This is a genomic window from Streptomyces formicae, assembly GCF_002556545.1.
Lineage (GTDB): Bacteria > Actinomycetota > Actinomycetes > Streptomycetales > Streptomycetaceae > Streptomyces > Streptomyces formicae_A.
The window spans coordinates 7,240,703-7,356,045 of record NZ_CP022685.1 but is presented as its reverse complement, the minus strand read 5'-3'; the positions used below and the strand labels follow the sequence as shown (position 1 = coordinate 7,356,045).

General features: G+C 72.2%; 75 protein-coding genes and 4 pseudogenes (2 of these 79 running past the window's edge). 45 read left to right on the top strand and 34 right to left on the bottom strand.

What is annotated here, in order from left to right:
• Window positions 1-1,397 carry the 3' portion of a malto-oligosyltrehalose trehalohydrolase gene (gene treZ, locus KY5_RS32015; RefSeq protein WP_098245474.1) on the top strand. Its footprint begins 349 nt before the window's first position, so only the last 1,397 of its 1,746 coding nucleotides appear in the window; its start codon lies off the left edge, out of view; it ends in the stop codon at window positions 1,395-1,397.
• A 49-nt stretch (window positions 1,398-1,446) separates the two neighbouring features.
• Window positions 1,447-2,460: an aldo/keto reductase gene (locus KY5_RS32010; RefSeq protein WP_098245473.1), complete on the top strand. Its 1,014-nt coding sequence runs from the start codon at window positions 1,447-1,449 to the stop codon at window positions 2,458-2,460.
• 9 nt (window positions 2,461-2,469) lie between these two features.
• Here the strand turns inward: KY5_RS32010 and KY5_RS32005 are convergent, their stop codons facing one another.
• The 4 genes from KY5_RS32005 to cyc2 form a co-directional block, all read right to left on the bottom strand.
• Window positions 2,470-3,618, bottom strand: coding sequence for an aminopeptidase P family protein (locus KY5_RS32005; protein WP_098245472.1), 1,149 nt, complete (start codon window positions 3,616-3,618; stop codon window positions 2,470-2,472).
• Window positions 3,619-3,705: 87 nt separating this feature from the next.
• Entirely contained in the window at window positions 3,706-4,380 is a 675-nt protein-coding gene (locus tag KY5_RS32000) for a PDZ domain-containing protein (RefSeq protein ID WP_098245471.1), read from the bottom strand.
• Window positions 4,381-4,460: 80 nt separating this feature from the next.
• Window positions 4,461-6,374, bottom strand: a complete 1,914-nt coding sequence (gene phsA / locus KY5_RS31995; RefSeq protein WP_199843336.1) for an O-aminophenol oxidase PhsA — start codon at window positions 6,372-6,374, stop codon at window positions 4,461-4,463.
• A gap of 213 nt (window positions 6,375-6,587) precedes the next feature.
• Window positions 6,588-8,753: a germacradienol/geosmin synthase Cyc2 gene (gene cyc2, locus KY5_RS31990; protein ID WP_098245470.1), complete on the bottom strand. Its 2,166-nt coding sequence runs from the start codon at window positions 8,751-8,753 to the stop codon at window positions 6,588-6,590.
• A gap of 248 nt (window positions 8,754-9,001) precedes the next feature.
• Between cyc2 and KY5_RS31985 the strand changes: the two genes are divergently transcribed.
• The 10 genes from KY5_RS31985 to KY5_RS31940 are packed head-to-tail and all read left to right on the top strand — an operon-like array spanning window position 9,002 to window position 26,440.
• Window positions 9,002-9,490, top strand: coding sequence for a hypothetical protein (locus KY5_RS31985; protein ID WP_098245469.1), 489 nt, complete (start codon window positions 9,002-9,004; stop codon window positions 9,488-9,490).
• 2 nt (window positions 9,491-9,492) lie between these two features.
• Entirely contained in the window at window positions 9,493-11,706 is a 2,214-nt protein-coding gene (locus tag KY5_RS31980) for a hypothetical protein (protein WP_098245468.1), read from the top strand.
• Window positions 11,679-17,444 (top strand): CHAT domain-containing protein, encoded by a 5,766-nt coding sequence (locus KY5_RS31975; protein WP_159072640.1) that lies wholly within the window; start codon window positions 11,679-11,681, stop codon window positions 17,442-17,444. Before KY5_RS31980 ends, KY5_RS31975 begins: the two co-directional genes overlap by 28 nt.
• Window positions 17,441-17,809 (top strand): hypothetical protein, encoded by a 369-nt coding sequence (locus KY5_RS31970; RefSeq protein ID WP_098245466.1) that lies wholly within the window; start codon window positions 17,441-17,443, stop codon window positions 17,807-17,809. Before KY5_RS31975 ends, KY5_RS31970 begins: the two co-directional genes overlap by 4 nt.
• Complete coding sequence (locus KY5_RS31965; RefSeq protein ID WP_098245465.1) at window positions 17,802-18,248, top strand: nucleotide exchange factor GrpE; 447 nt, start codon at window positions 17,802-17,804, stop codon at window positions 18,246-18,248. The genes KY5_RS31970 and KY5_RS31965 overlap by 8 nt, the downstream gene beginning before the upstream one ends.
• Complete coding sequence (locus KY5_RS31960) at window positions 18,245-20,386, top strand: Hsp70 family protein (RefSeq protein WP_098245464.1); 2,142 nt, start codon at window positions 18,245-18,247, stop codon at window positions 20,384-20,386. The genes KY5_RS31965 and KY5_RS31960 overlap by 4 nt, the downstream gene beginning before the upstream one ends.
• A complete protein-coding gene (locus KY5_RS31955; RefSeq protein ID WP_098245463.1) occupies window positions 20,383-22,392 on the top strand; it encodes an Hsp70 family protein in 2,010 nt (669 codons plus the stop codon). Before KY5_RS31960 ends, KY5_RS31955 begins: the two co-directional genes overlap by 4 nt.
• A gap of 41 nt (window positions 22,393-22,433) precedes the next feature.
• Entirely contained in the window at window positions 22,434-23,846 is a 1,413-nt protein-coding gene (locus KY5_RS31950) for a hypothetical protein (RefSeq protein ID WP_098245462.1), read from the top strand.
• Window positions 23,843-24,334, top strand: a complete 492-nt coding sequence (locus tag KY5_RS31945; RefSeq protein ID WP_234362958.1) for a hypothetical protein — start codon at window positions 23,843-23,845, stop codon at window positions 24,332-24,334. The genes KY5_RS31950 and KY5_RS31945 overlap by 4 nt, the downstream gene beginning before the upstream one ends.
• 3 nt (window positions 24,335-24,337) lie before the next feature.
• A complete protein-coding gene (locus KY5_RS31940) occupies window positions 24,338-26,440 on the top strand; it encodes a hypothetical protein (RefSeq protein ID WP_098245461.1) in 2,103 nt (700 codons plus the stop codon).
• 33 nt (window positions 26,441-26,473) lie between these two features.
• On the opposite strand, the gene KY5_RS31935 is transcribed toward KY5_RS31940, so the two are convergent.
• From KY5_RS31935 to KY5_RS31920, 4 genes are all read right to left on the bottom strand, one after another.
• Window positions 26,474-27,823: a protein kinase domain-containing protein gene (locus tag KY5_RS31935; RefSeq protein WP_199843334.1), complete on the bottom strand. Its 1,350-nt coding sequence runs from the start codon at window positions 27,821-27,823 to the stop codon at window positions 26,474-26,476.
• Window positions 27,824-27,856: 33 nt separating this feature from the next.
• Window positions 27,857-28,723 (bottom strand): PP2C family serine/threonine-protein phosphatase, encoded by an 867-nt coding sequence (locus tag KY5_RS31930; RefSeq protein ID WP_159072639.1) that lies wholly within the window; start codon window positions 28,721-28,723, stop codon window positions 27,857-27,859.
• Window positions 28,720-29,379, bottom strand: coding sequence for a vWA domain-containing protein (locus tag KY5_RS31925; protein ID WP_098247591.1), 660 nt, complete (start codon window positions 29,377-29,379; stop codon window positions 28,720-28,722). Before KY5_RS31925 ends, KY5_RS31930 begins: the two co-directional genes overlap by 4 nt.
• A gap of 130 nt (window positions 29,380-29,509) precedes the next feature.
• Complete coding sequence (locus KY5_RS31920; protein WP_098245459.1) at window positions 29,510-31,951, bottom strand: GTPase-associated protein 1-related protein; 2,442 nt, start codon at window positions 31,949-31,951, stop codon at window positions 29,510-29,512.
• 190 nt (window positions 31,952-32,141) lie between these two features.
• Here KY5_RS31920 and KY5_RS31915 point away from each other — a divergent pair, with 190 nt between their 5' ends.
• The 3 genes from KY5_RS31915 to KY5_RS31905 all read left to right on the top strand — a co-directional run bounded on the left by KY5_RS31915 (window position 32,142) and on the right by KY5_RS31905 (window position 35,603).
• The gene (locus KY5_RS31915; protein WP_098245458.1) at window positions 32,142-32,981 is read left to right on the top strand and encodes an alpha/beta fold hydrolase; all 840 of its coding nucleotides are present in this window, start codon (window positions 32,142-32,144) and stop codon (window positions 32,979-32,981) included.
• The gene (locus KY5_RS31910; RefSeq protein WP_098245457.1) at window positions 32,978-34,261 is read left to right on the top strand and encodes a cytochrome P450; all 1,284 of its coding nucleotides are present in this window, start codon (window positions 32,978-32,980) and stop codon (window positions 34,259-34,261) included. The genes KY5_RS31915 and KY5_RS31910 overlap by 4 nt, the downstream gene beginning before the upstream one ends.
• A 67-nt stretch (window positions 34,262-34,328) precedes the next feature.
• Window positions 34,329-35,603: a DUF1266 domain-containing protein gene (locus KY5_RS31905; RefSeq protein ID WP_098245456.1), complete on the top strand. Its 1,275-nt coding sequence runs from the start codon at window positions 34,329-34,331 to the stop codon at window positions 35,601-35,603.
• Between the two features lie 207 nt (window positions 35,604-35,810).
• Here KY5_RS31905 and KY5_RS31900 read toward each other — a convergent pair whose 3' ends face one another.
• Window positions 35,811-39,446, bottom strand: a complete 3,636-nt coding sequence (locus KY5_RS31900) for a WD40 repeat domain-containing protein (RefSeq protein WP_234362957.1) — start codon at window positions 39,444-39,446, stop codon at window positions 35,811-35,813.
• 487 nt (window positions 39,447-39,933) lie between these two features.
• Between KY5_RS31900 and KY5_RS31895 the strand changes: the two genes are divergently transcribed.
• The 6 genes from KY5_RS31895 to KY5_RS31870 all read left to right on the top strand — a co-directional run bounded on the left by KY5_RS31895 (window position 39,934) and on the right by KY5_RS31870 (window position 47,386).
• Window positions 39,934-40,980 (top strand): LacI family DNA-binding transcriptional regulator, encoded by a 1,047-nt coding sequence (locus KY5_RS31895; RefSeq protein WP_098245455.1) that lies wholly within the window; start codon window positions 39,934-39,936, stop codon window positions 40,978-40,980.
• A complete protein-coding gene (locus tag KY5_RS31890) occupies window positions 40,977-42,527 on the top strand; it encodes a sugar ABC transporter ATP-binding protein (protein ID WP_098245454.1) in 1,551 nt (516 codons plus the stop codon). Before KY5_RS31895 ends, KY5_RS31890 begins: the two co-directional genes overlap by 4 nt.
• Window positions 42,517-44,463 carry a substrate-binding domain-containing protein gene (locus KY5_RS31885; RefSeq protein ID WP_098245453.1) on the top strand — a complete coding sequence of 649 codons (1,947 nt, stop codon included), beginning with the start codon at window positions 42,517-42,519 and terminating at the stop codon, window positions 44,461-44,463. The genes KY5_RS31890 and KY5_RS31885 overlap by 11 nt, the downstream gene beginning before the upstream one ends.
• A gap of 64 nt (window positions 44,464-44,527) precedes the next feature.
• Complete coding sequence (locus KY5_RS31880; protein ID WP_098245452.1) at window positions 44,528-45,469, top strand: ribokinase; 942 nt, start codon at window positions 44,528-44,530, stop codon at window positions 45,467-45,469.
• Window positions 45,466-45,855, top strand: a complete 390-nt coding sequence (rbsD, locus tag KY5_RS31875) for a D-ribose pyranase (RefSeq protein ID WP_098245451.1) — start codon at window positions 45,466-45,468, stop codon at window positions 45,853-45,855. Before KY5_RS31880 ends, rbsD begins: the two co-directional genes overlap by 4 nt.
• A gap of 202 nt (window positions 45,856-46,057) precedes the next feature.
• Window positions 46,058-47,386, top strand: coding sequence for a M28 family metallopeptidase (locus tag KY5_RS31870; protein ID WP_098245450.1), 1,329 nt, complete (start codon window positions 46,058-46,060; stop codon window positions 47,384-47,386).
• A 79-nt stretch (window positions 47,387-47,465) separates the two neighbouring features.
• Here KY5_RS31870 and dpgC read toward each other — a convergent pair whose 3' ends face one another.
• The 7 genes from dpgC to KY5_RS31835 all read right to left on the bottom strand — a co-directional run bounded on the left by dpgC (window position 47,466) and on the right by KY5_RS31835 (window position 72,842).
• Complete coding sequence (dpgC, locus tag KY5_RS31865; protein WP_098245449.1) at window positions 47,466-48,824, bottom strand: (3,5-dihydroxyphenyl)acetyl-CoA 1,2-dioxygenase DpgC; 1,359 nt, start codon at window positions 48,822-48,824, stop codon at window positions 47,466-47,468.
• Window positions 48,821-49,525: an enoyl-CoA-hydratase DpgB gene (gene dpgB, locus KY5_RS31860; protein ID WP_159072638.1), complete on the bottom strand. Its 705-nt coding sequence runs from the start codon at window positions 49,523-49,525 to the stop codon at window positions 48,821-48,823. Before dpgB ends, dpgC begins: the two co-directional genes overlap by 4 nt.
• 36 nt (window positions 49,526-49,561) lie before the next feature.
• On the bottom strand, window positions 49,562-50,692 hold the full coding sequence (dpgA, locus tag KY5_RS31855) for a 3,5-dihydroxyphenylacetyl-CoA synthase DpgA (RefSeq protein ID WP_098245447.1): 1,131 nt from the start codon (window positions 50,690-50,692) through the stop codon (window positions 49,562-49,564).
• Window positions 50,689-61,305, bottom strand: a complete 10,617-nt coding sequence (locus KY5_RS31850; protein ID WP_098245446.1) for a non-ribosomal peptide synthetase — start codon at window positions 61,303-61,305, stop codon at window positions 50,689-50,691. The genes dpgA and KY5_RS31850 overlap by 4 nt, the downstream gene beginning before the upstream one ends.
• A 59-nt stretch (window positions 61,306-61,364) precedes the next feature.
• On the bottom strand, window positions 61,365-64,592 hold the full coding sequence (locus KY5_RS31845; protein ID WP_098245445.1) for a non-ribosomal peptide synthetase: 3,228 nt from the start codon (window positions 64,590-64,592) through the stop codon (window positions 61,365-61,367).
• Entirely contained in the window at window positions 64,589-72,490 is a 7,902-nt protein-coding gene (locus tag KY5_RS31840) for a non-ribosomal peptide synthetase (protein ID WP_098245444.1), read from the bottom strand. The genes KY5_RS31845 and KY5_RS31840 overlap by 4 nt, the downstream gene beginning before the upstream one ends.
• 136 nt (window positions 72,491-72,626) lie before the next feature.
• A complete protein-coding gene (locus KY5_RS31835) occupies window positions 72,627-72,842 on the bottom strand; it encodes an MbtH family protein (protein ID WP_098245443.1) in 216 nt (71 codons plus the stop codon).
• Window positions 72,843-73,138: 296 nt separating this feature from the next.
• On the opposite strand from KY5_RS31835, the gene KY5_RS31830 reads away from it, so the two are divergent.
• Window positions 73,139-75,574: a cation-translocating P-type ATPase gene (locus KY5_RS31830; RefSeq protein WP_098245442.1), complete on the top strand. Its 2,436-nt coding sequence runs from the start codon at window positions 73,139-73,141 to the stop codon at window positions 75,572-75,574.
• A 112-nt stretch (window positions 75,575-75,686) separates the two neighbouring features.
• Here KY5_RS31830 and KY5_RS31825 read toward each other — a convergent pair whose 3' ends face one another.
• Both KY5_RS31825 and KY5_RS31820 read right to left on the bottom strand, forming a co-directional pair.
• The gene (locus tag KY5_RS31825; protein WP_098245441.1) at window positions 75,687-76,709 is read right to left on the bottom strand and encodes a MupA/Atu3671 family FMN-dependent luciferase-like monooxygenase; all 1,023 of its coding nucleotides are present in this window, start codon (window positions 76,707-76,709) and stop codon (window positions 75,687-75,689) included.
• Window positions 76,710-76,745: 36 nt separating this feature from the next.
• Entirely contained in the window at window positions 76,746-77,012 is a 267-nt protein-coding gene (locus KY5_RS31820; protein ID WP_098247589.1) for an acyl carrier protein, read from the bottom strand.
• Between the two features lie 248 nt (window positions 77,013-77,260).
• Between KY5_RS31820 and hppD the strand changes: the two genes are divergently transcribed.
• The 6 genes from hppD to KY5_RS31790 all read left to right on the top strand — a co-directional run bounded on the left by hppD (window position 77,261) and on the right by KY5_RS31790 (window position 83,197).
• A complete protein-coding gene (hppD, locus tag KY5_RS31815) occupies window positions 77,261-78,343 on the top strand; it encodes a 4-hydroxyphenylpyruvate dioxygenase (protein WP_098245440.1) in 1,083 nt (360 codons plus the stop codon).
• Window positions 78,340-79,440: an alpha-hydroxy acid oxidase gene (locus KY5_RS31810; protein ID WP_098245439.1), complete on the top strand. Its 1,101-nt coding sequence runs from the start codon at window positions 78,340-78,342 to the stop codon at window positions 79,438-79,440. Before hppD ends, KY5_RS31810 begins: the two co-directional genes overlap by 4 nt.
• Window positions 79,441-79,720: 280 nt before the next feature.
• Entirely contained in the window at window positions 79,721-80,734 is a 1,014-nt protein-coding gene (locus tag KY5_RS31805) for a beta-ketoacyl-ACP synthase III (RefSeq protein ID WP_098245438.1), read from the top strand.
• 68 nt (window positions 80,735-80,802) lie between these two features.
• Window positions 80,803-81,033 carry an acyl carrier protein gene (locus KY5_RS31800; RefSeq protein ID WP_098245437.1) on the top strand — a complete coding sequence of 77 codons (231 nt, stop codon included), beginning with the start codon at window positions 80,803-80,805 and terminating at the stop codon, window positions 81,031-81,033.
• A complete protein-coding gene (locus tag KY5_RS31795) occupies window positions 81,033-82,253 on the top strand; it encodes a beta-ketoacyl-[acyl-carrier-protein] synthase family protein (RefSeq protein WP_098245436.1) in 1,221 nt (406 codons plus the stop codon). The genes KY5_RS31800 and KY5_RS31795 overlap by 1 nt, the downstream gene beginning before the upstream one ends.
• A 140-nt stretch (window positions 82,254-82,393) precedes the next feature.
• Window positions 82,394-83,197, top strand: a complete 804-nt coding sequence (locus KY5_RS31790) for a thioesterase II family protein (RefSeq protein WP_098245435.1) — start codon at window positions 82,394-82,396, stop codon at window positions 83,195-83,197.
• On the opposite strand, the gene msrB is transcribed toward KY5_RS31790, so the two are convergent.
• The 4 genes from msrB to KY5_RS31770 all read right to left on the bottom strand — a co-directional run bounded on the left by msrB (window position 83,178) and on the right by KY5_RS31770 (window position 86,548).
• Window positions 83,178-83,585, bottom strand: a complete 408-nt coding sequence (gene msrB, locus KY5_RS31785; protein ID WP_098245434.1) for a peptide-methionine (R)-S-oxide reductase MsrB — start codon at window positions 83,583-83,585, stop codon at window positions 83,178-83,180. The genes KY5_RS31790 and msrB overlap by 20 nt on opposite strands.
• A 19-nt stretch (window positions 83,586-83,604) precedes the next feature.
• Complete coding sequence (gene murC, locus KY5_RS31780) at window positions 83,605-84,999, bottom strand: UDP-N-acetylmuramate--L-alanine ligase (RefSeq protein WP_098245433.1); 1,395 nt, start codon at window positions 84,997-84,999, stop codon at window positions 83,605-83,607.
• 79 nt (window positions 85,000-85,078) lie between these two features.
• Complete coding sequence (locus KY5_RS31775; RefSeq protein WP_199843332.1) at window positions 85,079-85,561, bottom strand: indole-3-glycerol phosphate synthase; 483 nt, start codon at window positions 85,559-85,561, stop codon at window positions 85,079-85,081.
• A gap of 132 nt (window positions 85,562-85,693) precedes the next feature.
• Entirely contained in the window at window positions 85,694-86,548 is an 855-nt protein-coding gene (locus KY5_RS31770) for a pyrimidine reductase family protein (RefSeq protein ID WP_098245431.1), read from the bottom strand.
• A gap of 36 nt (window positions 86,549-86,584) precedes the next feature.
• Here KY5_RS31770 and zapE point away from each other — a divergent pair, with 36 nt between their 5' ends.
• From zapE to KY5_RS31755, 3 genes are all read left to right on the top strand, one after another.
• Window positions 86,585-87,679: a cell division protein ZapE gene (gene zapE, locus KY5_RS31765; RefSeq protein WP_098245430.1), complete on the top strand. Its 1,095-nt coding sequence runs from the start codon at window positions 86,585-86,587 to the stop codon at window positions 87,677-87,679.
• Window positions 87,680-87,806: 127 nt separating this feature from the next.
• The gene (locus KY5_RS31760) at window positions 87,807-89,168 is read left to right on the top strand and encodes a PhoX family protein (RefSeq protein ID WP_098245429.1); all 1,362 of its coding nucleotides are present in this window, start codon (window positions 87,807-87,809) and stop codon (window positions 89,166-89,168) included.
• A 72-nt stretch (window positions 89,169-89,240) separates the two neighbouring features.
• The gene (locus KY5_RS31755) at window positions 89,241-90,167 is read left to right on the top strand and encodes a polyphosphate kinase 2 family protein (protein WP_199843659.1); all 927 of its coding nucleotides are present in this window, start codon (window positions 89,241-89,243) and stop codon (window positions 90,165-90,167) included.
• Here the strand turns inward: KY5_RS31755 and KY5_RS31750 are convergent.
• The 4 genes from KY5_RS31750 to sph form a co-directional block, all read right to left on the bottom strand.
• Window positions 90,157-91,086: an NADP-dependent oxidoreductase gene (locus tag KY5_RS31750; protein WP_098247587.1), complete on the bottom strand. Its 930-nt coding sequence runs from the start codon at window positions 91,084-91,086 to the stop codon at window positions 90,157-90,159. The genes KY5_RS31755 and KY5_RS31750 overlap by 11 nt on opposite strands.
• 73 nt (window positions 91,087-91,159) lie before the next feature.
• Window positions 91,160-91,588 carry a DUF6069 family protein gene (locus KY5_RS31745; RefSeq protein WP_418952832.1) on the bottom strand — a complete coding sequence of 143 codons (429 nt, stop codon included), beginning with the start codon at window positions 91,586-91,588 and terminating at the stop codon, window positions 91,160-91,162.
• The gene (locus KY5_RS31740; protein WP_199843657.1) at window positions 91,585-92,148 is read right to left on the bottom strand and encodes a TetR/AcrR family transcriptional regulator; all 564 of its coding nucleotides are present in this window, start codon (window positions 92,146-92,148) and stop codon (window positions 91,585-91,587) included. The genes KY5_RS31745 and KY5_RS31740 overlap by 4 nt, the downstream gene beginning before the upstream one ends.
• Before the next feature lie 161 nt (window positions 92,149-92,309).
• A complete protein-coding gene (sph, locus tag KY5_RS31735) occupies window positions 92,310-93,299 on the bottom strand; it encodes a sphingomyelin phosphodiesterase (RefSeq protein ID WP_234362956.1) in 990 nt (329 codons plus the stop codon).
• A 368-nt stretch (window positions 93,300-93,667) separates the two neighbouring features.
• On the opposite strand from sph, the gene KY5_RS31730 reads away from it, so the two are divergent.
• Complete coding sequence (locus KY5_RS31730; RefSeq protein WP_098245426.1) at window positions 93,668-94,456, top strand: class I SAM-dependent methyltransferase; 789 nt, start codon at window positions 93,668-93,670, stop codon at window positions 94,454-94,456.
• Here KY5_RS31730 and KY5_RS31725 read toward each other — a convergent pair.
• The 4 genes and pseudogenes from KY5_RS31725 to KY5_RS31710 all read right to left on the bottom strand — a co-directional run.
• Complete coding sequence (locus KY5_RS31725; RefSeq protein ID WP_098245425.1) at window positions 94,415-94,594, bottom strand: hypothetical protein; 180 nt, start codon at window positions 94,592-94,594, stop codon at window positions 94,415-94,417. The two genes, KY5_RS31730 and KY5_RS31725, sit on opposite strands and share 42 nt — an antisense overlap.
• 426 nt (window positions 94,595-95,020) lie before the next feature.
• A complete protein-coding gene (locus KY5_RS31720) occupies window positions 95,021-96,076 on the bottom strand; it encodes a cytochrome P450 (RefSeq protein ID WP_098245424.1) in 1,056 nt (351 codons plus the stop codon).
• A gap of 446 nt (window positions 96,077-96,522) precedes the next feature.
• Window positions 96,523-97,380 (bottom strand): hypothetical protein, encoded by an 858-nt coding sequence (locus KY5_RS31715; protein ID WP_098245423.1) that lies wholly within the window; start codon window positions 97,378-97,380, stop codon window positions 96,523-96,525.
• A gap of 484 nt (window positions 97,381-97,864) precedes the next feature.
• A pseudogene (locus KY5_RS31710) lies at window positions 97,865-99,043 on the bottom strand (SpoIIE family protein phosphatase); the annotation flags it as partial.
• 1,246 nt (window positions 99,044-100,289) lie between these two features.
• Between KY5_RS31710 and KY5_RS31700 the strand changes: the two are divergent.
• Window positions 100,290-100,487: a hypothetical protein gene (locus KY5_RS31700; RefSeq protein ID WP_098245421.1), complete on the top strand. Its 198-nt coding sequence runs from the start codon at window positions 100,290-100,292 to the stop codon at window positions 100,485-100,487.
• A 95-nt stretch (window positions 100,488-100,582) separates the two neighbouring features.
• On the opposite strand, the gene KY5_RS43280 is transcribed toward KY5_RS31700, so the two are convergent.
• A complete protein-coding gene (locus tag KY5_RS43280; protein WP_418952886.1) occupies window positions 100,583-100,687 on the bottom strand; it encodes a hypothetical protein in 105 nt (34 codons plus the stop codon).
• Between the two features lie 111 nt (window positions 100,688-100,798).
• On the opposite strand from KY5_RS43280, the gene KY5_RS31695 reads away from it, so the two are divergent.
• A complete protein-coding gene (locus tag KY5_RS31695) occupies window positions 100,799-101,473 on the top strand; it encodes an IS5 family transposase (protein ID WP_418952831.1) in 675 nt (224 codons plus the stop codon).
• 123 nt (window positions 101,474-101,596) lie between these two features.
• On the opposite strand, the gene KY5_RS31690 is transcribed toward KY5_RS31695, so the two are convergent.
• Window positions 101,597-102,619: a RelA/SpoT domain-containing protein gene (locus KY5_RS31690; protein WP_098245420.1), complete on the bottom strand. Its 1,023-nt coding sequence runs from the start codon at window positions 102,617-102,619 to the stop codon at window positions 101,597-101,599.
• A gap of 129 nt (window positions 102,620-102,748) precedes the next feature.
• Between KY5_RS31690 and KY5_RS31685 the strand changes: the two are divergent.
• Window positions 102,749-102,963 (top strand): annotated as a pseudogene (locus tag KY5_RS31685) (IS5/IS1182 family transposase); the annotation flags it as partial.
• Window positions 102,964-103,294: 331 nt separating this feature from the next.
• Here KY5_RS31685 and KY5_RS41940 read toward each other — a convergent pair.
• Complete coding sequence (locus KY5_RS41940) at window positions 103,295-103,789, bottom strand: hypothetical protein (RefSeq protein WP_159072636.1); 495 nt, start codon at window positions 103,787-103,789, stop codon at window positions 103,295-103,297.
• A 259-nt stretch (window positions 103,790-104,048) separates the two neighbouring features.
• On the opposite strand from KY5_RS41940, the gene KY5_RS31675 reads away from it, so the two are divergent.
• From KY5_RS31675 to KY5_RS31655, 4 genes are all read left to right on the top strand, one after another.
• Entirely contained in the window at window positions 104,049-104,324 is a 276-nt protein-coding gene (locus KY5_RS31675) for a hypothetical protein (RefSeq protein ID WP_098245418.1), read from the top strand.
• A gap of 1,030 nt (window positions 104,325-105,354) precedes the next feature.
• Window positions 105,355-106,125, top strand: a complete 771-nt coding sequence (locus tag KY5_RS41935; RefSeq protein WP_159072635.1) for a hypothetical protein — start codon at window positions 105,355-105,357, stop codon at window positions 106,123-106,125.
• The gene (locus KY5_RS31660; protein WP_098245416.1) at window positions 106,122-107,642 is read left to right on the top strand and encodes a DUF5131 family protein; all 1,521 of its coding nucleotides are present in this window, start codon (window positions 106,122-106,124) and stop codon (window positions 107,640-107,642) included. The genes KY5_RS41935 and KY5_RS31660 overlap by 4 nt, the downstream gene beginning before the upstream one ends.
• A gap of 422 nt (window positions 107,643-108,064) precedes the next feature.
• Window positions 108,065-108,670, top strand: coding sequence for a dihydrofolate reductase family protein (locus KY5_RS31655; RefSeq protein WP_098245415.1), 606 nt, complete (start codon window positions 108,065-108,067; stop codon window positions 108,668-108,670).
• Between the two features lie 314 nt (window positions 108,671-108,984).
• Here KY5_RS31655 and KY5_RS42755 read toward each other — a convergent pair.
• Window positions 108,985-109,158 (bottom strand): annotated as a pseudogene (locus tag KY5_RS42755) (HNH endonuclease); the annotation flags it as partial.
• 211 nt (window positions 109,159-109,369) lie between these two features.
• Here KY5_RS42755 and KY5_RS42750 point away from each other — a divergent pair.
• The 6 genes and pseudogenes from KY5_RS42750 to KY5_RS31630 all read left to right on the top strand — a co-directional run.
• The gene (locus KY5_RS42750; protein ID WP_234362954.1) at window positions 109,370-109,858 is read left to right on the top strand and encodes a hypothetical protein; all 489 of its coding nucleotides are present in this window, start codon (window positions 109,370-109,372) and stop codon (window positions 109,856-109,858) included.
• On the top strand, window positions 109,815-110,075 hold the full coding sequence (locus KY5_RS42745; RefSeq protein ID WP_234362953.1) for a hypothetical protein: 261 nt from the start codon (window positions 109,815-109,817) through the stop codon (window positions 110,073-110,075). The genes KY5_RS42750 and KY5_RS42745 overlap by 44 nt, the downstream gene beginning before the upstream one ends.
• A 21-nt stretch (window positions 110,076-110,096) precedes the next feature.
• Window positions 110,097-111,782, top strand: a complete 1,686-nt coding sequence (locus KY5_RS31645) for a M1 family aminopeptidase (protein ID WP_234363246.1) — start codon at window positions 110,097-110,099, stop codon at window positions 111,780-111,782.
• Window positions 111,783-114,072: 2,290 nt separating this feature from the next.
• On the top strand, window positions 114,073-114,435 hold the full coding sequence (locus tag KY5_RS31640) for a hypothetical protein (protein WP_098245414.1): 363 nt from the start codon (window positions 114,073-114,075) through the stop codon (window positions 114,433-114,435).
• A 177-nt stretch (window positions 114,436-114,612) separates the two neighbouring features.
• Complete coding sequence (locus KY5_RS31635) at window positions 114,613-115,155, top strand: hypothetical protein (protein ID WP_098245413.1); 543 nt, start codon at window positions 114,613-114,615, stop codon at window positions 115,153-115,155.
• A 142-nt stretch (window positions 115,156-115,297) separates the two neighbouring features.
• Window positions 115,298-115,343: pseudogene (locus KY5_RS31630) on the top strand (aldehyde dehydrogenase family protein); its annotated part runs 137 nt beyond the window's last position; the annotation flags it as partial.

The following is a 115,343-nucleotide window of genomic DNA, read 5'->3' as shown; positions in this document are numbered from 1 at the left end:
TCGGGCATCTCGCCGAGCTCGGTGTGACGCACGTGGAGTTGATGCCGCTGTGCCCCTTCCCCGGCCGCCACGGCTGGGGTTACGAAGGGGTGTCGCTGTGGGCGGTCCACGAGCCTTACGGCGGCCCCGAGGCGCTGAAACGATTTGTCGACGCGGCGCACGCGCTGGGGCTCGGCGTCGTCCTCGACGTCGTGCACAACCACCTCGGCCCGTCCGGCAACTACCTGCCCGCGTTCGGCCCGTACTTCACGGAGACCCACCAGACGCCCTGGGGCGCGGCGGTCAATCTGGACGCGCCCGGCTCGGACGAGGTGCGCGCGTACCTGATCGGCAGCGCGCTCGCCTGGCTGCGGGACTACCGGATCGACGGCCTGCGGCTGGACGCGGTGCACGCGCTGCGCGACACGCGCGCGTGCCACTTCCTGGAGGAACTCTCCGCCGCCGTCGACTCCTTGGCCGCCGAGCTCGGCAGGCCGCTGTCCCTGATCGGCGAGTCCGACCTGGCCGATCCACGGGTCGTCACGCCGCGCGCGACCGGCGGCCTCGGCCTGCACGCGCAGTGGAACGACGACTTCCACCACGCCCTGCACACCGCGCTCACCGGCGAATCGCAGGGCTACTACGAGGACTTCGCGCGGGCCCCGCTCGCCGCGCTCGGCAAGACGCTGACGCGCGCCTTCTTCCACGACGGGACGTACTCGACCTTCCGCGGCCGCGCCCACGGCCGCCCCGTGGACCGCGCGCGGACCCCCGCGTACCGCTTCCTCGGCTACGCGCAGACGCACGACCAGATAGGCAACCGCGCGCAGGGCGACAGGCTCGCCGCCGCCCTCTCCCCCGGCCTGCTCGCCTGCGCGGCCGCGCTGACGCTCACGGGGCCGTTCACGCCGATGCTGTTCATGGGCGAGGAGTGGGGCGCCACGACGCCCTGGCAGTTCTTCACCGACCACACCGACCCCGAGCTCGCCGAAGCCGTACGCCGGGGCAGGCGGCGGGAGTTCGCGGCGCACGGCTGGGCCGAGGAGGACATCCCCGATCCGCAGGACCACGGCACGCGGGACCGGTCCTGCCTCGACTGGGACGAGCCGGCCGAAGGACACCACGCGCGCCTGCTCGCCTGGCACCGCGAACTGATCGCGCTGCGCCGCGCCAGGGGCGATCTGACCGACCCCGATCTGGCGTCGGTACGGGTCGCCCACGACGAGAGCGCCCGCTGGTTCGCGTTCCGGCGCGGGGACCTGCGGATCGCCGTGAACCTCGGCAAGGAAGAGGTCGCCGTACCGCTGGACGGCCGCCACGCGCGCGTGCTCGCCGCCTGGGAGACGGTCGAGGCTCCCGGCGCGGACGGGGTGGTGCGGCTGCCCGCCGAATCGTGCGTGATCCTGGGCACCGCGTAGGTAGGCCACCGCGGAGGAGACGACGTACCCGACAAGGAGAGGGCGCACCATGCAGCAGCGATTCCTGGGCCGTACGGGACTGCGCGTCAGTGAGCTGTGCTTCGGCGCGATGATGTTCGGCAGCGGTGCCGACGAGGCGACGTCGCACCGCATGCTGGACACGTTCACGGAAGCGGGCGGCACGTTCATCGACACGGCCGACATGTACGGGCGCGGGGTGTCGGAGGAAATCCTCGGCCGCTGGCTCAAGGGGCGGCGCAGGGACGACCTCGTCATCGCCACCAAGGTGTTCGCCACCATGAGCGACGCCCCCAACGCGGGCGGCCTGAGCCGCAAGCACATCGTGTCGGCGGTGGAGGCGAGCCTGCGGCGCCTCGGCACCGACTACATCGACCTCTACCAGACGCACGTGTGGGACGCGACGACGCCGATCGAGGAGACCCTGTCCACGCTGGACACCCTCGTGAAGGCGGGCAAGGTGCGCTACGTGGGGGCGAGCAACCTCTCCGGGGCGCAGTTGCAGAAGGCCCTCGACGTGGCGCGGGCCCGCGACTGGGAGCCGTACTCCTGTCTGCAGCCGCTGTACAACCTCCTCGCGCGCGAGGTCGAGTGGGAGCTGCTGCCGCTGAGCGCGGCCGACGGCGTCGGCGTCATTCCGTACAGCCCGCTCCAGGGCGGCTGGCTCTCGGGCAAGTTCCGGCGCGGCATGGCCAGTCCGCCCGAGGGGGCGCGGGGTTCGGGCGCCTGGGAGCGGCGGGACACCGAGGAGACCTGGCAGGTGGTCGACGCCCTCGTGGAGATCGCCGACGCCACCGGGCACACCCCCGCGCAGGTGGCGCTGCGCTGGCTGCTCCAGCGGCCGGGGGTGACCGCGCCCATCGTCGGGGCGCGGTCCGTCGAGCAGTTGAGCGACAACCTCGGCGCCGCCGGCTGGGAGTTGACGGCCGATCAGGACGAGCGGCTGACGTCGGTGAGCGCGCGACCGCTGCCCTATCCGTACGACGTCCTGGCGTCCTACCCGGGCCGCGAACCGCGCACGGGGCCGCGCACGGACTTCAGCTGACGAGCGGCCTCAGCTGACGATCGCCATCTCGCGGGCGGTGCCGTTCAGGCGCCGCCCGCCGTCCTCCGTGACGGTCACGATGTCCTCGATGCGCACGCCGAAGCGGCCGGGCAGATAGATGCCGGGCTCTACGGAGAAGCACATTCCCGGCACGAGCGGCTGTTCCTCGCCCTCGATCATGTAGGGCGGTTCGTGGGTGGTGACGCCGATGCCGTGTCCGGTGCGGTGGATGAAGCGCTCGCCGTAGCCGAACTCGGTGATCACTGCGCGGGCGGCGCGGTCGACGTCCTGGCAGGCCGCGCCGGGCCTGACCGCCGCGCAGCCCGCCGCCTGCGCCTCGCGCACCACGTCGTGCACGCGCTGCTCCTCGGCGGTCGGCTCGCCGACGTGGACCGTGCGCGAGGTGTCCGAGCCGTAGCCGTGCAGCAGGCCGCCGAAGTCGAGGACGACCATGTCGCCGTGCTCGATGACGCGCTCGCCCGCCTCGTGGTGGGGGTTGGCGCCGTTGGGACCCGAGCCGACCACGGTGAAGTCGACCTGGGAGTGCCCGAACCGCCGCAGCAGCTCGGCGAGGTCGGCGGCGACGTCCGTCTCCCTGCGGCCCGCGAAGGGCACCTTCTGGATCTCCTCGTACGTCGCGTCGGCCGCGGCACCGGCCGCCGCGAGCCGCTCCAGCTCGGCGGCGTCCTTGACGGCGCGGAGCATCGGCAGCGCTTCCGTGAGGGAGACGTACGAGGTGCCCGGCAGCGCCTTCTGGAAGCCGAGCAGGTGCATCGCCCAGGCGTTGTCGCTCACCGCGAAGCGGCCGTCCACGTCCAGGAGCGGGGCGGTGACGGCGTACGGGTCCTTGCCGTCGGTCCAGTCGCGCAGCGTGAGCGCGGCGGCGCCCACGGCCCGCTCGGCGTCCGGGGCCTCCAGGGTCGGCACCACGAGGACGGGGTCCTGGCCCGCGGCGAGCACGAGCGTGGTGAGGCGCTCGGTGGCGGCGGTGGGGCGGTAGCCGGTGAGCCACGTCAGGTCGGGCCCCGGGGCGACGAGGACGCCCGCGAGACCGGCGTCGGCCGCCGCGGCGGCGGCCCGCTCCATGCGGGCCCGGTAGTCGGCAGCGGTGAAGGGCACGGGCTCGTCGGCGGTGCGGGGCGCGGGCGCGCTGCTCATGAGACCTCCAGGTGTCTACGCCAGCATCCTGCCCGCCCCGGCCCCCACCCGCGAACCCGGCCCCCTCTCTCCCCCCGCCTGCCCGACTCAGGTCACGACGCCCGGCCGCACCGAGAGCACCTGTCGCCCACCGCCCTCGTGGCGGACCGTCAGCGTCACCTCCTTGCCCGGACGCGTCCCGGCGACCGCCGACGCGAGGGACGCCGCCGAGCGGACCCGGGTCCCGCCGAACGCGAGCAGCGTGTCGCCGCGCACGAGTCCCGCGGTGTACCCGGGCCCCGGGACGTGCACGCCGACGAGCAGGGCGCCGGGGCCGCCGGGAGCATCGACGGCCTCGACGCCGAGGGTGGCGGGCCGTACGGGCCTCGCAGGGGCGGCGGTGTGGTGCGGCGCCCCGCCGGGTGCGCGGGACGCGGAAGACCGCTGCTCGGGAGCGTGCCCCGCCTTCGCGCCCGCGCCCGGCGGCGCCGCCCGCTGCATCTCGGCGAGCTTGCTCATGCCGATGACGGTGGCGCCCACCGTCCCGATGCCGATGCCCGAGAGCACCAGGACCGCGGCGAGCAGCAGGCCCGACAGGAGAGTCGTCAGGCGCCTGCCGCGCCGCCTCAGGGCGTGCGGCCGCCGGCCCCCGCCGAACCTCTTGCCGGATTTGTTGCCGGACCTCTTGCCGAAGCCCCTTCCTGAACTACTGCCCGGAGCCCTCCCGGGGCCGCAGGGCTCCTGCCCCGGCATCGGCTTGGGACGCAACGCGGTGTCATCCATGGCTCGCCTCCGGCCACAGCCCTACCCGGCGCGTCCCGGCACCGACGCCTCACGAACGGGTGACGTCCAGCTGTACGGGCCTACCCGGAATGCCCGTCGTGCCCGCCGTGCCCCGCGCCGTGGTCGAACTTCAGTGCCTCCTTCGGCATCACGACGAACGGCCGCATCATGCCCATGTCCTCGTGCTCCAGGAGATGGCAGTGGTACATGAAACGGCCGTACGCGCCGTCGAACTTGCCCATCACGCGCAGCTGCTGGCCACCGGGCACCAGGAACACGTCCTTCCAGCCGCGCTCGTTGGGCGCCAGCGGGATCTGCCGGTCCGGGTCGAAGGTGATCGGCGTGCGGGTGCCGCCGACGGTGACGTCGAAGCCCGAGACGTCGTACGCGTCCCTGCCCAGGAGCTGGAAGTCCGCCAGGTGGATGTGCATCGGGTGGGTCACCGGCGGGTTCACCGCGAGGTTCAGGAAGCTCCACTGCTCGTGGCTGCCCTCGGCGATGGTGAAGCCGAGGCCGTCGTTGAACGTGCGGGCGGTCCTTCGGTACGTCTTGACCTTGCCGTCGGCGCCGCGCACCTGGATGATCCCCTCGGCCGGGAACCGGAGGTCGCCCGGCTCCGCGATCTCGGTCATCTCCCAGATCTCCGGGTGGCCGCCGCCGCCCTTCGTGGCGGGCGGGGTGAGCACGATCAGGCGGTGGCCGTGCTCGATGTCGTGCGAGAGCGGGCGGAACGAGCCCGAGAGGACCTCCGGCAGTTCGAACGTGTCCGGCTCCGCGCACTCGCCCACGCGGAACTCCATGACCTGCGGATAGCGCACGTCGTTCGGCACGTCCGGCACACCGGGAGCCTGGGCACGGCCCTTGTTGACCAGGCGGAGGCGGCGGCCCGCGAGCTCCCTGAAGTCGACGAGCAGGTCCATCCGCTCGGCGGGCGCGACGGTGAGCGTCGGCAGCGCGGCGTCGAAGTCCACCGGCACGGGGCGCGGCAGGAGCCCGCCGTCGCTGCCGATCTGGTGCAGGACGCCGGTCACCGGGTTGCCGTCCTCGTCGATGAGGACCAGGTCGTACACGCGCGCGTTCGACGCGTTGACCAGGCGGAAGCGGTACCAGGCCGCGTCCACGTCCGCGTACGGCCAGATGCGGCCGTTGACCGTGCTGTAGGGGCCGGTGAAGGGCAGCGAGACCGGCTTGCCCGTCTCGGCGTTCTTCGGGTCGACGATGACCGTCTTGTGCAGCAGGCGACCGTTCAGCCGACCGTCGGCGTCCGTGTCCAGGTTCCTGTCGGCGAGCAGGAGGGGGATCTCCCGGTCGCCGCACGGCAGTTGGAGCGCGTCCTCCTCGTCGTCCCGGACGAGGTAGGTGCCGTACAGGCCCGCCTGGACGTTCCACCGGGTGATGTTCATGGCGTGGTCGTGGTACCACCACTGGACCGCCTGGTGGTCGTTCGGGTACTCGGAGAGCTGTGCGTCGCCGTACCCCACGGCGTTGTCCGCCCAACCGTCGTTGCCGCCGCCCGTCTGCGCGCCGTGCAGATGGGTCACGGCCCAGGCGGGCAGTGCCGCCACGTCCTTGTTCGGCTCGACGCCCGCGCGGCCGGGCAGCGTGCCCGGCGAGGGGTCCTTCCGCGGGTCGCCGCGCGGCACCTCGACGGCGGTGACGGGAAACGCGGAGTCCTTGGGGACGCGGTTGGTCCAGGCGATGCGGATGCGCTGTCCGCGGCGCACCTCGATGGTCGGGCCCGGCACCGAGCCGTCGTATCCCCACATCAGCGTCGGTGGCAGCTGCGGGTGCAGGCGCACCCAGGCGGGGCGCAGCGCGATCTCCGTCTCCTCGCGCACGTCCGCGGAGTCGGGCCGCAGCACCGGCGGGACGGTCAACGGCGCTACGAACGGCACCAGTTCGCCGTCGGCAAGGGCCGCCGCCCCGGGCTCGGGCTCGTCGCCGAGCAGTCGGTCCGTGATGCGGTCTGCGATGTGGTCAATGATGTCGGTCACGATCGAACACCCCCGTGTTCATCCCCCATGTCACGGCCGGTAGAAGGCCGCCTTCACTTCAGAGGACTCCTCACGCCTCACCGAAGTTCCACGAATCCAGCATTCCGGATGAAACCATCCGAACGAGCCCCACCGGCGTGGCCGGTGGGGCTCATAGGGCTGGTGGGGCTCTTGTGACTAAGGTCAGCGCGGGCCCGGTCAGCGCGGGCCCGGTCAGCGCAGGCCCGCGATCGAGGGGACCCTCGGCACCCGGCCCGGCACGAAGCCGTGCGCCCGCCGCGCCAGATCCCGGGCGCCGTAGCGCCGACAGTCCTGGTGCCACTTGAGGATGCCCGCCATCCAGTTCCGCAGGTGGGCCACGTGACCGTTCAGGGCGCCCTTGGCCTCGTCCGTCAGCTCGAAGTCCGCGTACAGGACGGGCAGTTCATGTGCCACGACGTGCTCGAACTGCCGCATGCGCTGGGTCATGAGGTCATGCACGACGCGCAGCGCCGTCGGGTAGTCGCAGCCGAAGAAGTTCCGTACGACCAGGATGCCGTTGTGGATCTCGCCCTCGTACTCGATCTCCTTCTGGTACGAGAAGATGTCGTTCATGAGCATCGCGTAGTCGGCGGCGGCGTTCTCCAGGGAGCGGACCGGGCCGCTGCGGTAGATCTCCTCGGGCACGGCGGGCCCGTGCTCCATGTGGCACAGGCGCATGGTGAGGTCGCTGCCGAAGGTGGCGCGGCGCATCTCCAGGTAGTCGACCGGATCGGGGATACGGTTCTGCAACTGGTTGGAGAGTTCCCACAGCCAGCTCTCCAGCATCACCTCCACGGAGTCCCGCAGCGGCCGCCGCCGCCCCGGGGGCATGCCCTCTGTCGTACGCCGCCACAGGTCGACGAGGCCCCGCTCCAGGGCGTTCGCGGGCGCGGTCGTCGGCACGCCCTCCAGCGGCATGCACGCCGAGAGGCGCTCGGTGCACGCCTTCGCGGCGGCGAAGGCGCGGCCGTGGCCGAAGACCAGGGGGTAGTAGTCGTCCGCGTAGGTGCCCCAGACCAGCCACTGGGAGCTGAGGTCGAGCGCCTCCTCGGTGGCGTCCGGGTCGATGCCCGCGGCACACAGCGGCAGGTCGTAGGCGTCGAGCTTGTCCTCGTCCCAGACGCCCTCCGCCAGGATGCCCGTCGCGTGCGCCCAGGCGGTGATCCGGCGCCGAGCCCCGGCCAGGCCCGGGTTGAGCGTGACCTCGAACGGCATGGGGATGTCCGGCACCCGGGACGGGCCCACCCGCTCGTACGGCACGTGGGTGAAGGAGCGCAGCCGCTCCGCGCCCGCGGCGGCGAGCAGCGCGCCCACGTCGGCGGCCGACGTGCCGATGCCGGTGGGGCCGCCCGGTCCCGCGGTGTCCAGCGCGCCCTCGTTCATGTACCTGCTGGAGCGCAGGTGCCACTCGTGGCCGCCGGACTGCCAGTCCTGAAGTCCCCGCGTGTAGGCGGCGACCGCGGCCACCTCGGGCGCGGAGAGGCCCTTCTCCAGGGCGATGGCGGGCACTTCGGTGAACGCGGTGTGCTCGAACTGGTGCAGCCGCGAGGTCAACACGTCGTTGACGGTGTCGGCCGCCTCCTGTGTGGTGCAGTCGAAGAAGGTCTCCAGGACGAGCACTCCGTTGCTGAGCTCGCCCTCGTCCTGGACCTCGCGCTGGTACGAGAAGAGGTCGTTGCGCAGGTGGACGCTGTCGGAGAACGTCTCCATGAGCACCCGCAGCGGCCTGGACCCGGCGACCGCGACGGGCACTTCGGCGGTCGCGTACTCGATGAGCCCCGCGGACCAGGGCGCGCCGCCGACCTTGCGGCGCATCTCGATGTACTCGACGGGGTTGGCGATCCGCCCCTCGTTGATGTTGGAGAGTTCCCACAGGGACTCGTTCAGGAGGTGCTCGGTGGACCGGGCGAAGCGGCGGCGCCAGTCCACCGACATCGCGGGGACCGTGCGCGTCCACAGGTCGGCGAGGCCCGCCTCGACCGGGTTCCCCGGCTCCGGCATGGGCGTGGCGAGGTCCATCGGCATGAAGAGGGGCAGCCGGTCCAGATGGGCCTTGCCCGCGGCGCGGTCCTGGGTGCGCTTGAACATGTCCAGGAAGTGGTCGTCGAAGAAGAAGACCCACACGTACCAGTCGGTGATCAGCGAGAGGGCCGGACCGTCACAGTCCGGATGCGTGTACGCGCACAGCAGGCCGTAGTCGTGCGCCTCCAGGTCACTCTGCTCCCAGACGCCTGAGCCCTCCAGCATGCCCATGCCGCGCGCCCACCGGGTGGAGTGCGCCCGTGCCTCTTCGAGGTGTGGGTTGAGCCGCGCGGGATGCGGCAGGTAGAAGTGCGGGAGTGCGAACGGCTGAGTCATGGCCCGGCCATACCCGGGGCCCTCGGCGGGCATCCGGGCGGAGGCACATGATCGCACCATCGCGTGAATCGGACGCGTGGTGGGGCGCGCGGGGAGCACGCGAAGGTATGGGGCGCCGCCCCACCCTCTCCCTCGCTCCCCGCCTCCCCCGTCTCCCCGGTGGACGCCCCACGGAATCCCCCGTTTCCCGGCGTGAGCACGATCGCCGCCTCTAGGCTGCCGTCACGCCCCCGGAAGGAACCCCCTCCATGACCGACGCGCCGCCGCGAGCGGAGCTGCTCCTGGACCAAGAGGTCCCCGACGACCTGCGCCGGGAGCTGGTCGCCGCGCTCGACGCCCTCGGCGCGCCACCGGCCCGGGTCCACCGCGTCCTGGACCACCGAGGCGCGGCGGACATCCCCTGGATCGTCCTGGTCTCCCTCCCCTTGCAGGCGTTCCTGAGCGGCCTCGGGGCGGAGGCGGTCAAGGACGCGTACGAGGCGTTCAAGGGGGTCGTCCGCAGGGCCTCGCGCCCCTCGGAGCCCGCGCCCGGCACGCTCGGAGCGGCGTGCCGGGACCGGCCGATGGTGCTGCGGGACCAGGCGAGCGGTCTGGACGTCGTCCTCGAGGCCGACCTGCCCGCGGAGGCGTACGACCGGCTCGTCGGGCTCGACCTCGCGGAGTTCACCGTGGGGCCGCTGCACTACGACCGCGCGCAGGGCCGTTGGCGTTCACTCCTTGACGAGGCCGCCGGCTGACCGTGACTGCGGATACGGAACGGGAGCGCGCCGAACAGGTCTGCGCCGACGGCGAGTTGGCACTGCGCCGCCACGAAGGCGCCGCGGCCGAGAAGCAGTTCCACGAGGCGCTCGCGCTGGTCGAAGGCGACGACTGTGATGCGGCCCTCCGCGTCGCGGCGCGGGCGCACACCGGGGCGGGCCGGGTGCGGCTCGCGGCCGGTGAACTCGACGCCGCGGTGGCGGAGTTCGAACGGGCGCGGAGCCTGCGCCCCCATGCGGCGGGCCCTCTCCACTGGCTCGGCTGCGCGGCCGCGCACGCGGGCGACCTGACGACCGCCGAGACCCACCTGACCGCCGCGCTCGCCTGCGCCGTCCCCCACCCCCGCACCCTGATCCAACGCGCCTACGTACACGCCCGCGCGGGCCGCCCCGACGCGGCCCGCGCCGACCTCCTCACCGCGTCCCGCACCGCCCCCCTGGACGAGGAGGCCCACTGGGCCCTCGCGGCCCTGTCCGGCCGCCCGGCGCGCGAGGTCGCGCTGCGCCTGCGTGCGGCGGCGGTGGCGCGGGCCGGGGCGGAGGCGGCGAAGGGAGCGGCCGGGAGGCCGCCCCGCGACGCGGGCACGGCCTGCGGCGGCGACCGGGCGGCGGCGCTGCTGGAGACCGCCTGGGACCTCGACCGGGAGCCCGGGGGCTTCGCCCCGCTCTATGCGGCGCTTCTCGTCCGGAGCGAGGAGGACCGGGAGGGCGGGCGCGACGACGGCAGCGAGTCCGGTGACCGGCGGCGGGGGCCCGCGAGGGGTGCGCGGCGAGGTGTCGCCGTGGATCTGCTTCGGGAGGCCGTCCGGCGCGCGCCCACCGATCATCGGGTGACGCACAGCCTTGCGATTGCTCTGCTCAACTCACAGGACGACGAGCGCAGTTCGCACTGGGAGCCGTGCGTTGCCGCGTGGGCGGCCCTGCTCTACGACGAGGGGTTCTGGGAGCGGGTCCGCGTCACCGCCGCGCGGCGGTACGGCGTGCCCGTGGAGCGGGCCCTGGTTCCCGTTCTGCGCGCGGGGCTGCGCGAGTTGCTGGAACGGCGCATGCCCGACGCGGACATCGGCACCCGCGTCGCACCCGGCCCCCTGCTCCAGCGCGAGGCCGACGCCGCGAAGCTGCTCGCGGGCGTCGGCGGCCTTCCGTCCGCCGAGCCCGCCGAGGGCACCGAGAGTGGCGGGGGCGGCGGGGAACCGCTGTTCTGCGGTCCGCTGCGCATCGCCGAACTCGGCAGGACGGCGGAGTTCGGCGCGTTCGCCGCCGCGCAGGAGGAACGCTTGCTTCAGGAGAGCGTGGCGGCGTCGGCCAACGGGGCGGCCGGTGCCGGGGCAGCGGCCGCCCCGCCCACGCACACCTCACTGACGTACGCCTTCTCCGAACTCGGCTTCGCGCAGCTCCTGTTGGGGCAGAACAAGCCCGCCGACGCCCTGGCCGCCCTCACCGAGCTGCGCTGCCCCGGTTGCCGCAAGCGCGGCGGGCCGGGGTCAGGAGCCGTGTGCGAGCCCGACTGCGCGCGGTTCGACGAGTTGAACCCCGGGTACGCCGGGCTGCCCGACAGGCACCACAGGCTCGCCCTCGACGCGCGCGGCCTCGCCCTGGAGGCGCGGCTGAGCATGGGACGGGCCGAACTGATCGCCGCACGCCCGGACTTCGGGGCCGCCGCGGCGTACTGGCGGCGCGCCTTGGTCCACAGCCGAGAACTGGAGCGTTACCGCGAGACGCAGACCGCGATCGTCGACATGGCCCTCGGCGCCGCACGCGACGCGCACCGCGTGGGGCGCCTCAGCCTCGCGGTGGACACGCTCGAGACGACCAGGTCCGTGATCGGGGCCAATGAACGGGGGCGCCTGGAGGGTCAGTTGGCCCGCGTCCTCGCCGACCGCGGCATCTCCGTGGCGAACGACGAGACCTCGCTCCTGGACGAGCCCGCCGCCGACCTGCGACGCTCCGTGGCCTTCAACCCGCACCTCCTGCGGGCCCAGGTGAGCCTCGGCATCGTGCTGCGCGGGCTCGCATCCGCCCGCTGGAGCTCGGGGAGCCTGTCCGGCGCGCGGGACACGCTGCGCGAGGCCATCGACCAACTCACCGCGGCCCTCGTCCACTTCCCCGCCGACCCCGACCTGGAGGAACAGCGCGAGGCCGCCGTCGCCGACCTCGATCACGTCATGTGGCAGCCCGACGAGAGCGGGCGGTGACGGCCGTGCTCGCCTACGAGGAACTGCGCGTCCGGGTCCGCCGAATCGGCACGGACCGCTACCTCGTCACGGCCAACGGCCCGGCCGCCGCGGCCGAGGTGATCACCGTGACCGGCGAGCCCGCGGCCTTCCGCGAGCAGTGGGACCGCCTCGTCGCGGCGGAACTCGGCCTCGCCCCGATGGGCGCGCAGCACACGGTGGAGCAGCTGCGGGTGCTCGGCCGCGGCGTGTTCCGGCTGCTATTCGGCGGAGGCGGTGACGGAAGCGAAGGTGAAGGCGAAGGCGAAGGCGGGGGCGGGGACGGGGACGGGGGCTCGGAAGGAGTCGTCCACGGGGACGCGGACGGGGCCTTCGGCGAGGGGATCGGGGGCCGCGTCGGCGTCTGCGTCGACACCGCGCTCGACCGCGCCCAGCGGATGCGGCCGCCGCGCGGTCTGCGCGTCCGCTTCGACCTGCCGCCCGAGCTGCGCGACCTCCCCCTGGAAGCCCTGTGCACACCGCCGGGCAGCCCGCAGCAGGCGCTGGCCCTCAACCACGGCTATTCGCTGGCGCGTTCCCTGCCCGGCGGGCCACTCGGCCGCCGTCTTCCCGACCCTGCCGACCAGCCGAGCGTGATCCGGCTCGTGGTGGCCTGGGCCTCGCCCGCCGGTCTGCCGCCGCTGCGCGCGACGGCGGAGGTGGCCGCGCTCAAGGAGGGGCTCTCCGAAGTCGCCGTACAGACCAAGGTCGTCGAACGGGCCACCCGTACGCGCCTGGAGGCCGCACTCGGCACGCACACCGAACTGCCCACGGCCGTCCTGCTGATCGCGCACGGCGAGTACGACCACGAGATCGGCGAGGGCGTGGTGTCCCTGGAGACGGACGGCGGCGGCGTCGACCGAGTGCCCGCCGACCTGCTCAGCGGGCTGCTCCTCAAGGCGCAGGGGCTGCGACTGGTCGCGCTCAACCTCTGTGCGGGCGCGGACAGTTCGAGCCTGGAGCCGTTCTCCGGGCTCGCCCAGGCACTGATCGGCGGGGGCGTGCCCGCCGTGGTGGCGATGCGGGGGCGGGTCAGCGACGTGGTGGCGGGCACGTTCGGGCCCGAGCTGTTCAAGGGCGTCGCGGCCAACAGGACCATCGACGAGTCCATGGCCGCCGCCCGTCTGCGCATCTCCCACCAGCCGGAGCACACCGCCGTGGAGTGGGCCACGCCCGCGCTCTTCCTGCACGAGGAGTGCCGTCAGGGCTGGCTGTTCAAGGCCCGCGAGGTGCGCGACGAGGACGCCGCGGCCACCGATCCGCTGCGCGAGGGCGCGGAGGCGCTGCGCACCTTCAAGAGCCCGGTCGGGCACGTCGACTCGACCGTCCTGATCGGCGCGGCGCGCTTCCAGCGCGACCTCGGGTACTGGACACAGGTGCGGCGCACGCTGCGGACGCCGACCCGCAGCTACGAGGACGAGCAGCGGTGGATGCGGGCGGAGGCCGCCTTCGAACTGGCCTGGCCCGAGGTGCAGAAGCTCTGCGCGCTGCTCGCCGCCGAGCGGGACGCGGCGGGCGCGGCCGCGCAGTTGGAGGTGGTGCGCGAGGCGCTGCCCGGGCCGCTGCCCGGCTGTCTCGCGGCGGAGGTCGAGGCGCTCGCGCGGGTGGCCGCGCTCGTCGACGAGGCGGCCGCGGCGGAGGCCCGTGGGGACTGGTCCACCGCGATCGGGCGGTACGACGAGGTGCTCGCGCTGCGCCCCGAGGGGCCCAGGGACGTCGCGGCGCGCCGCGCGGCGGCCCGTGACGAACTCGCCGTGGCACACGCCTTCGAGGCCGCCGAGCGGGCCAGGGAGGCGGGCGCCCTTGCCGAGGCGGCCGCCGCCTATGCCGCCGTGCTCGCCCTGCGGCCCGGCCACGAGGCGGCCACGGCGTGCAGCGCGTACGTGGGCGGGCGCAGCGCCGAGGAGGCCGAGGACTGGCAGGCGGCCGACACGGCGTACGGCGCGTGCGCGGGGTTCGGCGACGCGGCGGCACGCGCGGCGTACGTGCGGGGGCGGGCCGCCGCCGCGGACGGGCACTGGGCGAAGGCCCGCGACGCGTTCGGCGGCGCCGGGGCCTCGTGCCCCGAGTCCCCTTCCTGGCAGGCCTACTGCACCGGCAGGGCGGCCGAGGCGGCCGGTGCGTGGGCGGCGGCCGCGGCGGGCTTCGCGGCGGCGGGCGGCTTCCGGGACAGCGACATACGCCTGCGGTACGCGCGCGGTCGGGGCGCGGCGGAGGACGGCGACTGGCCGACGGCCCTCGCCGACCTCGCCGCGGCGGCCGAGCGGGGCTGCGAGGCGGAGCCCTTGCTGAGCGACCTGCGTCGCCGCGTGTACGAGGCGGCGGTGACGGCTTCGGAGTCCGCCGACTGGCCGACGGCGCTGCGCCATCTCACGACTCTCCCCCCGGACTACCGCGTGACGCGGGCGCGCAGACGCTACGCGGAGGGGCAGTTGGCGGCGGCCGCGGGCGAGTGGGCCGCCGCGGCGGAGGCTTTCGCGGAGTGCGGGGGCCGCGAGGGGGCGGGTGAGGAGGGCGCCCGCACCGACGACCGGGTTCCCGGCGACCGGGTCCCCGACGACGCCTGGAGTCTGTTCAGGTACGCCCGAGGGCGGGTCTGTCAGGAGGAGGAGCGATGGGAAGGGGCGTTGGAGTGGTTCGTGGCGCTGCCTTCCGAGGTGCTCGATGTGCCGGACCGGGTGCTTTACGCGCGAGGGCGGGCCGCCGACGCGCGGGACGAGTGGAACGGGGTCATCGACGGCTTCGGACGGCTGCCGGACGCGTACGCGGACGGGGAGGTGGGCGTACGACGGCTGTACGCGCGCGCACGCGTGGCCGCCGACCTGCGCGGTGACTGGGCGACGGTCCTGAGCCTCCTCACCGGTGTGCCGGACGCGGCCCGCGAGGGCGCGGTGGCCGCGCTGCGGAGGAAGGCCGAGGGACGCAGGGCCGAGGAACGCGGCGACTGGAACGGGGCGTGTGCGATTTACGGGCAGGCGTTCGGGGAGCCCGCCCTCCTCGACGGCGACCGCAGCCGTGCCGGAGCCGCCCACCGGCACGCGCACTCCGACGACCCCGAACCCGCCCACCTCTACCACTACGCCCTCGCCCGTACCCACGAGCTCGGCTGTCGGTGGAGGGAGGCCCTGGACGTGTACCGGGGGCTGGATCGCGGCTGGGCCGATGTCGCCGTGCGGCGGCGCTACGTGGAGGTGCGCGTCGGGGAAGAGGGCGCCGTCGGGGCCGAGGAGTGGCGTGAGGTCATCCGGGGGTACGAGGCGCTCGCTCCGGAGGGCGTGGACGGGGTGGACGTCGCGGCGCGCGGCCGGTACGCGCGCGTGCGGCTCGCCGAGGCCACCGGGGACTGGGCCGACGTCGTCGCCGAGGCCGACGCGCTCGGGGAGCACCCGAAGACCGTGGCGTACGCGCGCGGGCGGCTCGCCGACGCGCACCAGGAGTGGCAGCGCGCCGCCGACGCCTTCCGGCAGTGCCCGGGGCACCGGGACGCGGACGCCCATCTGGCGTACGCGGAGGGGCGGCTGCTGGAGGCGGCGGGGCGGTGGAGCGCCGCCGTCGGGGCCTACGAGCGGGCGGGGGGCACGCTGGAGCGTGCCGATGTGCGCTGCCGACGGCTGCGGCGGCTCATCGGGCTGCTGCCCTGGGCGGACGGCCTCACCGGCACGCCCCTGGTCGCCGACCCGTTCGCGGTCGAGGACCCGACGTTCCCGTATCTCGCCCTGAAGGACGCGGGTGTCGATCCCGGCGCCTCCATGGACGTCGTGAAGAACGCCTCGTACGCCCTCCTGGAGCGCGGCTCCATGTCGTGGGACGAGCGCGTCGCCCTGGAGCGGCTGCGGCTGCCGGGACGGCGGCTGCGCCTGGACGCGCTGCTCTACCGCTGGCACTCCCCCGACGCGCTGCGCGAGGCCCTCGCCGCGCTCTCCCCCGACGAGGAGGGGCCGGGGCTGCTCGACGCCCTGTGCGAACGGTTCCCGCGCGACGCCCCCCTGCTGCTGCTCCTGGCGAGGGACCGCGAGACGGCCGCCACGGAGTGGGAGCGGCGGCTGCGCGCGGCCCCCGGCGACATGGCCGTCGTGCACGGGCTCGCCGCGGCCAGGCTGTGGCAGGCGCAGGAGCTGGAGCAGAGCGGCGCGTGGGAACACGCCGTGGCCGCCTGGGAGTCGGCGCTCGCGTACTGGTCGACGCTGCTGAGCGACGACGAGTACTGGGACGGCTGGCGGGCCGAGCGCGCCGCCTGCTACGAGCGGGACCTGACGCACGAGGACATGGCCTCGCTGCGCTGGGAGCTCAGCCAGCACCTGTTCGGCCGCCTCTCGGCGTACGAGCAGCGCCACACCGAACAGGACAGGCCCCAACAGGCCTCCGCCTACCAGGCGTTGACGGCCGTCCTGGAAGCGGAGCTGGGCGGCGCGCGGGTCCTCAAGGACGTGGGCGGCCTGCCGGGCGTGCCGGGCGCGGGGGGCACGCTGGCGTGCGGGCCGCGCTATCTGCGGCTGCTCGCCCTGGAGGTGCCGCTCGCCGGGCTCGCCGCCCGCCTCGGCGAGGCGGCCAAGGAGGGCAAGGACCCCGGCGAGTACGCGGTGCGCGAACTGCGCTGGGCGTTCTCGGAGTTGGCGCAGAGCTTCGTCCTCTCCGAGGTCCGCAAGTTCGAGCCCGCGCTGCGCGCCCTGCCCGTGCTGCGCACGCTCACCACGCTGCCCGAGGACTGCGCGGGCCCGGCCACGGAGCCGGGACACACGGAGTCCTGCCCGCACTGCTCGGACTTCCTGCGCCGCAACCCCGCCTACGTCCGGCTGCCGCGTCGGCACGCCAGGCTCCTCCAGGACGGCGTGGAACTCGCCGTGCACATCCGGCTCGCGCTCGCCAAGGCGGCCCTGACGCGCGGCGACGGCGGGCTCGGCGAGGCGCTCGACCAGTGGACGGAGCTCGTGCGGGTGTCGCGGAACGCGGGGATGCAGGCGCGCTCCAAGAAGGCCGTGATCCGCACGGTGCTCGGCCGTGTCGAGGCGCTGGCCGACGAGGACGGCGCGCAGCTCGGCCCCTGCCTGGACGAGGCCGTCACGCTGGTGGAGTCGGCCACCCGGGTGCTGCACCCGCTCGACCGCGACCTGCTGCTCCAACTGCACGCGAAACTCTCGGCGTTGCTGTCCCTGCGCGGCGTGTGGCGCGGCTACACCCGCACCAAGCACGGCATGCGGTCCGACGTCTACGGCGCGGAGGCCGACCTGCGCAGGGCGCTGGCCCTGAACCCGGAGTCGAGCCACGCCCGCGACAATCTCGCGCGCGCCCTCGTGTTCACCCTGGACGACCGGACGTACGAGGTCCCGGCCAGGCTGCGGCTGCTCCACGAGGCACTCGGCCTGCTCGACGTGGGCCTCGGACAGGCCCTGACGCACCGCTACCGCGAGACGCTCGGCGAGGCCCTCGACGAGGTGGAGAAGCTCCTGACCCGGCATCTGGGCGTCAAGGGCATGGGCGACCTGATCCGCAGTGACGGCCAGGAGACCCCGCCCGACGACGACGATCTGCCGTCCTGGGCGGCCGAGTTGACGGACAAGGCGCAGGAGGCGCTCGGCCGGGGCGACATCCTGTGGGCCCTGCACCATCTGATCCGCGCCACCCGCGCGGACCCCACCGACAGCCGGATCAGGCAGGCGCTCCTGGACGCCGTGCACCGCTGGCTCGGCGAACTGGACAAGGCAGGAGGCGGTATCGCGTGATCAAGGACCCTTCCGCGAGCGGGGAAGGACCCTTCCCCTACGACGTGCTGGCCCCGGCGGGCGTGACGCCCTGGACCACCCACGCCGACATGCGGGACGTCTCCTTCGAGCTGCTCGCCCGGCACCTGATGACCCCGGTCACCCAGCAGGCGTGGGACGAGCTGCGCACGGTGCGGCGCAGGCTGCTCGTGGACCTCTTGATGTACGACGTCGACCTCGCGTCGGAACTACCGCTGGCCGCTGAGGAGTTGGCGCGTCTCATGGCGCCCCTCCCCGACCCCGCCGAATCGGCGGGGCCGCCGGGTGCCCCGGTCCCCGAGGACAGGGCACGCCTCGTCGCCGACCTGGTCCGGTTCGATGTCTGAGAGCACCGAGGCCGCGCGCACCGCACGCCTCGCCTACGAGCACGCCCGCGACCTGACCGCCCGCGACGCCGCCCACCGGGCGCTGACCGAACGGCTCCTGCTGCGCTGCGCCGACGTGCTCGACTCCTTCGACCGGCTCCTCGCCGACGGCGCCGCGGACGACGTCGCGACGTACCGGAGAAGCCTGGGCCTGATCGCCGGGCAGTTGGAGAGCGCGCTCGCCGACGAGGGCCTCGAACGGTTCGGCCGCGTCGGCGAGCGGGCCGAACCCGCGACCCACCACGTGGCCGGGGCCCGTCCCGCGCCGGTCGGCGCCGGGGACGACGAGGTCCTTGAGATCGTGCAGCGCGGGTATCGATACCGGGGGCACGTGCTGCGCGCCGCCCGGGTGGTGGTCGCCGTCGACGGCGGCACCGAGCAAGGGACGGAGCGGGAATGAAGGCCATCGGCATCGACCTCGGCACCACCAACAGCGCGGTGGCCGCCCACGATCCGCACCGCGCGGACATCGCGGTGCTCACCAACAGCAAGGGCGAGCGGCTCACCCCCTCGGTGGTCGGCGTCGTCCACCGCGAGGGCAAGGACCAGCTGATCGTCGGCGAGGACGCCCTGAACTGGGCGTTCAGGCAGCCCAAGGAGACCGTCGTCTCCGTGAAGCGGCTGATGGGCAGGGACTTCGCCGACGATTCGGTGGCCAGGGCCCGCGACCGGATGAACTACGCGATCGTGGCGGGCCCCGACGAGGACCCGCGCGCGCACGTGCTGCTCGGCGGCCGCACCCGTACGCCAGCGGAGATCTCCAGCATGATCCTCGACCGGCTCGTCAGGGACGCGTCGCGGACCCTCGGCGAGCCGGTGACGCACGCCGTGATCACCGTGCCCGCGTACTTCCGCGACGCGCAGCGCGCCGCCACCCGCGAGGCCGCCGAGCGGGCGGGCCTGGTGGTGAAGAAGATCGTCGACGAGCCGACGGCCGCGGCGGTCGCCTTCGGCCTGCACAAGCCGGGCGGCGCGCGCAGCCGCGTGCTCGTCTACGACCTGGGCGGCGGCACGTTCGACATCTCGGTCCTGAACGCGGTCAAGGACCAGGAGGGCAGGAGCCAGTTCCAGGTGCTGCGCTCGGCGGGCGACGTCTGGCTCGGCGGCGACGACTTCGACCTGGCCGTCGTCGAGCGCATCATCGCGTGGATGCGCGCGGAGCACCACGTGGACCCGGCGGGGGACAAGGCGTTCCTGTTCCAGGCGAAGAAGGCCGCCGAGCGCGCCAAGCGCGAGCTGAACGACCTGCCCGAGACGTACATCGTGATCCCGGCCGCGTACCGCAGCGAGAACGGCGTCATCGACGTCGAGATGAAGCTCACCCGGGGCGAGTTCCAGGAGATGATCGCGCCCCTGGTGACCCGGACGATGGACCTGGTGCGGGAGACCCTGGGGCGCTACGAGCTGTCGACGGACGACATCTCGGACGTGCTCCTGGTGGGCGGCGGCACGCTCACCCGCCCGGTGTACGAGGCGGTCGAGGCGTTCTTCGGCGCCGACAAGGTGCGCAGGAACATCAATCCGATGGAGTGCGTGGCGTTCGGCGCGGGCGTGCTCGCCGAGACGCTGCGCGGGGTGGAATGCTCCGACCCGGAGTGCGCGAAGGTCAACGACTACGGCGCGGAGACCTGCGGGACGTGCGGCAGGAGCCTGGCCGACGGGCGGTCCAAGGGCGACACGGGTCTGTACGAGTCGACGCCGATGGCGATGGGCATCGCCGCGATCAAGGGCAGCCAGCGCGACGTGTTCGTGGAGATCATCGAGGCGGGTTCGCCCTATCCGCTGGCCGAGCCGCGCCAGCGCACCTTCCACGCGACGGACAGCCGCCGCATCCGGGTGCCGGTCTACGAGGGCGACAGCAGGGTGGCGAGCGAGAACCACGAGCAGGGCGTGGTCGAGTTCGAGCTGCCGCAGGAGATCGAGATCAACCGCCAGGTGGACGTCTCCTTCAACTACTCGGCTGACCGCATCATCACGGTGAAGATCTCCGTGCGCGGCACGGACATGGTCCACGAGTCCACGCCCAACAGGGAGAAGCCGCGCACCCCGCCGCCCGAGCCCGTCGAGGAGCTGGACAGCGCGGTCCTGCGCGAGCAACTGGCCTTCGCCGAGCGGGAGGCCGACCACTTCCTGAAGCGGTACGGGCCCTACATCGAGCCGGTGCAGGCCATGAAGGTGCGCCGCGACATCGAGCAGGCGCAGCGTGCGGTCGCGATGGGCGACAGCGGCGAGTACAAGCGCCTGACCGAGCTGCTCCTCGACGACATGTACCGCCAGTGCGGCCTGGCCAGCCAGTTCCGGCAGGCCGAACTCGCCTCCGAGGGAGCGCCGCCGGACACCGTGCGGCAGATCAACGAGGCGGTCGAGTACGTCAAGCAGGCGCATCGGCAGGGCAACCGCGCGCAGACGGCCCAGCAGGCCCGCAACCTCGTCAACCTGGTCGCGGTGGCGCAGTCCGAGCGTGCCGTGCCGACGCTGCCCGACAAGCCCGACTACGAGGGCATCCTGCGCTTCGCCGAAGAGACGGCGGGCGGATGACGCGAGCCACGGGGGCGGACGGGCCGTCACCCGTCAGCCTCGGCATCGACTTCGGCAGCACGGGCCTGCGGGCGCTCTTCGCGCTGCCCGACCGCCCCGGCAGGCGCGTCGAGCCGGGCCCCGACGACGGGCCCTGGCTGCTGTGCGAGCCCGCCGAGACCGGGGAGCTGCCCGTCACCTTCCCCAGCCTCAAGAGCCGCGTCGGCAGCGGGCGCCCGGTCCACGTGGGCGGCAAGCCGTTCGACGCGGACGCCCTCGTGGTGCGGATGCTGCGGTCGCTGCGCGAGCGCGTGGAGACGGCGGCGCGGGGACGCGTCGCGCAGACCGTGATCAGCGTGCCCGCGCGCTACGGTTCCGCGCAGCGGGCCGCGCTGCGGGACGCGGCGCGCGAGGCGGGCCTCGAACCCACCAGGCTCGTCAGCGACTCGATGGCCGCGGTGATCGGCCACATGACGGACCGGGACAGCGGCACCTGTCTGGTCTACGGCATGGGGTACGAGGGCTTCGAGCTCGGCCTGATCCGCAGCGTGCGCGGCCACTTCCGTTCGCTCGGCTACGAGGGCGGCGCGACGTCGGGGGGCCGCGCGTTCGACGCGGAGACGCTGTCGTCGGCGGTCCGGCTGCTGCGCAGGCACCGCGGTGCGGGCTCGGTGCTCGGCGTGGACGCGGCCGTGTGGCAGGGGCTGCGCGCGCGGGGGCAGGAGGCGCGGGAGGCCCTCGGCGTGCCGGACGGGCCCGAGGCCGCGGTGCTCGACCTGGAGCTCGGCGCGGGCCCGCCGCTGTGGGTGCGGTTCGCCAGGCACGACCTGGACGCGTACCTGGATCTGCACGTGCGGCGCACCCTGGACCGCGCGCGGTCCCTGCTCGACCAGTCGGGCATGACCCCGGCGGACGTGGACACGGTGCTGCTCGTGGGCGGCAACACCTGGATGGAGCAAGTGCGTTCGCGGGTGGCGGGGCTCGGCAGACAGAGCGTGCAGGCGCCGCCCGAACTGCTCGCGCTCGGCGCCCTGAAGCACGCGGTGCGGCTCGCGGGCGGCGCGGCCTCGTCCGGCCCCTCCACCCTGGAGGAGGGCCCCGTCGAACCGGCCTCCGCCGTGCAGGACACCCTCTCCGACGCCCCGCCGCTCACGGCGACGCTGGTGGGGGCGGAGGGCCACGGGGAGCCCGGCGCCGTACGCGTGGGCTACCGCGGCGCGGCTGCCCCGGCCACGACGGACGACGCGCGCGCCCCCGGTGCCGGACAGGACTCCCCCGCCGTACGCGACCCACGGCAGGTCCGCGACGTCGCGCGGGCCAGGCAGCTCCTGCGGCAGGGGCGGCCGCAGGAGGCGGGGACGCTGCTCCGCGAGATCATCGCGGAGGCGCGGGAACTGCTGGCCGAACTGGACGGGCCGGGGTGGACGGCGCCCGGGAGCGCCTCCGTACCCGCGTCCGGACTCGGGCCCGCGTCCGGGCTCGGATCCGCGTCCGCGCTCGGGCCCGCGTCCGTACCCGCGTCCTCGCCACAGGACCGCTCCCCCGCCCCCACTCAGCCGCCGCCCGCCTCCGCGACCACCCTCGACTACGCGTCCAGGCGCCAACTCAACCGTGCGCAGGCCCTGTTGCGACTCGGCCGGTACGGTCACGCCGTGCAGGCCGCGCACATCGCCTGGCAGGACGCGGCGACCAGACCGGCCGGTGCCGACATGCTGGACGCGATGATCGACGTGCACTGCGCGGCGGCGATGGCCGACATGGCGCCCGAGCACTTCCCCGACGCCGAGCAGTGGCTGAAGTGCGCGTACAACCACGATCCGACCAACGTGCGGGTGCGGGGGCTGCTCGCCGAGCGCACCTACCGGCACGCCGTGGAGCTCGACCGGCGCCAGGAGCGGGATGAGGCGATTGAGGCCCTCGGGAAGTGTCTGACATGGGATCCTGAACACGCCGATGCCGAGGCACTGTTGCGGCGGTTGAACCGCGACGGAAGGAACCGGCGTGGCAGGGGGGACGTCCTCGGATAGAGGCCCCGGAATCCCGGCCGGAATCCCAGGGAGGGAACCGCTTGACGCCCGCACAGCTGCTCGACCAAGCCTTGATCATCAAGGAGTTGAAGCGTCTCGCGGCACTGCCCGAGCTGGAGCCGCGCGGTGCCGAACTGACCGCGCTGCACCGCGACATGAGCACCGACACCCGCCTGGACCGCTGGGCCGAGCTCGACCTCGTAGGAACCTATGTGCGCCCGGAGAGCGTGCGGCTGCCGCCCGAGCCGACGTCGGGGCGGCGCGACCGGCTCCTGGAGGCGGCTCTCGGAGTGCTCGTCTTCATCCCGCTCCTGATCACCTGGTTCGGCCTGCGCGAGGCCGTGCGGGCGTACGGGGAGCTCAGCGAGGAGGATCCCAAGCAGTCGACGCGGCCCTTCCTCCAGCTGTGGCAGTCCGGCTTCGGCGGGCACCTCTCCTCGTTCGGCCGCTTCGAGAACGTGGCTCTGATGGCCGTCCTCCTGATCGCCCTCCTGGTGGGGCTCTCGGTGTGGCACGCGCGCGTGCGGGCCCACGCCGAGCGCGACGAGGCCGAGCAGGAGGCGGCGCGGGAGAAGCTGCTCGCCCAGCTCGCCTCGGTGCTCACCCGCGCCCAGATGCACCTCGCGCCGCGCCGCAGCGCGTCGCCGCAGCAGTTCACCTCCGAGCTGACCAAGGCCGCGGAGAAGCTGAGCAACCTGACGACGACGGCGGGACAGAGCCATCAGGCGCTCACCGGCGCGACGGCGTCCGTCGCCCACGCCACCGACACGCTCAAGCAGGCGGCGGAGGCGCTCGCGAAGGAAGTGCCCAAGCTCGGCGCCGCGGCGGACCGCATCGACTCCACCCTGCGCAACGGCACCGCGGAGACCGCGAAGGCGGGCCGGGCCAACGCCCTCGCGGCCCGTGGGATCGCCGACCACGTCAAGACGGCCGGCGACACGGTCGAGGCGTCGCTCAAGGCCCTGGTCTCCGCCCAGCAGTCGCTCGTCACCAAGTCCGAGTCCGTGGCGAAGGCCACCGAACGGGCCTCGCAGGCCCTGGTGTCGAGCACCGGGCGCACGGGCGACGCGGTGGACGGCATGCGCGAGGCCACCGAGCGCTGGGACGCGGCGGCGGCCCACTGGCAGGACGCGGCGGCCCGTCTCGACGCCCGCATGGACTCCCTGGCCGGGGCGTTGCCCGCGCTGACGGGCGGGCTGACGGGCGGGGCGTACGCGGGAACCTCCCCTGCGGGCGCCTCGTTCGCGGCCAACAGCACTCCCTTCCCCGGGAGTTCGGCCGACAGCAGCCTCGGGCCCGGCGGGCCGGTGAACGGCGGCGCGGCCAACGGCGGCACCTCGCTCCAGGCCGACGACGACACCACGACCGCGGTGGTCGTCAACGGCCGCCCGGCCGAACCGCGTCGTCCCGACGAGCCGCGGGACGCCACGCCCCGGGACGGAGCGGGCGCGTGAGCCGACGCCGACCGCGCGGACGGCGCGCGGGGCGGCTCGGCACCGTCGTGCTCGCGGGGTGGCTCTTCGCGGACCTGCTGCTCGTGCTCGCCCTGGTGTCGATGGCCGACCGGCCCGACCCGCAGGCCGACGACCGCCCCAAGCCCGGCCACTCGAAGGGCGGCGAGCCCACCCCCACGCCCACCGGGCCCCGCTCGGTGGACCGCAGGCCGCAGGAGTTCCAGGTGTCGGGCGACGACAAGGGCGACCTCGCCCGGCAGATCTCCCGGGGCACCCGCACGTGGTCGGGCCGCACCGCCGCGCTCGTGCTGACCTTCGGCGGCGGCCCGAACGGCACGGTCTACGCCCACCGGGTCAACTCCCTGCTCGGCAAGGGCCGTCCGGACATGTTCACCAAGAAGACCGCGACGGACGACTTCCACAACCTCGGCAAGCGCCCCGAGACCGCGGTGGTCCGCGTGTACTTCTACACGGCGCCGGGCGGCTGAGGCATGGCGGTCCTGCGCCCCGGCGAACACCCGAAGGCGAGCGGCGCCCGGCTGCCGCCGCCCGTCCTGCCGCGCTTCCCCGCGATGCGCGGCTATCTGCCGCTGCGCGACGCCCTGCGCGCGGCGCGGTTCCGGCACGCGGCGGACGCGCTGCGCGCCCCCGCGCCGGCGACCGCGACGAACGCGGTCTTCGGCACGCTCCCCAAGGCCGTCAAGGACGAGGGCTTCCGCGTCCTTGACGGCCTCTGGTTCCCCGGCAGGGGCGGCATCTGGCAACGCGTCGACCTGCCGTACGTGCGGCGGGCGCGCGGCCGGTGGCTCTCCTCGTCCGACCCGCGCTCGGACACCGCGGCGGCCCTGGTCGACGTCCTGGAGACCGTGGTGCGCGACGATCCGATGGGCCTTCGCAGGCTCGTCCTGTGGGAGCTGTGCTGCGCGCTCAGGGACGGTGACGGCACGCCCGACGCGCCCGCGGCCGTCGCCCTCGGCGTGCACCGCAGCGAGGCGGGTCCGCTCGCCGACGCGGTGGCCACGGGCTTTCCCCCGGCGGGGCCCGCGCGGCACGCCGCCGAGACCCTCAACGACGTATGGCCTGGCGTACGCCTTCGGGAGACCGAGCGGCTCCTCGCGCGGCTGCCCCTCGACTCCGCCTACCCCGACGGGCCTGCCGACCACCGCCTCACCGCGTTCGTCGACGCCGTCCGCGCGCGCTCCCGCGAGGTCGACCGGCTGACCGCCGACGGCGCCGCCTTCGAGTCCACCGGCGCGTTCCGGGCCTCGGCGGACGCCTGGCTCGGCGCGCTGCGCGGCGCCAGGGACGACACGCACGCGCAGACGGGGCTGCTGCGGGTCGCCGCGCTGCTCGCCGACGACCCGTTCGCCCCGGCGGACGCCGCGGTGCGCGCCGACGTCGACGACCGTGCCGTACGCCTGTCCTGGTGCGAGCCGCCGCGCGGCGCCTCGGGGACGGGCTACCGGGTGCTGCGCTTCCCGGACGGCGCACCGCGGTTGGCGGTGGAGACCTCGGCGCGCGAGAGCGGCCCTGCTTCCGTGGACGCGGACGCGCCCGTGGGCCGCCCGCTGCGGTACGCGGTGTTCCCGCTGCGCCGCGACAGGCTCGCCGGAGTGCCGCGCGTCTCGGCGCCGGTCCTGATCACCCCCGACGTGACGGAGCTGCGCGCCGACGCCGTGCCCGACGGGCTCCTGCTGCGCTGGCGGCCCGATCCCGCGGCGGCCGAGGTCCGCGTGACGCGCTCGGGCACCGCGACGGAGGCGACGGGCTGGGGCTCGGGCTCCCTGGTCCACCTCGCGTGCGAGCACGACCGGCTGCTCGACGCTCCCCTCGCCCCGGGGACGTACACCTACGAGGTGCGCTGCGGCTACCGCGACCCGGACGGCGACCTGGAGTGGTCGCGCGGCGTCACCGTCACCGCGCGCGCCGACGCGTGGCCCTCGCCGGTGGAGGAGCTCAGCGTGCGGCGCGACGCCGAGGCGGGGCGGGTGACCATCGCGTGGCGGCCGCCCGCTCGCGGCAGCGGCCTGCTCGTGCCGTGGACGACGGGCCCCGTCGCGCCCGGCACCGACCTCTCCGGCCTCGTGGACCGGCTCCCGTCGGCCGCGCCGGGCGCCGACACCCGCGTGGAGCTGGTGCCGCGCCCCCGCGAGCGGGTCCGCATGACGGCGGTGAGCGTGCTCGGCGAGCGGGCCGTGTCCGGTCCCAGCGTCGTCATCGAACACCCGGGTGCCATAACGGAGTTGACCGTACGCCGCGTGGCGCGCGACCGTGCCGAGCTGGTCTTCGAGTGGCCCGAGCCCTCGGTCCTGGTCCTGGTGGCGTGGAGCGACGGGCGGCTCGGCGGGCAGCGCCGCGTACCGCGCAGCGCGCACCGGGCGGGAGAGCCGGTGGAACTCCCCGTGTCCGCCGCCGAGTGCACCCTCACCGTGACACCGCTGGCCAGGCCCGACGCGGTGACGATCGAGACGCCACCGGCCTACGCGACACTGCCCGCGGCCCCACCGCCACCGCCGCCCCCGCCACCTCCCGCGCCACCCACGCCGCCCTGGTGGACGGCGTGGTGGCACAGATGGCGGTGGCATCGGCCCTGAACCGGCCGCCAACCGGACGGGCCCCAGCGGCGGTTACTGCTTGACGACCGCCTCCGTGCCGCCTCCGAACTCGATGAGCAGGCCCGAGCGGAGTGCGATCGTCTTGCCCGGTTCCACGTCCCGTACGGTGCCGTCGTCCTTGCGGGCGGTCCACACCGACGAGGTGCGGTTGGTGAGGCCGAACCTGCCGCGCTGCTGCGGGTGTTCGGTCACCTCGCCGACCACGGCGGTGAAGTCGTGCCGCTCCGGGTCCTCGCGCAGGTGGTGGGCGTAGACGCGGGCGCTGGGGGCGAGGCGGATGCCGCGCCGGGTGCGCAACGTGCCGGTGCCCGTGACCAGTTCGAGGCGCGGCGGCAGGGTCAGCGTGGTGCGGCACTTCCAGCACTCGGGGGGCGCGCCGTCCGGCTGGGTGAGGTTCTGCTTGCCGCACGAGCCGCACTGCGTGATGGCGTCGAGCACCTGGCTGAGCGCCTCGCGCCACTGCGATTCGCGGACCCTGAGGGACGGGTTGCGCAGGCCGTCCGTGAACGTCCGCACGAACAGGTCGCGCAGGATCTGCGGCAGCGCGTTCCACCCGGCCACGACGGTGGGCTGCTCGCTGGGCACGGGGCGGTTGCGGGTGTCGTTCGGGTCGTAGACGAAGACCGGGTCGGTGCCGTACAGCTTGCGCTTGGCCGCCATGTCCAGGCAGCGGATGTTCAGTTCGAGCGCGCCGTTGAGCGGGTGGTCGTTCATCAGGAGGTAGAAGAGCAGCACCGCAAGGGAGTGCAGGTCGCTCTGGGTGCCCGGCTGGACGCCCTTGTCGCCGCGGACCAGCTCGGGCGCCATGAAGTCCATGGTGCCCGCGACGCCCGCCTCCGCGCCCTCCACCACGGCGTTGTCGTTGTCGCAGACCAGGACGTCGCCGGTGCGCGGGTCGAAGAAGATGTTGCCCCAGTTGATGTCGCGGTAGGCGATGCCCCGGGAGTGGAGGGCGCGGTAGGCCTCGACGGTGTGCAGCGCCACCGTGACCAGGGTGCGCATCGTCGCCGCGGCCACCGAGGGGTCGCGGCGGAAGAGCGCGGGCAGGTCACAGAAGCGGGCGGGCCGTACGTCCATGAGGTAGCCGAAGCCGGGCTGCGTGCCCTCGGGGTCCATCACGATGGAGCGCGGCCACAGGAACCGGTCGTCGTCCCAGCCCTTGGCGATGAGCCCTTCGAGGATCTCGCGCTGGCGGGCGTCGGCCAGTTGGGGGTAGTACCACTTCACCGCGCGGTCGCCGGTGGGCGTCAGGACGCGGTAGACCTCGCCCTGGCCGCCGGAGCCGAAGAGCTCGGCGACCTTGAGCTTCTCCCCCGACTCGGCCACCAGGGTCTTCCCGGCGGCGAGCATGCCGTTCACCATGCTGTTCCTCTCTGCCTCTCTGCCTTGCGGCTCTTACGTTTCGTCGCTGTGCCGCGGGGGTGCCGTGACGGCGCCCACGAGGGTCGTGTCGTCCCCGGAGAACCTGGCCGCGCGCGCCAGCCAGTCCGGAAGCTGGGCCCGCACCGCCGCCACGCCCTGTTCGGTGACGCGCTCGTGCAGTCCGGTGGCGAAGTCCAGGAAGCCCTGGTGGTCGGCGAAGCTCTTGGAGAGCCCGTCGGTGGAGATCAGCAGGCACGGCGGGATGCCGCCCGTGAAGGGCTGCCAGTGCGCGCGCGTCTTGCGCCAGGGCTCGGGCTCGCAGAGCGAGTCCGTCTCGTCGCCGAGGTCGGGCCCGGTGGACAGCGGTGTGTGCGGGGCGCCCTCCCCGTCGACGAAGACGATGTCACCGTCGCCCAACTGCCAGCAGAACACCATGTCCTCGGTCAGTACGGCCCCGATGAGGGTGCTGCCGTAGGCGGCGAGGTCAGGCGGCTCCTCGCCGCGGCCCTGCGACCCGGGACAGCAGGCCGGTCCGAAGGCGCGCGAACGGGCGCCGTGCGCGGGCGAGTTGGCGTCGTGCAGCAGGGCGCGCTCGCGCCAGCGGTGGCTCACCTGCCGGGGCAGCCTGCGGGCCTCCGCGCGCAGCCCCGGCCAGCCCGCCGCGTCGGCGCCGACGCGGGCCACCTCGTGCGCGAACTCCCGGGCGCACGCCGTGAATTCCTCGACCGCCCAGCGCGATCCCAGATCGCTGCGGAAGTGCGCGGCGCTGCCGTGTCCGTCGGCGACCGCGAGGACGACGGCGCGGCCGTCCGCGACGGACAGCGCCGCGCCGCGGTCCTGGCTGTACTTCTTCGCCACGCCTTTGACGGCGCCGTCGAGGAGCGTCCAGGGACCGTTCACCAGATGTCGTCTTCGCCCTTGGTCATCGACGGCACGTCGATCGGCGTCGTCTGCTTCGTGCCGTCGTCGACCTTGGGCGTGGAGGCGTCCTTGACGACGGCGGTGGACATCCAGCGGATGGCGGCGGCGAGCTGGCGCGGGTTCTTGGCCTGCAGCGGCTCCAGTTCGGGGTTGGCGAGGAACTCCTTGAGCATGCTCTTGTCCGCGTCGTCCCCGATGGCGACGGCGACGCGGACGGCACGCTTGCCCCACGGGGTGGCGTCGATGGCGCGGAGGCCCGCGCGCCAGTCGTCGGTGGGCTGCCCGTCGGAGGCGAGCGCGAGCACGGGCGGCAGGGCGCGCTGGGGCATCGGCGGGGTCTGCAGGGCGCCCGCCGCCAGCTTGAACGCGGCGCCCATGTCGGTGGCGCCGTAGATGTGCACGTCCTCCCAGGCGAACGTGTCCACCGGCGTCGGCTCGCTGACGTGCCAGCTGGCGCCGCTCGCGAAGGTGACCGCGCGCACCAGGAGCGACGCGGCGGGGTTGGCCTTGGCGGCCTGCTGCATTTCGGGGATGGCCTCGCGGATGGCGAAGTTCAGTTCGCCGATCTTGCCGTTCACGCCCATGGAACCCGAACAGTCGAGCATCCAGATGAAGTGCACGGGGCGGCTCGCCATGCTGCCGCCGGGGAAGTTGTCGGCGGCCTCGCTGGTGTCGCTCACGCTGGTCCTTTCGTGGGGAGGGTGGTGCGGCGCGGGGAGCCGCAGACGGTGCGCCCCGGGCGTGCCGGGGAGAAGGGGAGGGCGGTCATCGCGGCTCTTGGGCCACCCGGTGCCGCCACGCGGTCCATTCCTGTACGTCCTGGCCCTCGCGCTCGAGCACGGTGGCCACCTGCCCGAGGTGGTGGTGGTCGAGGTGCGCGAGGACGGGCGCGAGCACCTGGTCGAGCAGTTCACCGGCGACCTCGCGCCACTCCGCGGTGACGCCGTGCCGTCTGCGGGGCCGCCAGATGTGGTAGTACGCGGCCAACTCGGCGGGCCTGTCCGGCAGTTCGCGTACGAGGCGGTCGCAGCACGCCTCGTCGAGCAGGTGCGCGCGGTAGGCGCGCAGCAGTTCGGGGCCCGCGGCGACGAGGATCTGGAGTCCGTGCGACTCGCACAGGTCGAGCGGGTTGGCGCGGGCGAGCGCGCCCGCCACCCGCTCGTCGACGCCCCGGCGCAGCACCGCGCCGAGCGGCGTGACCTTGCGGCCGAGCTCTCGCAGGCGGCCCACGGTGGCCCTGGTGACGGGGACGCGGCCGTCGGCGAGGTCCTGGGCGATGACGAGCAGCTCGGCGGTGGCCCGCTCGTGGGCGCCGATCCGGTGGTCGCCCATCATGGCCCTGGCGAACTCGACGAGGTCGCGGTCGCAGTGGTCCGGCTCCTTGACCCAGCCCATCACGCGGCGCCCCAGGTCGGCCTCGACGATCAGGCGCGGCGTGCAGGTGCGGGCGATCCAGGGCTGCTCGGCGCGGTCGGGCACGCCGCCGCGCCACACGATGCGCCACAGCAGTTTCAGGGTCCTCGCGTCGTCGACCCGCTGTCCCGCGAGCAGTTCGGTGAGCCGTCCGAAGAGCTCGGCGCCGCGCAGGTGGTCGGGCGGTCCGCTCCAGTGCGCGGCGGCCGCGGCGAGCCGGACGGTGAGCGGCGCGTCCTCGATGTTGCGCCGCAGCCACTCGCCCTGCGGCGAGCGGGCGAGCTCGCGCAGCCGGTCCAGTTTGCGCTCCGTGAAGTCCACGATGAGCAGGCGCAGGACCCGGCGCGTGAACGCCGTGTGGTCGAGTGCGTCGAGGACCTCCACGGCGTGCGCGCAGTCGCGCCGCTCGGGGTGCAGCAGGGCCGTGGCGAGGCGGTCCATGGCCTCGGCGAGTCCGGGGCCGCCGTCGGCGCCGACCGCGAGGGCGAGCCGCAGCGGTTCGGTCCAGGAGGTCAGGGGGCCGCGCAGGGTGCGGCGCAGGGCGTCGTCGGCGCGGCCGCCGTAGGTCTCGCGCAGCTCCCGCCAGGCGTCCTGGCCGAGCGGCAGCCCTTCGAAGGCCGTCAGATCGGGCAGCTCGCCCCCGCCCGTGGCGTCGAGGCGGTGCTTGACGAGGGCGAGGGCGAGGGGCCGTGCGGCGACGGCGTGTTCGCCGTCGAGACCCCGGCAGAGCCGGTCGAGTTCACCGAGGGTACGTTCGTCCGTCTCCCCCTTGCCCACGGCGCGGGCGAAGGCGTCGACGACCGCGCGCAGCGAGTCACCGCTCAGCCCCGCGAGGTCGGCGCCGTCCGGGGGCAGCGGGCCCGAACTCCCGCCCGAGAGCAGGGGGATGAGGGCGAAGGCGTCGTCCGTCCCTGCCGGGGCGGCGGCCGGGGGCGTCGGCGGGCTGCCCGCGAGCCAGCGCTCCGCCGTCAGCTCGGCCCACGCGTCGCTCACCGGGAGCGGCGGGCTCCCGGGGCCGCCGGTCGCGTCGTGCACGCGGTAGAGGTGCGTGAGGGTCGCCTCGTCCGCACGGTCGAACCCGGCGTCGGGGCCGACGCCGATGATCTGCTGCGGGGCCCGCCACGGGTCCCTGGTCCAGGTGGTGAACGTCAGCGCGGGGACGTACGCCTCGGGGAGCGAGGCGCAGGCCAGGGCGATCCAGCGGGCCACGGCCGCGGGGTCCTCCTCGACGAGGACGATCTGCCGTCCCGCGGGGTCGTCGAAGAGGCGGCGCACATCGGCGAGGAAGGGCGCGACGCGGCCGGAGCGCGCGCGGGCGAACTCCACGAGCAGTTCGCGGTCGGCGTGGGCGCGGGCGGCGGCCGGTTCGGCGGCGGGCAGCTCGGACTCGACGAAGCCCGCGCCCAGCGTCTCCGGCGCGCCGGGCTCCCAACTGGCCGCGCTCCAGGTGTCGATGGGCCACTGGGGCCCGGGGCCCGGGGTGTCGGGTCCGAGGTGCAGCGCCTCGACGCGCTGCCCGGGGAGCGCGGCGCAGAGCAGGCGGCCGCCGTCGGGGAGCAGGCTGTAGCTCAGCTCGCAGGCGGTGTCGGCGCCGTCGCCCCGGTGCTCGGCACCGGCTTCCACGTCCGCGCCGGTGCCGACACCGGTGCCGATGACGCGCTCGACCGCCGCGGCGACCTCCTCGTCGCCCGGTTCTGTGGGACGTCGGCCCTGGCCTCCTGGTGCGGGGATCAGACGGCGGGACCCGGTGTGCGGCTCCTGGCCGAGCCGGTAGCTGAGGCGACGGATGGCCATGCCACATTCTGACCAACCGCGGCACCGGACCGCAGGCCGTCCGCCAAGTTGACCCCCGTCTCCGCGGCATCGGCGGGACCACCCGGCCACTGCGGGCGCGCGCTCTTGCGCACCCCGGCCGTTGAGGACACCGTGGTCGCGGGCGGCCGCCGGCCGGTGCCGTCCGACGCCGCCTGCGATCGGAGTCGACGTGGCCTCCTTCCTGCTCCCGCACACCCTGCTCGGCGAGGGACCGCACAAGGTCGTCGCGGTGCACGGCTGGTTCGCCGACCGCTCGGCGTACGCGCCGGTGCTCGACGACCTCGACCTCGGCGCCTTCCAGTACGCGGTGGTGGACCTGCGCGGGTACGGCGAGGCCAAGGGCGCCGTCGGCTCCTTCACGACGGCGGAGGGCGCGGCCGACGTCCTCGACCTGGCCGACCGGCTCGGCTGGGAGCGATTCTCGCTGATCGGCCACTCGATGGGCGGCAGCGTCGCGCAGCGCGTCGTGGCCGCCGCGCCGCACCGCGTACGACGCCTGGTCGGCGTGTCACCCGTGCCCGCGCAGGGCCTTCGACTGCCGCCCGACCAGTGGGAGTTGTTCGCCTCCGCGGCGCAGGTGCCCGAGAGCCGCCGCACCATCATCGACATCACCACCGGCGGCGTACGCCCCCGCGCCTGGCTGGACCGCATGGTGGACCGCTCCCTCGCCGTGAGCGACCCGAAGGCGTTCCGCGCCTGGCTGGACTCCTGGGCGGGCGAGGACTTCCACACCGAGGTGGCGGGCTCCGCCGTGCCCGCGCTCACCGTGACCGGCGCGCTCGACCCCGCCCTCTCCGCGGACCTCATGCGGAACACCTGGCTGCGGTCGTACGTCCGGGGCGAGCTCGCCGTGCTGTCGACGGCCGGGCACTACGCGATGGACGAGGTCCCCCTCGAACTGATCCGTACGGTCGAGGACTTCCTGCGCGCGGACGACGACGCCGAAGGAGGCGGTGACGGCGACCCGGAAGGCGGAGCCGCGCTCGCCGGTGGGGACGCCCCGGCATGAGCGGGCGCGGCGGGCCGCCCCCGGTCCCCGACGTCTTCGACCCCCGCGTCTACGCGGCGGGCCCGCCCCACGACCGCTACCGCGTGCTGCGCGATCACCACCCGGTGGCCCGGCAGGAGGAGAAGCCGGTGCTCGGCTGGCCCTCGGGCCCCGGTTTCTGGGCGGTCACCCGGCACGCCGACGTGGTCCGCGTGCTCAAGGACTCCGCCACCTTCTCCTCGCACCTCGGCGCCACCCAGATCCGCGACCCGGACCCGGCCGACCTGCCGTTCATCCGGCGCATGATGCTCAATCAGGACCCCCCGGCCCACGGCACGTTGCGCAGGCTGGTCAGCCGGGCCTTCACCCCGCGACGGGTCGACCGGTTCGAGGCGCGGGCCCGCGAGCGCGCCGCCTCACTCATCGCCGCCGCGGTGGCGCGGGCCCGCGAGACCGACGGGACCTTCGACGTGGTCACCGCCGTCACCGACGAGTACGCCCTGCTCAACCTCGCCGATCTGCTCGGCGTGCCCCCGGCCGACCGGGGGCTGCTGCTGCACTGGACCCGGCGCGTCATCGGCTACCAGGACCCGGACGAGGCCGCGCCGCCGGTCATCGGGCCCGACGGGCAGCCGGTGAACCCGCGCTCGCCCGCGCAACTGCGGGACATGTTCGCCTACGCGCGGGCGCTGGCCGCCGAGAAGCGGCGGGCGCCCGGTGGCGACGACGCCGAGCCCGACGTCATGACGACCCTCGCCACCGATCCCGAACTCACCGAGCCGGCACTGGAGATGTTCTTCTTCCTGCTCACCGTCGCGGGCAACGACACCGTGCGCTCCGCCGCGCCGGGCGGCCTGCTCGCGCTCGCCGAGAACCCGCGCGAGTACGCGCGGCTGCGCCGCGGCGAGGTCGCGACCGGCACGGCCGTGGACGAACTCCTGCGCCACCACCCGCCGGTGCTCAGCTTCCGCCGCACGGCGGCGCGCGACACGGAGCTCGCGGGCACGCGGATCGCGGCCGGGGACAAGGTGGTGGTCTTCCACGCCGCCGCCCACTTCGACGAACGCGTCTTCACCGACCCGCACCGCCTGGACCTGTCCCGTGCGCCCAACCCCCACGTGGCGTTCGGCGAGGGCCCGCACGTCTGCCTGGGCGCGCACTTCGCCCGCCTCCAACTCCGCGTGTTCTACGAGGAGGCCGTCCGCGCCCTGCCCGAACTGCGCCTGGTGGAGCCGCCCCGGCGGCTCGTCTCGCACTTCATCAACGGCCTGAAGTCGCTGCGGTTCGGCGCTCCCGCATAGGTCGTCCGTGCGGCTCCCCGGCGTAGGGTGCAAGATCCAATCACCCATCCCACAGCGGAGATCGAGCATGCGCGCGGCAGTCGAGGCCGAGGACGAGTACCACGACGACGTGTTCCCCGGCATCGCCGCACCCCGGGACGGCAGCCGCTGGCAGGCGCCCGCCGATCTGGAGGAGCACCTGTACGAGCTGTGCGAGGCCGACGACGCGTACACGTATCTGCGGGCCGTCGCCGTGGAGGGCCTGTACCGTCCGGTGTCCTTCGCGGACAAGGATTCCGAGGCCGCGGCGGGCCCGCTCCTGACCGTCGAGCTGCCCGACGGCAGGAAGGTGGCGCAGGTCTACACCGCGGGGGTGCTGCCCCGCCCGCATCCGGCGGTCGTGTACGAGTACGTCACGCTCGGCGCCCTCGCCGAAGGCTGCCCCGACGACGTCGACTTCCTGGTGATCAACGCGGCGACGCCGTGCGAGCAGTACTACCTCACCACGGAGGACGAACGCGAGGTCTGGGCCGACCTGCACCGGCGCCACCACAGGCCGGGCGCGGGCGCCGACCGCATCGAGACGCGCCGCACCGGGGCGCCGGGCCCGGGGCCGCTGCTGCACGGCCTGGCCTGCGGCGCGCACCTGTGCTTCGCCAACGGCGACGCGTGGAACACCCTCGACTGGCACGGCGCGGGCCACCACAACGAGGTGGCCCGCCTCGCGGAGTCCTGGGGCGTGCACGACCGCGAGGGCTGGCTCGCCATGCAGGAGGGGCTCCTCGCCCGTGAAGTCTCCCCCTGGTACTGGGACTTCGTGCTCGGCGCGCGCACGGAGCTGATCGCGCGCCGGGGCCCGCGCGTCGACCCCGAGCAGTGGCGCGACGGCATCGAGTCGGCACTGCGCGCCCGCGCCCTGGAGTCCGGCGGCCCCGGCACGCCGCACCTGCCGGGCGACGACCCCGAACTGGACGCCTTCGTGACGGCCCTGCGCGCCCTGGCGGGGAAGGTCCTCCGCTACGAGGCACGGTTCCGCGCCGACGCGCTCCTGCCCCCGGACGGCCTCGTCGGCACCGTCGCGGCCTGGGACATCGGGCGCGCCTCCAAGATGGCGCGCTGGGGCAGGGGCGCCCGCTACGCGACCCACGCCGAACTGCGCGAAGCCGTCGAACGCGTCTGCGCCGCCGCGCGGTCCGCGTACGCCTCCTGGCCCGAGTTCTCCGCGGGCTACGTCCTGGGCCGCTGCCTCCACTTCGACGAGGAGGGCTTCGGCCCCTGGTACACGGACGTCCTGCACGCCCACCGCGTGCTGACCACGGACCCGGACAGCCCGTGGCTGACGGTGCCGTTCCACGACGCCTGACGCCGCTGCCTTCGTACGGGGACGGATACGCCTCTAGGCCCTGTCGTCAAACTCCCGTCTGCCCCGCGACGTCTGGCACGCACGCTCGCGGCGTTGCCGGAATGCCCGAGTAGGCCCACTACGAGGACATCCCGGCGCCTTGCGATCGCACGCACCAGACGCCGCGGGGCCGCCCTTCGGGCGACGACGGGAGTGTGACGACAGGGCCTAGGACGGACACGCGTCGTCCACCGGCTGGTCGGGCAGGAGCCGGGCCCAGTGGTGTGCCGCGCCGAGTCGGCAGACGCGTGCGGCCACGTAGTCGGCGTCGATGCTCCAGGCGCGAGCGGCGCCTCGGGAGCCGATGACCGCGAGGGCCCGCCCGTCCGGGGAGAACCGCACCGTAGCGGCGTCCGCGACGGCGGGGCCCGTGAGCGTGGCGTACGCGCGGCCGGCACGCCACAGGCGCAGGCTACGGTCGACGCTGGTGGTGGCGAGCGTGGCGCCGTCCGGGCTGAACTCCACCCCGACGACGGGGCCGGTGTGGCCGGTGAGGGTGGACGCGACGCGACGGCCCGCGACGTCCCAGACCCTGATGGTGCCGTCGTTGCCGCCGACGGCGACGGTGCGGCCGCCGGGGCTGAAGGAGAGCGCGAGGGTATAGTCCGGTCGGCCCGGCAGGGGCTTGTCCGCCCGCGCGGAACGGACGTCCCACAGCCGCACGGTGCCGTCGCCACCGCCTCCCGCGAAGGCCACGGACCGCCCGTCGGCGCGCAGGGACAGCGCGGTCACCGGACGGTCGCTCCGCAGCACGGCGGTGGTGCGGCGGGTGGCGGTGTCCAGCACGCGGATGGTGCCGTCCTTGCCTCCGGCCGCCAGTGTGCGACCGTCGGGCGTGATCGACAGTTGCCGCAGCGTCCAGACGCTCTTTCGGAACGTGATGATCCGCTTTCCGGTGGCGAGGTTCCACACGCGGACGGTCCGGTCGCGGTCGGCCGTGGCGAGCACCCGGCCGTCGCCGCTGACCAGGGAGTCGACGACGGTCCCCGGGAAGCGGATCGGAGCCGGGGCACCGCGCGGGGCGGCGGTGGACCAGCGGACCGTCCGGGCCTGCTGGTCGACCGTGAGGAGGGCCCGGGGGTGGGCGAAGGGCACGCGCCAGGTGAGCGGGCCCGAGCGTTCCGGCAGCGCCCCTGTCCTGCGGTGCGATGCCACGTCCCACAGCCGGACGGCGGGGTCCTGCCCCGCGGTGACCAAGGTCTTGCTGTCCGGCGAGAACACCACCGAGTACAGGGGCCGTTTCACGGTCAGCTCGGCCAGGGCCTTGCCCGAGCGCGGGTCCCACAGCCGGACGCTCCCGTCGACGCTCGCGGCGGCCAGGGTGTCGCCGTCGGGTGAGAACGCCACCGCCTGCACGGTGTCGGTGGGCCCTGTCAGCGTCGCGCGCGGGCGCCGGGAGCGTACGTCCCAGAGCTTGACGTGGTGGTTCCTGTCCCCGGTGGCCAGGGTGCGCCCGTCGGGAGAGAAGGCCACCGTGGTGACGGCGCCGGTGCGACCGGCCAGGACGGCGCGGGTCCTGCGCGAGGCCACGTCCCACAGCCGGGTCGTGCGCGCGGTGTCCGCGCTGGCCAGTGAGCGGCCTTCGGGGGAGAACGCCAGGCGGAACACCGCGTCCCCGTGCCCGGTCAGGACGGCGCGTGCGCGATGGGTGCGGACGTCCCACAGACGCACCGTCCGATCGCCGCCCGCGCTGGCCAGGGTGCGGCCGTCGGGAGAGAACACGACCGCCTCGACCATGTTCGTGTGGCCGGTCATGGTCGCCAGGAGACGGTGCGAGCGGGCGTCCCACAGCTTGACGCCGCGGTCGTTGCTCGCGGTGGCCAGGGTGCGGCCGTCCGGTGAGAAGGCGACCGCGTTGACGGCGTCGGCATGGCCGTTCAGGGTGGCGAGCAGGTGGTGGGAGCGCGTGTCCCACAGCTTGACGCTGTGGTCGAAGCTCGCCGTGGCCAGCGTGCGGCCGTCCGGCGAGAAGACCGCGCTCTGGACCGAGTCCGAGTGGCCGGTGAACTGCTCGGCGTAGAACCGGGCGTGCGCGCTCAGGAGACTGCTGCGCGCCTCCGTGGTGGGCGCCCGCCGGTACCCCCGCAGGGCCCGCACCATGGCGGCCTCGGGCCGGTCGGCGCGCAACTGGTCGGCGCGGGCGGCCTGTTCGCGGGAGAACGCCAGGTCCCGCTGCGCGTCGGCCGTGGCCGTCCGCTGGACGGCGACGACGGTCGCGGCCAGCGCGAGAACGAGGAGCACGGCGAGGGTCGCCGTCAGCTGACGGCCCCGACGGGTGCGCAGCCGCCGGGACCGGGTCGAGCAGTCGAGGAACTCCCGCTCCCGCGCGGTCAGTTCGTCCCGCTCCCCGGGCGTGCCGAAGGCGTCCTCGGCCTCGCCGAGTTCGGTGCCGCGCAGCAGGGCCCCGCTGTCGCGGCCGCGCTCGTGCCAGTTGTGGGAGGCGGCGGTCAGCCGCCGGTGTCGGCGCAGGCGCTCGCGGTTGTCCTCGATCCAGCACCGCAACCGGGGCCATGAGGTGATCAGCGCCTCGTGGGCGAGGTCGACGGTGTCGCCGTCCAGGGTGACGAGGCGGGCCCGGGTCAGCCGTTGCAGCACGTCGTCGGGGCCGGGGTTCGCGCGGCGGGTCGTGGCGAGCTCGGTCCTGTCGATGGGGCGGCGGGTGTCGGGGGCGCCGTCGCCCGGGGTGATCAGCCGCAGCAGGATGTGCCGGGCCGTCTCGGCCTCGGCAGGAGCGAGGCCGGCGTAGAGGTCCTCGGCCGTCCTGGCCACGGCGCCGTGGACGCCGCCCGCGGCCTCGTAGCCCCGCAGGGTGAGGGTGCGGCCCTGGCGGCGGCGCCAGGTTTCCAGGAGGGTGTGCGACAGGAGCGGAAGGCCGCCCGGCGCGTTCCGCGTCTCCTCGACGAGGCGTGCGGTCAGGGCGCGTTCCACGATCAGCCCCTGGGCGGCCGCGGGCTTGACGACGACCTCGCGCAGTTCGTCCGACGTCATCGGCCCGACCGGCAGGCTCGCCCGCCCCAGGAGCGCGGCGAGGCCCTCGTGTTCGAGACAGCGCGCGTAGAAATCCGCCCGCATCCCGAGGACCACCCGCAGCCCGCTCCCCGGCTCCTCCGCCGACAGCAGCCTGTCGATGAACTCCCTTCGCCGGGCGGCGTCGTGACAGAGCGTGAACGTCTCCTCGAACTGGTCCACCAGCAGCCAGGTCTCCCCCGGCCCCTCGGCCGGGGTGAACAGTTCGCGGTGGTCGTGCGCCGGGCGGGGCCCGGGAGTGAGGATGCGGATCGCCGCCGGGCGCGGTGCCGGGCCCTCGGCGTCCCGCAGCCGGGGGATGAGCCCGGCGCGCAGCAGGGAGGACTTGCCGCTGCCCGAGGGGCCGAGGAGCATGACGCACCGGTGGGCCCTGGTCAGCGCGGTGAGGCTGTCCGTGAGGCGGGTGCGGCCGAAGAACAGCGGGTGGTCATCGGGTTCGAACCGGGCCAGGCCGCGGTAGGGCGCGTCCGGCGAACCCGTCGGCCCCTCGTCCACCGGCCGGGGCCTGGCCGCCTCTTCGTCCCTCGCCGCCCGCCAGCGCCGCTCCCACTCCCCCGGGTCCCCGCCGCAGGCCCGCACGTACGACCGGGTCAGGGCCAGCGAGGGCAGCGTCTCGCCCGCCGCGGCGCGCGCGAGGGCGGCGGCGGAGTACCCGGCTCCCTCCGCCATCGCCCGGTACGTCGGGGTGCCCGCCTCCCCGCGTAACTTGCGCAGCGCGAAGGCGAAGCTCTGCACGGGACCGGCCCCGGGATCGATCGGCTTCTCTCGGCGCCCCACTACCGCTCAGCCCCCTAAGACGTACGGCTGACCAGCCCAGCACACGGATCGCGGCACGGAGAAGGGGCCCGCGAGCCAACCCCGGGCGCCCGCCGCGCTTTGTCCACCCGCACGGAAAGGGGCTGTGAGACAACGTCCCGGGCGCTGGAATAGCAGTGGCAGGACCGGGTACGGGGGCCCGGCCGTCCTGCCGGACGCGCGTCCTGCGGCCACACGCACGGGGGGAGGCCGCAGGGCGCGCCCCGTCAGGGGCGCGGGGAACTGCGCGCTCAGCGCGCGACAAGCCGCAGTCGCGACTGCGGGGTCCTCGGCAGACGCGGCTGCGGCCTCGTCGTGGTTGCTCGCGCAGTTCCCCGCGCCCCTGACGGGGCGCCCCCGATCACAATCAGGTCTCGCTCGCCGATCAGGGCGACTCCCCCTCTTGCCACACGCCCGTGTAATCGTTTCCAATCCTCGTGTAATCGATTCCACGAGGAGGTGGACGGCGATGGCCCCGAGTTCCGTGGGGATCAAGGACGTCGCGGCCGAGGCCGGGGTGTCCGTGGCCACGGTGTCGCGCGTGCTGAACAGTCATCCCTCGGTCAGCCCGGCGTCCCGCGCCCGCGTGCTCGCCGCCGTGGAGGCGCTCGGCTACCGGCCCAACGCCGTCGCACGGTCCCTGCGCACCGATCAGACGCGCACCCTCGGACTCGTGATCAGCGACGTGCTGAATCCGTACTTCACCGAGCTGGCCCGCTCCGTCGAGGAGGCCGCCCGCGCGCTCGGCTACAGCGTGATCATCGGCAACGCCGACGAACGGCCCGACCTCCAGGACCACCACGTACGGACCCTGCTCGACCGGCGGATCGACGGGCTGCTCGTCTCGCCCACCGACGGCGGCTCCCCGCTGATGCTGGACGCCGCGCGCGCCGGGACGCCGATGGTCTTCGTCGACCGGTGGATCCCGGGGCTCGACATCCCCGTGGTCCGCTCCGACGGGCGCGACGCCGTACGGGACCTGGTCGCGCACCTGCACGGGCTCGGGCACCGCAGGCTCGCCATCATCGCGGGCCCGGCCGCCACCACCACGGGCAGCGAGCGCGTCGACGCCTTCCGGGACGCGCTGCGCGCGTACGGCATCGCCCTGCCCGACGCCTACATCGGGCAGGGCGACTTCCAGGCGGCCAGCGGGCGGCGCGCCACCGAGCGCTTCCTCGCCCTGCCCGAGCCGCCCGACGTCGTCTTCGCCGCCGACAACCTGATGGCCCTGGGCGCCCTGGACGCGATCCGCTCGCACGGCCTGCGCGTGCCGCACGACATCGGGCTCGCGGCCTTCGACGACATCCCCTGGTTCGTGCACACCGACCCACCGGTCACCGCCATCGCCCAGCCGACCGGCGACCTCGGGCGAGCCGCGGTGGCGGCACTGGTCGACCGGATCGAGGGCAGGAGCCCGCGGTCCGTGACCCTGCCCGCCCGTCTCGTCGTCCGGCGTTCCTGCGGCGAGCCCGACCCCACGACCGACGCCCCCAGCCCGGAAAGGAGCACCCGGTGAGCCACCCGGACGAATTGCTGCGCATCGAAGGCATCCGCAAGACCTTCCCCGGCGTCGTCGCCCTCGACTCCGTCGACTTCGACCTGCGGCGCGGCGAGGTGCACGTCCTGCTCGGCGAGAACGGAGCGGGCAAGAGCACCCTGATCAAGATGCTCTCCGGCGCCTACCGGCCGGACGCGGGACGGATCGTGGTGGACGGGCGCGATGTCCGCGTGCACGGCGCGCAGGACGCCGAGTGGCTCGGCATCGCCACCATCTACCAGGAGTTCAACCTCGTCCCCGACCTGACGGTGGCCGAGAACATCTTCCTCGGCAGGCAGCCGCGCCGCTTCGGGATGATCGACAGGAAGCGGATGGAGGACGACGCGCGCGAGCTGCTCGACCGCGTCGGCCTTGCCGTCTCGCCGCGCGCCAAGGTGCGCGAACTGGGCATCGCCAGGCTCCAGATGGTCGAGATAGCCAAGGCGCTCAGCCTGCGGGCGCGCGTCCTGATCATGGACGAGCCGACCGCGGTCCTCACCTCCGAGGAGGTCGACAAGCTCTTCGGGATCGTCCGCACGCTGCGCGAGGACGGCGTCGGCATCGTCTTCATCACCCACCACCTGGAGGAGATCGCCGCCCTCGGCGACCGCGTCACCGTCCTGCGGGACGGCCGCAGCATCGACCAGGTGCCCGCGTCGACCCCCGAGGACGAGCTCGTCCGGCTGATGGTGGGCCGCAGCATCGAGCAGCAGTATCCCCGCCAACGCCCGGACACCGGGCCGCCGTTGCTGTCCGTGGCGGGTCTCACCAGGAACGGCGTCTTCCACGACGTCAGCTTCGAGGTGCGGGCCGGTGAGGTCGTCGGCCTGGCGGGGCTCGTCGGGGCCGGGCGCACCGAGGTGGCGCGCGCCGTCTTCGGCGCCGATCCCTACGACGCGGGTTCCGTGGGCGTGGGCGGCGAGCGCCTGCCGCGGCACGACGTGAACGCCGCGATGGGCGCGGGCATCGGCCTCGTACCCGAGGACCGCAAGGGCCAGGGTCTGGTGCTCGACGCCTCCGTGCGCGAGAACCTCGGTCTGGTGACGCTGCGTTCGGCGACCCGCGCCGGGCTCGTCGACCTCAAGGGGCAGCAGAAGGCGGCAGCGCGGATCGCCGAGCAGTTGGGCGTACGGATGGCCGGGCTCGGCCAGCACGTGCGCACGCTCTCCGGCGGCAACCAGCAGAAGGTCGTCATCGGCAAGTGGCTGCTCGCCGACATCAAGGTGCTGATCCTCGACGAGCCGACGCGCGGCATCGACGTCGGCGCCAAGGTCGAGATCTACCAGCTCATCAACGAGCTGACAGCCTCCGGGCACGCGGTCCTGATGATCTCCAGCGATCTGCCCGAGGTGCTCGGCATGAGCGACCGGGTCCTGGTCATGGCGCAGGGCCGGATCGCCGGTGAACTCGCCGCCGAAGAGGCGACCCAGGACGCGGTGATGGCCCTCGCCGTCTCCACCGCGGCCGTACCCGACTCCGTACCCACAGACGAAGCGCACGAAGCGGAGGGCTCCCGTGGCCACTGAAACCCTGAAGCGCGACACGGGTGGTGCGTCCTCGCTCCGCCGCGTCCTGCTCGACAACGGCGCGCTGAGCGCCCTGATCGTCCTGGTCGTGGCGATGTCGCTGCTCTCGGGCGACTTCCTGACCACCCAGAACCTGCTCAACGTCGGCGTGCAGGCGGCCGTCACCGCGATCCTCGCGTTCGGTGTGACGTTCGTGATCGTCTCGGCGGGCATCGACCTGTCGGTGGGGTCGGTGGCGGCGCTCTCCGCGACCGTCCTCGCCTGGTCGGCGACGTCGCAGGGCGTGCCGGTCTGGCTCGCGGTGATCCTCGCCGTGGCGACCGGCATAGCCTGCGGGTTCGTCAACGGTCTGCTCGTCTCGTACGGCAAACTCCCGCCGTTCATCGCGACGTTGGCGATGCTGTCGGTGGCGCGCGGCCTCTCCCTCGTCATCTCGCAGGGCAGCCCCATCGCCTTCCCCGACTCGGTCTCGCACCTCGGTGACACCGTCGGCGGCTGGCTGCCGGTGCCGGTGATCGTGATGGTCGCGATGGGTCTGGTCACGGCCGTCGTCCTCGGGCGTACGTTCATCGGCCGGTCCATGTACGCGATCGGCGGCAACGAGGAGGCGGCGCGGCTCTCCGGGCTCCGTGTGAAGCGCCAGAAGCTGGTGATCTACGGCCTCTCCGGTCTCTTCGCCGCGGTCGCGGGCATCGTGCTCGCCTCCCGTCTGGTCTCCGCGCAGCCGCAGGCCGCGCAGGGCTACGAGCTCGACGCGATCGCCGCGGTCGTGATCGGCGGCGCCAGCCTCGCGGGCGGCGTCGGCAAGGCGTCGGGCACGCTGATCGGCGCGCTGATCCTCGCCGTGCTCCGCAACGGCCTCAACCTCCTTTCGGTGTCCGCCTTCTGGCAGCAGGTCGTCATCGGTGTCGTCATCGCGCTCGCCGTCCTCCTGGACACGCTGCGGCGCAAGGCGGGCGCGACGCCCGGTGCCTCGTCGGGCGCCTCGGGGACGATGGGGCGCAAGGGCCCGCAGGCGGTGAAGATCGCGCTCGCCGCCGTGGTCGCGGCCGCGGTCATCGGCGCGGTCTCCTTCTTCAACTCGGGTTCATCGGGCACGACGACCAAGGTCGGCATGTCGCTGTCCACCCTCAACAACCCCTTCTTCGTACAGATGAAGGAGGGCGCGCAGGCCGAGGCCGACAAGGCGGGCATCGACCTGACGGTCACCGACGCGCAGAACGACGCGTCCCAGCAGTCCAACCAGTTGCAGAACTTCACCGGCGAGGGCGTGAAGTCGATCATCGTCAACCCGGTGGACTCGGACGCGGCGGGCCCGGCCGTGCGGGGCGCCAACAAGTCCGACATCCCGGTGGTCGCCGCCGACCGGGGCGTGAACAAGGCCGAGACGGCCACGCTCGTCGCCTCCGACAACGTCGCGGGCGGGAAGCTGGCGGCGAAGACCCTCGCCGAGAAGCTCGGCGGCAAGGGGAAGATCGTGGTCCTCCAGGGCACCGCGGGCACCTCGGCGAGCCGGGAGCGCGGCCAGGGCTTCGCCGAGGGCATCAAGGCGTACCCCGGCATCGACGTCGTCGCCAAGCAGCCCGCGGACTTCGACCGCACCAAGGGCCTGGACGTCATGACGAACCTGCTCCAGTCCCACAAGGGCGTGACCGGCGTCTTCGCGGAGAACGACGAGATGGCGCTCGGCGCGGTCAAGGCGCTCGGCGACAAGGCGGGCGAGTCCGTCCCCGTGGTCGGCTTCGACGGAACTCCCGACGGGATCAAGGCGGTCGAGGCGGGCACGCTGTACGCGTCGGTCGCCCAGCAGCCCAAGGAGCTCGGCAGGATCGCCGTCCAGAACGCGGTCAGGGCCGCGCGGGGCAAGGACGTCGAGAACATGGTGAAGGTCCCGGTGAAGATCGTCACCTCGAAGAACGTCGAGGACTTCTCCTGAGCCGCGCCCGCCCCCGCGGCCGCCCCCTCGCGCCACACCACCGTACGAAAGCAGGAAACCGCACATGAACGACGACTACGACGACCTCTACGACCTCCTCGTCGTGGGCTCGGCCAACGCCGATCTGGTGGTGGGCGTCGAGCGCCGCCCCGCCGCGGGCGAGACGGTCCTCGGCTCCGACCTGGCCGTCCACCCCGGCGGCAAGGGCGGCAACCAGGCCGTCGCCGCGGCCCGGCTCGGCGCCCGCACCGCGCTGCTCGCGCGGGTCGGCGACGACGCCCACGGGACGCTGCTCCTGGACGCGCAGCGCGCGGCGGGCGTGGACACGGTGGGGCTGCTCGTGGGCGGCGCGCCCACCGGCGTCGCGCTGATCACGGTCGACCCTTCGGGCGACAACAGCATCGTGGTCTCGCCCGGCGCCAACGCCCGGCTCACCCCCGAGGACATCCGCGCGGCGGGCAGCCTGCTCTCCTCGGCCCGGGTGGTCTCCGCCCAGCTGGAGATCCCCCTGGACACGGTCGCCGAGGTGGTCGGGGCGCTGCGCGAGGACACCCGCTTCGTCCTGAACCCCTCCCCGCCCGCTCCGCTGCCCGCCGAAGTCCTGGCCGCCTGTGACCCGTTGGTGGTCAACGAGCACGAGGCGCGGGTCGTCCTCGGCGAGGCGGCGGGCGAGACGCCGGAGGAGTGGGCGCGGGGTCTGCTCGCGCTCGGCCCCCGCTCGGTGGTGATCACCCTCGGCGCCGAGGGCGCGCTGACGGCGGACGGGCGCACGGACTCCGTCGTACGGGTCCCGAGCCCGAAGGTCGACGCGGTCGACACGACGGGGGCGGGTGACGCGTTCACGGCGGCGCTCGGCTGGCGCCTCGGCCTCGGCGAGGAGCTGGCGACGGCGGCGGCGTACGCGGTACGGGTGGGCGCGGCGGCCGTCACCCGGCAGGGCGCGCAGAGCTCCTACCCCACGGCCTCGGAACTCCCCCCGGCCCCCGCGGAGGTCCCGTCCCCGTGAAGAAGTCCGGCATCCTGAACCGCCATCTCGCGGGCGCGCTCGCCGAGTTGGGGCACGGCGACACGGTCCTGGTGTGCGACGCGGGCATGCCGATCCCGGCGGGCCCTCGCGTGGTGGACCTGGCGTTCCGCGCCGGGGTCCCCGCCTTCGCGGAGGTGCTGGACGGGCTGCTCGCCGAACTGGTGGTGGCGGGCGGGACCGGGGCGCGGGAGGCGCTCGACGCGAATCCGGCCGTGGCGCGGCTGCTCGCGGAGCGCGTCCCCGAGCTCGACCTGGTCGCGCACGAGGAGCTCAAGCGCCGCTCGGCGAGGGCCCGTCTGGTCGTCCGCACCGGTGAGGCGCGTCCGTACGCGAACGTGCTGCTGCGCTGCGGGGTGTTCTTCTGAGCGTGCCGCCCGCGTTCGCTATCCGGTGACGTCCGGTATCCGGACACGGCGGCCCGCTCCATGACCGGATTCCGCCCTTGACTGCGGGTCAACGCACCCCGAACATCAGGCAACGCACAGCTCCACAGCGCCCTGCGGCACCCGCGTCGCAGGGCGCCTCGTACGTTCCGTCCCTGTTGCTGTTCGGAATACGGAGCCCCACATGAGACTCGCCAGACCCGCTCTCCCCCGCCTCCTCAGACGTACCACCGCAGGTGTCGCCACGCTCGCCGCGGCGGGGCTGCTCGCCACCGCCGCGCCCGGTGCCCTCGCCGCGCCGTCGCCGACGCTCGCGGCGCCGGACATCCCGCTCGCCAACGTCAAGGCGCACCTGTCGCAGTTCCAGTCCATAGCCCAGGCCAACGGCGGCAACCGCGCGCACGGCAGGCCCGGTTACAAGGCGTCCATCGACTATGTGAAGGGCAAGCTGGACGCGGCCGGATTCACCACCAGCGTCCAGCAGTTCACCTCCAGCGGCGCCACGGGCTACAACCTCGTCGCCGACTGGCCCGGCGGGGACCCGAACAAGGTCCTGATGGCCGGTGCGCACCTCGACAGCGTCTCGGCGGGCGCCGGTGTGAACGACAACGGCTCGGGCTCCGCCGGTGTCCTGGAGACCGCGCTCGCCGTCTCGCGCGCGCAGCTCAAGCCGACGAAGCACCTGCGGTTCGCCTGGTGGGGCGCCGAGGAGCTGGGCATGGTCGGCTCGCGCTACTACGTCAACAACCTGCCCAGCACGGAGCGTTCGAAGGTCAGCGGCTATCTGAACTTCGACATGATCGCCTCGCCCAACCCCGGTTACTTCGTCTACGACGACGATCCCACCATCGAGAAGACGTTCAAGGACTACTACGCGGGCCTGAACGTCCCCACCGAGATCGAGACCGAGGGCGACGGCCGCTCCGACCACGCCCCGTTCAAGAACGTCGGCATCCCGGTCGGCGGTCTGTTCAGCGGCGCCGAGCGCGCCAAGTCCAGCGCCCAGGCCCAGAAGTGGGGCGGCTCGGCGGGCCAGGCGTTCGACCGCTGCTACCACTCGTCCTGCGACAGCGCGTCGAACATCAACGACACGGCGCTCGACCGCAACAGCGACGCCATCGCCCACGCCATCTGGGCCCTCGGCACGGACACCACCGTGCCGCCCGGCGACAGCTACGAGAACACCACCGACGTCGCCATCCCGGACAACGGCGCGGCCGTGACCTCGACGGTCAACGTGACGGGCCGCACCGGCAACGCCCCCGCCACCCTCAAGGTCGACGTCGACATCCGGCACACCTGGCGCGGCGACGTGGTCGTCGACCTGCTCGCGCCCGACGGCACGGCGTACCGCCTGAAGAACTCCAGCGGCAACGACTCGGCGGACAACGTCATCGCGACGTACACGGTCGACGCGTCCAGCGAGGTCGCGAACGGCGCGTGGAAGCTGCGCGTCCAGGACGTGGCGGCGCAGGACACCGGCTACATCAACAGCTGGAAGCTCACCTTCTAGCGCTCACCTTCTGGCGCTCACCTCACAGCGCTCCCGGTGCCGTGGTCGGTGACCTCCGACCACGGCACGCGGCGGCGGCTCAGGCGGCCCCGTCCTTCGGCGCCTTCTTGCCGCTGAACTTCGTCGTCTTCTCCAGGACGTCGGGCGCGTAGAGCCGCAGCCCCTGGTGGAGGGCGAACTCCGCCAGGTAGCCGCGCAGTACGGCCGGTGGCTCCTCCGCGAGGTTGAGCATCATGCGGTTCGCGACGACCGCGGGCGCCGACAGCTCCTCCACGGCGGCCTCCACCGCCGCGTCGATGTCCGCGGGCGCGACGACCTCGTCGCAGATCAGCCTGGCCTCCGGCTCGGTGGTGCGGATGCGCCGCCCGGAGAGGATGACCTGCCGCGCCAGGCGGTTGCCCGCGATGCGGGGCAGCCGCAGGTTGGCCACACCGGGGATGATGCCCTCCTGCGCGGCGGGCAGGCTGAGGTAGGCGTCGTCCGCGGCGATCACGCGGTCGAAGGCGAAGAGGAGCTGCATGCCGCCGCCGATGGCGAAGGTGTCGACGGCCGCGATCCACGGCTTCTGCACGGTGCGCGTCGCCCAGTGCGGCCGGGGTACGGGGAGCGGTTCGCCGAACCCGTCGGTGACCGGCTCCCCGTTCCCGTCCGTCAGGAGCAGCCCGCGCTGGAGCTTGCTGATGTAGCCGAGCTCGCGGCGCAGCAGGAAGTCCGTGTAGGAGATCCGGCCCGCGTCGAGGTGGCGCAGGTTGATGCCCGCGCTGAAGACGCGGCGGCCCCGGTAGCGCGGATGCGTCATCTCCCCGCCGCGCAGCACCCCTACCGTGCTGAGGTCGTCGAGGAGCGCCAGGTCGACGCCCACGTCCATGGCGGCGATCAGTTCGTTGTCCTCGGCGTTGAGCGCCGCCGGGCTCGTCACCGTGAGGTGGGTGGCGCGGCCGACGCGGTCCACGCGCAGCGGTCCGAGGTCGACGCTGCCGCGCGCGGTGTACTCGGGGAGCAGCGCGAGCGCCCGGTCCGTGGGGCGCAGCAGCGACTCCATGAGGTGGGTCCCCGCCCGCTCCTGGCGCAGCACCCCGGCGAAGAAGACGGCCTGGTCGATCTCCCGGCCCTCTTTGTCGGCCTGCGCGAGGGCGGACTCGGCCGCCATCTGTTCGCGGGTCGGTACGAGCCCTTCGAGGAACTCGGCGGCGGCGAAGACGAGTTCGTCCAGCCAGCGGTACCGGGTGCGGTCGCCGGTCAGCGCGTCGTACACGGCCTGGCCGTGCTCGGCCATGAACGCGACGCGCGCCCGCCGCGCGTCGGCCACGGCGTCGTCGACCCGCGCCTGCTGCGCGTCGGTGCGCTCGGCCTTGGCGGGCACCTGGGCCAGGACCTCCTCGGCGCGCGCGGCCACCGCGCGGGGGCCCTGCCAGGCCGCGGTCAGTTCGGCGGTCATCGCTCGCCCCGTGTTCCCGTGGGGGCCTCGGTGTCCGTGGATGCCTCGGTCCCGGTGGCGCGCAGCGCCCTGTCGCACGCCGCGAGATGCGTGCCGAGTGCGTCCTCGAAGGAGGTGCCGGGCGCGTCCATGATCAGGCCGCGCAGCAGCCGGACGTCACCGCGCGCGGGACGGTCCGCGAGCGCCGTGGCCAGCCGGTCGTCGAGCGCGCCCGTCGTCCCGTCCGCTATCTCGTCGACGACGCCCAGCTCCCGCGCCTGCTCCGCGTCGAGCGCCCCGGCCCCCGCCATGCACAGGGCGAGCCTGCGGGCCCCCGAAACGCCGACGCGGTGCGTGAGCCGGTGCAGGGCCATGCCCGGCCAGAAGCCGCCGGACGCGGAGGGCAGGGTGACGCGCAGGTCGGGCGCGGCGATCCGTACGTCCGCGGCGAGGAGCAGGTCGAAAGCGGGGCCGCCGCAGGTGCCGGAGGCGGCGACCAGCGTGACGGCGTCCAGGCGCTCCCACTGGCGCAGGGCGCGCTCCCACTTGTTGACCGTGTGGACGTCGACGGGGCCCGGCCACTCCGCGTGGCCCGCGCCGTCCGCGTGCCCCGCGTCGAGCTCGATCACCGCCGCCGTGGCCCGCTCGTCCTCGGCCTGCTCACGGAACGCGGTGAGCGTCTTGGTCAGCTGTGCCATCCCCTGGGAGGCGTCGAGCCGCATGCGCAACATCGTCACTGTCTTTCACATCCATCCATGTCACCACCGCACGAGCGCGGTTTCGATGGTCGAGCCCGGGCCCATGGTCATCAGGACGCCGTGGTCGCCGGGGCGCACCACGCCTTCGTCCAGGAGCCGTCGATAGGAGAAGAGGAAGGAACCGCTGGAGAGGTTGCCGTGGTCGCGCAGCACGCTCACCGTGTGCCGCAGGTCGTGCCGCGTCAGGCCGAGGTTGACCATGACGGAGTCGATGACCTTCTTCCCGCCGGAGTGCACGATCCACTGCGCGATGTCGGTGCGGCGGACTCCGGTACCGGCGAGCAGGCCGTCCACGACCTGCTCGGCGTGGGCGCCGACGACGTAGGGGACGTCACGGTCGAGGAAGAAGCTGAACTTGCCCTGCGCGTCGTCCCAGTCGTACCGCATCGCGTCGAGGGCCTCGGGGATCAGCAGCGAGGAGAACTTCAGGATCTGCGGACCCGCACCGCCCGCACCGCCCGCGCCCGGCTCGTCCGCCCGCACCGCCACCGCCGCCGCGCCGTCGCCGAACAGGCTGTTCACGACGGCGCTGCGCATCGTGTCGTCGAAGACGTACGCGGCCGAGCACGCCTCGACGCACAGCATGATGGCGAGCTGCCCCGGGTGCGCGCCGGCCCACCCCGCCACGCCGGTCAGGGCGTTGAGGCCCGCGTTGCAGCCCATGCCGACGATGTCGGCGCGGGAGCAGGTGCGCGGCAGGCCCATCTCGCGGATGACGCGCGCGGAGAAGCCGGGGGTGAGGAATCCGGTGCTGGTCACGCACATCAGATAGCCGATGTCGTCGACGGAGGCGCCGAGCTTCTTCAGGCAGTTCTCCAGGGCCTCGACCCCCATGGATATGCCGGATTCGCGGTGCTTGGCGAGGAGTTCGCCCTGCGTCTCCACGCGCGGCCCGCCGGTCGCGGGGTCGGCGGGCGGAATCGTCAGGTTGCGGCGTTCTATCGCGCTGTTGGTGAAGAGCGACCGGATGCGGGGGTCCGTGATGCCGTAGAGGTCCAGGACGTCGGTCTGGGAGTAGGAGTGGGGTGGCGTGGCGGTCGCCACGTCGAGGATGCGGGCCCTCGCTCCGGCCAGCAGACCCGTGGGGGCCGTGCCGGGAGGAGCCGTGCCTGGGAGAGTCGTGGCGTTCATCGCGCACCCACCGCGTCGGGCAGCACCTTGTTGTTCCGTCCCTTCGTCCGGAGGTGGTGCGAGACCCTCGCCGCGATGTCGCGCAGCGGCTCGGGCTGCATCATCTCCTTGTGCGTACAGTCGATTCGATACGTGACCGTCCGCCCGTCCACATGGGAGGCGAAGGCCCGCGCCGGTGAGGGTGTGACGGCGTCGGCATCGTCGTCACGCGGTTCGAAGAACAGTACGTCCCCGCGGAAGACGTCCGGGCGGTGACTTCGCGCGAGCCGCTCGCCCGCCAGCGTCAGTTCGACCATCGCCCGCGCGGTGCTCTCCTCCATCCCGGCGAACTCGGGGTCGTTGCGCAGCAGGAAACGGGCCGCTTCGGCGACACCGAGGGCGGCTGCCGCGCCCTCGCCGGTGTCGACGTCGTGGCCGAGCTCGCGCAAACCTTCGCGGAGGGCATCGACACTGCCCTTCGTCCCCTTCGGAACTCTGCCCGAACTGTCGGCCGCTTCTGCCCCCTCGGTCCCGGAAACCGTGCCTCCCGAGGCGAGTCTGGCGTCCAGGAGCGCAAGCAGCTCGACCTCCTCGCCCTCCGCCTGGAGCCGGGTGGCGACCGCGTGGGCGAGCGTGCCGCCCATGGACCAGCCGAGCAGCCGGTACGGTCCGCTCTTCCTGACCTCGCGGATCCGTGCGGCGTAGTCGCGCGCCATGTCCGCGAGCGAGGCGGGTGCCTCGCCGCCCTCGGACAGGAGGCGCGCCTGAAGGCCGTAGACGGGCACGTCGGGCGCGATGTGCCGCAGCAGGCCCGCGTAGCACCAGCTGAGCCCCGCGCCCGGGTGCACGCAGAACAGCGGAGCCTCGCCGTCCCGCCCCGGCTCCGGGTCCACCTCGCGCAGGGGAAGCAGCACGTCGAGCGCGCCGCGCGACGGCGGACTGCCCGCGAGCCGCCGGGCGAGCGCCTCGACCGTGGGCGCCTCGAACAGCGTGCGCACGCCCGCTTCGGCGCCCAGTACGGACCGGATCCTGCTGACCAGGCGCGCGGCGAGCAAGGAGTGCCCGCCGAGGTCGAAGAAGCTGTCGTCGATCGTGACGGCGGGCAGGCCGAGGATCTCGGCGAAGAGTCCGCACAGGGCCTGTTCGCGGGCGGTGCGCGGCTCGCGGCCCCGCGAGGACGCGGTGAGGTCGGGCGCGGGCAGCCGCCGCCGGTCGATCTTCCCCCCGTCCGTACGGGGCAGTTCGGCGAGGACGACGACGGCGCCGGGCACCATGTGCTCGGGCAGCGCGGCCCGCGCGTGGTCCCTGAGCGCGGCGGGCTCGCACACCGCGCCGGGCCCGGGCACGACGTACCCGACGAGCAGCGCGTCGCCCTCCGGCCCGTCAGCGCGCACGATCACACTGGCCTGTGCCACGTCGGGGTGCCCGAGCAGCGCCGCCTCGACCTCACCGGGCTCGATCCGGAAGCCGCGCACCTTGACCTGGTCGTCCACGCGTCCCACGAACTCGATGCGGCCGTCGGGCAGCCTGCGCGCCAGATCGCCCGTCCGGTACATGCGTTCGCCAAAGGCGCCGTACGAAACGGCGTGCGGATCCGGCACGAACCGCTCGGCCGTGAGTCCGGGACGGCGTGCGTAGCCGCGCGCCAACTGCGCGCCCGCCACGTACAGCTCCCCCACCACACCGGGCGGCACGAGGCCGAGCCGCCGGTCGAGGACGTACACGCGCGTGCCCGCCACCGGAGCCCCGATCGGCACGGGCCCGCCGTCCTGCGGGCCGTCGGCGCGGCAGTCGCCGGTGACCACGTCCACCGACGCCTCGGCGGGCCCGTAGCAGTTGGTCAGGGAGGCGTCGAGCGTGGCGGCGAACGCGGTGACCGTCCGGCGCGGGAGGGCCTCGCCGCCGCTCAGGACGCGGCGCAGCGCGTGGCACTCGGCCGCCTCGGGGGTGTCGAGGAACGCCTGGAGCATCGACGGCACGAAGGTCGCCGTGGTCACCCGCAGATCGCGGACGAGCCGCGCGAGGTAGGCCGGGTCGCGGTGTCCCTCGGGCCGCGCCACCACCAGTGCGGCGCCGTCGATCAGCGGCCCGAGGAGCTCGGGCACGAACGCGTCGAAGCTCGCCGGTGTCTTGAGGAGGGCACGGTCATCACCGGTCAGCGGGGAGCGTTCACGCATCCACCGGAGCCGGCCCGCGATGCCGCGCTGCGGGACGACGACGCCCTTGGGACGGCCGGTGGATCCCGACGTGAAGATGACGTACGCCGGGTGGTCCTGCCGCAGCGGGCGGACGCGGTCCGCGTCGATGGGGTCGCCCGGGTCGCCGTCGTCCGGACCCGCGTCATCTCCCGTCGGCCCGTCGCGCGTGATCGCGTCCACGTCGATGCGCGGCAGGCCGGTGTCCGGCACGGGCCCCGCCACCGACGACCGGGTCAGCACGCAGGACGGCCGGGCGTCGTCGAACATGAACCGCACCCGTTCCGCGGGCAGATGAGGCTCCACGGGCAGGAACGCGGCGCCCGCCTTCAGCACCGCGAGCACAGCCGCGACGAGCCCCGCCGAGCGCTCCATGACGACGGCGACGACGTCCTCGGGCCCCACGCCCCCGTCGATGAGGCGGTGCGCGACGCGGTTGGCGTCGGCGTTGAGCCGCGCGTACGTCAGGCTTGTGTCCTCGCAGATGACGGCGGTCGCCTCCGGGGTCAGCGCGGCCTGCGCCTCGAAGAGCGCGGCGACACCCTCCTCGTGGCCGCGCGCGCTCGCGAGGGAGCCGCCGTCGCCCTGGGCCGTGAGACGGGCGCGTTCGTCCGCCGTGAGCAGGTCCACGTCCGCCACGCGCACGGCGGGGTCACGGGTGACCGCGTCGAGCAGCCGCACGAAGCGGTCCGCGGTCGCCTGGGCCGTGGCCCGGTCGAACAGGTCGGTGGCGTAGGTGAGGCCGCCCTCGACGCCCGCCGGGCTTCCGTCGGCGCCGAACCGTTCCGTGAGGTCGAAGGAGAGGTCGAACTTGGCCGCCGTCGCCCCCGGCTCCACCGGGTCGACGCGCAGGCCCGGCAGCTCCAACGGTTCGCGGGCGGCGTTCTGCAGGGTGAGCATGACCTGGAACAGCGGATGCCTGGCGAGCGTCCGCGCGGGGTTGAGCGCCTCGACCAGCTGCTCGAACGGCACGTCCTGGTGGGCGAACGCGGCCAGGTCGGTCGCCCGCACCCGGGCCACGAGATCGCGGAACTCCGGGTCCCCGGACACGTCCGCCCGCAGCACCAGCGTGTTCACGAAGAACCCGACCAGATCGTCCATGCCCTCGTCCACGCGCCCCGCGACCGCCGTGCCGATGGGCACGTCGGCACCGGCACCGAGTCGCGCGAGCAGCGCCGCGAGACCGGCGCGCACCACCATGAACACGCTCGCTCCGGTGTCCCGCGCGACCTGCGCGAGCCGGGCGTGCGTATCGACGGAGAGGCGCAGCGGGACCGTGCCGCCCCGGCCGCTCATCCCGGCGGGCCGCGCCCGGTCGAGCGGCAGCGCCAACTCCTCGGGAAGATCGCGCAACTCCTCTTTCCAGTACGCGAGTTGCTCGGAGAGCAGGCTCTGCGGGTCGCTCTCGTCACCGAGCAGCTCCCGCTGCCACAGCGCGTAGTCCGCGTACTGCACCGGGAGCGGCTCCCACCGCGGGGCGCGACCGTCGTGCCGTGCCGCGTACGCCGTGCCGAGGTCGCGTGCCAGCGGCCCCACCGACCAGCCGTCACCGGCGATGTGGTGCACCACGAGCAGCAGCACACTCTCGCGCGGCGCGACCCTGAACAGCCATGCCCTCAAAGGGATTTCGGAGCTGAGGTCGAAAGGGAGATCGGCGCGGGCGGACAGTTCGCGGCGCAGGTCGTCCGGGGCCACCGGCACCACCGCGAGCAGGTCGCCCACCTCGTCGGCCGCGCATACCCGCTGGTGGGGCACGCCGTCGGCCGACGCGGGGAAGACCGTCCGCAGGCTCTCATGCCGGGCGACCACGTCCCGCAGCGCCACCGAGAGGGCCGTGGCGTCCACGTCACCGGTCAGCCGCAGGGCCATCGGGATGTTGTACGTCGCCGAGGGTCCCGCCAACTCGCCGATGAACCACAGCCGTTGCTGGGCGTACGAGAGCGGAAGCCGGTCCGGCCGGGCCCGGGTGCCGAGCGCCGGGCGCACCGCGTCGCCGCCCTGGAGCCGCCGGGCCAGCGCGGCGACGGTGGGGTGGTCGAAGAGCGCGTGGACGCGCAGCTCGACGTCGAGCGTGGAGCGCACCCGGCTGACCAGGCGGGTGGCGAGCAGCGAGTGGCCGCCCAGCTGGAAGAAGTCGTCGTCGACGGTGACCGAGGGCACGCCCAGGACGTCGGCGAAGATCTCGCAGAGCGCCTTCTCGTGCGGCGTGCGCGGCGCACGGCCCGTCGCCGCGCGCGTCAACTCCGGTGCGGGCAGGGCGTTCCTGTCGAGCTTGCCGGTCACGGTGAGCGGCAGCGCGTCGAGGGCGACGACGGCCGAAGGGAGCATGTAGTCGGGCAGTAGTCCGCCGGTCAGCACGGCGGGATCCGCGTCCTCGACACTCTCCTTCGGCACGCCGGGGGCGGGCACGGCGTAGCCGACGAGCCGCCGGTCGCCGGGCCTGTCCTCGCGGACGACGGCCGCCGCCTGCGCGATGCCGGGGTGGGCGAGGAGCGCCGTCTCGACCTCGCCGAGCTCGACGCGGAAGCCGCGCACCTTCACCTGGGTGTCGACGCGCCCGACGAAGTCGAGGCGCCCGTCGGCCGTCCAGCGCGCCACGTCGCCCGTGCGGTACATGCGTTCACCTGGAGCGCCGTACGAGGCGGCGTACGGATCCGCGACGAAGCGCTCCGCCGTGAGCGCGGGGCGCCGCGTGTAGCCGCGCGCCAGGCCCGCGCCCGCGATGTACAGCTCCCCCACCGCGCCCGGCGGCACCAGGCCGAGGCCCGCGTCGAGCACATAGGCGCGGGTGCCGTCCATCGGCCTGCCGATGGGCGGCGAGACCACCGCGAGGTCGGCCTCCTCGACGGCGTCGCAGGTGGCGAAGGTCGTCGTCTCCGTGGGCCCGTAGACGTCGATCACGCGGGTGTTCCGGCAGGCCCGCAGGACACGCCCGACGACCACCGAGGGAACCAGCTCGCCGCCCGTCCACACCTCGCGCAGTCCGGCGAAGCAGCCGGGCGCCTCCTCGGCGAGGACGCGGAAGAGCCCGATGGTGAGGAAGAGCGCCGTGACGCCCCGTTCCCCCGTGGCCCGTTCCAGACCGGCCGGGTTCAGCTCACCGGGCGGGGCCACCACGACGGTGCCGCCGCCGAGCAGTGGCGCCCAGATCTCGTACGTGGACGCGTCGAAGACGTGCGCCGAGTGGAACAGCACACGCCGGTGCGCGTCCGCGCCGAACCGCCGGTCGGCGGCCAGGCCCAGGACGCCCCGGTGGGTGACGGCGACACCCTTGGGCCGCCCGGTCGAGCCGGAGGTGTACATCACGTACATCAGCCCGTCGGGGCCGACGCCGACGCCGTCACTGCCGTGCGCCGAGCCCGGCGGGACGCGCCGGTCCGCTTCCTCGTCGGTGCGGATGTGCACCAACCCCTCGTCGGCGGCGGGCAGTTCCTGTACGGAACCGTCCGTGACGAGCACGGTCGCCCCCGTGTCCCGGAGGATGAAGTCGAGCCGCGAGCGCGGCCATCTGCCGTCGAGCGGCACATAGGCGCCACCGGCCTTCACGATCCCGAGCAGCGCGACGATCAGGTCCGCCGAGCGTTCCATGAGGACGGCCACCGGCCGCTCGGCCCGCACGCCCGCAGCGGCCAGGCGCCGCGCGAACCGCTCGGCTCGGGCGTCGAGTTCGGCGTACGTCAGCTCGGTGCCGTCGGCGTCGACGACCGCCGTCGCGCCGGGGGCGGCGCGGACCCGCCGCGCGAAGAGGTGGGCCACGTCGGTGGCGGGGAGGTCCTGACCGGCCCCTTCGGCGTCGGCGAGCAGCCGGGCACGCTCGTCGCGCCCCAGGATGTCGAGGGCACCGAGCCGCAGCTCCGGAGTGCGCACGGCGGCTTCGACGAGGCGGCGCAGGCGGTCGGCGAGGCGGTCGGCGGTGGCGTGGTCGAAGAGGTCGGCGGCGTAGCCGAGGCTGCCGTCGAGTCCGGCGGGGGTGCCGTCGGCGGTGAATTGTTCGGTGAGGTCGAAGGTGAGGTCGAACTTGGCCGCGTCCTGCGCGGGCGCGACGTGCTCCACGGCCACCCCCGGCAGGCGCAACTCCGGCTGCCCCACGCCGTGTTGGAAGCCGAGCATGACCTGGAAGAGCGGGTGGCGCGCGGCGGTCCGCGTCGGGTTGAGGGTCTCCACCAACTGCTCGAAGGGCACGTCCTGATGCGCGAACGCCGCCAGGTCGGCGGCCCGCACCCGCCCCACCAGCTCCCTGAAGCCCGGGTCACCCGACACGTCGGTGCGCAGCACCAGCGTGTTCACGAAGAACCCGACGATGCCCTCGAGGCCGTCGTCCGTGCGCCCCGCCACCGCCGCGCCCAGCGGCACGTCGGTCCCGGCGCCGAGTCGCGCGAGGAGCGCCGCGACGGCCGCCTGCACGGTCATGAAGACGCTCGCGCCCGCGTCCCGCGCGATCTCCGCGAGCCGTGCGTGCGTCGCGGCGGACAGCCTCAGCGGGACCGCGCCGCCGCGCCCGCTCGCCACGGCGGGCCGTGGCCTGTCGGACGGCAGCGCGATCTCCTCGGGGATGTCGCCCAACTCACCGCGCCAGAAGTCGAGTTGGCGTGCGGCCAGGCTGCCCGGGTCGTCCTCGTCGCCGAGCAGCTCCCGCTGCCACAGCGCGTAGTCCGCGTACTGCACCGGCAGGGGCTCCCAGTCCGGGGCGTGCCCGTCGCGCCGCGCCTCGTACGCCGTACCGAGATCGCGCAGCAGCGTGCCCATCGACCAGCCGTCGGCCGCGATGTGGTGCACCACCAGGGCGAGGACGTGCTCGTCCGTGCCGGTACGGCACAGCCAGGCGCGCAGCGGCGCCTCCGCCGACAGGTCGAACTCGTACCCGGCCGCTCGGGCCCACACGTCGTCAGGGCCGTCGTCGTCAGGCGTGTCCGACGCGAGCAGCTCGCCCACCTCGGTCATGTCGAGCACCCGTTGGAAGGGCTCGTCCCCGGCGCGTGCGACGACCGTCCGCAGGCTCTCGTGCCGGGCGGCGACGTCCCGCAGCGCCGCCGCGACGGCGGCCCTGTCGACCGGGCCCGTCAGCCGGGCGGTCACCGGGATGTTGTACGTGGCGGACCGGCCCGCCAGCTCGCCGACGAACCACAGGCGCCGCTGGGCCGAGGAGAGCGGGAGCCGCTCGGGCCGCGGGGTCACCGCGCGTACGGCCGGGCGTGCCGGACCGCCGTCGTCCGGGCGGTCGCGGAGTTCGCGGGCCAGCTCCGCCACGGTCTGCGCCGCGAACAGCTGGGCGATGCCCAGCTCCACGCCGAGTGCGGACCGGATCCGGCCGACCAGCCGGGTCGCGAGCAGCGAGTGGCCGCCCAGCGCGAAGAAGTTGTCGTCGACCGTCACCTCGGGCAGGCCGAGGACCTCGGCGAACAGGGCGCACAGGGCGTGTTCGCGCGGGGTGCGCGGGGCGCGGCCTCCGCCGCCCGCCACGGGATCGGGGTCGGGGAGCGCCGCCCGGTCGAGCTTGCCGTTCGCGGTGAGGGGCAGTGCGTCGAGCCGTACGACGGCGGACGGGACCGCGTGGTCGGGCAGGACGGCGCGGACGTAGCGGTGGACGGCCTCGGTGTCGAGCGCCACCGGAGCGCCGCCGCCGTCACGCCCGGCCCTTCCCTCCCCCTCGCCCTCACTCTCGCCCTCGCCTTCGCGCGCCGGAACCACATACCCGATCAGGCGCTTGTCCCCGGAGGCGTCCGCCTTGGTGGCGGCGACCGCGCGGGCGACGGCGGGGTGGCCGAGCAGCGCGGTCTCGACCTCGCCCAGTTCGACGCGGAAGCCGCGCACCTTGACCTGGTCGTCGACGCGCCCCGCGAACTCCAGCTGTCCGTCGGGCAGTCGGCGCGCCAGGTCGCCCGTGCGGTACATGCGCTCCCCCGGCACTCCGTACGCGGCGGCGTACGGATCCGCCACGAAGCGCTCCGCCGTCAGTCCCGGCCGGTTCGCGTAGCCACGGGCGAGCCCCGGGCCCGCCAGATGGAGTTCGCCGACCACGCCGGGCGGGACGAGCGCGAGGCGCCGGTCGAGGACGTAGGCGCGCATGTCGTCCATCGGGCGGCCGATCGGCACCGTGTTCGGGACGTCGTCCGGGTCCGAGTCCGCGGCGAAGGTGCTGAGGGTCGTGAAGGCGGTGGTCTCCGTGGGCCCGTACGCGGCCGTGACCACGGTGCCGGGGCAGGCGCGCAGCACCTCGCGGACCCCCGCGGCGGAGACGACGTCGCCGCCGGTCGTCACCTCCCGCAGGCCCTTGAAGATCGCCGGGTCGTCCTCGGCCCAGACGCGGAAGAGGCCCGCGGTCACATGGACGTGGGTGAGTCCGTGCCGGGCGGCGTGCTCGGCGACCGCGCCGCCGTCCAGCGGGCCCGGCGGCGCGACGACCACGCGGCCGCCGTGCGCGAGCGTCACCCACAGCTCGTACGTGGAGGCGTCGAAGGCGTGGTTGGCGTGGAACAGGACCCCGTCCAGGCCGCCCTCCGCCAGCCAGCGCCGGTGCGAGGCGAACGCCGCGACGGCCGCGTGCGGTGTGACCACGCCCTTGGGGCGGCCGGTCGAGCCGGACGTGTACATCACGTAGAGGGTGGTGCCGGGGTGGATGTCGGCGGGCGGCGGAGCCTGTCCGGCGGCGGGCTCCTCGTGGGGCGCGGTGACGTCCAGCACGGGGACGTCCAGGTCGGCCGGGAGACCGGTGACGTCGTCGGTGAGCAGCAGCGCGGCACGCGTGTCGGTGAGGATGAAGCGGGTCCGCGCGGCGGGCGTGGCGCGTTCGAGGGGGACGTAGCCCGCGCCGGTCTTGACGACCGCGAGGAGGGTCACGACGAGATCGGCGGAGCGGTCCATGCGGACGGCGACAAGCCGCTCGGGCCCCGCCCCGTGGGCGCGCAGACGGTCCGCGAGCCGGTCGGAGAGGGTGTCCAGGTCGCGGTAGGTGAGTGCGGTGTCGCCGTGGACGACGGCGGTCGCGTCGGGGTGGCGGGCCACGCGCCCGGCGAACAGGCGCGTCACCGTCGTCGGCCGTGCGGCGGGGTCGTGGTCGCCGCGCGCCTCGGTCAGGAGCCGGTCGCGCTCGGCCGGGTCGAGCAGGTCGAGGGCGGAGACCGGCTGCTCCGGATGCCGTACGGCGGCCGCGAGCAGGCGCACACAGCGTGCGGCGACGGACCGGGCGGTGTCGGCGGTGAACAGGTCGGTGGCGTAGCCGAGGGTGCCGGTGAGCCCGGCCGCCGCCCCGGTGCCGTCGTGCCGTTCGGTGAGGTCGAAGGAGAGGTCGAAGTGGGCGGTGGTGAGACCCAGCGGTACGGGCTCGGCGGCGAGGCCCCCCAGCGGCGGCAGCGTTCCGGTGAACTTCTCGAAGGCGAACATCACTTGGAACAGCGGGTGGCGGGCGAGCGACCGCGTCGGGTTCAGCGCCTCCACCAGGCGCTCGAACGGCACGTCCTGGTGCGCGAGCGCCGCCAGGTCCGCGTCCCGCACGCGCTCCACGAGCTCGGCGAACGAGGGGTCGCCGCTCGTGTCGGCGCGCAGCACCAGGGTGTTGACGAAGCAGCCCACCAGGTCGTGCAGCGCCTCGTCGGTGCGGCCCGCGACCGGGGTGCCGATGGGGATGTCGTCGCCCGCCCCGAGGCGCGAGAGGAGGGCCGCGAGCCCGGCGCGCAGCACCATGAAGACGCTGGCGCCGAGGTCCTGGGCGAGCGCGGCGACGCGGCCGTGCAGCTCGGGCCCGATCGTGAGGGGCACGGTGGCGCCCCGGCGGCTCGCGACGGGCGGCCGGGGCCTGTCGGTGGGCAGGGCCAGTTCCTCGGGCGCCCCGGCCAGGCGCTCGCGCCAGAAGGCGAGCTGGCGTGCGGCGAGGCTCTCCGGGTCGTCCTCGTCGCCGAGCAGCTCGCGCTGCCACAGGGTGTAGTCCGCGTACTGCACCGGCAGCGGTTCCCACTGCGGGGCGCGCCCGTCGAGCCGTGCCCCGTACGCGGTACCGAGATCGCGCAACAGGACGCCCAACGACCAGCCGTCGGCGGCGATGTGATGCACCACCAGGGTCAGTACGTGCTCGTCGGGCCCGGTACGGCACAGCCACGCGCGCAGCGGCACCTCCGCCGACAGGTCGAACTCGTAACCGACGAACTCAGCGAGCGAGGTGGCCAGTTCGGCGTCACCGAGGGTTCCGGCGCCCGTCAGGTCGGTGAGGAGTTCGCGCGCCTCGTCGACGTCGACGATCACCTGGCAGGGCTCGCCGCCGGTCCGCCCGATCACCGTGCGCAGGCTCTCGTGCCGCCCCACGACGTCCCGCAGCGCCGCCACGAGAGCCGCGCGGTCCACGGTGCCCGACAGGCGCAGGCCGAGCGGGATGTTGTACGTCGCCGAGCGGCCCTCCAGCTGCCCGGTGAGCCACAGCCTCCGCTGCGCGAACGAAAGGGGGATCACTCAGGTTCTCCTCGGTGGTGCGGCGGGGTGGGGCGGCGGCGGGCGGCCGGGGCCTCGGGTCAGCGCATCCGCCTCAGCCGGGGACGCTGCGGCGGCGCGTCCGAGCCCGGCAGGTGTGGTGCGAGGGAGGCCACCGTGGGGTGCTTGAACAGCAGCGGCAGCGGGAGTTCCACGCCGAGCGAGGCGCGGATCCGGCCCGCGAGCCGCATGCTCAGGAGGCTGTCGCCGCCGAGCGCGAAGAAGCTGTCGTCGACGGTGACCTCGGGCACCCCGAGCACCTCGGCGAAGAGCCCGCACAGGGCGCGCTCCCGCTCCGTGCGCGGCTCGCGGCCGCCCGCCACGGTGGCGTGCCCGGGGGCCGGGAGCGCGCTGCGGTCCAGCTTGCCGTTGACGGTCAGCGGCAGCGCGCCGAGTACGACGACGGCCGAAGGCACCATGTGCCCAGGAAGCTGTTCGGCCAGCGCGTCGGTGAGCCGCGCCGTGTCGACCTCGTCGGTCGCGCGGCCGCTGCCCGGCACCACGTAGGCGACGAGCCGCCGGTCGCCCGGCCTGTCCTCGCGGACGACGACCGCGGCGTGCCCGACGCCCGGCTGGGCCAGGAGCACCGTCTCGACCTCGCCGGGCTCGATGCGGAAGCCGCGCACCTTCACCTGGGTGTCGGCGCGCCCGGCGAACTCCAGTCGCCCCTCGGGCGTCCAGCGCGCCAGGTCGCCCGTGCGGTACATGCGCCCGCCGGGCACTCCGTACGAATCGGCGTACGGATCCGCGACGAAGCGCTCGGCCGACAGGCCGGGGCGCCGCACGTAGCCACGGGCCAGCCCCGCGCCCGCCACGTACAGCTCCCCCACGGTGCCCGGCGGGACGAGCCCGAGGGAGCGGTCGAGCACGTAGGTGCGGGTGCCGTCCATCGGGCCGCCGATCGGCACGGTGTCCGGGACCCGGTCGCCCGGTGCGAACGCCCGGCAGGTGGCGAAGGTCGTCGTCTCGGTCGGCCCGTACACGGCGACGACGGTGGTGCCGGGGCAGGCGTCGAGCACGGCGCGCAGCGGCTCGGGCGGCACGCGTTCGCCGCCCGTCCACACCTCGCGGAGGCCGCCGAAGCAGTCCGCCGCCTCCTCGGCGAGCAGCCGGAACAGACCGATCGTCAAGAACGCGGCGGTCAGGCCTTGTTCGGCGACGAGCCCCTTGACGGCGGGCGCGGTCAGTTCGCCGGGGGGCGCCACGACGACCCGGCCGCCGTTGAGGAGCGGCACCCAGATCTCGTAGGTGGCGGCGTCGAAGGCGTGCGACGAGTGCAGCAGGACCCGGTCGTGCGCGCCGCCGGTGAACCGCGCGTCCGCCGCGAGGGCGATCACGTCGCGGTGCGTGACGGCGACGCCCTTGGGCAGGCCCGTGGAGCCGGAGGTGTACATCACGTACGCGAGGGCGTCGGGGTGGGCCGCGGCGGTCCCGCAGCGCGGGGCGCGGGCGGCGTCCTGGGTGAGGGTGCGCGGCGCCCACGCGTCGGGGAGCAGGACGTGCGCGTCGGTGTCGCGCAGGATGAACCGGCGCCGCTCCGCGGGCCAGCGGGTGTCGATCGGCACGTAGGCGGCGCCCGACCGCACGACGGCGAGCAGCGCCACCACGAGGTCCGCCGAGCGGTCCATCGCGACGGCGACGTGCCGCCCGGGGCCGGCCCCGCACTCCACGAGCTCGCGGGCCAACGCCTCGGCGCGCACGTCCAGTTCGCGGTAGGTCAGCCGGGTCCCGCCGTCCACGACCGCGATCCGGTCCGGGGTCCTGGCCGCCTGGGCCGCGAAGAGCCGCGACAGGTCGGGCTCGCCGGGGACGGGCAGCGGGCCGTGGCCTCTCTGCGGGGCGCCGCGGCCCCAGTCGGTGAGGGCGCGCCCGCGCTCCGTCGCGGACAGGACGTCCGTGCGGGCCACCGGGCGCCCGGGGCCCGTCGCCGCAGCCCGCAGGATCCGTACGAGGCGGTCCAGGATGTCGCGCGCGGCGGCCGCGTCGAAGAGGTCGGTCCTGTGGTCCAGGCGCAGCCGCAGCCGGTCGCCGGGGTGGGTGATCAGGGCCAGCGGGTAGTGCGTGCCGCCGTGGTCCTCGGTGCCGGTGACGCGCGGTCCCGGCGTGTTCGGGTCCGCGGTGGCCTCGGTGTCGACGGGGTAGTTCTCGTGAACGACGACCGTGTCGAACAACTCGCCCTTACCCGCGACGCGTTGCAGCTCGGCGAGCCCGATGTACTGGTGGTCGATCAGCCGGGACTGCTCGTCCTGGAGGCGGGCGCAGACGGCGCCGAGGCTGTCGTCCGGTGCGACCCGGACGCGCACGGGCAGCGTGTTGATGAGCAGTCCCACCATGTCGGCCACGCCGGGCAGCTCCGGCGGCCGCACCGACACGACGCCGCCGAACACCACGTCGTCGCGTCCCGTCAGCTTGTGCAGGAGCACTGCCCAGGCGCCCTGGATCAGGGTGTTGAGGGTCAGCCCGCCCGCCGCGGCGCGGGTGCGCAGGTCCGCGGTGAGGCGCTCGTCGAGGTCGGTGGTCAGGTGCGCGGGCGCCCGTGCGGCGGCGCCGGGGCTCGCGGGGGCCGCCTCGGGGGCGAGCCGGGTGGGTCCTTCGATCCCGGCGAGCGCCGCCGACCACACGCCGAGCGACGCCTCCCGGTCCCGCCCGGCGAGCCAGGCCAGGTAGTCGCGGAAGGGACGGACCCGGGGCAGCGGCGCGGGGTCGCCGTGGTGGGCGTAGAGCGTGAGCAGTTCGCGTACGAGGACGGGGACGGACCAGCCGTCGAGGAGGATGTGGTGGTGGGTGAACGCCAACAGGTGCTCGTCGTCCGCGAGTTGCACGAGCGCGAACCGCAGCAGGGGCGGCCGCGTCAGATCGAACCCGCGCTCGCGCTCCTCGCGGAGCAACTGCGCGGCGACGGCTTGCGGGGCGGGGGGCAGGTCCGCATCGGCTGCCGCGAAGGACTCCGCCACAGGCGCCGCACCCGCGCCCACCCCCCTCAGGTCATGCTCCCGCCAGGGCGTCTCCACCTCGGCCGCGATCAGCTGCACCGGGCGGTCCAGGTCCTCGTGGAGGAACGCGGCGCGGAGGTTGGCGTGGCGGGCCAGCAGGGCGCCGCAGGCGGCTCGGAGGCGGGCGTGGTCCAGGGGGCCCGCGAGGCGCAGGATCAGCTGGACGCCGTAGCCGTCGACCGTGCCCGCCGCGCCCTCCGTGCCGTGCTGGGCGTGGTAGAGCAGCCCTTCCTGCAACGGGGACAGCGGCAGGATGTCTTCGATTTCCGCGCTCACCGCGAAGTCCTCCAGGTGTTTTCGAGGCGCTCGATCTGTTCCTGGCTGAGGGAGACGAGCGCGAGGTCGGACGGCGACCTGCCGCCCGCGTCGGGCCGCTCCGCGTGCCGGGCCAGCGCGCTCAGTCCGGCCAGCCAGGTACGGGCGAGGGAGGCCACGTCGGGTTCGGTCAGCAGGCCGCCGGGCCAGGACAGCGTGAGCCGCAGCCGCGGCCCCGCGCCGCGGTCCTCGACCAGCGTGGTGATCTCAAGGGCGTGGGACAGGGGAAGCCCCGGGGTGCCGCGCGGCGGCCCCTGCGGCGCGGCGACGGGCCGCCAGGGTTCGGGCGCGCCCGCGGCGGCGGACGTGAGCCGCCCCAGGTGGTTGAAGAGGATCTGGGGCCGGGCGAGCGCGGCGAGGGCCGGTGCCGTCCGGGAGTTGAGGTGGCGCAACAGGCCGTGGCCCACGCCGTGGTCCGGTACCGCGCGCAGTTGTTCCTTGATCCGCTTGAGTACGGCACCCGCCTCGGGCCCACCGTCCAGGACCGCGTCCCACCCGTCCGCGTCGAGCCGTACGGGATGCAGCGTCGTGAACCAGCCCACGGTCCGGCTCACGTCGGCGCCCGGCACGAGCGTCTCCTCGCGGCCGTGGCCCTCCACGTCGACGAGTACGCTCCCACCGCCCTGCCCGCCTTCTCCGTGGCGCCACGCGCCGACGGCGAGGGCGAGCCCGGCGAGCAGGACCGTCGGCACGTCGGTGCGGTAGGCGGCGGTGAGCCCGTTCAGGAGCGGGTCCACGTCCCGGTCGGGGACGGTGACCGTGAGGGATCTCGCGGTCTCCCCCAGGTCCCTTGCCGGGTCCAGGGCGCGGCCGCCCAGCGGAGGTTCGGGCGTTCGCAGGATGTCGGTCCAGGCGGGCAGCTCGGCCTCGCGGCGTGCCGAACGCGACTCGGCCACGAGCGCCGCCGCCCAGGCGCGCAGCGAGGTGCCCACGGGGGCCAGTACGGGATCGCGGCCGGCCGCCACGGCCCCCCAGGCCGCCGCGAGATCGCCGAGCAGGATCCGCCAGGACACCGCGTCGACGGCCAAGTGATGCGCGACGAGGACGAGTTGACCGCAGCTTTCGGGGCCCGCGTCGCACCAGACCGCCTGGAGCACCACCCCATCGCCCGGCCGCAGTCGGCCCTCCGCGGCCACCGTCTCCTCCGCGACGCGAGCACGCAGGCCCGCTTCGTCGAGACCGGTCACGTCGACGCGGCGTACGCATCCCGCCGCGTCGAAGGACCCGGCATCAGGGAGATGAGGCCGCCATCGCGCGCCGCCCTCGTACCCGTGATCGTCGACGTCCAGGCGCAGCCGCAGCGCGTCATGATGGCGGCCCAGGGCGTCGAGCGCCGAGATCAGGCCCGCCTCGTCGAGCCCGGCGGGGGTCCACACGAGCACCGACTGGTGGAAGGCGTCGGCCCGGCCGCCGCGTTCGCGCAGCCAGTGCATGACCGGGGTGGGCTCCAGCTCACCCGTGGCCGCCGTCTCGGCGGGCACCGCGGCCCTCGCCCCGTCGGCCGCGTCCCGCGCCACGTCGGCGAGTTCGGCGACCGTGCCGCAGCGAAACACATCGCCGGGGGTGAGGACGAGACCGGCCGCGCGGGCCCTGCTGACCAGGTCGATGGAGAGGATGCTGTCGCCGCCGAGGTCGAAGAAGCCGTCGTCGACGGTGACGGATTCCACCGCGAGCACCTCGGCGAACAGCGCGCACAGCGTGCGTTCGCGCGGCGTGCGGGGAGCCCGCCCGCCGGGGGCCGCGGTGAAGCCGGGCGCGGGGAGCGCCGCGCGGTCGAGCTTGCCGTTGACCGTCACCGGCAGCGCGTCGAGCGCCACGACGGCGGCGGGCACCATGTAGTCGGGGAGCAGGTCCCGCACGGAGCGCCGCACGTCCGCCGGATCGCAGCCGCCGCCGGACGGCACCACGTAGCCGATGAGCCGGGGCTCGCCGGGCCCGTCCGCGCGGACCACCACGGCGGCCTGTGCCACCCGGGGGTGCCCGAGCAGCGCCGCCTCGACCTCACCGGGCTCGATGCGGAAGCCGCGCACCTTCACCTGGTCGTCCACGCGGCCGACGTACTCGACCTGCCCGTCGGGGCGCCGACGCGCCAAGTCACCGGTGCGGTACATGCGTTCACCCGCGACGCCGTACGAGGCGGCGTACGGATCCGCGACGAACCGCTCCGCAGAGAGTCCTGGACGGCGCACGTAGCCGCGCGCCAACTGCACGCCCGCCACGTACAACTCCCCCACCACACCGGGCGGCACGAGACCGAGCCGCCGGTCCAGGACGTAGAGGCGGGTGTTCGCCACCGGCATGCCGATCGGCACCGGTCCCTCGGCCGTCCCGTCGTCGGCGCGGCAGTCCCACGCCGTGACGTCCACGGCCGTCTCGGTCGGCCCGTAGAGGTTGGACAGCGGCGCGTCCACCGTGGCGTGGAAGGCGGCCTCCAGCTCCCGCGTGAGGGCCTCGCCGCTGCAGAACACCCGTCGCAGCGCGGAGGGTTCGGCGGCCTTCGGCGCCTGGAGGTAGGCGCGGAGCATCGACGGTACGAAGTGGACGACGGTCACGCCGTGCGCGCGGATCGCGTCGGCCAGGTAGTCCGGGTCCTTGTGCCCATCGGGCTCGGCGACGACCAGTGTCGCGCCGCGCACCAGCGGCCAGAAGAACTCCCAGACGGAGACGTCGAAGCTCGCGGGCGTCTTCTGGAGCACGCGGTCGCCGGGGGTCAGGCCGTAGCGCTCCTGCATCCAGGCCAGCCGGTTGGCGAGCCCTTCGCGGGTCACGAGGACGCCCTTGGGCCGCCCGGTCGAGCCCGAGGTGTAGAGGACGTAGGCGGGGTGCTGTCCGCCCGCGAGGGCCGGGGCGGCCGTGCCGAGGAGGGCGTCGCCCGGACCGTCCCCCACCTCGTCGGGCACCACCACCGCGCATCCCGCCGTCGGCAGCCCCTCGGCGACGTCCCCGCGCGTCACCACGCACAACGGATCGGCGTTCTTGAGCATGAACTCCAGTCGTTCCGCCGGCAGTTGCGGATCGAGCGGCAGGAAGGCCGCGCCCGCCTTGAGCACGGCGAGGAGCGTGACGATCAGTTCGGTGGAGCGCGGGAGCGCGACGCCCACGACGCGTTCGGGGCCCGCGCCGAGGCCGGTCAGGTGCCGGGCGAGGCGCTCCGCGCGCGCCTCCAGTTCGCGGTACGTCAGCTCGGTGTCCCTGAAGACGAGCGCGACGGCATCCGGCGTCTCGTCCGCGCGCGCCGCGAAGAGCTCCGGCACGGTGGCTTCGGCGAGGTCGGCTCGCGTGTCGTTCCACTCGGTCAACAGCCGCGCCCGCTCGGCGGGTTCGAGGATGTCGACCGCGCTCAGGGGCTGATCGGCGTCGGCGGTGACCGCGTCGACGAACCGGACGAGCCGTCGCGCGATGCCCTCCGCCGTGGCCGCGTCGAACAGGTCCGTCGCGTACTCGACGGTGCCGGTGATCCCGGCGGCCGTCCCGTCGGGGGCGAACCGTTCCGCGAGCTCGAAGGAGAGGTCGAACTTGACGGCGGGCGCGGCGAGCGGCTCGCGCGCCACCTCGGCCCCGGCGAACTCCGCGATCCCGTCGGCCACCCCCTGGAAGGCGATCATCACCTGGAACAGCGGGTGCCTGGCGAGCGAGCGCCGGGGGTTGAGCGCCTCGACGAGCCGGTCGAAGGGCAGGTCCTGGTGCGCGTAGGCGGAGAGGTCGCGGTCCCTGACCCGGGCCAGGAGCTCCCGGAACGTCGGGTCGCCCGAGGTGTCGGTGCGCAGGACCAGGGTGTTGACGAAGAAGCCCACCAGGTCGTCGAGCGCCTCGTCCGTGCGCCCGGCGACCGGCGCCCCGACGGGGATGTCCTCGCCCGCGCCGAGCCGGGTGAGCAGGGCGGCGACGGCGGCCTGGACGATCATGAACGCGCTGGCGCCGCCCGCGCGGGCGAGCCGTCCGATCCGCTCGTGCAGGTGCGCGTCGATGACGAGCGGCACGGAGCCGCCCCGGTGGGAGGCGGCCTGCGGGCGCGGCCGGTCGCAGGGCAGCGCGAGTTCTTGCGGCAGTCCGTCCAACGTCTCTCGCCAGTAGGCGAGTTGCGTGGCGGCGGGGCTCTCGTCGTCGTCGGGGTCGCCGAGGAACGCGCGCTGCCACAGCGTGTAGTCGGCGTAGCTCACGGGCAGCGGCGGCAGGTCGGCGTCGTCGCCCGCGCGCCGGGCCGCGTACGCCGTGGACAGGTCGCGAAGCAGCGGCGGGAGCGACCAGGCGTCGCCCGCGATGTGGTGGATGACCAGGAGCAGGACGTGCACGTCGGCGCCGACGTGCCACAGGGTGGCGCGCAGCGGGAGGTCCCGGGTGAGGTCGAAGCCGCGCGCGGCCTCGGCGGCGAGCAGCCCCCGCACTTCGTCGGGGGCCGCGTCGCGCACGGTCAGCGCGGGTGTGCCCGCGGCGCCGGTGAGGATCCGCTGGTGGGGCCGCCCCTCGGGCCCCTGCGGGAAGACCGTGCGCAGGCTCGCGTGCCGCTCGGTGAGGTCGGACAGGGCGAGGGCGAGCGCCGTGCGATCGAGCGGGCCCCTCAGACGCAGGGCCAGCGGCATGTTGTACGTGGCGCCAGGGCCTTCGAGCTGCTCGATGAGCCAGAGGCGGCGCTGCGCGTACGAGAGCGGCAGCGGGTCGGGGCGGGCGGCCTCGGGCACCGGAAGCAGCGGCGGTCCTGTGCGCCGCACGCGGGACAGGCCCGCGGACAGCGCGGCGACCGTGGGCGTCTCGAACAGTGCCCGCATCTCCAGTTCGAGGCCGAGCGCGGAGCGCACCCGACCCGCGAGGCGCGTGGCCGTCAGGGAGTGTCCGCCCAGGTCGAAGAAGCTGTCGTCGATGCCGACGCGGTCGACACCGAGGACGTCGGCGAAGAGCCCGCACAGGGTGGCCTCCAGCGGGGTGCGCGGGGACCTGCCCGGGGTCGGCGCCCCGAAGTCGGGGGCGGGCAGGGCCGCGCGGTCGAGCTTGCCGTTCGCCGTGATCGGCAGCGCGTCCATGACGACGAAGGCGGCGGGCACCATGTAGTCGGGCAACTGTTCGGCCAGTGCGGTGCGCAGGACGCCGGGGTCGGGGGCGGCGCCGGGCCCGCCCGATGGCACGACGTAGGCGACGAGCCGCTTGTCCGCGCCGTCGCCCCTGAACTCCCGTACCAGAGCCACCGCTTGGCCGATCTCGGGGCGGCGCCTGAGGGCCGACTCGATCTCACCGGGCTCGATGCGGAAGCCCCGGACCTTGACCTGGTCGTCGGCGCGCTCCAGATGGTCGAGCGTGCCGTCGGGCCGCCATCTGGCGATGTCCCCGGTGCGGTACATGCGCTCTCCCGGCGCCCCGAAGGGGTCGGGCAGGAAGCGCCCCGCGGTGAGCGAGGGCCGACCCCAGTAACCGCGGGCGACGCCCGCGCCCGCGACGTACAGCTCGCCGGGGACGCCGATGGGCACGGGGCGCAGCCGGGCGTCGAGGACATGGGCTCGGGTGTGGTCCATGGGGCGGCCGATGGGCACGGTGTCGGGCACCGGGTCGGCGGCGGTGAACGGAAGGTGGGTGGCGAACGCGGTGGTCTCGGTCGGGCCGTAGGTGGTGCGGACCACCAGGTCGGGGCAGGCCCGCTGGAGTGCGCGGATCGCGTCGGCGGAGACCACGTCGCCGCCGGTGGAGATCTCCCGCAGCCCGGCGAAGACGTGCGGCGCCTCCTGCGCGAGCACCCGGAAAAGCCCCGCGGTGGCATGGAAGTTGGTGGCACGGTGGGTGGCGATGAGCCGCCCGATGTGCTCGGCCGTGGGCGGTGCCTCCGGTGCCACGACGACGCGGCCGCCGCGCAGCAGGGGCACCCACAATTCGTAGGTGGAGGCGTCGAAGGCGTGGTTGGCGTGGAAGACGACGCACTCGGCGACGTCGTCGCTCCAGCACCGGTCGAGGGCGAAGGCCGCCACGTTGGCGTGGGTGACGGCCACGCCCTTGGGCAGCCCTGTGGAGCCGGAGGTGAACATCACGTACGCGACGGCATCACCGGGGACGTCCGCGCCCGGCGTGCCCGCGCCTGGCGTGTCCGCGCCCGGCCCTTCCGTCTCGGCGTCGCCCACCTCGATCACGGGCGGCCCGCCCCCGGCCGTCACCGGGTGCGCGCCCGCCACGTCGTCGGTGAGCAGGGCGCGCGCCGCCGTGTCGGCGAGGATCCCGCGGGACCGCTCCGGCGGGTGCCCCCGGTGCAGCGGCACGTAGCCCGCGCCCGCCTTGAGCGTCGCGAGGATCGCCACCACCAGGTGGGCCGAGCGCCGCATCAGGAGCGCGACGAGGTCGCCGGGGGCCACGCCGCTCGCGGTGAGGCGCCGGGCAAGCCAGTCGGCGCGGGCGTTCAACTCCCCGTACGTGAGGGCCTGTTCGGAGTCGACGTCGACGAGGGCCGTCGCGTCGGGGCGCAGGCGTGCCTGGCGTTCGAAGAGGCGCGCGAGGCTCGCCGTGGGCGGCGGCGCGTCCGTGCCGGTGTCGCGCCAGGCGCGCAGCAGCTCCCGCTCGGTGTCGCCGAGCACGTCGACGTCGTCGACCGGCTCGTCGGGGGTGCGGGCGAGCGCGTCGAGGAACGCGGTGAAGCGGTCGCGGTGCCGGGTCAGCCCGGCCGCGTCGTACACCGCGGGGTTGGCCTCCAGTTCGAGGAGGACGCCGCCCTCGCCGTCCTGGGTGCCGACGGCGACCACCGACAGGTCCTTGACGGGCCCCGTCATGACCTGGTGGCGGGTGACGCGCAGGTCCGCGAAGGACGGTTCCTCCTCGTAGGCGATGGTGTTCACGGACGGGCCGTGCAGGTCGTCGGAGGCGCCCGAAAGGCCGAGTTCCGCGCGGAGTTCCTCGCCCCGGTAGCGCTGGTGCCTGATCGCCTCGCTGACCTTCGCCCGGGCCTGGGCGACCAGTCCGGCGAACGTCGTCGTCTCGTCGAGGGCGATCCGCAGCGGCAGCACGTTCACCGCCATGGAGGGGGTGGTGACCGACGCCCCGCCCACCCGGGCGGCGAGCGGCAGCCCGATGACCACCTCGCGGGCGCCGCCGATCCTGTGCAGATAGGCGGCGGTGGCGGCGACGACCAGCAGCGACCAGCGGCCCACGGCGTCCGGCACCGCGTCCAGGAGCCCCCGTACGCGCTCCCCCGGCAGCCGTACGGCGCTGCGCAGCACCTCGGCGCCGGGCGGCGCGGAGCGGCCCGCGAGGGTGGCGGGCACGGGCGCGCCGGTGAACTCCCGCAGCCAGTGGGCACGGTCGCGGGCGTGGCGGTCGGAGGCGCGGTAGCGCGCGTCCTCGTCCAGGAGCCGCCCCAGTGGCACGAAGGGGCTCGGCCCCGGGTCGCGGCCCGCCACCAGGGCGCTGTAGAGGTCGCCGAGGCGGCGCAGGTAGAGGTTCTGGCCGTACCCGTCGAGGGTGATGTGGTGGTAGCGCAGGTGCAGCCAGGCCCGGTCGTCGGCAATCCGGAGCAGGGTGTGCGCGGCGAGCGGGCCGCGGGCCGGGTCCATGGGGGCGGCGAGGTCGGCGTCCGTCCACGCGCGGGCGGCGGCCTCGCGCTCCGCCTCGGGTCCGGCCCGCAGGTCGACGACGGTCAGCGGCTCCTCGGGCACGTCCGCGATCCGCACGCGCAGTTCGTCCTCGTGGGCGACGAACCGCGTCCGCAGCGTCTCGGCCTCGGTGACCGCGCGCCGCACGGCCTCGCGCAGCAGCGGCACGTCGAGGCCGGGGCCTTCGACGACGAGGCGGACCCCGCAGTGGTAGAGCGTGCTGCCGGGGTCCAACTGGTGGGCCAGCCAGACGCCTTGCTGCGCGGCGCTCGCTGCTCGGTACGCATGGGGGTCTGACACGCCGACAGTGTCGAAGATCGCGGTATGCGGGTCTTATTGGCGCGTTATAAGTGGATGGAGGGTCATGTCGGCATACTGAGCGGCCCGTGCGGCACCGAGGGAGCGGGACGTGCGGGGACGGCCGGTGCGGCCGGGGTCACTTGCTCCCGTCCATGGCGTCGACGAGGCTCTTGGGCCGCATGTCGCTCCAGTTCCGCTCGATGTAGTCGAGACAGTCCTTACGGGCGGCCTCGCCGAAGACGGACCGCCAGCCCTCGGGCACGTCGACGAACACGGGCCACAGGGAGTGCTGGTTCTCGTCGTTCACGAGGACCAGGTACGGGGCGTCGTCGTTCTCGAAGGGGTTGGTCATGGCGCGTGTTCCTTTCCCGGGCGGTCGGTGGTGGAGCGCCAGGCGTCGCTCTCCTCGTCGAAGCCTAGTTCGACCTTCAGGGGACCGTCCTCGGCCCCCTCCACGTGGGGCCACGGCCGCTGGTCGGCCGAGCCCGTCCGGAGGCGCCCGCTCCATCGAAAGTGCAGGCCACGTCCTACCGTTAGTGCCTGGTGGGGGCCTCTGCCCCGCTTCTACGGTCTCTCCTGGACACGCAGCCGGGCCGTTCCCCACGGAGGGAGCGGCCCGGCACGACGAGTGCGGAGGGCACCGGAAGCATGGAGAAGCGGGTAGAGGCGCACGAGGAGAGCGGTCGTGGCGCCGACCCTGAAGCCTTCGCCGGGCCGGTGCCCGGGGGACCCGTCGACGCGGTGCGCGGACTCACCGCCGCCCAGGTGGCCGAGCGGGTCGCGCGGGGCCGGGTCAACGACGTCCCCGCCCGGTCGAGCCGCGGCATCGGGGAGATCGTCCGCGCCAACCTGCTGACCCGGATCAACGCGGTCATCGGCGTCCTCTTCGTGATCATCATGATCGTGGGGCCCGTCCAGGACGGCCTGTTCGGCGGCGTGATCCTCGCCAACACCCTGATCGGCATCGTCCAGGAGGTCCGCGCCAAGCGGACCCTGGACCGGCTCGCCATCATCGGCGAGACCCGGCCCCGGGTGTGGCGCGACGGCGCCCCGGTGGCGCTCGCCGCGTCCGAGATCGTCATCGACGACACCGTCGACCTGGCCCAGGGCGACCGGATCGTGGTGGACGGCCTGGTCCGCGTCGCCGAGGGCCTCGAGGTCGACGAGTCGCTGCTCACCGGCGAGGCCGATCCGGTCGTCAAGCGCCCGGGTGACACCGTGCTTTCGGGGAGCTTCGTGGTGGCGGGCACCGGCACGTTCACCGCGAACCGGGTGGGCCGCGAGGCGTACGCGGCGCGGCTCGCCGAGGAGGCCCGCAGGTTCACCCTGGTCAACTCCGAGCTGCGCAACGGCATCGACCGGATCCTGCGGTTCGTGACGCTCGCCATCGTGCCCGCGGGCATCGCGCTGATCATCACGCAACTGATGGTCAACGACGACGACGTGCCGGAGGCCGTGCGCCGCATGGTGGGCGGCCTGGTCCCGATGGTGCCCGAGGGCCTCGTGCTGCTCACCTCGCTGGCCTTCGCCGTCGGCGTGGTCCGGCTCGGCAAGCGGCAGTGCCTGGTCCAGGAGCTGCCCGCGATCGAGGGCCTGGCCCGCGTCGACACCGTGTGCCTGGACAAGACGGGCACGCTCACCGAGCCGTCCATGGACGTCGACGAGGTGCACTCGCTGGACCCGGCCTGTCCCGTGGCGGCGGTGCTCGGCGCGCTCGGCGCCGCCGACGAACGGCCCAACGCGAGCATGCGGGCGATCGTCGAGTCGCATCCGGCCCCCGACGACTGGGTGCGCACGGCCAACGCGCCGTTCTCCTCGGCGCGCCGCTGGAGCGGCGCCACCTTCGTGGAGGCGTGCGGCGTCGAGTCGACCTGGCTGATCGGCGCACCCGACACTCTCCTCCGCCCCGGCCACACGGTGCTCGTCGCCGCCGACACCTACGGCGCGCGCGGCCTGCGGGTGCTGCTGCTCGCCCGCTGCTCGCGCCCCCTAGACGAGCTCCTTCGGGATCCCGCCTCGGTGCCGGACGCGACGGTGCCGTGCGCGCTGGTCAACATCAAGCAGCGCGTCCGCGAGGAAGCCCCCGACACCTTGCGGTACTTCGCCGAGCAGGGCGTCACCACGAAGGTGATATCCGGCGACAACGCGGTCTCCGTCGGCGCGGTGGCCGCCGGGCTCGACCTGCCGGGCGCGCACCACCCCGTCGACGCCCGCTACCTGCCCGACGACCCCCGCGATCTGGCCGAAGCAGTCGGCCGGGGCAGCGTCTTCGGCCGGGTGGGGCCGCGGCAGAAGCGGGACATGGTCAAGGCCCTGCGGTCCCAGGGCCACACCGTGGCGATGACCGGCGACGGCGTCAACGACGTGCTCGCCCTCAAGGACGCCGACATCGGCGTGGCGATGGGCTCGGGCTCCCCCGCCACCCGCGCGGTCGCCCAGATCGTGCTGCTCGACAACAGCTTCGCGACGCTGCCTTCGGTGGTCGCAGAAGGCCGTCGCGTCATCGGCAACGTCGAGCGCGTCGCCAACCTCTTCCTCACCAAGACCGTCTACTCGGTCCTGATGGCGATCGTGATCGTCTGCGCGCGCGTGCCCTATCCGTTCCTGCCCCGGCACATCACGCTGATCGGCACGCTGACCATCGGCGTGCCCGCGTTCTTCCTGGCGCTCGCCCCCGGCAAGGAGCGCGCGCGGCCCGACTTCGTGGGCCGGGTGCTGCGCTTCGCGATCCCCGCGGGCGCGCTCGCCGCGCTCGCCACGTCGGTGGCGTACCTGGTGGCGCGGCAGGTGTACGCGGACGACCTGGACGCGGAGACCTCCGCGGCGACGCTCGCGCTGTTCCTCGTCGCGCTGTGGGCCCTTGCCATCATCGCCCGCCCGTACACGTGGTGGCGGATCCTGCTCGTCCTGACCATGGCGGCGGGCTTCTGCGTCGTCCTGCTCGTCCCCTTCTTGCAGGACTTCTTCCAACTGCGCCTGGTCGGCGTCACCGCGCCCTGGGCCTCGGTGGGCTGCGCCGTGGTCGCGGGCCTCGCGCTCGAACTCGTGTGGGCCTACGGCAGGCGAGGCCGCGCCGCCCTCTGAACCACCCCTGGAGGAGCGGTTCCCCCGTGCCGCTCCGAAGAAGGGGAAGGGCCGTCCGGCACACCGACGGACGGCCCTTCTCCTGCTCTCCCGCCCCGGCGCGGGCGAGCCCTCAGCCCTCCTGGACGGCGCGCCGTACCTGGTCGAGGTAGGGCAGCGCGTCCAGCGTCACGGGTCCCGGCGCTCCGAAGTCGATCAGCGAGGCCACCTCGGTGACGCCCGCTTCCCGCAGGTCGCGTACGAACCGGGTGCACTTCTCGACCGAGCCGAGCAGCGCCGACGTACGGAAGTAGCGCTCGAAGGCGTAGCTCAGGAGCTTCTCGCCGGAGAGGCGGCCGAGGTCCTGCCAGTGGTCCTTCCACAGGTCGACGGAGGACTCCAGGTACTCCAGGAAGGGCGCGCGGACGGTCTCGCGCACCGCCGCGTCGCTCTCCCCCACGAAGGTGTGCACCATGACGGTGACCTGGCCCGTGTCGGGGTCGAGGCCCGCCTTCTCGCGGGCGTCGCGGTACGCCGTGACGCGCGGCGCCAGGTCCTCGACGCGCTGGAAGAGCAGCGCGGTCAGGACGTTGAGGCCGAGCGCGCCCGCCTCGGCGAAGCCCGCCGGGTGGGAGGCGCAGGTGAGCCACATGTCCAGCTCCGGCTGGACGGGGCGCGGGTAGGTGCCGACCTCGACGTCCTCGCCCTTCCCGTTGCGCCGGGTGACGGTCTTGCCCGCCCACAGGTCGCGCAGGACGGGCACGTGGTCCCTCGTGTACGCCCTGCGGTCCTCGTAGCGCTCGGGCACCAGCGTGAAGTCGTTGGCGTTCCAGCCGGTGGCCAGGGCCAGGTCGACGCGGCCGCGCGAGAGGTTGTCGACGAACGCCCAGTCCTCGACGACGGTCAGCGGGTCGTGCAGCGGGAGCACCACGCTGCCCGCGCGCAGCCGCAGGCGGCTGGTGCGGGTGGCGAGCGCGGCCGCGGCGAGCGCCGGGTTGGGGTAGGCGCCGCCGAAGGGGTGGAAGTGCCGCTCGGGCAGCCACACGGCGGTGAAGTCGTGCTCGTCGGCGAACCGGGCCGCGTCGAAGAGCAGGTCGTACTCGGCGGGCGGGTCGTCGACCTTGCGGTTGGCGAAGTACAACAGGCTGAAGTCCATGGTCAGTTCACCGTCCCGAAGAACTCGACGAGGTGCTCAGGCGCCGACGAGCTTGCCGGCGAGCAGCTCGCCCAGGGCGGCGGGCGTGGGGTGGTTCCACATCTCCTCGGCGTCGATCTCGACGCCGAAGCGGTCCTCGATGTCGGCGGCGAGCGAGACGGCACCCACCGAGTCGAGGCCGTAGTCGGCGAACGGGCGCCGCGGATCGATGTCCTCCACAGCGCGCCGCGCGTACCCGGCGAACCGCTCGGCCAGCCAGGCCGTAAGGGACTCGACGGAATGCTCAGCAGAATTCTGACGCATGAAGAACCCCCGCACAGTAATTGAATTCCGGCAAGACGTTAGCAGTCACGCGAAGAGACCGTCAAGAATTGCGAAAACCGAGACATAACCACAGGCCAGAGCGCCTATATGGCTTCAATAACGAGGGCATAAACCAAGCTCGTAAAGTAGCCTCAAGGCGCATTTACGGGATCCCCGGAAAGGCGTCTTGGATTACCGCCCTCCATGCCAGGAATTCGCCCTAGGTAAGCCGTCCTCTTGGAGCTGGTATGTCACCGAACACCCTTGCCTACTCGGAGCTGTACACCGCGTGCGAGGACGCGGCGACGACCTACTTCACCGATCGCTTCGGCTTCCGTCTGATCGCCACGGCGGGGCCCGAGACCGGAACGGCCGACCGCCGCTCGTGGGCGCTGCGCAACGGCGCGGTCACCCTCGTCGTCACCGCGCCGGTCGGCGACGACGGCGAGGTCTCCCGTCACCTCGACGCGCACGGCGACTCCTTCGCCGACCTCGCCTTCGTCTGCGAGGACCTCGACCGGGACTACGTGCGGGCCACCGGCGCGGGCGCCACCGCGCTGCGGGCGCCCACCGACGCCGTGGACCCGGCGCGCGCGGACCGCTTCGCGGTCGTCTCGGGCTTCGGCGACCTGCGCCACACCCTCGTACAGCCGTCTCGGCCCTTCGCGGGGACGCTGCCGCCGGACCGCCGCTGGAACATCGACGACACCGCAGCCGACGCCCCGGCCCCCGCCCCCGTCCTCGGCGGCGTCGACCACATCGCCGCCTGCGTCCCGGTGGACACCCTCAAGCGGACCGTCGACTTCTACAACCAGGCGTTCGACCTGCACTACTTCTCCGAGGAGTACATCCTCGTCGGCGACCAGGCCATGGACTCCAAGGTCGTGCGCAACGAGTCGGGCGGCATCACCTTCACGCTCATCGAGCCCGACCCGACCCGCAACCCGGGCCAGATCGACCAGTTCCTCGCCGCGCACGCCGGGGCGGGCGTGCAGCACCTGGCCTTCCTCGTCGAGGACATCGTCGGCGCGGTGCGCGAACTGGGCGGCCGGGGCGTGGAGTTCCTCACCACCCCCGCCACGTACTACGACGTGATCCGCGAGCGCGTCGGGGACCTGGAGGAGCACATCGCCGACCTGCGCGAGACCAACGTCCTGGTGGACCGCGACGAGTGGGGCCACCTGCTCCAGATCTTCACCCGCTCGCCCCACGAGCGCCGCACGGTCTTCTACGAGCTCATCCAGCGCAACGGCGCCCAGGGCTTCGGCAGTTCCAACATCAAGGCGCTGTACGAGGCCGTCGAGCGCACCCGGGAGACGGCGGACGAGTGACGCTGAGCCTCGACGAGTACGCCACGCTCGCCCGGCGCGAACTCCCCGAGGACGTCTGGGACTTCATCGCGGGCGGCGCGGGCAGGGAGCGCACCCTCGCGGCCAACGAGGCGGCGTACGACACGGTGTGTCTGCGCCCCAAGGCCCTCCCCGGCTTCACCGAGCCCGACACGCACGTCCGGGTCCTCGGCGGCCGGTGGGCCGCGCCGCTCGGCGTGGCCCCCGTCGCGTACCACGAACTGGCGCACCGCGACGGCGAGTCCGGCACGGCACGGGCAGCGGGCGCACTCGGCCTGCCGCTGGTGGTCTCCACGTTCGCGAGCCAGAGCCTGGAACGGGTCGCGCGCGAGGCGAGCGCCCCGCTGTGGCTGCAGATGTACTGCTTCCGCGACGAGGAGGTGACGCGCTCGCTCGCCGGGCGCGCCGCCGCCGCGGGCTACGAGGCACTCGTCCTCACGGTCGACACCCCCTTCATGGGGCGGCGCCTGCGCGATCTGCGCAACGGCTTCCAGGTGCCGCCCCACATCGTGCCCGCCAACCTGGTCGAAGGGCTCGCCGAGGGTGCCCGGGCGGACGTCGCGGCATCGCCCGCGGCGCACAGCCGCACCGCCTTCCACCCGGCGCTCGACTGGTCGGTGGTCGCCCGGCTTCGCGAGTGGAGCGGCCTGCCCGTCCTCGCCAAGGGCGTGCTGAGCGGCGATGACGCGCGGGCCGCCCTGGACGCGGGGGTGGCCGGGATCATCGTGTCCAACCACGGCGGACGCCAACTCGACGGCGCACCGGCCACGTTGGAGGTGCTGCCCGAAGTGGTGGCGGCCGTCGCGGGCCGCTGCCCCGTCCTCATGGACGGCGGCGTCAGGCGCGGCTCGGACATCGTCGTCGCGCTCGCCTTCGGCGCCACCGCCGTCCTCGTCGGACGCCCCGTGCTGCACGGCCTCGCGGTGGACGGCACGGCGGGCGCGCACGCCGTACTCTCACTCCTGATGCGGGAGCTCGCCGACACCATGGCGCTCACCGGACGCGCCACGGTCGACGCCGTCGACGTCTCGGTCCTCGCGCCGCGCGCGATGCACCTCCGGCATCTGGAGCTTCCGTAGGATCCCTCCGCGCCAGCGGCGGGTACCCGACCTGCTCACGAGCCCCGCCTCGTACGCGAGGATCGCCGCCTGCACCCGATTCCGCACGTCGAGGGCGCCCTCGCTCCCACCAAGTGGCGCGCCGCAGGGGCCCGTTGCGCAAGACCGCCGGATAACAGGGGGATACGCGCCCCATAGCCCGCGATCCGAGACTGAAGGGGCTCGACCGGTGGGCCGCCGAAATCCCCGCGGACCGCAGACCCGGGCCGCGGAACGCGGATCCCCGTCCAAGGAGTGCCGGATGACAAGAGCGGGCACGAACACGGCAGTGATCGTCGGAGTGGGCGCCCATCTGCCGCCGAACACGGTGTCCAACCACGAGTTGGTGGAGCGCCTGGACACCACGGACGACTGGATCCGGTCCCGTACCGGCATCGCGCGGCGGCACGTCATCTCCCCCGGCACCACCACCGCCGACCTCGCGGTCGAGGCGGGCGGGCGCGCGCTGAAGTCGGCGGGCCTCGACCGGGTGGACGCCGTCGTCCTCGCCACCACCACGCCCGACAGGCCCTGCCCCGCGACGGCCCCCGAGGTGGCGTCGCGGCTCGGTATGACCGGGGTCGCCGCGTTCGACGTGTCGGCCGTGTGCACCGGGTTCCTGTACGGGCTCGCGACCGGTGCCGGGCTGATCGCCGCGGGCACCGCCGAGCACGTCCTGGTGATCGCCGCGGAGGCGTTCACCACCCTGATCGACCCCGACGACCGTACGACGGCACCCATCTTCGGCGACGGCGCCGGTGCGGTGGTGCTGCGCGCGGGCACGCCCGACGAGCCCGGCGCCGTGGGCCGGACGCTGCTCGGCAGCGACGGCGAGAACGCCGACCTCGTCGCCGTCGGCACGCGCGGCGCCGCGCGCCGCGTCGAGGGACCGCTGCCCCGCGAGGAGCGCTACTTCCGGATGGCGGGGCGTCAGGTCTTCCGGCACGCGGTGACCCGGATGTCCACCGTCTGCGCGGACGCCCTGGCCGCCGCCGACTGGACGGCGCGGGACGTCGACCTGCTCGTCGCCCACCAGGCCAACGGCCGCATCACGTCGGCCGTGGCGGACTTCGTGGGCATCCCGCCCGAGCGGCGCGCCTCCAACATCGAACGGGTCGGCAACACCGCGGGCGCCTCGGTGCCGATCCTGCTCGCCGACGCCGCGGCCGACGGCACCCTGCGCCCCGGCCACCGGGTGCTGCTCACCGCCTTCGGCGGGGGCCTCACCTGGGGTGCCACCACCCTCGTCTGGCCCGACGTCTCCCCCGTCATCTGACCCCGCCCGCTGAGGACTTCCCCCCTCACCCCGCGCCCGAACGGCACACGAAACGCTTGGAGACCAGCATGTTCGACAAACTGCTCGCCATCCTCGGTGACCAGCTGCACCTCCCGGTCGAGGGGCTCACCCCCGAGACGACGCTCGCCGACGCCGAGCTCGACTCGCTCGCCCTGGTCGAGCTCAGCCTGATCCTGGAGAAGTCGCTCGGCTTCGAGATCCCGGAGGACTCCCTCACCGGCGTCAGCACCCTCGGCGACGTCGTGGGCCTCATGGAGAACGCGGGCACGAGGGCCTGATGGAGCGTCACGACATCGCCGTCACCGGCCTCGGTCTGGTCACCCCCGCCGGGATCGGCGTGGAGACCAACTGGGAGACGGTGTGCGCCGGGCGGCCCACGGCCGCCGTCGACGAGTCGCTCGCGGACAACCCGGTGCGGATCTCCAGCAGGGTGCCCGGGTTCGACGCCGCCGCGCTGCTCGGCGCCCGCCGCGCCCACCGTCTCGACCGCTTCGTCCAGTACGCGCTCGTCGCGCTGCACGAGGCCCTCGCGGACGCCGGGCTCGATCCCACGACGTGGGACGCCCCGCGCGTCGGCGTCGTGCTCGGCACCGCCCAGGGCGGGCAGTCCACCGTCGAGCGCCAGCACCAGGTGCTCGTCGACGAGGGCGCGTCGCGCGTCTCGCCGCTCCTGCTGCCCATGCAGCTGCCCAACATGCTGGCCGGGCAGGTCGCCATGGAGTGCGGGGCCCGCGGCCCGAACCTCGTCGTCGCCACGGCCTGCGCGTCGGGGACGACGGCCGTCGGCGTGGCCAGGGACCTGCTTCTCCTGGACCGCTGCGACATCGTCATCACCGGCGGCAGCGACGCGATGGTGACCCCGCTGGTCATGGCGGGCTTCGCGCAGATGGGCGCGCTCTCGCGCCGCCAGGACGACCCCGCCGCGGCGTCCAGGCCCTTCGACGCGGACCGGGACGGCTTCGTGGGCGGCGAGGGCGCGGGCATCCTCGTCCTGGAGCGCCTCGCGGACGCCAGGGCCAGGTCGGCCCGGGTGCACGCGCGCGTGGCCGGGTACGGCGCCGGCGCGGACGCCCACCACCTCAGCGCTCCCGACCCGCAGGGCCGAGGCATCGAGGCCGCCGTCCGCGCGGCGCTCGCGGACGCCGGGGCGGGCCCGGCGGACGTGCGGCACATCAACGCCCATGGCACCTCGACCCCGCTGAACGACAGGGTCGAGGCCGAGACGATCGAGCGCGTCTTCCCCGAAGGCCCCCTCGTCACCTCGACGAAGGGCGTGACCGGTCACCTCCTGGGCGCCGCGGGAGCGGTCGAGAGCATCTACACGGTCCTCGCGATCGAGCGCGGCGTGGTGCCCCCGACGGCGAACCTCAGCACCCTCGACCCGGCCGTCCACCTGGACGTGGCCACCCGTGCCACCGAGGGAAAGGTCGACTTCGCGCTCAGCCACTCCATGGGGTTCGGCGGCCAGAACGCGGTGCTCGCCTTCCAGGCGGCCTGACGCCCCCCACGGGTGACAAGCGGGCCCGGACCGCCTTCACGGTCCGGGCCCGCTGCCGTCGTTCCCGCCTACGCCGTCGCCCGCCCCGGCGCCTCGGGGCGTTTAGCCGGGATTTAGCCAGGCCGTGGACCGTTTCCCGCATGAATCCCGTGGTGCGCAGGGCCGCCGAGACCGACGCCTGGATCAGGAGTTTCCACGCCTCCGCCGAAGCCGCCGACGGCGACGCGTCGGGCGGCGTACGCCTGGTGTGTCTGCCGCACGCCGGGGGCAGCGCCAGCTACTTCCATCCGTTCTCGGCCGCGCTCTCGCCGCACGTCGACACCTTCGCGGTGCAGTACCCGGGGCGCCAGGACCGCAGGGCCGAGCCGCTGGTGGAGACCGTCCCCGAACTCGCGGAGCGGATCTTCGACGTGCTGGAGGAGTGGGCGGACGACCGCCCCCTGGCCCTGTTCGGGCACAGCATGGGCGCGACGCTGGCCTTCGAGGTCGCCGTACGCATGGAGGAGCGGCTCGGCACGTCGCCCGCGGCCCTCTTCCTCTCCGGACGGCGGGCGCCCTCGCACTTCCGCACCGAGCGCGTGCACACCCGCGACGACGAGGGGATCCTCGCCGAACTCGCCGCGCAGGGCGGCACGGACATGCGGCTCCTGCGGGACCCCGACGTACAGGCGATGGTGCTGCCGACGGTCCGCAACGACTACCGGGCCATCGAGACCCACCGTGCGGACCCGGACGCCGCCGTCTCCTGCCCGGTCACCGTGCTCACCGGCGACAAGGACGGCAAGGTGACCGCGACGGAGGCCGCGGCCTGGGAGAGGCACAGCCGGGGCGCCTTCGCCCTGCGGACGTTCCCCGGTGGCCACTTCTTTCTCGACGACCACCGGGAGTCCGTGGCGGACCTCGTCCGCACGGCCCTCGCGGGACTCAGCCCTCGTCGGCCGTGAGCCGCAGCGAGATGCTGTTGATGCAGTACCGCTGGTCCGTCGGCGTCGCGTACCCCTCGCCCTCGAAGACGTGCCCGAGGTGCGAGCCGCAGCGCGCGCACCGCACCTCGGTGCGCACCATGCCGTGCGAGGTGTCCTCGACCAGCTCGACCGCGTCCGTGTCCTTCGGGTCGAAGAAGCTCGGCCAGCCGCAGTGCGACTCGAACTTCTCGCCGGAGGTGAAGAGGTCGGCGCCGCAGGCCCGGCAGGAGTAGACGCCCTGGGTCTTGGTGTCGGTGTACTCACCGACGAAGGCGGGCTCGGTGCCCGCCTGGCGCAGGACCGCGTACTCCGAGGGGCTCAGCTGCGCGCGCCACTCCTCGTCCGGCTTCTCTACGTCGTACGACATGACGGGAACCCCTTACTTCCTACTTCGAAAGATCGGCCAGGATCCGCGGGCCGAGGTCCGTGACGTCGCCCGCTCCCATGGTGAGAACGAGATCGCCGGGCTTCGCCATTCCCGCGATCTCGGCCACCGCCGCGTCCTTGTCGCCCGCGCCCCGCACCTCGGCGCCCGCGGCACGGGCGGCGTCGATGATCAGGTCGCTGGTGATGCCGGGGATCGGGTCCTCGCGGGCCGGGTAGATGTCGAGCACGACGGAGGAGTCGGCGAGCGCCAGGGCCTGGCCCATCTCCGCGCCCAGCTCCTGGGTGCGCGAGAAGAGGTGCGGCTGGAAGAGGACGAGGATGCGGGAGTCGCCCGCGGCGGAGCGCATCGCCTCCAGGTCGGCCGTCATCTCGGTCGGGTGGTGCGCGTAGGAGTCGATGACCTGGACGCCCGCGGCCTCGCCCTTGAGCTGGAGGCGGCGCTTGACGCCCGTGTACGCCTTCAGGGCACCGGCCAGGTTCCGGGACGGGATGCCGAGGGCGATGCCCGCCGCGAGGGCCGCGACCGCGTTGCCCGCGTAGTGCCTGCCGGGCACCGAGACCGTGAAGGTGAGCAGCTTGCCGTCGAGCAGGACGGTGACCTCGCTGGTCAGACCGCGCGCGGTGATCTTGTGGATGCGCAGGTCGGCGCCCTCGGCCTCGCCGTAGGTGACGACCTTCAGCTCCCCCAGGTCGCGCACGCGCTGGGTGAGCTCCACCGCGCCGGGCTGGTCCGCCGAGATGACCAGGGTGCCGCCGGGCACGACCTTGCCCGCGAAGATCTCGAAGGACTCGTAGATCTCGTCCATCGACGCGTAGTTGGCGTGGTGGTCGAGCTCCACGTTGAGGACGATGGCGACCTCGGGCGCGTACTTGTGGAAGCTGCGGTCGCTTTCGTCCGCCTCGGCGACGAAGATGTCGCCCGCGCCGTGCAGCGCGTTGGAGCCCGGCACGTCCAGGTCGCCGCCGATCGCGTACGACGGGTCGAGGCCGAGGGCGTCGAGCGTGACCGCGAGCATCGAGGTCGTGGTGGTCTTGCCGTGCGTACCGGCGACCGCGATCGGGCGCAGGCCCGCCATCAGGGAGGCGAGCGCGTCCGAGCGGTGCACGACGGGGATGCCGAGCTCGGTGGCACGGACCAGCTCGGGGTTGTCGGCGCGGATCGCGGAGGAGACGACGACGCAGCTCGCGTCGGCCGCGAGGTGCGCCGCGTCGTGCCCGATGTGGACCGTGGCGCCGAGGGCGCGCAGCGACTCGGCGGTGGCGGAGTCCTTGGCGTCGCTGCCCGCGACCTTGGCGCCGCGCTGGGTCAGGATCTTCGCGATGCCCGACATTCCGGCGCCGCCGATGCCGATGAAGTGCGGTCGGTCCATGGCGGTAGGAAGGCCGGGTGCCATGCGTGTGTCTCCCAAGTCGTACGTAGCTGAGCGCCCCAGCCTAGTAGCACTCGAGCCCCGTCAGGGGCAGCGGTGGCGCCTACGCCTCGTCCGCGAGACTGTGCGAGAACAGCTTCAGCACCGGAACCCCCACCTTGTGCCGCGCCCGCGAAGCCCAGTCCCGGTGGAAGAACTCCTCCACGTAGTGGGGGTCAGTCAGCACGATGACCTCGTCCGCCCCCGCCTCGTCGACGAGGGTCTTGAGCGCGTCGAGGGGGTGGTCCTCGATGAGCCGCCCGGTCGCTTCGCAGCCCGCCGCGCGCAGCGCGAGCAGGGAGACCTGCAGTGCCTGCTCGCCGGGCCCCGTCGCGTCCTGTCCCTCGGGCGTCTTGCCCTCGCGCGCCGCCTCGTCGAGCTCGCCGAGTGCGACGTCGTCGATCGCCCTGAGGAGCCGGTCCGCCTGGTCGCCCCTGGGCTGGAGCAGCACGTGGAAGGCGACCGGCTCGTCACCGTGCAAGGTGGTGACGAACTCCACGTCGGCGGACGTCAGGGCCTTCTCGATCATCAATACGCTCGTGAACACTGCAGGCGCCCTTCTCCTCCGTGGGCCGTCGCGAGGCCCCTGCGGAAACCATCCTGCCCCGTGACCGCACGGGGTCTGCGAGATCTAGTGTGCCCAGCGGAAGGCAAACGGAACGGCTGATTCCGCTGATTGTCAGGTACGACGGTATCGGGTGAAGAGGAACCCGGCCTCCTCCAGTACGGACGTCAGTACGAATTTTTCGGGCACCGCGACAGCGGGTCCGCCCGCGATGCGCTGAGCGTCTCCGGCGGTGAGCATCGGCGAGATCGTCAGGCAGAGCTCGTCGAGTACCCCCGCCGCCACGAACTGACCCAGCAGACGGGGCCCTCCTTCGGTGAGCAGCCGGGTCAGCCCCCGCTCGGCCAGAACCGGAGCCACGCGCTCCGGAGCCACGGCCGCGCCCTCGCCCGCGATCACCACGACGGCGCCCGCCTTGCGGGCCTCGGCCATCCGGTCGGCGGGGGCGGCCGCGCCGGTCACCACGAGGGTGGGCGCGAGCGGAGAGGTGAAGAGCGGAAGCGTGAAATCCAGGTCCAGACCGGCGCTGACCACGGCGACCGCCGGTGCGGGCGTCTGCCCCGCGGCCGCCCTGCGGGCCGCGAACGCCTCACGCGCGCGTGCCGGTCGGTACCCCTCCTGGCGCACCGTCTGCGCCCCGACGACCACCACGTCGGCGAGCCCGCGCAGGGTGCCGAAGATCCGCATGTCGGTGTCGTTGGAGATCGGCTGGGAGCGCCCGTCGTGCTGGGCGGCGCCGTCGAGCGTGGACACCATGTTGGCGCGCAGCCAGGGTGCGGCGCCGTCGGGATAGGCGTACGCGTCGGCCAGCTCGTCGAGCCCCCAGTGCGCCTGCCCCGTGGCCACACCGCCCGCACGATCATCCGTACGGTCGTGGGTCCGGTCAGGTGTCCGGTCCTCCGTCCGGGCGTCCGTCCGGTCGCATGTCTGGTCGCATGTCTGGTCGGTCACAGGGAACAGGCGTCGCATATCCGCAGTCTTGCACGCCCCTTAAGGTTGGGAACCGTGTCGTCCTCCACCGCCGCCCCCGGGCAGACCCCCATAGCCGAAGCGGCTCCGCTGTCCCTCTGCGCACGCGAGCCCCACGTCCCCGCCGACCGTCTGGTCGCCGAGATGGTGCCGCCGCCGCGCTTCGACTCGGTCCGCTTCGCCACGTACATCCCCGACCCGAACCAGCCGAGCCAGACCGAGGCCGTCCGCGTCCTCAGCGGCTTCGCCGCGGGTCTCGGCGGGGCGCACGCCAGTGGCGCGGCCAAGAAGCGGTGGTTCGGCAGGTCCCGGCCCGCCGCACCCTCGGGCCCGCGCGGCGTCTACCTCGACGGCGGCTACGGAGTCGGCAAGACCCACCTGCTCGCCTCCCTCTGGCACGCGACGCCCGCGGCGCCCGAGAAGAAGGCGTTCGGCACCTTCGTGGAGCTCACCAACCTGGTCGGCGCGCTCGGTTTCCAGCAGACCGTCCGCACGCTCGGCGAGCACCGACTGCTCTGCATCGACGAGTTCGAGCTCGACGACCCGGGCGACACGGTGCTCGTCTCCTCGCTCCTGGCCAGGCTGGTGGACGAGGGCGTGGCCCTGGCGGCGACCTCCAACACGCTGCCCGGCAAGCTCGGCGAGGGCCGGTTCGCCTCCGTCGACTTCCTGCGCGAGATCCAGGGCCTTTCCGCCCACTTCAGGGCGCTGCGCATCGACGGCGACGACTACCGCCACCGGGGCCTTCCCGAGGCCCCCGCCCCGTACTCCGACGAGCAGGTCACCAAGGCGGCGTACGCGACCGAGCGCGCGTCCCTCGACGACTTCCCGCATCTGCTCGCGCACCTGGCCAAGGTCCACCCCAGCAGGTACGGCGCGCTGACGGACGGCATCGCCGCGGTCTGTCTGACCGATGTGACGCCGGTGCCCGACCAGTCGACCGCCCTGCGCCTTGTGGTGCTCGCCGACCGGCTGTACGACAGGGAGGTGCCGGTGCTCGCCTCCGGTGTGCCCTTCGACCGGCTCTTCAGCGAGGACATGCTCAACGGCGGGTACCGGAAGAAGTACTTCCGCGCCATCTCGCGGCTCACGGCGCTCGCACGGGACGCCAAGGGGCTCGTGGGCGACTAGCCCCATCGGGGCGGGGCGCTGGACGGCAGGCGGAAAACCGATAGCTACGCGCGTGGTTCCCGCGCACCAGAGCGCGTGGTACACACATCCGGTCACATTCCTGTCCGCCAGCAGGAGGTTGCCCATCATGTCTGCCACTCGACGTCAGGTTCTCGCCCGTTCCGGTGCCCTGGGCGCGGGAATCGCGTTCACCGGAGCCCTCTCGGAACTCTTCGCGGGCACGGCCGCCGCACACGGGAAGGCCGGTTACGGCCCCCTCGTCCCCGACCCCGCGGGACTGCTCGACCTCCCCAAGGGCTTTCGCTACAAGGTCCTCTCGCGCGAGGGCGGCGACCTTCGCTCCGGTGAGGGCAAGGTGCCGAGCAACCACGACGGCATGGCCGCCTTCCGCGGCAAGCACGGCGGGGTCCACCTCGTGCGCAATCACGAGAACCGCGTCACCGGCAGGATCGGCGTACCCACGGTCAAGGGTCTGACCTACGACCCGATGGCCAAGGGCGGCTGTACGACGCTCGCGCTCGACCGGAGAAACAACGTCGTCGGCGAACGCGTCGCCATCGCCGGTACCGCCGTCAACTGCGCGGGCGGGCCCACCCCTTGGGGCACCTGGCTCACCTGCGAGGAGACCGAGGACAAGGCAGGGACCAACGGCTACACCAAGGACCACGGCTTCATCTTCGAGGTCGACCCGGTGGACCCGCACCGCACCGGCGCCGTGCCGCTCACCGCGATGGGCCGCTTCCAGCACGAGGCGATCGCCGTCGACCCCCGGCGCGGCGTCGTCTACGAGACCGAGGACGCCTTCCTCAAGCCCTTCGGCCTCTTCTACCGCTTCCTGCCCGAAAAACCCGAGGGCGGCCGCGGTTCCCTGCGCGCGGGCGGCAGGCTCCAGGCCATGCGGGTGCCCGGCGTCCCCGACCTGTCCGCCGTCCAGGAGACGGGTGCCTGCTTCGAGGGCGTCGAATGGGTCGACGTCCCCGACCCGCTCGCCGCCCAGACCCCCATCCGGCTCCAGGACTTCGGGCCCAAGGGCATCACGCACGCGCAGAAGCTGGAGGGCTGCTACTGGGGCGGCTCCTCCGTCTACTTCGTATCCTCCTTCGCGCACAGCGCGGAGGGCTCGGCGGCCACCCACTTCGGCCAGATCTGGCGCTACGACCCGTCCCGGCGCCGCCTCACCCTCGTGATCGTCTTCGGCCCGAGCACCGACATCCAACTGCCGGGCGAGTCCCCCGACAACATCTGCCTCGCGCCCAGCGGCGGCCTGATGGTGTGCGAGGACGGCGGCGGCGCCCAGTACGTGTACGGCCTGACCCGGGGCGGCGAGATCTACCCGATGGCCCGCGGCCGACAGAACATCGGCACGCCGGAGGAGCCCGAGTGGGGCGAGTTCGCCGGGGTGACGTTCTCGCCCGACCACGACACGATGTACGTGAACTGCTACACGCCCGGCACGACGTTCGCCGTGACGGGGCCCTGGCACAAGTAGCGGCCCCCCGGCCCTCGTCGCACGATCGAGGGAGACGACCGGAAGGGGTGCGCGGTGGCGAAGTCCAAGAAGGTGGCGAAGTCCACGAAGGACGGCAGGAGCGCGAAGAAGCGGGGCCGGAAGGCCGATGAGCAGGCCGCACCGCCGCCCCTGCGCGATCTGCTGCGCATCCCCGAAGGAGAGCGGGTCGACCTCTCCTCGTACGACGCGGCCGCGACGCCCGCGGGCCCGAGCGACAAGCCCGCGGGCCTCGCGGCCACCGCCCACATGGGCGAACGCCTCGCCGACCTCCAGGAACGCCTGTACGCCGCGAGCACGGCGGGCGACCGCCGCCGCGTCCTCCTGGTCCTCCAGGGCATGGACACCAGCGGCAAGGGCGGCACGGTGAAGCACGTCATCGGCCTGTTCAACCCCTCGGGCTGCCGCATCAAAGCCTTCAAGGCGCCCACCCCGGAGGAACTGAACCACCCCTTCCTCTGGCGCGTCATGAAGGCACTCCCCCAGCCCGGCGAGATCGGCATCTTCGACCGCTCGCACTACGAGGACGTCCTCATCGCCCGCGTCCGCGAACTGGTCCCCCGCAGTCAGCTCGGCCGCCGCTACGGCCAGATCAACCGCTTCGAGAAGTCCCTGGCCGACGACGGCGTCACCGTCGTCAAGTGCTTCCTCCACATCTCGTACGCCCAGCAACGCCGCCGCCTCCTGGAGCGCCTCGACAACCCCGACAAACACTGGAAGTTCAACCCCGGCGACATCGAGGAACGCGCCCTGTGGCCCGCCTACCAGGAGGCCTACGAACTGGCCCTGGAACGCTGCTCCACCGAGGCGGCCCCCTGGTACCTGATCCCCGCGGACCGCAAGTGGTACCGCAACTGGGCCATCAGCAAGCTGCTCCTGGAACACCTGGAATCCCTCGACCCGAAGTACCCGGCGGCGGACTTCGACGTCGAGGAGAGCAGGAAGAGGCTCCTGCTGGAGGACGCGTCCGTCAGACGGTGAGAACGAGCTTCCCCCGGAGGTGGCCGGCGTCGAGCAGGCGGTGTGCGTCGGCCACGCGCTCGAAGGGGAACGTCTCCTGCACGTGGACCCGGAGCCTGCCCTGTTCGACCAGTGCGACGAGACCTCGCAGGGCGACCGGATCGGGGTCGACCGCGATGCCGCTGAAGCGCATTCCGGACGCCTCGTACGTGTCGGCGAGCGCCACGTTCTCCTCGGCGACCGCCGTCACCACATGGCCGCCGGGGCGGAGCACGTCGAGCGATCGCTCCACGGTGTCGCCGCCGATCGTGTCGAGCACGACGTCGACGTCGCGGACCGCATCGGCGAAGTCGACCCTCGTGTAGTCGAGCACCTCGTCGGCGCCGAGCCCCTCGACGAAGGCCCGCTTGCTCCCGCTCGCGGTCGTGATCACGTACGCGCCGAGCGCCTTCGCGATCTGGATCGCGACGTGGCCGACCCCGCCACCACCGCCGTGGACCAGGACGCGGTCGCCCGCGGTCACGCCGCCGAGGTCGACGAGGCCCTGCCACGCCGTGAGGCCGACGATCGGCAGGGCCGCCGCGTCGACGTGCGAGAGGGAGGGCGGCTTGCGTGCCAGGTGCAGTGCCGGGGCCGACACGACCTCGGCGTACGCGTTCGCCGCTCGCGGGAACAGCGGCATCCCGAACACCTCGTCGCCCGGCCTGAACCGCCAGGTCCCCGGTGCCTGTTCGACCACGCCGCTGATGTCCCAGCCGAGGGTGAACGGCGGCTGCCCGATCAGCGGGAACTCGCCTGCGCGCAGGCGCGCCTCCAGTGGGTTCAGTCCGATCGCCTTGACGCGGACGAGGACCTCGGTCGGCAGGGCCCGGGGTTCGGGCGCCTCCACGACGGTGAGCACCTCGGGACCGCCGAGCGTCTGCTGGGTGATGACGCGCATGGTTCGCATGGCTCTCCTGGCTCTCCTGGCTCTGGACGGTGGGAGAACCAGGCTAGGTATCCGGGAGGAACCCTCAGGTACCTTCGGTGCCACGCTCCCCGCCACCCGCGTGCCCAAGGTGCGGGCCCGTGGCGCCGAGGCCCGGAATCAGCACCGCCGCCACCGCCAGGTGCATCAGCGCGAGCGCGACCCGGGTGCCGCCGTCCATGCCGTCGCCGGTGAGCGGCAGGAAGGACACGGCCAGCGCGGCGCAGGCCACCCCGGTCCAGACGGTGCGGGCGCGCGGCACACCGACCCGTTCCAGGGCGGCGAGGAGCCCCCAGCCGACGAGCGACGCGAGCAGCGCGACGATCGCCACGGGCACGGCGCCGATGTCGAGCGTCCGCTCGCCGTCGGCGATCCGCAGCCGGTGCCCCAGTAACGGGTCCGCGACCAGCCACACCAGGACGGGGGCGACGACGGCCAGGGCCGTCGCCCCCGAGCGCCTCATCGGCACGCTCACTCGGCGCCTCCCGAGAGCGCCCCGTGCAGGAACACCTCCACCAGTTCCCCCGAGGTCAGGTCGGGCTCGTCCTCCGTACGCGGCTGGGTGAACAGCAGCCCGAAGAAGAGCGCCGCGATCTGCTCGGGCGGGCGGCGCAGAGTGGCCCTTTCGGGCTCCATCAGCTCCGCGAGGGCCGCGCGGATACGGGTCGTCGACTCGCTGCGGCCCGCGCCGCGCACCGTGCCGGGGTGCTTGCCGCCGAAGTGCCCGAGCGCCCCGGCGATCGCGCCCATCCTGGCCATGTGCGCCTGGAGCGCATCGGCCGCCTCCGCGAGCCGGTCGGGCAGCGGCTGGGACATGTCGATCGCGTCGAGCTCACGGACGGCGTGCTCGGGAGAGAGCGCCTCGGCCATGCAGGCCAGCAACAGCTCGTCCTTGTCGGCGAAGACCCGGAAGATCGTGCCCTCGCCGATGCCCGCGGCGCGGGCGATCTTCGCGGTCGTCACCGAGGCGCCGCACTCGGCGATCAGCGGGATCGCGGTCCGGATGATCATTTCTCGGCGCTGCTCCGGCGACATGCTGGGGGCGCGACGGCGGGCGACGGTCTGGTTCTCCTTGGGCGCTTCCTTGGATGTTTCCTTGGATGTTTCCTTGGGGGCTTCCTTGGGTGCTGTCATGACGACGACGATACGGAGTGAGTCCTCACTCCGTCAATGAGTGAGGGCTCACTCCGTTCAGGTCAGCCCGCCGTCAGCGGATAGTGGTCCGACAGGTTGGTGTACGTGTACTTCTTGCCCCAGCTGGAGACCGTCCAGGGCGCGCTCTGCTCCTTGACCACGTTGTTGCGCCAGGAGGCGGGGCGGGCGTGCCCCTTGCGGTGGAGGACGTAGTCGAGGTCCTCGCGGGGGTCGTCCGGGTAGCGCTCGGCGGCGATCGAGTTGTCCTGGGTGTCGAAGGAGTACGGGTGGCCCGTGCGACTGTCGGCCGGGACGAAGCCGCCGTCGGCGAGCATCGAGGCGTACTCGGAGCTGTGCGAGTCGACGTTGAAGTCGCCCGCCACGATGACCTGTTCACCCGCCGGGATGTTCTTGGCGGCGAGGAAGGCGTCCATCTCCTTGAACTGCTTGGCGCGGGTGGCCGCCGCCTCGCCGCTGCCGCAGCCCGGGTCGGTGGACTGGGTGTGCGTGCCCACCACGTGCGTCTTCGTGCCGTTCACGTCCAACACGGCGTACACGAAGCCCTTGTTGGAGTACGCGTCGGAGCCGCACGCGTCCTTGTAGACGTACTGCTCCTTGCGCACGATCGGCCACTTGCTCAGGACCGTCACGCCGCCGTCCTCGGGGGTCACCGAGGAGTAGGCCCCGCCGGTGGCGTCCCAGCCGCTCTTGCCGCGGCCCATCACGGGGGTCTGGTGCGGGTAGCGGTCCTTGGCGTTGGCCTGGAGCGCGTCGGACGAGGAGTTGTCGAACGCCTCTTGCAGCACGACGACGTCCTGCCCCTGGAAGAAGTCCGCGGCCGGTATCGCCTTGGCCCGGTGATCCTGACCCCAGTTCGGGTAGAGCGTCTTACTGAAAAGGAACGTGTTGTACGTGAGCACCTTGAGCGAAGGCGGGGCGGCAGGCGCGTCGGCCGCCGCGGTCGCGGACGGGGCGACGGCGGCGAGCGTGGCGGCGGCGAGCACGGTGGAGATCGCGGTCGCGTGGGTCCTGCGCAGCGCTGAGTGCGGCACTGAGACTCCTGGGAGTGGGGGGTGTTGCTGCTGGTTCCGGCCGTGCCGGGAGCGGCCGGTGTCCGGACGCCCGCACATCCAACCAGCCACGATTACTTCTGGGGATACTTCGCGTGAACACGTGAACACGTGAACACGGTGTTCGCACGGGAAAAGCCGCTCCCCCGCGGCCGAGATCGCCCCCGTACGGGCACCCCACGCGGGCACCCACGCCCCGTGAGGCCTTGACCGACGCCCCGGATCGGACCTCTCCCCCAGAGACCTCCAGGCACCCGCCGGAGGGCTTCGGGAGAGCCCCCCTCACACCCCCTGACCTGGGCTTACACAACAGCCGCCACCTACAATTACCCCCTACCGAAGGGGACTTGATGGACCGCGACATCCACACGATCGACGACGTGCTGAAGCTCCTCGACACCCTGTTCGCGCCGGAGGCCGACCGGTGGACCGCCGAAGGGGCGGCCTGGTGGGACGGCTTCTACGCGGACCGGGGCAAGCCCGTGCCGTTCTTCGCCGCGAAACCGGACGAAAACCTCGTCTCGTACGTGGAGCGGGGACTGCTCACCCCGGGCCGCGCCCTCGACATCGGCTGCGGCCCCGGCCGCAACGCCCTCCACCTCGCCTCCCTCGGCTTCGACGTGGACGCCGTCGACCTCTCCCCCGCCGCGCTCGACTGGGCCGCGGGCCGGGCCGAGGAGGCGGGCGCCGACGTGCGCTTCCACCAGGGCGACGTCTTCGAACTGACGCGGGCCTCGCTGACCGGGCCGTACGACCTGGTCTACGACTCCGGCTGCTTCCACCACCTGCCGCCGCACCGGCGGATCAGCTATCTCGCGCTCCTGGACCGCGTCCTGGCGCCCGGCGGCCACTTCGCCCTCACCTGCTTCGCGGCCGGTGAGAACGGCATGGGATCCGAGCTGTCCGACGCGGAGTTCTACCGCACGGCGGGCCTGCACGGGGGCCTGCACGGGGGCCTCGCCTACGACGCGGACGCGCTGCGCCGGATCTTCGCGGGCCTGACGGAGGTCGAACTGCGCCGCATGCGCGACGAGAAGAACGGCTCGCCGCTGTTCGGCGAGCCGTTCCTGTGGACGGCGCTGTTCCATCGGCCCGGCCTATCTCCTGCGCACCGGCAGGATCTGGGCGAAGGCGCGTAAGACCGTCGCGCGTTCTTCCGGGGCCGTGCCCCGGACCGCGATGGCGAGGGCGGCAAGGAAGGTCACGGCGATCACGACAACGGCCGCGAGCAGCAACTCGGGGGCTCCTGCGGCGAGTTCGATCAGGATGGTGGTCATGGGATTCCTCCGTCGGCGGGGCGGAGCTGGCGAGTGGCGAGTGCGATGCCGAGTGGCCGAAGGAGACGCGCGTCCGACGTCGAAAAGAAGCACCGAGGCCAGCGCCGAAGCCACGCCGACGCCGCACCGAACGCGGCGACGGGGAAGGTCAGTTGGGCCTCAATGATCAAACGCAGGAGCGCGTCCGGGGTCGGCCCCGGCGGCCGGGGTCACTTCCCGTGAACAGAGGCGCTCATGCGCCGGTAGTTCGCAGCCATGTCCATCACTCCCTGCGGTCGAACCCCATGACGGGTCCGGGTGCGACACGTGTGCCGCACTGCGAACCCCCACCATGCCCTGCCGCGAGGGTCGAGCGCTAGACCCAACCCCCCTGCGGCCATGGGGCATTACTCACACCCGGCCTCCCGGCCTCCCGGCCTCCCGGCCTCACGGCCGCACGAGCCGCACCTTGTCGACCCCGAGGAGGCCGGCGAGGGGCACCTTCGCGGTGGCCTGGCCCGGGTCGACCGTCATGCCGTCGGCGCGCAGGACGTCGAGCAGCAGACCGGCGAGCGGCATCACCATGTGCCGTCCCCAACAGCGTTCGGAGACATGGCCGAAGGGGAGGTAGCCGGGGTGGTCGTCGGGGTCGAGATCGGCCCAGCGTTCGGGGCGGAACGCGTCGGGGTCCTCCCAGAGCGCCGGGTCGCGGTGGCTGAGCAGCGGCAGCAGCAGGACGTCGTCGCCCGCGCCGATGCGGTCGTCGATGGCCGGGTACTCGGGGGACGCGTTGCGCAGGATGTTCCAGGACGGCGGCAGCAGCCGCATGGACTCGTAGAGGATGTGCTCGTTCGGCGTGTCGTCGTCGAACGGCGCCCCCAGCCAGTACGCGTTGGCGACGAGCGTGGAGACGGTGAAGCAGACCGGGGCCGCGGCCCGCCGGTACAGACCCATCGCGTAGCGGCGGTCGCTGTAGCCCGTGGCGTTCGCGGTGAGCCCCGCGATGCTGGTGACGGGCGCTCCCGGCCGGAGCCTGCCGGGCAGCGCCGCGCCGACGGCGATCACCGACCAGGTCAGCTTGGGCGTCAACTCCAGGGTCCGGTCCATGAGGATGCGCAGCCGGTACGGGTCGGCGCCCAGGATCAGATCACGGAGATGGACGTGGCCGACGTGCGGCCACTCGCCGGAGAGGTCGACGTCCCCTTGCACGGGCTTGCGCAGCGCCGTACGCACGTCGCGGCCGATGGCCTGCATGACGGTGGACGCCTCGGTGCGCGGGATCGAACGCCCGTGCAGCGGCTTGAAGGTGGGGCGTTCGCGTTCGGTGGCCGGGCGGGCGGCGAGGATCCGATCACTCTGCTCGGGCCCGGCGACGCCGACGGTGTCGGCGTCCAGCCGGAACACGTCCTCGCCGCGGTGGTCGCGCAGCAGGGCGTGGAGTCGCGGCGTGAAGACGGTGGTCCTGGACATCCGGTCGGTACCGGAGGAGGGCGTCGGGGGCATCGGAGTCTCCAGGTGCGGGAGGCTCGCGCCCGGCGCCGTGTGGGGCGGCCGGGCGCGGTCTCGACGGCGAGTTACGTCGTCCCTACGGGATGCGCACCCAAATCTGAGACGCACCTCGCCTGTATTTCTATCGGAAAATCAGGTCAAACAACACCGTTCCCATCCGTCACAATCGCATTCGATCCGCCTCCGTCCGGGCCTGGTGTGCACACGTGCGCGCAGTGCGGTGAAGGGCTGCGCCTGCGACTCCTGCCCAGGCGGGGCGCCGAACTCCAACGGGGGCGGTTCCCGAACGGTTCACCTCCGCTCGCGCGGAGAGCACCTCGATCGGGGTGCTGTCGTAGTACGCATGGGCGGTTCACCTCCGCTCGAGTGGAGGTGAGTCGGCGCCCGGTATTCCGACGCTGAATACCACGGTGTCCTCGGCGTTTCGACCACGGTAGTGCTCAGTCGACGAGCGCGGCGAGGCGTCCCCGGATGCGTTCTCGTTCCTTCTTCAGCTCCCGGAGGCGGACGTGGCCGGTAGCGGTCGTGCGCGCTTCCTCGCGCCAGTGCCGTTGAGCCGCCGTCCATTCCGGTTGGGCGAGCTGCCAGAGGGCCCATGCGACGGGTTCTCGCAGGGGCTTGGTGAGTGTCTTGCCGGTCGTGCTGCGGTGCCGGACGTCGAGGTTCTGCTGGGTGCCGAGGTATTGGCAGGCCATATAGAGATCCTCGGCCTGCAGGACTCGGGCGGAGGGGATCTCACCCGCGGTCTGGAGTAGGTCGGCGATGATCCGAACCGGCTCGGGGGCAGGGATGCAGGCGGCGGCCAGGTTGGCCAGCAGCAGGCTGTTGATGCTCGGGGTGGTGGGGCGCATGATTCGGCCCTCCTCCCGGATGCGGGCGGCCCATTCGGCTGCCTCGATCTGCGGCTGTTCTCCGGTGAGTTCGGCGATGTGCTCGTCGACCAGTTCCGCGGAGCCGGGGCGGGTGTCGCCGTCGAGGTGGGTCCAGAACGGCTTTCCGGCTCCCCAGGCGAGGGTGCGGGTGGTGACCATCGCCTCCCAAGTCCGGGCGACCAGCGATGCGTCCTCGCGCGGGTCGGCGTCGTGCCTCTCGGGCGACATTCCGCTCATGCCACCGGGCCGCAGCCCGGGGGCGAAGGTAGGAAAGCGGAGCTTGCGCCGGATCTCGCCCAGGTTTTCCTTGACGAGGTTGTCGAGGTTGCAGCCGGTGGGAAAGGGGCCGCCGCGGACGCGGTGGGCAAAAGCGAGGGTGTCGATCGTGTGAGCTGGGAGGTGTGCCTGTTCGCGGATGCGGAACAAGCTGCCCTCGGCCCCCTGACACGATGGCCTGTGTGAGCGGGAACGAGGATGCGCTGGGGACGGGCGGTGTAGGAGTTGAAAGCCGCGCAGACTGCCACACCGAGCTTTTCGCAAGGCACGGCGGGCAGGCCCGGCTCCAGGTCGGCATCATCCATTCGCGGCCGGTCACGCCCCTCAAGGATGCCCCCCCGGGACAGCTCGAGGCCGGCCAGGTCCAATGCGGTCCGGTCGTACCGAGCAAGCCGTGTCTGCCGTAGTTCACACGCCGTCAGCCCGGTCGCAGGCCGCTGAGGCTGGCCGGGGATACCGAAGAACTTCGGGCGCGTGATGGACATCCCGTTTCGGCACTCCAGCCTCAGCGCGTGCGTCCGTTTCGCCACGGTTTCCATCGTGGCTGGTCAAGCAATCCGGCCACCGTTAGTTCCGGTAACATAGTTTTGTGTCTATTTGTCCGCAAGGTTAAGTATCTTACTTTTGAAACCGCCTAATTTTGCTGGAGCTCAAACCAGACCACCTTGCCCGTGCTCAGCCGCGCCGCACCCCAGCGCTGTGACAGGAAGTTCACCAGGTACAGGCCGCGCCCGCCCTCGTCCGTCGCCCGCGCCTGCCGCAGCCTGGGCAGCTGCGGCACGTCGTCGCCGACCTCGCAGCGCAGCACGTCGGTGCGGAGCAGGCGCAGCGTGACAGGGAGGGAGGCGTACCGCACGGCGTTGGTGACGACCTCGCTGACCAGCAGCTCCACCGAGTCCGTCATGTCCTCCAGGCCCCAGCGCACCAGGGCGCTGCGGGCCAGCCGACGGGCCCGGGACGGCGTCGCGTCCTCGGGTTCCAGGAACCAGTACGCCACGTCGCTGGGCGCGATCCCGTCGAGGCGGGCGGCGAGCAGCGCGATGTCGTCGTCCCGGTCGCCAGGGCCGAGCATGTCGAGCACCTCGTCGCAGAGGGCCTCCAGGGGCGGCGGGTGGTCGGGGCCCGTCAACTGGGCGGTGGCGGCGAGCCGTTCCCGCAGCTGCTCTATGCCGGTCCACACGTCGCGCAGGCGGGACTCGACGAGCCCGTCCGTGTACAGGAGCAGCGTGGCGCCCGCGGGGGCGTCGAGCTCGACCGCCTCGAAGTCCACGCCGCCCACGCCGATCGGGGCGCCCGGCGGCACCCGGAGCACCTCGGCGCGGCCGCCCAGGTGCAGCAGGACGGGCGGCGGGTGGCCCGCGTTGGCGATGGTGATGCGGTGCGAGACCGGGTCGTAGACCGCGTACAGGCAGGTCGCCATGCGGTCCGAGCCGAGCCGCTGGGCCTGCTCGTCCAGGTGGTGCAGGACCTCCTGGGGCGGCAGGTCGAGCCCCGCGAGGGTCTGCGCGGTCGTCCGCAGCTGGCCCATGATCGCCGCCGAGGTCATCGAGTGCCCCATGACGTCGCCCACGACCAGGGCGACCCGGCTGCCGGGCAGCGGGATCGCGTCGTACCAGTCGCCGCCGACCCGCGCCGTCTCCGCGGCGGGCAGATAGCGCGAGGCGAGCCGCACGCCGGTCGGGCGCGGCAGCGTCTCGGGCAGCATCGTGCGCTGCAGCTCGTCGGCGATGTACGCCTCGCGGCCGTACAACGCGGTCCGGTCACCATCCAACGTGCTGCGGCTCGCCAGCTCCGCTGCCGCCAGTTGGCCGTCGGCTTGGGGGGCAGCAGCAGAGCTGGTCGGATGGTTGTCCCGGGTTATTTGGGACAAACCGGAAGGATCTTCGGCTGCTCGATAAGAGGAGGGTGATTGGTGTCTGTGCTGCAGCTGCGCAGGCACAATCATCACCGCCGGTTCACTGCGAGAGGCCGGGTGCGTAGGCGTCCGATATCCCATTTCTTGGGCGGCCTGCTGAACAGTGTCGTGTTCCTCATCGAGCACGACACGGGCCTTCTGCAAAGCGAGATCGACGTCGTCTAGATCCGCGTCATCGTTAGAGATCGCTTGCAATCCTGACTGAGGAACTTGAGCAGTCAGGTGCTCTACGAGGTTGGGATTATCGCCTTCTGTCCACTCCCGCAAGGTAGTCAGTTCTGCTTCCAGGCCCTGAATACGCCGTGCGGCGTGGTCGGCAACTTGTTGGGCAGTGTCCCTCTCCTGCTGTGCACGTGCCAACTGCTGCCGCAGGTCGTTTTGCTGTCGCTGCGCGCGCGATAGGCGCAGCTCCAGGTTTGTATGCACCTCCAGTTTCTTTGGCGGCACTACCTGTAGGGCGTCGACCCGACGTTTCAGCTCTGCCACCTTTGCCTGCGCCTGCCCGAGCATGGCGAAGAGAAGGGTGGCGATCTGTAGCGCCTGGGCCCGACTGCGTTCACTAGTCTCGTAGGCGTGCCGAACGACCTGCAGTTCCTGATACACCTCGATGGTGCGGTCTTTAGCTGCCAGCAGTTCGTGGGCGAGTTCCAGCTCGTGCGTCCCTTTTGCGAGCGGAGTCGGGCTGACCCGGGCTCGTTGCCATAAATCCCGTGCTGCCTGCAGACGTTGTTCGGCGCGGCCGACTGGTTCCTTAGGAAAACAGACATCGGCCACCGCCTCGACCAGGTCCCACGGCAGCACTTCACCGGACAATAGATCGCGCAGTCGGCGCAGTTCGGGCACCGCACCCGCCGTGAAGTGGTCCGGAGTGAGACGCTCATGAAGCTGCACCACAGAAATTGAGGCGCTGTCCAGCCACGACCGGATCTGTTCAACCAGTTGGTTGATCTCCAAACAAGAACCTCGCGGTGACGCCCACGGCCGCCCCGATCGTCTCCCCTTGGCGCCCACGCGCCCTCCCGCTCAGTTGTTCATCGGACAACCCCCTGTTGTCGCCGAAGAACATTCAACCTGCTCACCGGGTGGTTTTACTCGAGATCGTCTTAATCCCTTGCCGATGGAACCTCACCAAGGCGGTGCACCCGTGAACCATGGCTCCACAGCGTTCCTGCTCCTCGTGCTGGCGGTGGCCGTTCTGTTTGCCGTCGTCACAGCAGTGATCGCCTTCGGCTTGGCCCGCTGGGAGGGAGCCGCCATTCCAGCGGCCCTCTCGCGAAGTGGTGTCGCGTTTGCTGCAGCCCTGACCTTGTGCCTGACCGCGCTCGCCTTACTGAGCCGGTAGTCGGATGTCACGGGCAGGATCCTGCGGCGCCGCAGCTGTCGGCATACGACCTTGGAGGCATGCGCCTTGTCGCCCAGGACGGACTCGGGTCGTCTTCATGGTCGGCCGGGCCGTCCGGCGACGGGCGAGATGCCGTCGACCAGGTCAAAGGCCTGGGTGATGTCATTGACGTTGGCGACGGTCGTGATGACGTGCAGCAAGGTGCCCTTGCCGTCACAGATCAAGTGACGCTTACTGCCCGTCTTAGACGCCGTTTCGTTTGGCGTGATCTTGCGGCAGTCCGGGTTGATGACTGTGGAGTTGTTGAGCGGATGGCGCCGGACGGTTTATGGGAGCTGTTCGAGCGTGTGGTTCCGCCAGCGCCGGAACGCCCGCAGGGCGGTGGCCGACGTCGGCATGGGGACCGGGGGGTGTTGGCCGCCATCATCTTCGTGGCGACGTCGGGATGCACCTGGAATCAGTTGCCTCCCGGTTTCGGACCATCGGGTATGACCGCGTTCCGTCGTCTCACCGAGTGGTCCAAGGCCAGGGTGTGGGCCACACTCCACCGCCTGGTCCTGGACGAACTCGGCGCACGCGGCGAACTGGACTGGTCGCGGTACGCCATTGACTCCGTCAGCGTCCGTGCCCTCAAAAAGGGGGCCTCTGACGGGACCGAATCCGACCGATCGAGGCAAGAGCGGATCGAAAATCCACCTCATCGCCGACCGCAACGGCCTGCCCCTGTCGATCGGCATCACCGCGGCGAACCTGCCGACAGCCAGGCCCTGACCCCGCTGATGCGCGGCACCCCACCGATCCGCTCCCCCTACGGGCCAAGGCGCCGACGCCCGGCCACACTGCACGCCGACAAGGGCTACGACTTCAACTACCTACGCAACTGGCTGCGGCGACGACAGATCGTGCCCCGCATCGCGCGTCGCGGGATCGAAGCCTCCGACCGACTGGGCCAGCACCGCTGGGTGATCGAGCGAACGATGTCCTGACTGAACGAATACCGACGCCTGCACCGCCGCTACGAGCACACGCCCGAACACTCCCTCGCCTTCGTCGGTCGGCATTGCCAGCACCCTCATCTGCTACCGCCGCATCACCAAATGAAATGGCGTCTAAAGGCACGCCCCGACGAACGCGGTGAAACGGCCGGTGTCTGCGAAGTAGTTCGGGTAGGCGTCGCGCAGCTGGCTGATCCGGGCGATGTTGATGAGCACCGCGTCCAGGTTTTCGTCGTCCAATGCCTCCAGCTCGGTGATCCGGGCCTCTGCGGCGGCCAGCGTCTCGTGCACCGTCACGGTGAGCTGTCCCTCGTTCCGCAAGAGCTCGAGGGTCAGGGTGTTCCGGCGGTCCGTCTGGGCATGCTCACCCACGATCGCCGCGTAGCCCTGTAGCCGCTCCAGAACGCCGACGCTCGCCTCCAGGCACGCCAACTCGGCCGCCAATTCCTCTCGCGTTCCCTCGGCGCTGGGTACTGGAGTGGTGCCTTCCTCATACGCCATGAGGGAGCCGACCAAGACGAAGAATCTGAGCAGTTCCTCGTCGCCCTTCCCGTACTTGAGCTCGCTGCCCGAGAACAGGTCCATGGTCTCGACGGCGGTCGCCCAGGCGTGCTGGAGCTGCGTGCGAACCTGCAGCTCGATCTTCAGGCCGTGGTACTCCGTCTTCGAGGCTCCGTACTCGTACACCAGGTGAACACCCCGGTAGCCGGAGTCGCGTGGCCCCGGTTCATCACGCAGGTAGTCGTAAACCTTCGTGACGTGGTTCTTGCTCCGTGGCAATTCCTCCAGGACGCTGACCAACTTGTCCACCTCGGCGACGGTGTCGAAGACCACCCGGCAGCCCCCCAAGTCCTGCATGGTGGTCACGCTCATCGTGGGATGGCGCTTCAGCTTGTCGAGGATCGTGGGCAGGCGCTTCCGGCGCTCGGCCACGACGGCGTTCGGGTTCACGTCGAGCGCTCGCTTCCGCACGGTCATGGTCACCGCGTTCAGAGGAAAGGCATGGGCGAGACGGTAGTTGCTCAGGACCTCCCGCGCCTCTCGGATCTCCTCGGGCGTACCCGTCCCCTCCCCGATCGTCCGGCTCGCGCGTCGGACGCGTTTCTTCGAGTTCTCGGGGACCACCCACTTCTTCATGGTCGCGACCGTACAGGGCCGCGCCGACGCTCGCCTGCGGTTATCGCACCGGTCAACTCAGCGCTTTCCGCAGATTGCGGAGAACGCCCGGCGTCGGGCGCTCAGGCGGCGAAGCCGATGTTCATGCCGTGGCTCGCTTCCCGGGGCATCCGGCACCGTCTCGCCCGCAAGGGTGTCGAGTCCTCCCGGCATCTGGGCCGACACCGCTGGCTCGTGGAGCGGACCGTGTCCTGGCTGTCCGCTGCCGACGCCTGCACCGCCGCTTCGAGCGCAAGCCAGAACACTTCCTGGCCCTCACCGCCATCGCCGCGACCCTCATGTGCCACCGCAGACTCACCAAGTGAAATGACGTCTTACGCCGATCGACCGGCGACGGACCAGTCGCAGCTCCCCCTCTTTTTCGGACGTGAGAGCCGTCCATGCACGCGCGGGACTCGCCGCGTTCCTCATCTGCTATCGCCGCATGACCACGGTGAAGGAGGTTCGGCTCCCCAGCTTCGGACCGGGAGGACGCAGGACATCATGGTCCGGCACACTCTCCTCTGCGGCCTTCGCATGAACGTGGTTCTGTGGCGGAACGCATGCTCATGCGAGGGCCGTCAGCGTGCCCGGCGACTCTCCCAACAAATGAGCCCGTACGAGACGATGTTCGAGGTCAGAGGTCAAACAGCTCACTCAGTCTGGCTGCGCGTGTCCTCGGTGTGTCCACGTGGCCGTGGCGGGATCCCATTCGGAGAGGGCGGCTAGTCCCTGACGAGCTCCGTGTGCCTGCCATCTGTTGTCTTGCCAACCCACGATGGCGGCGCCGAGGTCGAAGTGGTGGCTGAGGTCGTCGAAGTTCATGACGGGGAGCAGCGCCAGTGCATCAGCGGGGATGCCAGTAGGCAGGATGATGACGACGTTGTGGTGGGTGAGGAGCAGTGGACTTCGGGTCAGACGGTTTATCACTCCGACGCGGTGTCGTCGTGTTTCGCGGCGTAGGAGGCGCCGGAGTTGCAGCCGTGTCCAGGGGCCGATGGTGTTAGCGACTCGTGTGCCCACTGTTGACGAGACGGCCTGTGCGAACGGCGCGAGCAGGGTTGCCACGATGATGGTTTGTGCGCCCTCGAGTACTCCGCCGGCTGGCTGGAATTCGTCCGCCCCCGGCCAGTGACCCTCCTTGAAGTCCATCAGGTCGAACCTGGGCTGCGGCGATGACGGGCGTGTTGCCTCGTGGAACAACAGGAGGGCCTGCCGCACTTCAGTCTGCGCGACCTGGTCAACTCGCCTTCGCACCGAATTCCTCACGCTTCGCAGTGGGCGGCACCGGGCACCCCCACAGTCCTCGGGTTCACCGATCCTACGAATGACCGGCGTAGGCCCGCGCTAGAACGGTAGGACAAGCTGAGATGATCTCGCTCTGTCAGCCGCCTGTTGGGAGACCTTGTCGATGTCTGCGTACTCGTCGCTGACCCGCGCTCTGGCGGAGGCTTTGGTCGACGTCCTCTGGTTCGTTGAGGGGTGCGACGACTACCAGATGAACCAGGATGACGCGGTCAAGGTCCTGGAGGGCGTGGCCCACCTGGTGACGCAGTTGTCGAGTGATCAGCGAATCGAGCTCATTGAAGTGCTGCACTCGATGGCCGAGGAGGAGCCGGATCCATCGCGCCGCGAATTCCTGGAGGGCTTCCCCGCGGGGTTCGGCCTCGTCGAGGAAGACTCCTGACCTCCTCCTTACTCGTAGAGCAGGACTCGCTTTCGGAGGAGCTCGAATCCTGCGCGGCTGAACATCTGCCGCTTGGCATCTTGATCCGGTTGACATGACCTTCCACGACGCCGGAGCTCCAGGGGCAGCGTGGCTCTGGTCCACTTTCTGTGGAGCCGGCCGCCATCGTGCTCGCTCGGTAGCGGCAGCCCGGATGTGGTGCAGCTCGGAGGCATCTACTTGAATCGTCCGCAGGCGCTCCGACCTCGTGCCAGCAGCCGAAGCACCTGCGGCTCGGCACCCCGGCGGAGAACCGGACCGAATGGCTGGCGCGGCGCCGCAATCCCGGCAGCCCCCTGGCCGACCTCCGCGGGCCCGCTGGCCGCTCGCGGGCCATCGGCTTGGCGATACAAGTCGGCCTGGCGCTCGGCGAATCCGGAGGGCAGATCGCTCACGGCATCCGTGTCACGGCAGCGCTCGGCAGGCCTCTGAGCCTGTGGTGACCCCCTGCGGCCTGACATCAGAACCGGCCCCAGCGCCTCGAAGAGCACGTGAGTGAAGGGGGAAGCAGCCCCAATTGACCAGCGCCCAGGGAACGTTCAGTCGAGCAAGGACACCTTTCACTCGAATGAATGAATTCACGCCGCATATCGAACAACAGAATCGACTACAGCCACTCGTTCTATTCTTACGCCACCAAATACACCATGGGTAACAGTTGTTCAACTGCGTTGGTTTTACCGGCAGTTACACCAGTACGGTCTGCTGCCCCGGACAGTCGCGGCTCACGCAAGACGCGGGACCCCCGTGAGGAGCCCGCGGCGTGGTGAAGCGGCTAGATGTCGGCCGGAGTGACTGGCGCACGCCCGCCAAGCACATGATGCTCAACCAGTTGATCGGCGAAGAGGTAGGGGCAGCCCCCCACCTGTTCAGACCCCCGCGACGCCTAGTCTGGTTCGATCTCACCGCTGGTGACGCTACGGTACCTGGCGGAGAGTACTGGAACCGGAATTGCTCACCCGGAATCCTCGCATATCAGGCTACTCGGTCGATGATCCCAGTCGAGGTCTTCCTTTACGAGATCAATCCCGTGACATACGCACGGCTACTAGCCAACCTCCGGCAGCGACTACCAGAGTTCGGGTACGCTCAGGTTGGCGATACTTGCTGGAAGTCCTTTCGGGCAACCCTGCACATCATCAATGGCAATGGCGCCGATGCGTCCGTGAGTTTGGTCAGGGGAAGCGACGCCGTCTTCGCGATCAATGATCCGAATGCGATCACCGGATGGGCTATGCGCTCAACCTTCTCCCACGAGCTAAATAGGAGTGGCGTCCGCTTCTTCCGCAGCCTAACGACCATGGGATGCAACGCCACAGGACTTAAGCGCGACAAGAAGATGAGGCCGACTCGCATCGAGTGCTTCGATCGCATGGCCGAATTCCAGAGTACCTTGCCCTCCTCTCGCGATCTATGCCTCGCCGCAGCGAACGACGACGCGCAGTGGTCGTACCTTATCGAAACCTCCGACAAGTGGCGCAACAGGACAGAGGTATTGGTCCGCAGGGCTTTCAAGCAACAAGGCCACGACGTCTCTATCACCTGGCATCGCGCAGGCGATGGCATGTTCCGAAATGAACTATTCCGGCACTTCCTCACTAAGGCAGAAATGAAAGGCATTCGCGGCAAGGAAGAGTATTGGCTAGCCGCGACGAAGGATGAGAGACTCCAGATGATCGACGCGTACAAGGAAGCCCCACCGCCCGAGCAGATGACATTCTGGCCCGACTGTGACGAGGTAAGCGACGAGGATTGTGCATGATCAAGAAGCTCGGCCCCTACCAAGTGCATTCATTCGCGGACGTATTCCCCCTACTTCAGGGCGAGGAAATGGAAGACTTGGTACTCGATATCAAGTACCACGGCCTCCGTGATCCTATTTTGCTCAACCACGACCGAACGGTCCTCCTCGATGGCCGCAACCGGTACCTCGCCTGCGAGTCTGCTGGCATCACGCCAGCGTTCGAGTCCCTGCCGGAGGATCACACGGAGTCCATGATCCTCGACCTGATCGTTTCGAAGAATGTAGCGCGACGCCAGCTCTCGGCCGGCCAGAAGGCATTTCTCGCTCTTGAGTACGAAAAGGCCTACACAGAGGAGGCCAAAGAACGTCAACGCGAAGGAGCGAGGCGAACCGCGGAACAGGTAAGCTCCCAGGTCACAGGAGCGACGCTTCTGGCCGATCAGCCAGAAGCGTCCGAACATCCTGACGATCAGACTTCCCGTGCGAGAGCCGCCCGCACGGTCGGAACCTCAGCTCGCTCTGTTCAGCGCGCCAAGACCGTCGCTGAGTACGCACCCGAGCTCGTGGACAAGGTGCGATCGGGAGAGTTGGCTCTAGACCAGGCCGAGAAGCGAGCTCGCCAGCGGCTGCGCGAGTTGCCAGAGGGGCCTCCGAGTGAGAAGCCCAGCGGGGTCCTGCTGACGCTGAGGACACACGACGGCCGGGAAGTGCCGTACAACAAACCCTCCGGAAAGTCGACGTTCAACAACCAAGTCGATGGCGAGGGAATCTCCTGGGCGCGATGGTCATGGAATCCAGTGACTGGCTGTCTACACGGATGTACCTACTGCTATGCCCGCGGGATTACCCAACGCTTCCCTCAGGTAAACCCCGTCGGGTTCGATCCTCTATTCCACCACGAGCGCCTACAAGCTCCAGCTAACACACGCATTCCTGAGGAACACCGCAACGATCCGACATGGCACCGGGTGTTCGTTTGCTCAATGGCGGACCTCTACGGTCGCTGGGTTCCCGAGGAGTGGATCCTTGAGGTCCATTCGGTCATGACCGCTAATCCTATGTGGGAATACCTTCTTCTAACTAAGTTCCCGATGCGGTACACCAAGGTCGATCTTCCACCGACTGCTTGGGTCGGCACGAGCATCGACGAGCAAAAGCGTGTACGGATCGCTGAAGACGCCTTCAGGGAAATTGACGGAGTTAAGGTAAAATGGCTCTCGATTGAGCCTCTAAGAGAGCCACTCAAATTTGACGATCTCTCGATGTTCGACTGGGTCGTAATCGGCGCTCAGACCGAGACTACTCAGGGAGCGGGTGAAGATTGTCGATTGGTTCCGAGCTTTTCTCCTCCATTTGAGTGGGTAGTGGATCTCGTGGCACAGGCTAGGGAATCAGGGTGCCGCGTACATCTGAAACCAAACCTGGTTAATGGAAAGCCTGGAATGAAACTTCCGAACGAATACCCGATCGAGGACCCTGAAGCTGCGATTTCTCCCGTAGCCCAAGAACCGAACACTTGGTACCAAGGATTGTAACCACGTCCGTCGCTCTGCCAGCCTTCGGTCGGCAGTGCGGGCAGAGCGCGGCCATCGCAACAGGGCCGACCTTATTACTGGTGTGAAACGCCGCAGAATCGCGCACCTGCCAGTTGTAAGCCATCAGTGTGGGCATCGCTGGCCAGACGGCATGCGGACTGACCATGGGTACTCCGTGGTGAAGTCGGAGATCCTTGCACAAATTCGCACACGTGATCTAGTTGAGCGTATGCGCCACTCGATCCCTGATGACCTCGTACGAACTGTGACTGAGCGCTTCAGTTGGCCCCTGAGCGCTGTACTTGGCCTAGCTGAGCGTGACGGTTGGCCTGGGCCGTTCGCGGGTGGGGCTGAGCTGAGGGCCGATGAGTTTGTGGTTCCCGGCCGGTCCAAGCTCGTGACACCTCAGGAAAGGAACCGCCATGTCGGAGCTTCTCGTCGACTTCATCACCTCCCTCGACGGCCATGCATCAGGAGAAGGATGGCCCGGGTTCTGGGGCCTGGAGGGCCCGGAGTACATCGCATGGCTCGGCGAGCAGCCCAAGGCCACCTACCTGATGGGAGCAAACACCTACCGCCTGATGTCGGGCTTCGCCGCAGGCGAGGTCCCGGATGGCCAAGACGAGTTCAGGCCCGAAGAAGAGGCGTCCGTCGACGAGCTCACGCGAGCGTCCAAGGTGGTGTTCTCCTCCTCACTAGAGGAGCCACTGACGTGGGCCAACTCCAGGCTCGTCCGCGACGATGCCGTCGAGGCGGTCCGCGCCATGAAGTCGAGTGGCTCGGGGCTCCTCAGCACGCTCGGCAGCCTCAGCCTGTGCCGGTCCCTGCTACGAGCCGGACTCGTCGACCGCTTCCGGGTCGTGGTGTTCCCGGTGATCACCGGGGCCACGGGCGAAGAACGCATTTACGATGGCTATCCGGACGTTGCTCTCGAGATGATCGAGCACCGCACCTTCGACGGCCGCATCCAGCTGGTCGAGTACAAGCCCCGCGTGCTTGAGCACCCGCCACTCGGCGTCCCTGCGTGACGTCGCCCCGTCCGCCGGTCTGGACGGCCGCCAGGCCGGCGCCGTCGGGCGAGCCATCGCAGGTCAGCCCACGCACCCCCGCCCAGGCCGCGGTCTCCGCACCCATATCTGAGACGCACCTTGGAAAACCAGGGCAAACAACACCGTTCCCATCAGTCTCAATCCCACTCGATCCGCCTCCGTCCGGCCCTGGGCGCACACGTGCGCCCAGAGCAGCGAATGTCTGCGCCCGCAACTCTTGCCCAGACGGGGCCCGAACTCCAACGGGGGGCGGTCTTCCCACGAACGGTTCACCTCCGCTCGCGCGGGAGCACTGCCGTCCAATCGGCCACGTAGGTGCAATGGGCGTCAGCGAGCGGAGGCAGCCATCCGGCAGGGTCCTTATGGGCCTTGGACCGGTTGCTCTTCGCGGTGACCGCCACCAGCGAGCGCTCGGCGTCCAGATCATTGGCGTAGTCCTCACGGTGAGCCGGGCTCCACTGGGAGGCACAAGTTGGCGGGGAGCGTCATTCGGAACGTGTCATATTCCTTTCGTGCCTGCTCCTGGACCCTGTAGAGGAAGCGCGCTCGCCGTGTGCCCTGCACCTCTTGTTGCACCCCTGAGGACCTGATTGAAGTCCTGGCCAGCGGTCGCTATGGATCTGGCGACGGGTCGGGGCTCGCCGGGAGATGCCGTCGGTGAAAGGGGAGGGGAAAGTGATGAGCAACAGGAGTCTGCCCCAGACTGAGGCCGAGGGGCGCGCGATCCTGCTGACGGTCGAGCGGTATGCCGTTGCCGTCGACCTTTCGGATCTGATGACCGGCTCGCGGGTGCGGTGCGAGTCGACGATCACCTTTACGTGTCACCGGCCCGGGGCCGAGACTGTTGTCGATTGTGCTGCGGCGGTGGAGAGCGCCACGCGCAACGGGGTCGTGCTGCGGCCGGCTGTCGAGGGCCGGATCGCGCTGACCGGGCTTGGCGAGCGCAACGTCCTCAGGGTGGTTTCGGTGACGGAGTGCTCGGCCGATGGCCGGGGTGTGCACAAGGCGGTCAATCCCTCTGACGGCGAGACGTATGTCTACACCGGCTTCAGTCCCGACTACGCCCGGTACGTGTTGAATCTGCTTCGATCAGCCGGACCTCAAGGCGCCGTGGGCGTTCACCGTGACCGCTCCTTCCGGCTGGCGGGTGCTGAGCAACAGCGGTGACCCGCAGATCGAAGACCTCGGCTCGGTGCGATGCTGGACCTTCCCGCCGACGCCGCCGCTGGCGGCGTACAACACGGTGATCAACGCGGGCCCGTACTACGAGTTGCGTCGTCGCGGAGCTGGTCATGATCTCGGGCTCTTCGCCCGGCAGTCGCTGGCTTCGGTCCTGGATCGGGACGCCGACGAGCTGTTCACCCTGACCACGCAGGGGCTCTAGTTCTTCGCCGGCAAGTTCGGTATACCGTTTCCGCAGCACAAGTACGACCAGGTCTTCACGCCCGAGTTCCCTGGCGCGTTGGAGAACTTCGGCTGCGTCACCTGGATGGACTGGTTCCTGCGCAGGACTACTCCGACCAGGGCGAAGTGGGACATCTTCTCGCGGTACCTGCTGCACGAACTCGCGCACATGTGGGTCGGCAACATCGTCACGATGCGCTGGTGGGACGACCTTTGGCTGAACGAGGCGTTCGCGAGCAACTGGGCCGTGAGCGTGACGCCGTGCACCGATGCCTGGACGGCACACCTGGCCAGCGAGAAACTCAAAGCTTATTTCATGGACCAGGGACCCATGTCGCACCCGATCCGCCAGCAGGTCCACGACGTCGCCAAGGCCGCAGCGACGTTCGACGCCATCACCTACCCCAAGGGCTCGTCCGTACTGCAGCAGCTGATGACGTACGTCGGCGAAGCGAACTTCTCCGCAGGGCTGACCAACCACTTCGCCACGCATGCCTGGAGCAACACCACGCTGCAGGACGTGATCGATGCGGTTGCCGACGCCAGCGGGCGTGACCTGGACCACTGTCGTGCGGGATGGCTGGAAACAGCGGGCACCGACCGGCTGACTCTCGGCCACGACACAGACGGGTTTGCCCTGGTCTCTCAGGGTCCGGGGGGCCGGCCGCGCCCGCATGTGCTTGCCGTCGGCGCCTACGAGCGTTCCGGGAACCACCTTGAGCGCATGGCACTCGTCGAAGTCGAGGTGGCGGGCGAACGGGCCCGGCTCGACCTGCCAGCAGGAGGGGACCTGTATCTGGTCAACGATGAAGACCTGACCTTCGCCTCGACGAGACCTGACGCCACGACCAGAGACGCGTTCTTCCGTAACGCCGCCCGCCTGCCCACCGCGACCGCGTGGGGTATCGCCGTCACCACGGCCTGGGACATGCTGAGCAACGGCGAAGCGACAGCCGCCGAAGCCGTGCAGCGCCTGACCGTAGTGCTCGCTGTCGAGACGTCCGCATCGGTGATCGAGCCGTATCTCAACCTGGCTGTCGAGGCTGCAGATCTGTGGAGCTCGGAGTCGGAGCGGGACGAGTTGCTGCGAGCAGTGGCTGCGGTGTGCCGTGGCCTCTCCGGCGTCGGCGCCTACCGCAAAGCGGCGTTGCGCGGCTTCGCGCGCACTGCGGCCGGGGTGGAGGAGGTGGCATGGCTCCAGGCCGAGGCCGGGGAGGACATCGATCTCCAGTGGCGAGCACTGGTTCGCAAGGCTCAGCTCGGGAGCCCGACCGCAGCCGAGGCACAGGCGCTGCTCGACTGCGACCCGGATCCCGATGCGTGGGTCAGCAGGCTCCAGGTCCACGCGGCGACCCCGGACGCGGCCGAGAAGAATGCGGTCTGGCAGACGCTGGCGAACGACCGTGCAGTGCTTCTCGCTTCGGTCCACTCAGTCGCGACGCCGTTCTGGAGCGCCGGTCAGGACGACTTGCTCAGGCCCTACGCTGAGGTCTACCTCGATCTCGTGCAAACCATCCACCGCAGCGGAACTGTGCCGGCGCGGACCTACACCAAATGGCTTTTCCCGGTGTTCGGTATCGACCTGACTTTCGTCGGACGAGCGGAAAAACTGGCGGCACAGGTTGTCCCGGTCCTCCGCACGAATCTCCTGGACCGAGCCGACCGCATGCTGCGCTCCCGCGGCTGAAGGCTTTCCAGCCCGGTCCACCGCTCGATCTGCAATCGATACCAGCAGAATCCGCTTCACGTCTTCGGCGGTGTGGCCATGCGGGCTTGGAGGTAGGCGGTCCAGTCCGTGCTGGCGCGCCAGTGCCAGTGCACCGCGGTGACCGGGTGCAGGCCGAGCATTGGTCCCAGGACGGCTGCGGGCAGGTCCTGGGCGAGGGCGATCAGCGCGGTGGTTGCGGCGAGGGTGGGCAGTGCGAGGAGCGCGGCGGGCGCGGGGGCGGTGTGGGTGGCTGCTCGCGCGTCACCCGCTCGGATGGATCAGTCGTACTGGAGGAACGACACAGCAACTGCGGTTGGGGAGGTGCTCGATGACCGGGACAAAAGGTGGCGTCACTGGTACCTCCGAGTCCGGCAGCCGTCACCAGGAATAGCCATCGAGTACGTCCCTCGCGTGCTCCTGGAACGTTTCTAGCTGGTCAATGGCCTCGGTTCGCGCCCGGGTCATCCACGTAGTGGCGCCCTCGTTAGTGCGTCTCTCGCGGAGCCCAATCAGGCCTTTGTGCCAGGTGTCCAGGCTTCGAACCAAGTCTGTACAGGAGTCAGCCACGGGTTCAGGACCTTCGAGGAAGATCAGGTTCGCAGCACGACGGACCGCACCGAGGGCTTCGTGGGCCGCCTCATACGACTGCCGCAAATCGGAGGGTGTAGGCCCGAGGGCAAGGTCCCGTGCCGCATCGATTGCGAGGATGCAGTCAGCTACCGCTCCCAAGAGGGCTGCGTAGGCGTCCCGCCGTACCTGCCTCCGCCAGTGCTCGTTCTGAGTCCGTGCTTGATTGCGTCCTGTGATCGCAGCCGAGCCGAGCGCGCCTCCTGCCCCAACGGCTGCTCCGAGCACGGCCGCTATGGCGCCGACGAGTGCCGCATCTCCCGCATCCATGTTCGACATTCTGTCGGCTATCCACAGGCGTGCGCAGGGGCTTGGTGATCCGCCATACCGTGCTGCTCCTGTAGATCACAAGAGGGCGTTATGCACAGGGTGGATCTCCCGCCCACCGGGGACGAGGTACTGACCGCGCTGCCGGACAACATGCACGAGGAATTGCTCGCGCTCATCGACGAAGTGGCCGACGGGCGGGAACGCGGCGCCGAGCCAATGGCGACGGCCAACGCTGTGCTCCGAGGGCAGTGTTGGTTCGCCTACGTAGTGGCAGGTGGAGTGTTCATCGTCCTCGACGCAGGAACCGTGCTGCGACGAGCACGACCAGCACTTCGGGATCTCGGAGGGAGCCCACAGGGCAGTGAGAAGGTAGTCAGAACGTTCGCGACAGACGCGAATCGCTGTAATGTTGCGCATGTGTATTGGGTACCCAAGTGCCCGCGAAGGGCCCGGCCCGGCTCCACACCAGGTCAGGCCCTCCATACAGTAGTTCACGAGCCCGGTCGCCCTTGAAGAGGCCGGGCTCGCTGCGTTCCAGCGCCCGACTGCTCCCGGTGCTCATGCGTGGGCCTCGCTACTGCACGAACTGGCCCACTGCGGCGATAACCGCCACCAGCAGACCTACAATGGCCAGTCCAACCTGCCACCTCTCGGGGTCGGTCCAACGCCTGTGCAGCTCCGGCTTGTTCGGTTCCACCACTCGCTCCTCCAGCTCTTCCCGTGGTGCCCTGACGGGCCCGCCAGGGCCAACCGCCTTACCCTGTGCAGAACTTCATGAGGGTGACGACGGCGCCTAGAAGGAAAGGTCTGGTGGAACGCCCGTCATCTTACTGACACTTGGGACCGTTCCCGGCTGAGATCTATCCCTTCGGACAAATCTTGTTCAGGATGCGAGGCCGACCAGTTGATCACCCCAGGGGGGACTAGCAGGTGAGCGACTTGCAGAACGGCGCTGCGTAGCTCGCCCTTCCCGCAGCTTCCGATGCCGCTGGCACGTCCGATTCCCCCATCTGTGGCCCGCCCGTTCGTGGGTCGGAGGGCCTCTGATAGTCGGTACGTGTCGTACAGTGACGTCCGATCAATGTCTTCTGCGTGGCTCGTTCGGGTGGATCTTCGGTGAGGTCAGCGACTCGGAATCCCGGACACTGAACTCAGGTGTATGGATGTGAAGTTAGAAGCTCCTCAAGGACACACACCGCGCGACACCCACGCATCCCTGCTTGCACCACGCCCCGACCCATGGCACATCAATCGCCAAGTCCGGCGTGCCCGGACACAGAAGCCCCGCCAAGCGCGGGGCTCACGCATATCCCCCCAGCCCCACCCGCCCGGGCATGATGACCCCTCCAGCACCACATCCCAGGGGGGATCCATGAACCACCGCACCACCGCCGCGTTACTCTCCACGGCCGCCCTCGCCCTCACCGCCTGCTCGTCCAGCGACAGCAGCAACGACGAGCCCGAGGCCAAGCCCAAGGCCAGCGCCCCGAAGAAGCCGACCGGACCCACCGCGAAGCAGGCCGCGGCCCAACTCGCCGAGGCCACGAGCGTAACCACGCTCGGCGAACCGACGGACAACACCGGCTCGTGCTCGAACAAGGCCGCGGGCAAGGAGCCGAGTCCGAAGGACTGCTCGCAGCTCATCACCACGGACACCGTGAGCCTCTACGAGTTCCCCTCTGTCAAGGTCGCCGATCAGTGGACGACCAGCCGGAAGGAGATCGACAAGACGTGACGGCAGGTCGACCGCTATGCCCTCTCCTGGACTGCCAGAGATCAGGCGCTCACCTCCGAGGAGCGCCGCGCCGAACTGGAGAAGGCACTCGACAAGATCACCAAGCCCTGACATTCCCCGGCCGAAGCCCCATCGCCCACCAGGCAGGGGGCTTCCTCTCGTCCGGAGGCTCACCCCATGACGGAACTCACCACCGCCCAACGCCTCGCCGCCTACCGCGACGAACTCCACGAAGCCCAATTCCCCACCCCCCTCGTCGACGCCCTCATCCGCGACGCCGCCCACCACCCCCACCACGAGGACGACGGCCTCACCATCGCCGCCGACCTGGAGGACGACAACACCCCCTGCACCGGCGTCATGCACGTACGCCTCGTACCCCACCTCGAACGCGGCGCCATGGCCGAGGCACTCATCGAGATACAGGAACGGGCCCTCCAGGCGTACCCCCTCGGGCTACACCCCCACCCCGCCCCCCGCCCTTCCCCGGGTAGCCCTCCGATGCCCACCAGCGCACACCATGGGCAGGACGCGACGACAAGGCCGCGCGCTACGGCATCAGCTCAGGCAGGTGGGCCACCCTCAAGTGCAAGGTCACCGCGCACGATCACGGCTGTTGCTATCGATGCGGGGCCGACCAGGCGGACGCCGGACCCGACGACGACCCGTTCGTCCTCGACCACGTCATCCCGATCAGCGAAGGTGGATCACCAACTGTGACTGAGCGCGCTACTTGGCCAGTGGGCGCGACAGTTGGCCGCATTGGCACTCGATTAACCCCTGGCGCCCCTCGGGCGTGCGGCCTGGGCCGTCGTCCACGGCCAGCGGATTCGGCCCGCCGAAGGAGTGACCGTCTGGAGATGGCGCGACCGTACTGGCCGGCGGCAAGGCCCGGCCCGACCTCGGGC

Excerpts from the sequence above, each read along its gene's own strand:
- KY5_RS32010 (WP_098245473.1), top strand. The coding sequence starts at position 1,447 with ATGCAGCAGCGATTCCTGGGCCGTACGGGACTGCGCGTCAGTGAGCTG.
- KY5_RS32005 (WP_098245472.1), bottom strand. The coding sequence starts at position 3,618 with ATGAGCAGCGCGCCCGCGCCCCGCACCGCCGACGAGCCCGTGCCCTTC.
- KY5_RS32000 (WP_098245471.1), bottom strand. The coding sequence starts at position 4,380 with ATGGATGACACCGCGTTGCGTCCCAAGCCGATGCCGGGGCAGGAGCCC.
- cyc2 (WP_098245470.1), bottom strand. The coding sequence starts at position 8,753 with ATGACTCAGCCGTTCGCACTCCCGCACTTCTACCTGCCGCATCCCGCG.
- KY5_RS31985 (WP_098245469.1), top strand. The coding sequence starts at position 9,002 with ATGACCGACGCGCCGCCGCGAGCGGAGCTGCTCCTGGACCAAGAGGTC.
- KY5_RS31965 (WP_098245465.1), top strand. The coding sequence starts at position 17,802 with ATGTCTGAGAGCACCGAGGCCGCGCGCACCGCACGCCTCGCCTACGAG.
- KY5_RS31960 (WP_098245464.1), top strand. The coding sequence starts at position 18,245 with ATGAAGGCCATCGGCATCGACCTCGGCACCACCAACAGCGCGGTGGCC.
- KY5_RS31955 (WP_098245463.1), top strand. The coding sequence starts at position 20,383 with ATGACGCGAGCCACGGGGGCGGACGGGCCGTCACCCGTCAGCCTCGGC.
- KY5_RS31940 (WP_098245461.1), top strand. The coding sequence starts at position 24,338 with ATGGCGGTCCTGCGCCCCGGCGAACACCCGAAGGCGAGCGGCGCCCGG.
- KY5_RS31935 (WP_199843334.1), bottom strand. The coding sequence starts at position 27,823 with ATGGTGAACGGCATGCTCGCCGCCGGGAAGACCCTGGTGGCCGAGTCG.
- KY5_RS31925 (WP_098247591.1), bottom strand. The coding sequence starts at position 29,379 with ATGGCGAGCCGCCCCGTGCACTTCATCTGGATGCTCGACTGTTCGGGT.
- KY5_RS31920 (WP_098245459.1), bottom strand. The coding sequence starts at position 31,951 with ATGGCCATCCGTCGCCTCAGCTACCGGCTCGGCCAGGAGCCGCACACC.
- KY5_RS31910 (WP_098245457.1), top strand. The coding sequence starts at position 32,978 with ATGAGCGGGCGCGGCGGGCCGCCCCCGGTCCCCGACGTCTTCGACCCC.
- KY5_RS31905 (WP_098245456.1), top strand. The coding sequence starts at position 34,329 with ATGCGCGCGGCAGTCGAGGCCGAGGACGAGTACCACGACGACGTGTTC.
- KY5_RS31895 (WP_098245455.1), top strand. The coding sequence starts at position 39,934 with ATGGCCCCGAGTTCCGTGGGGATCAAGGACGTCGCGGCCGAGGCCGGG.
- KY5_RS31880 (WP_098245452.1), top strand. The coding sequence starts at position 44,528 with ATGAACGACGACTACGACGACCTCTACGACCTCCTCGTCGTGGGCTCG.
- KY5_RS31870 (WP_098245450.1), top strand. The coding sequence starts at position 46,058 with ATGAGACTCGCCAGACCCGCTCTCCCCCGCCTCCTCAGACGTACCACC.
- dpgC (WP_098245449.1), bottom strand. The coding sequence starts at position 48,824 with ATGACCGCCGAACTGACCGCGGCCTGGCAGGGCCCCCGCGCGGTGGCC.
- dpgB (WP_159072638.1), bottom strand. The coding sequence starts at position 49,525 with ATGCGGCTCGACGCCTCCCAGGGGATGGCACAGCTGACCAAGACGCTC.
- dpgA (WP_098245447.1), bottom strand. The coding sequence starts at position 50,692 with ATGAACGCCACGACTCTCCCAGGCACGGCTCCTCCCGGCACGGCCCCC.
- KY5_RS31835 (WP_098245443.1), bottom strand. The coding sequence starts at position 72,842 with ATGACCAACCCCTTCGAGAACGACGACGCCCCGTACCTGGTCCTCGTG.
- KY5_RS31830 (WP_098245442.1), top strand. The coding sequence starts at position 73,139 with ATGGAGAAGCGGGTAGAGGCGCACGAGGAGAGCGGTCGTGGCGCCGAC.
- KY5_RS31825 (WP_098245441.1), bottom strand. The coding sequence starts at position 76,709 with ATGGACTTCAGCCTGTTGTACTTCGCCAACCGCAAGGTCGACGACCCG.
- KY5_RS31820 (WP_098247589.1), bottom strand. The coding sequence starts at position 77,012 with ATGCGTCAGAATTCTGCTGAGCATTCCGTCGAGTCCCTTACGGCCTGG.
- hppD (WP_098245440.1), top strand. The coding sequence starts at position 77,261 with ATGTCACCGAACACCCTTGCCTACTCGGAGCTGTACACCGCGTGCGAG.
- KY5_RS31805 (WP_098245438.1), top strand. The coding sequence starts at position 79,721 with ATGACAAGAGCGGGCACGAACACGGCAGTGATCGTCGGAGTGGGCGCC.
- KY5_RS31800 (WP_098245437.1), top strand. The coding sequence starts at position 80,803 with ATGTTCGACAAACTGCTCGCCATCCTCGGTGACCAGCTGCACCTCCCG.
- KY5_RS31795 (WP_098245436.1), top strand. The coding sequence starts at position 81,033 with ATGGAGCGTCACGACATCGCCGTCACCGGCCTCGGTCTGGTCACCCCC.
- KY5_RS31790 (WP_098245435.1), top strand. The coding sequence starts at position 82,394 with ATGAATCCCGTGGTGCGCAGGGCCGCCGAGACCGACGCCTGGATCAGG.
- msrB (WP_098245434.1), bottom strand. The coding sequence starts at position 83,585 with ATGTCGTACGACGTAGAGAAGCCGGACGAGGAGTGGCGCGCGCAGCTG.
- murC (WP_098245433.1), bottom strand. The coding sequence starts at position 84,999 with ATGGCACCCGGCCTTCCTACCGCCATGGACCGACCGCACTTCATCGGC.
- KY5_RS31770 (WP_098245431.1), bottom strand. The coding sequence starts at position 86,548 with ATGCGACGCCTGTTCCCTGTGACCGACCAGACATGCGACCAGACATGC.
- KY5_RS31760 (WP_098245429.1), top strand. The coding sequence starts at position 87,807 with ATGTCTGCCACTCGACGTCAGGTTCTCGCCCGTTCCGGTGCCCTGGGC.
- KY5_RS31750 (WP_098247587.1), bottom strand. The coding sequence starts at position 91,086 with ATGCGCGTCATCACCCAGCAGACGCTCGGCGGTCCCGAGGTGCTCACC.
- KY5_RS31740 (WP_199843657.1), bottom strand. The coding sequence starts at position 92,148 with ATGTCGCCGGAGCAGCGCCGAGAAATGATCATCCGGACCGCGATCCCG.
- KY5_RS31730 (WP_098245426.1), top strand. The coding sequence starts at position 93,668 with ATGGACCGCGACATCCACACGATCGACGACGTGCTGAAGCTCCTCGAC.
- KY5_RS31725 (WP_098245425.1), bottom strand. The coding sequence starts at position 94,594 with ATGACCACCATCCTGATCGAACTCGCCGCAGGAGCCCCCGAGTTGCTG.
- KY5_RS31720 (WP_098245424.1), bottom strand. The coding sequence starts at position 96,076 with ATGCCCCCGACGCCCTCCTCCGGTACCGACCGGATGTCCAGGACCACC.
- KY5_RS31695 (WP_418952831.1), top strand. The coding sequence starts at position 100,799 with ATGGCGCCGGACGGTTTATGGGAGCTGTTCGAGCGTGTGGTTCCGCCA.
- KY5_RS31690 (WP_098245420.1), bottom strand. The coding sequence starts at position 102,619 with ATGAAGAAGTGGGTGGTCCCCGAGAACTCGAAGAAACGCGTCCGACGC.
- KY5_RS41940 (WP_159072636.1), bottom strand. The coding sequence starts at position 103,789 with ATGGACTTCAAGGAGGGTCACTGGCCGGGGGCGGACGAATTCCAGCCA.
- KY5_RS31675 (WP_098245418.1), top strand. The coding sequence starts at position 104,049 with ATGTCTGCGTACTCGTCGCTGACCCGCGCTCTGGCGGAGGCTTTGGTC.
- KY5_RS41935 (WP_159072635.1), top strand. The coding sequence starts at position 105,355 with ATGATCCCAGTCGAGGTCTTCCTTTACGAGATCAATCCCGTGACATAC.
- KY5_RS31660 (WP_098245416.1), top strand. The coding sequence starts at position 106,122 with ATGATCAAGAAGCTCGGCCCCTACCAAGTGCATTCATTCGCGGACGTA.
- KY5_RS31655 (WP_098245415.1), top strand. The coding sequence starts at position 108,065 with ATGTCGGAGCTTCTCGTCGACTTCATCACCTCCCTCGACGGCCATGCA.
- KY5_RS42750 (WP_234362954.1), top strand. The coding sequence starts at position 109,370 with ATGAGCAACAGGAGTCTGCCCCAGACTGAGGCCGAGGGGCGCGCGATC.
- KY5_RS31640 (WP_098245414.1), top strand. The coding sequence starts at position 114,073 with ATGAACCACCGCACCACCGCCGCGTTACTCTCCACGGCCGCCCTCGCC.
- KY5_RS31635 (WP_098245413.1), top strand. The coding sequence starts at position 114,613 with ATGACGGAACTCACCACCGCCCAACGCCTCGCCGCCTACCGCGACGAA.